The following is a 113,380-nucleotide window of genomic DNA, read 5'->3' as shown; positions in this document are numbered from 1 at the left end:
ATGCTGGCAGCGGTGCCCTTCGGCCTCGACGCCGAACTGCTGCTGGCTTTCGCCGACGAGGGCGGCGCCCCGGCGCGGCCGGTCCTCCTGGAACTCGCCGAACCGACCACCGAGCGGACCTCCGTGGAGTCGCTGGACGTCACCGAGCCGATCGCGAGCCTGCGGCTGACCGGCGCGCCCGCCCTACCGCTGGGACCCCTCGGCGTACATACGGTCGCCCGCGTGCTCACCGTGCTGGCAGCCGAGCTCATCGGCACCGGGCGACGCGCACTGGAGGGCGCCGTTGAGTATGCCGGGCAGCGTCGGCAGTTCGGTCGGCCGATCGGATCGTTCCAGGCCATCAAGCACGTACTCGCCGACCGGTCCGTCCAGCTCGACGCCGCCTGGATGATCGTCCGAGAGGCGGCCCACGCCATCGACGGCAAGCGTGCTGACGCCGATGTGGCGGCTCGTACCGCGCTCGCGGCGGCGGCCGACGCGGTAGAGGCAGTGACGGCCGACGCCCTGCAGACCCATGGGGGCATCGGCTTCACCTGGGAGCACCGGTCCCACGTACTGCTCAGGCGCGCCCGAGCGCGGCGCTCACTACTCGGCTCGCCGGCCCACCGGCTCAACGTACTCGCCGACCGCCTCCTCGGATCGGCGGATCTGCCCTGACGTCGGCCTTACGGGCTGTCACATCGCGGCGAGCGGCCTGCGCCTGCGCGGTTCGTGGGCTGCGGCAGGTACCCGGTAGCACCGCAGCCCACAACTCGACCCAATCGAGCTGATGCCGAGCCTGAGCGCGGAGTTGCAGTCGGTCGAGTGGCTGGACGGGGCGACACAACCCGCGCCGGGGGTCCGCTTTGTGGGCCGGAGCAGCCACGAGGCGCTGGGTGAGTGGGCCATGCAACTGACCGCAGTGGTCCTGGCCACCTACACATCGGGCGAGGCCGGTAGTAATGACATGGAGGTGCTCGCACATTTGTGTGGCCATTCACCCCGCCAGGCCGAGGAGTTCCTGGACCGGCTGGTGGCTTCGCGCTCGCCGGCTGCCTGACGCTACTGCCGGGATATCGACGAAGTCGCCTGGCGCCTGTCTCTCCAGGTCAGGGTGGGCCACGCGGCGGTTCAACAGTGACAGCACACCGGTCAGCAGCTGCCTCACGTGCTCCGCCGCTGCCGACTGCTCACCCCGCAAAGGAGAGTGAGGCATCACGCGACAGGAACATCTGGTTGCCCTCGTGCGTACTATCTCTAGACTGCCGCATGCTGCGGCAGTTGTGTCCTGCGGGTGATCCGGTCATCTCAGACGGGACACCCACTTCCATCCGTTCGCGCACATGGCTCCTGCCTTGACCGCCATGCCCGCGGACCACAGAAAGGCCCATGTCATGTCTCAAAGCCAGACCCACTCCACAGAACTGGCCTCACAGTACATCGCCCAGGTGACGGGCGACCTTGAGCGCAATACCAAGGAGCAGGACCGTGTCGGTCAGGAGATCGAGGCCCTGCAGGAGCAGTTGCGTGCCCTGCAGCAAGACCACACCGTGCTGGTGAACATGCAGCAGGCTCTCGGCACCGCGAGCCCCGCCGCCGAGGCAGCCGCGCCGTCCGTGCCTCACCAGGCCTCCGCCGAACCCAAGCAGAGCAAGCCGAAGAAGACGACTGCCAAGAAGCCCGCTGCCAAGGCTTCGTCCGTGAAGGCGTCCGAGACAGCCGCCAAGCCGACCCTCGTCGAGCTGATCCGCGGCCACCTGGAGCAGCAGAGCGAGCCGCGTTCCGCCGCCGAGATCACTACCGCGCTCACGCAGGCCCACCCCGACCGCAGCGTGAAGACCACGGTCGTGCGCACCACCCTCGAAGGGCTGGTCGCCAAGAGCCATGCCCACCGCACCAAGCAGGGATCGTCGGTCTTCTACACCACCGTGGCCGCCTCGGAGCCCGCTCCCGCCGAGCCGCAGCAGAAGGCAGTGGCAGGCTGAGCATCCGCAGCAGTCCCCGGCCTCGCCACCTGGCCGCGGTCCGTGACGCCCCGGCCCGAACGTGATCGTGCGGGCCTAGTCGGCGTACAGCAATACGGGACGGGGACGGCACCAAGCACACCGGCCAGTCCCACGACTTCGGTGGTAGCGGCACTGCTGCAGCCGAACAGGCAGCCCAGCACCGGGGTGCGCTGCGGAGCGGCGGCCACTGGCTGATCAGCTCATCACTGGGATCCGCCTGCCGGTGCCGCATCAGGCAACGTTCGCCCTGTTGTCGGCCGGCGGTACCAGCTCGTGCTGGGTGGCGCGGTTTACTCGGCGTCGAGCTGGTGGTCGGCCCAGATGTAGCTTTCGGGGAGCAAGTCGGGGACACGGACGGTTCGGATGCGGTCCCCTTCGCCGACGATGACCTTGAGGGAGGGGAAGTAGTCGAGGAGGACCTGACGGCACCGGCCGCACGGGGGAACAACACCCCGGTCGCGGTCGCCCACGGCGACGATCGTGTCCAGCTCGTAGGCGCCCTGGGCGGCTGCCGCGCCGATGAGGACCAGCTCAGCGCAGGGTCCTCCCGTGAAGTGGTAGGCGTTCACCGCGGTGACGATCCGGCCGTACTGGGCGCGGGCTGCGGCTGCCATGGTGTGGTTGTCGCCTCGACAGCGAGTGCGAGCGATGTGCTCCGCGGCCTGGATGAGTTCGTGGTCGACGTGGTGGGTCTGCGTGGTCATCTTCTCTGCCTTCGTCAGGTGTCAGGCGACGTTGACCCGAGTGACGATGGTGTGCAAGCGAATATCGACGGTGTGCTTGTTCCGCCGGATGATGTAGCGGCGAATCATGCTGCCCTGTTCCTTGTGGCTGCTGTGGTCAGTGCCGTCCAACGTGAAGCGGCGCAGGGCGGTGAACTGGGCTTCGATGCGGTTCAGCCACGAGCTCCTGGTCGGTGTGTAGGCGAATTCGACGTTGTTGGCCGCGGCCCAGTCGCCGACCCGCGGACACGTAGGCGGCCTTTGCGAGTTCTACATCCCGGCGGGGGTTGTCGGTCACGTCCCAGAGGTTCTGTCGGTCCTCACGGCCGAAGCGCCAGTACGCGGGCCCGGCTGGACCGTGCTCGAGGTGATTGACGCCGGCCGAACCCGCCTGCCAGACGACCTGCTTGTGCTGGCTCACCACGAACTCACCGAACGCGACTCCCGCTCCCGAGCGGGAGGAGCGACAACGTTCGTCCTGACTGCGGAGCAAGCCGCGGACAGCCCGTAGTTCATGCCCGTACTCAAGAAGACGGAGACCCTCGGATCGGCAAGCCACCAGATCGCCACCAGCGCCTGCCGCTCACCACTCCCAGCATCGTCGGCCGGCAGGGTCAGGACTGAACGTCCGTCGTTCGCAATGTCATGCCCGTTCTACCGGCCGACCCGTCCGAGCCGCAGGTCTCGGTGGAGGAACCACGCCGTACCTGCGACGACCGCCCCGCAGACCGTGGGCACGAGCAACCACGGAAGGCCCGTCCACACGGTGGACAGACCCACGACGGCGCAGGTGGCCCCCGTGACGATGAGCAGCCACTTGCCGTACGGGCGCCAGGTGAAGAGTCCGGGGTCGCGGGGCCTGGCCAGATGCATCGCACCGAACATCAGCGCCAACGCCGCCAGCAGCCCCGCGAACGTGCCGACGGCGGCTGTCATCTGGGGTTCGTCGCGAGGCGCGTCGGCGGAATTCTGCCGGACGTCCCCCTCGGCGACCACCACGATTGCGCCGCGCCACACGGTACCCGTGACCCGGTCCCCCCGCTGAAGCCCGCTCAACACCGGCCCCCGGTCGCCGAACGGCACGACCGTCCTCGGGAAGGGCTCCGGGCCGAGCAGGGTCGCCCGCATGTTCTTGGTGGTCGTCCGGGTGCCCTCGACGGTGAAGGTGACCTTCCGTAGGCAGTCCTCCGACCTGGGTATCACCCTGCGGGCGGGGCACGCCTTGGCCTCCTTGTACTCCCGGTACAGAGTGCGATCGTTGGGCAGCCAGGTGGTGAAGACGAAATAGCAGCTCAACGCAGCGGCCAGGGACAGAACGATCAGCGCCGCACCCACCAGCCGGTTGCGGCCGGCCCTCGGCGGGGGCGACGGTCCGTCCGCCCCCCGGACGGTGTCGATTCTCGTCGTGGTCATCGCTGGTCCCCCCGCCGTTCCCCACCGAAAGGACATCAGTCTCTTCCAGCCGCGATCAAACAGGTAAGGAGATCGACTGGCAGTCGGAGGTCACTGGTCCTTGCCGTATCCGGGCAACGTGATCCTCAGACACGCTTGGGCGAGCGGCTGCGCGCCGAGATCGTCGACGCGGCCTTGCGTCTGCTGGACGAACTCGCCGACGACGAGGCGCTGTCGCTGCGCGCCGTCGCTCGTGAGGTGGGCATCGCCGCGACATCCGTCTACATCCACTTCGCCGACCGCGACGCCCTGGTACTGGCCACGCTGGAGCGCTGCCACACGGACCTGCTGCGCGCCGTGGACGATGCGGAGTCCGGCGCCACCGACCCGGTGGCCGCGCTGCGCGCCCGCACGGCGCTGCTCGGCGCGTGGTCCCGCGAGCACCCAGGGCTGTACAAGGTGCTGCACGAGAGCACGCTCAACCGGCGCACGGACATGTCCTTCAAGGAGGAGATGGCCGAGCGTACGACCGCGGCGATCCGCCGCTGCATGGACGCCGGACTGGCGCCGCAGGGCGACGCCGAGACCGTATCCCTGGATCTGCGGACGGCCGTCCATGGCGCGGTGTCGCTGCGCGTCAACCAACCCGCACTGCCCTGGCCTCCGTTGGAGGAGCAGGTCGACCGGTTCCTGGCCAAACTGGTCGGTGTGCCGCCCGCGAAAGGGTGACGGAGCGGTGTGGGGCCCTGTCGCCGCACACGGCAGCGCGTCCCGCGACGCCGGGTTTTGAGCTGCGGGCCCTACGCAGGACTTGGTCGTCCCCCGTAGGCAGGCGCACGGCGCGCGGTGCGGCCCACGGCCCCTCACAGGGTCAGCCGCTGGAGGACACCGGTGGCAGCGACGTGTCGTTCTGCCGCAGTTCGACCAGCAGTTCGTTCTGCCCTGCCAGCAGCTCCGTGAGGATGCGGCGGGCCGCGCGCAGGAGTTCCGCGACGTCGCCGCCGGCCAGCGCGTAGCTGACGGTGGAACCCTCGCGGATGGACACCACGATGCCGGAACGACGCAGGACGGCCAGCTGCTGCGACAGGCTGGACGGCTCGATGTCGATGTCGGCGAGCAGGTCGCGTACCGGGACGGGCCCGTGCTGCAGCAGTTCGAGGACCCTGATGCGCACGGGGTGTCCCAGCATGCGGAAGAACTCTGCCTTGGCCTGGTAGAGGGGGACCCGCATCGGTGCTCGCTCCCTGCCACGTGGGGATGGTCTTCACCTGGTGCGGCGACGCCCGGAAGGCGCCGCCGCAGGATGTGTCCGTCGCTACCGATCCTTCTCGCTCCCGGCCGCGCGCATCCACTTGTTGGGATCATGCTGATGTGGTGACTTGAAGAAGTCTTCACATCATGGGCGCACTTCGGCCCGAGGATCCGGCCGGCCTAGACTTCCAGCTGCTCTTCGACGCGCTTGAGTTGGTGGCGGGCCATCGCCAGGTTCGAACGCGCCTTGTCGAGCACGAGGTAGAGGAACAGGCCGTTGCCGGAGCGTCCGGTGGCTGGTCGGATGAGGTGGTACTGCGACTCGAGAGTGATCAGGATGTCTTCGATCCGGCTCTTGAGACCCAGCTGTTCCATGGTGCGCACCTTCGCGCGTACGACATCCGTGTTGCCCGCGGCAGCGATCGTGAGGTCGAGGTCCTTGCCTCCGCCCAGTGTGCCCAGCGCCATGCCGCTGGTGTAGTCGACGACGGCCGCCCCCAACGCTCCCTCGACCGCGGTCATCATTTCCTTCAGCGACACTTCCACACTCGCCATAGCGCCTCCCCTTCGGTTGTCGGCTGTGCGGCGGGATCGGCGATGCCCGTCCGGCCGCGTGACCGCACCGTATGCGGACGACCGAGGCACCGACGGGAGTATCTCCGAGGCTGACGTCTGGCGATCGGAGATGATCGCGGCAGCACCGTCTTTCGACTACTACTGCCCTGATGCGGTCAATTCGTCGGAGTCGGCCAGTACGGCGAGGGTGGCGTCGAGGTCGGTGGCGCGGGGCTGGTTGAGCGGGAGCCTGGCCAGGACTCGGGCCATGGCGCAGCTGCCGCTGACAGCGGAGTGGACCAGGCCTGTGGCGACGCCGACGGACAACCAGCGGGCCGCTGCCCACCGTTGCCCGACGGCGAGTCCGGTGAGGACCAGGGACCCGGCGACGAAGCGGACCTGACGGTCCATGGGCCAGACGGCGCGGGCGTCGGCGGGACGATGCAGGTCGTGTCCGTGCCGGCTCCAGGCGGTGGTGCCACCGGTGAGGGTGGCGGCGGGGATGCCGTGTGCGGCGAGGGTGGCGCAGGCCTGGGCCGAGCGGGCGCCGGAGGCACACACCACGACGAGCTCACCACGCCCGGCGGCGGACTTCAGGACGGGCAGGGCCGCGTCCAGGTGATCCAGGGGGATGTTGTGGGCGCCCGCTATGTGGCCCGAGGCGTACTCGCCGGAGGTGCGCACATCGATGACGGTCAGTTCGTGGAGCCGGGCGTGGGCCTGGTCCGGGGCAAGGGAAGTGGGGGTCACGGGAATTTCCTTCTCTTTCTGGTGCTTCACCCCCGCGCGGACAAGATACCTGTGGGGGTATATGCGGGGAGTGCTTGTGGAACTGGCGATGGCAGCCGAGGAACTGAAGACGGTGGTCAACCGGCTGCGCAGGGCGCGGGGGCCGGCCGGGGTCAGGTCAGGGCATCGACGAGCATGAACGCGGCCACCGCCAGCAGGACCACGGCGAAGACGCGCTGAAGCATGGGCCCGGAGACTTTGCCGGCGAGGCGTTTGCCGTCCCAGGCACCCAGGATCGCGGTCCCGGTGAAGGGTGCGATCAAGGTCCAGTCCAGGCCTGACGTCGTGGCACCGCGGGTGAGCAGCGAGGCCAGCGAGTTGACCGAGATGATCAGCAGGCTGGTGCCGATGGCGGCCTGCATCTCGAAGGCCAGGACGGTGACCAGGGCCGGCACGGCGAGGAAGCCACCGCCCACCCCCAGCAGTCCGGTCAGCGCGCCCAGCCCGGCTCCGGTGCCGAGGGCCTTGGCAGGTCGCACCGCGCTGGGCTCCGCAGGGGACGCGGCCCGGGAGGGGCGCAGCATGCGGATGGCCGCCAGGGCGGCCACGGCGGCGAACGCGGCGATCAGCAGCGGCTGTGGCAGCCGGGCCGAGGCCGCCCCTGCCACCACCGCCGGGAGGATCCCGGCGGCCGCGAACAGGCTGCCGGCCCGCCACCGCACATGGCCGCCGCGGGCGTGGCCGAACAGGGCCGTGAGCGAGGTGGCGGTGACGATCAGCAGGCTCGCGGTGGTGGCCGCGGCCGGGGTGAAACCGAGCAAGTAGATCAGAGCGGGCACCGCGAGGACGCTGCCTCCACCGCCCAGCGCGCCCAGCGCGAGACCGACCAGGGCTCCCGCGAGGAGCGCCAGGACGAACGCGCTCACGCTATGACACCGTCGTCTCCGTCCGGTCCGGCCACCGGCAGACCGTCCCGCGACCAGGCGACCATTCCGCCGGTGACATCGGTGGCCTTCACACCGCGGCCGGTCAGGATCTCGACGGCCTGCTGGGAACGCCGGCCGGAACGGCAGACCGCCACGACGGGCCTGCCCTGAGCGATGGGCGGCAGGGCCTCCCCCGCCACCAGCCTCGACAGGGGCAGGTGCAGCGCATCCGGTGCGTGCCCCGCCTCCCACTCGGCGGTTTCACGGACGTCGAGCAGGACGGCCTCGCCGTGGGCGGTCCGTCGGTGGGCCTGGACAGGTACGAGGCGACCGGAGACGCGACTGCGGAAGAACATGGGTTCATCACTCCGAAGGGATGGTGCGGCGGGGGCGGTCCGTGCTGGAGTCGCTGAGGGACGGTCCGTACGGGGCCGGGTGAGCGTCAGTCCGTACCGGACCCGATGAGCGTCAGTCCGTACCGGACCCGATGAGCGTCAGTCCGTACCGGACCCGATGAGCGTCAGTCCGTACCGGACCCGATGAGCGTCAGTCCGTACCGGACCGGGTGAGGGTCAGTCCGTATCGGACCGGGTGAGGGACAGTCCGGCCTCGGCGGCGGCGTCGAAAGCGTCGTCGACGGCGACCACGACGCGTCCCGCGGCGTCCAGGAAGGACGCGGCGATCGCGGCGCGCATCCCGCCCGCGCAGTGCACCCACACCTCCCCCGCGGGTACCTCCCCGATACGGCCGGGCAGCTCATGGACGGGGATGTGCACCGAGCCCTCTATGGAGCCGCCCGCGCGCTCGGAGTCGCGCCGCACGTCCAGCACTAGCACGTCCTCTCCTCGGCCGCGGCGGGCGGCGAGGTCGGCGAAGGTGGCGCGCGGGAAGGACCGTAGCCCCACTCCGCCGGGCACCCAGTCCCGCGGGCTGCCGGTGGCGGCGGCGACCGGCCGGTCGATACCGACCCGGACCAGTTCCCGCTGCGCCGCGGCGATCCGCTCGGGTGTGTCGGCGAGCAGCGTGACGGGCTTTCCCCACGGGATCAGCCAGGCCAGGTAGGTGGCCGGCTTGCCCTCGCCCTCGAAGTTGAGGGAGCCGGCGACGTGCCCCTGGGCGAACGCGACACGGTTACGCAGGTCGACCACCCATTCACCGGCCGCCAGCCGCTGGGCGATCTGTCCCGCGTCGGCCGGGCGTGGCGGGGTGAGGTCGACGGGCGCGGGGCCCGCGGCGTTCGCCGGGCCCATGTGCGCGTAGTACGCCGGGACATCGTCCAGACCGGCGAGCAGGTCGGCGACGAAGGTGTCCACGTCGCGGGTCAGGGCTTCGTTGGTCCTGCGTTCCCGCCCGATCGTGGAGGTGTCCCCCTCGGCCTGGGAGCCCGAGCAGAAACTGCCGAACCCGTGCGTGGGCAGCACCGGCACCTCGTCGTCCAGCTCCTCGGCCAGACGGTGGGCTGAGGCGTGCTGGGCGCGGGCCAGCTGCTCGGTCAGCCGCGGTTCGACCAGGTCCGGCCGCCCGACCGTACCGATCAGCAGTGATCCGCCGGTGAAGGCGGCCACCCCGTGCCCGTCCTCTTCCAGGACATAGGACGTGTGGTGCGGGGTGTGGCCCGGGGTGGCCAGTGCCCTCAGGACCAGGCCCCGGTCGACCGTGACGGTGTCGCCGTCGACGACCGGGGTGCGGGCGAAGGCCACCGAGGCGGCGGCCGGGACCAGATAGCGGGCACCGGTGACCCGGGCCAGTTCGAGCCCGCCGCTCACGTAGTCGTTGTGCAGGTGCGTCTCGGCCACGTACGCGATCCGCACGCCTCGCCGGGCGGCCGCGGCGATGACCTGATCGATGTCCCGCGGGGGATCGACCACGACTGCCTCGCCAGGCCCGCCGGCCAGGTAGCTGCGGTTGCCCAGGCCCTCGAACTCCAGGGTGTCGACGAAGAACACGGGTTCGACTCCTTCCGGATGAAAGTACCCCGGGGGGTATCTGGGAAATCACCGTAACAGAAATACCCAGGGGGGTATCTCGCGAGGTACTCGCGGGGGTATTCACGGTGGCGTTCGCGCTGGTGCTTCAGGGACGGCGGCGGCATGCCAGCGACCGCGAGAGACGCCGACGGCGCGGCCCTAGACGAGGCCCTTGAGCATGCCGTGCCAGTACATGGCTGGCAGGCCGTACCGCTTGAGCAGCCACATGTCGCGGCGCTCCTTGGTGGTGTCCAGTAAGGGGATGCTGGGGGCGGGGCGCTGGTCGTAGTCGAACTCGGCGAGCAGCACCTTGTCGCGGGCCGTGACCAACGGACACGACGTATAACCGTCGTAGCGGCGCCGCTCACGGCGCGCGCCGTCGATCTCGGCCAGCAGGTTCGCCACCACGACGGGAGCCTGCTTGCGGACGGCGGCACCGGTCTTGGAGGTGGGCAGATTGGCCACGTCGCCGAGGGCGAAGACATTGCGGTGCCGCGGGTGTTGCAGGGTGTACTTGTCGACTTCGACGTAGCCGTAGGGACTCGCGGGGTCGGCCAGCGGGCCGCGCTCGACCCAGTCGGGGGCGCTCTGCGGCGGTACGGCATGGAGCAGGTCGAACGCGAGGCTCTCCTCGGTGCCGGTGGAGTGGTCGGCCACGGTCAGCTGGCGGTCCGTGCCGTCGACGGCGGTCATCTCGGAGTTCAGCCGGACCTCGATCCCGTAACGGTCGGCGACGCGCTCGAGGGCACGACGCCAGACCGGTACGCCGAACATGGAGTCGGCGGGCAGAACAAGGACCACCCGGATGCGATCCAGGACCCCCTGCCTGCGCCAGTGATCGGCGGCCAGATAGGCGATCTTCTGCGGGGCACCACCGCATTTGACCGGTCCGCTCGGCTGGGTGAAGACAGCGGTGCCCGAACGCAGGTCACGGATGAGTTCCCAGGTGTACGGGGCGTGCTCGAAAGCGTAGTTGCTGGATACGGCACCGTGTCCGACGGCGGCGTCGAGGCCGGGGGTCGCGTCCCAGTCCAGTTGGAGACCGGGGGCCATCACGAGGTGGTCGTAACCGATGACACGGTGCGCGGCGGTGGTGACGGTCCGCGCCTCGGGGTCGACGGTGGTGGCGGCCTCGCGGATCCAGCACACCTGCCGGGGTATCACCGTGACCTCCGGACGGCGGGTGACACCGAGTGGGGCCCGACCGCCGCCGACCAGGGTCCACAACGGCTGATACCAGTGGACGTCGGCCGGTTCGAGCACCGCGATGCCGGTGACACCGGCGCGCCGCAGGCGGGCGGCGACGGTGATGCCCGCGGTTCCACCTCCGACGATCAACACCTGGAAGTGGTCACGAGCGACGCGGGAGGCGGAGTGACTGGAGGCGGGGCGACTGGAGGACATGGACGGCTCCTCGGATTCCTTGAGGTATACCCCCAGGGGTATCAGATAAGCCTGATGCTAGGCCACGCACGACGACGGGACCACTATGCGGTCGATTAATTGCCCTACAGACAACGGGAGTTGACTTATATGCCGACTGCTGGTTGGGCAGCCTCACACAGGATCCCGTGGGGCTGCCGAGTCAGCTCAGTCAGCTCATCGTGAGCACCATCCGGAAGCGGGCGGCACCGGAGAGCATCTTCTGGTACGCCTCGTCGGCCTCGTTCAGCGTCACGACCTCGGTCATCGGACGGATGCCGTGCAGGGCGCTGAACTCCATGGTGTCCTGGATGTCCTGCGAGGTGCCGCTGGGGTGGCCGCGGACGGCCTTGCCCGCCAGCAGCAGCTGGACCGGGCTGATACCCAGCGGCTCCATGTCCACGCCGAGGACCACCAGCTCACCGCGGGCACGCAGTCCGTCGACGGTCGCGGTGATGGCGGCGGAGTTCGACGCGGTGGCCAGGACGACCTGCGCACCGCCGAGGGACTGCAGTGCCTCGGCGACCGGAGTCCCGGCCGTGCTGTCGATGTAGTGGTGCGCGCCGAGCTGTTTGGCGAAGTCGGCCTTGTCGGCACCACGGGCGATGGCCACGGTCTCGAATCCCATCGCGGCCGCGTACTTCACCCCCAGGTGTCCCAGGCCGCCGATGCCGAGTATGGCGACCAGGTCACCCGGCCGTGCCGCGCTGTGCCGCATGCCGTTGTACACGGTGACGCCCGCGCAGGCCAGGGGCGCCGCGTCGGTGGCCGCCAGCGCGTCGGGGATCCGGGCCAGCGCGTCCACGGGTACGACCACCGTCTCGGCGTAGCCACCGTCGTACGCCCATCCAGGGACCTTCAGGTTCACGCACACGATGAAGTCGCCCTGCCGACAGGGCGTGCAGTGGCCACAGGCACCGCCGAACCAGCCCACCGCCACCCGGTCACCCACCTGCCAGCCCCAGTCCTGTGTCCCCTCACCCAGCTCCGCGATCCGCCCGGCGACCTCATGCCCGGGGACCACCGGAAAGGTCACTCCGGGGACGCCGGCGTTGACGAACATGGTGTCGCTGCGGCACACCCCGCAGGCGTCGACGACGACCCGTACGTGTCCGGGGCCCGGCTGCGGCACCTCACGCTCGACGACCTCGAACGAACCGCCGGGGGTGGTCACCTGCGCGACACGATAGGTAGTCATCCGGATCCCTGCCTTGGACAGTCGGTCTGATCTCGAAGCGCTCCGCCCGCAGGTCGTCACGCCGGCTGGTGACAGACGCGCGCCGCACGCGGACCAACACGAACCCGATCGGCTCGCGAACCTGATCGGCCTGCTTCACCGCGGTGATGTCGTCGGTCGGCGGCCGCGCGGGAGCCCCTGCCGAACCTCGGCAGGCCACGGACGGGCGCCGGTAACCTCACGCTACTTCAGGTCACAGCAGGACGCTCGGCGAGTTCGCCGTCCGCCGCGCGCCGCGCCGACGTCACCGGAAAGAGCGGGCTGCCCGCGCCGACGGAGCAGCACGCGGCACGGCGGAGCAGCCCCGGAACGCGGCGGAGACACCTTCGGCGAGTACGGGCCGCCACTCGCGAGCCGGGCGATCAGGCGCGGCACCGCCGCCATGGCGTCCCGTGACGCCCGCTGACACCCGCCGACGCCCGCCGTCGAAACGTCCCCGCCTCGGCTACCGCACCCGATCCCCCACGGGCGCCCGGAGCGAGCGCAGCCGGCCGCCGTGGATCGGTGTCGTGTGCCAGCGCACGGCGAACGTGCGGTCCGGCAGCGAGCAGGTCACGGTCAGTCGGTGCGGGGTCTCCAGGAACAGCACGTCGAGGCTCAGGGTGTCCTGGTCCGTCCAGCCTCCGCTCACCGCAGCGGGCGGGCCGCCCTCGGCGACGGTCCAGCCGGTCGTGCCGAGCCGCAGCTCGATGGGCTCGTCGTCCTCCGCGAGCGACACGCCCCAGCTCTTCCCGTCCGCATCGGCGGTGACCGTGACGCCCGTCAGGGTCCGTTGCTGCGGGCACTCACCGTCCTTCGGCGCGAACACGACGCTCGTCCAGCCGTCGCCCCGCGTCGGCGGCTCGGGGCTCGCCTCGACGGGTGGCAGGGCCAGCTCAGCGAGGCGGCGGCGCACGCCCTCGTCCGCCGTGCCCGGGAGCGGTTCGGCGCCGAACGCCGGGAGGAGATGGCGCCACACCAGGTTCAGCAGCCCCTGCATGTCCTCGGTCGCCGCGGTTGTCGCGATCACCGCGTCCTGCTCGGGCAGGACGAGACAGAACTGCCCGTACGCGCCGTCGCCCCGGTACCCGTGCCGGCCCATCCAGAACTGGAAACCGTATCCGTGCTGCCAGTCCGACAGCTCGCCCTCTTGCGTGCCGTCCGCGGTCGAGATGTGCGCGCGGGTCGCTTCCGCGATCCATGAGGACGGAAGCAGCCGCCGCCCCTCCCAGACGCCGTCCTGCAGGTAGAACTGGCCGAGCCGGGCGATCGCGTCCGTCGTGGTGTGCAGCCCGCTGAAGCCGAGGTCGCGTCCGGGCGGCCGCTGCAGCCAGCCCGTCTCGCCGATGCCCAGCGGGTCGAACAGCCGGGGCCGCAGATACTCCGTCAACGACTGGCCGGCCACGCGCTGGATGATCGCGGCGAGGGTGTACGTACAGGGCTGGTTGTAGGCGAAGACGGTCCCGGGGTCCCGGTCGGGCGGGAAGAGCAGGAATCCCCGTACGATCTCCTCGCGGTCGCGTCGGATCGAGGTCGCATAGGTCTCTTCGAGGTGGCCGCTGGCCATGGCGGCCACATGGCGTACGAGCATGGCGCGGCTGCGCGGGTCGGTGATGTCGGCCTCGAACTCGGGGAAGTACGAGATCACGGGGTCGTCCAGGCGCAACAGCCCTTCGGCGACGGCGAATCCGGCGGCCGTCGAGGTGAAGCTCTTGCTGAGCGAGTAGAGCAGATGGCGTCGGTCGGGCGTGTACGGCGCCCACCAGCCGGAGGCCACCAGCTGTCCGTGTCGCAGGATCATCAGGCTGTGCGGTTCGATGTCCGGCGCCGCCTCGACGGCGTCGAGGAAGGCGTGGATGCCCGCGGCGTCCACCCCCTGGGCGGCGGGGGTGCTGACGGGCAGGGGACGGGCGCTCATGAAGGCGGCCTCCGGGCGGCTCGGGCAGTGACGGGAGCGAGCGGTGTTGCGTGCATTTGTCATCTTTCCGTCGGCGGACACTGTCTGTCCATGAGGCTGCCCATGAGGTGCGTGCAGGACTCTTGAGGCTGAAGTGACCTGGTGCATAGGATCGTCGGCACCGCAATGAAACGTTTCAACCATCGCTTCATCATCGAGGGGCGACACATGGCCAAGGATTGGAACCGCCGCGTCTTCCTGCGCGGCTCCGCCGTCGGAGCGGGCGCCACCCTCGCACTCGGGTCCGGGGGCGCCCGCACCGCCTCCGCGACACCCGGGGCGAGCGCCGGCGCTCGGCGGGAGGGTGGGCTGCGCATCGACCGCACGACCGTCGAGTACGCCGAGACGCTTCTCGGCACCGAGGTCGAACACCCCAGACTCACCTGGGAGTTGATCGCTCCCGGACGGGGCGCGCGACAGTCCGCGTACCGGGTGCGGGTGGCGCTCACCGAGAAGGACCTGCGCGAGGGACGGCACCTGGTCTGGGACTCGGGGCGTGTCGAGTCGGACCACAGCGTCGGCATCGCCTACGCGGGGCCCGCGCTGCGCCCCCGTACCCGCTACCACTGGCAGGTCAGGGTCTGGGACGGCGAAGGCCGCCCGACGGCGTGGAGCGCCCCGCGCTGGTGGGAGACGACATTGCCGAAGGACGGCTGGCAGGGGTTCTGGATCGGGGCGGCGGCCCTGCCCGAGCCGCCCGGCTTCGACGGGGCGTCCTGGATCTGGTCGCCCGGCTCGACCACCGGCTCCGCCCCCGTCGGGCCCCGTTGGTTCCGCACCGCGACCACCCTCCCCACCGGCAGCGAGGTGCGTGGGGCGAGGCTGGTGGCCACGGCCGACGACGACTTCACGCTCTACGTCGACGGACAGCAGGTCCTGTATCAGCCCCAGCAGACGGACGCCTGGCGCACCGGACATCTCGCCGACGTCACCGAGCAGGTGCGCGGGGCGAGCGGCGGGCGGATCGTGGTCGCCGCCGTCGCGACCAACCGCGACAACGGCTCCGCCAATCCGGGCGGGCTCCTGCTGCGCCTGATCCTGGAGACCACGTCCGGCGACACGGTCGAACTCGTCACCGGCGACGGCTGGCGCTGCGCCGACAGTGAGCAACAGGGCTGGCAGCGACCCGACTTCGACGACACGGGCTGGTCCGGGGCCGCCGTTCTCGCGCCCTGGGGACAGGGCCCCTGGGGCACCGGCGTGTCCATCGGCGTCCCCGAACGGCCCGCTCCCCTGCTGCGCCGGACGTTCAGCGTCCCGAAGGACGTCGTGCGCGCCCGGCTCCACATCAGCGGACTCGCGTACTACGAGGCCGAGATCAACGGCGTCCGCGTCGGCCGTCAGGTCCTCGACCCCGGCTTCACGGACTACGAGGAGACGGTGCTCTACGCGGTGCACGACGTCACGGACCGCGTCCGGCGCGGTGCCAACGCGATCGGGGTCACGCTCGGACGCGGCTTCTTCGGCCTGACGACACCCACCGCGTGGAACTGGAACCGAGCGCCCTGGCACGGCGAACCCCGGCTGCTGGCGCAGTTGGAGATCGACCACCCGGACGGATCGCGCACCACCGTCGCCACCGACGGCACCTGGCGGATCACCGACGGACCGACGCTCTCCAACTCCCTGTACGCGGGCGAGACCTACGACGCCCGCAAGGCACCCCTGGGCTGGACGCGCGCCGGATTCGACGACCGCTCCTGGCAGGAGGCCCAGCGACAGACGGCACCCAAGGGCACCCCGCACGCTCAGGAGCACGACCCGATCGAGGTGGCTGAAACCGTACGCCCGGTGGACATCGGCGAGTTGAGCCAGGGCGTGTACGTCGTCGACATGGGGCGGACGCTCGCGGGCTGGACCCGGCTGACCGTGCGTGCCGAGGCGGGGACGATCGTCCGGCTGGCCCACGGGGAACGACTGAACGCCGACGGCAGTGTGACCGCCCGCAACGACCTTGTGCCGGGCCGCTGCCAGACGGACGAGTACGTGTGTGCGGGCGGCGGTGCGGACGAGGTGTGGGAGCCCAAGTTCTCGTACAAGGGCTTCCGTTACGTCCAGGTCAGCGGGCTGCCCGCGAAGCCGGGGCCCGAGCAGGTGCTCGGCCGGGTCGTGCACACGCGGGTGGCGTCGACGAGCACGTTCGCCTGCTCCGAACCGTTCTACGAGCAGCTGGACCGGGCGATGCGCCGCACCGTCCTCAACAACCTCCACGGCATACCGACGGACACTCCCGTGTACGAGAAGAACGGCTGGACCGGCGACGCACAGCTCGGCGCGCCCGTGATGGCGTACGCCTTCGGTGTGCACCGCTTCCTGACGAAGTGGCTGGGTGACCTGAGGGACAGTCAGAACGCCGAAGGGCAGCTGCCGGTGATCGTGCCGAGCGGTGGCTGGGGCTACCACGATCTGGCCCCCGCTCCCGAGTGGACGACGGTGTACCCCTTCCTGCTGCGGGAGATGTACCGCGTGTACGGAGACGAGCGGCTCGCCCGTGACCACTGGGCGCCGCTCACCCGCTACCTGGACTGGGAGATCGGGCGCCTCCAGGACGGCCTCGCGGTGACCGCGCTCGGCGACTGGCTGCCGCCGGGCTACGGCGGCAACCCGCCCGAGGACACCCGGCTGACCGCCACCGCCTATCTGCACCGCGCGCTCACCGGCACCGCGGAACTCGCCGATCTGCTGCACGACACCGAGGCGGCGGACCGCTACCGCGAGGCGGCCGACGCGCTGCAGGAGGCCTTCAACGCGGCGTTCCTCGGGCCGGAGGGCCACTACCGCACGGCGAAGGACCCCGACTACCGCCAGACCAGCAACTGCGTCCCGCTGGCCTTCGGGCTCGTCCCGCCCGGCGCCCGGGCGAGCGTGATCGACTCGCTCCTCGCCGACATCTCACGGCGCGGCAACCACCTCGACACGGGGGCCCTCGGCACCAGCGTGCTGCTGCGTGAGCTCTCGGCCCAGGGGCATCCCGAGGTGGCCCACGCCCTCGCCACCCAGCGCACCTACCCCGGCTGGGGGTACTGGTTCGACAACGGCGCCGACACCATGTGGGAGATGTGGCCGCTCGACTCCCGCTCCCGGGACCATTACTTCCTTGGCACCGTGGTGCAGTGGCTCTACGAGAACGTGGCGGGCCTGCGCCCCGGCGACGCCGGCTACCGCACCTTCACGGTCCGCCCGGACGGCCGTACGGGCGTGAACTGGGCCCGTACCTCGGTGCACACGGTGCGCGGCCGGGCGGCGGCCGCGTGGTCCGTCGTGGACGGGACGACCCGGCTGTCGGTGGGAGTGCCGGTCGGAGCGACGGCGGAGGTGCATGTACCGGCGGCCAGTCGGTCGGCCGTCGCGCCGCCGGACGGAGCGAAGTGGGTACGTTCGGAGCCGGGATTCGTGGTGTACGCGGTACCGCACGGGAGTTGGGAGTTCGTGGCGCGCGTCTAGTAGGGCTTTGTTACGTACCCTGGTTGATCGTTCCGAGGTAGTCTCGTGATGTCCTGTCAGGTGTGACACCTGAGGAGATGGACGAGATCCGCCCCCGCTTGGAGGCGTTCGCAGCCGAGATGCTCGGCACGGTGAAACGCCGGGACCAGCGGGCCAAGGGCGAGCTGTACGTGCGTGGGCTGATGCTGGACGGCAAGCGCAAGTCGATGCAGCCGATGGCCGAGCGTCTGGGCGTGGACCACCAGCAGCTGCAGCAGTTCATCTCCTCCTCCACCTGGGACTACGTCGAGGTGCGGCGCCGGGTCTCGCGGTGGGCAGCGGCGCACATCACCCCGGAGGCGTATGCGATCGACGACACGGGCTTCCCAAAGGACGGGTACGACTCCCCTGGGGTGGCCCGGATGTACTGCGGCGCCTTGGGCAAGCGCGGAAACTGCCAGATAGCGGTCAGTGTCAACTTGGTCAGCGACCACGCCTCAGCGGCCGTCAACTGGCGGCTGTTCATCCCCGACAGCTGGGACGACGCCGCATCCGGGGACGACCCGCTGCTGGCCGAGGCGATCCGCCGACGCCGCCAGCGGGCGGGCATCCCCGACCAGGTCCGCCACAAGGAGAAGTGGCGCCAGGCGCTGGAGATGCTCGACGAGGTCCGCGGCCAGTGGGAACTGCCCGGTCTGCCGGTGGTCGCCGATGCCGGTTACGGCGATGCCACCGGCTTCCGCCTGGGCCTGACCGAACGCGGTCTCGCCTACGCGGTCGCCGTCAAAGGAACCACCACCGCCTACCCCGGTGAGGCGTTGCCCGAGCGTCCGCCCTACAGCGGCCGCGGCCGCCCGCCCCGGCCCGCCTACCCGATGCCGCACAGCACCCTGCGTGACCTCGTCCTGGCCGCCGGGCGGGGCGCCGCCCGCACCGTCACCTGGCGCCAGGGCACCAAGAGCGGTCCGCGCAACCCACGGGCCGACATGCGCTCGCGCTTCGTGGCCATGCGCGTGCGCCCGGCCAACCGCGACATCCCCCGTGACCTGGACGGCAGTCTGCCCGAGTGCTGGCTGCTGGCCGAATGGCCACCCGGCGCCGCCGAGCCCACCGACTACTGGCTCTCCACCCTGCCCGCCGGCACCCCGCTACGCGAACTCGTCCGTATCGCCAAGATCCGCTGGCGGGTCGAGCACGACTACCGTGAGCTCAAGGACGGCCTCGGCCTGGACCACTTCGAAGGCCGCAGCTACCTCGGCTGGCACCGGCACGTGACCCTGGCCGCCCTCGCCCAGGCCTTCTGCACCATGCTCCGCCTCGACCCAAAAGTCCCTGCGCCGGCCTGACCCTCTACGCGGTTCTGCGCGCGTTACAGAAGATCCTGGCCACCTGGACCGGCGCCTGCTCGATATGCGGCCACCCCGCCCCCACACCCGAACCCCACCACAGGACCTAACAAAGCCCTACTAGGGTCTGTCCAGGGATGCCACGGGCCGGGGCGGAGGGGTTGTGCGGGCCGTGTCAGAGGGTTGCGCAGGGGGTGTGGGGGCTTGTCGGACCGCCGCCATAATGCCGAGATGATCAACCCCTCCCCCACATCCGCGCCGACGCCGCGCGTCCCCGTCGTCATCATCGGTGCCGGACCGGCCGGGCTCACCGTCGCCAACATCCTTCGGGCCGCGTCCGTCGACTGCGTGGTCCTGGAGACCGAGAGCCGGGAGTTCGTCGAACAGCGCCCCCGCGCCGGATTCATCGAGGAGTGGGCTGTGCGGGCGCTGCGTCGACGGGGGCTGGCCGACCGGCTGGTGGAGCGGGCGCAGGCGCACAGCGAGTGCGAGTTCCGCATCGACGGCGAGCGGCACCGCTTCCGGTACGCCGCGCTGTCCGGGGACCGGCACTTCGTCTATCCGCAGCCGCTGCTGGTGACGGACCTGGTGCGCGAGTACGCCGATGTGAAGGGCGGCGACATCCGTTTCGGTGTGCGGGACGTGGCCCTGCACGGCATCGACGGCGACCGGCCCGCGGTGCTCTACACCGATCCTGAGACGGGTGAGCGCCGGCGGATCGACTGTGAGATCGTCGCCGGCTGCGACGGCGCGCGCGGAGTGACCCGCACCCATGTGACCCCGGACCGGGGCACGGTGGCCCGGTTCGACTACGGGGTCGGCTGGCTGGCGCTGCTCGCCGAGGCGCCGCCGTCCAGCGACTGCGTCGTCTTCGGTGTCCACCCGCGTGGGTTCGGCGCCCATATGGCCCGCAGCCCCGAGGTCACCCGGTACTACCTGGAGGTGGCACCCGGCGAGGACCCGGAGAACTGGTCGCACGACCGTGTCTGGTCGGAGCTGCACGCCAGGCTGTCGGCCGCCGGAGCGCCTCCGCTCACCGAGGGACCGCTGATCGAGAAGCGGGTCCTCGACATGCACAGCTACGTCGTGGAGCCGATGACGTACGGGCGGCTGTTCCTGGCCGGCGACTCCGCGCACCTCGTCGCGCCCATCGCCGCGAAGGGCATGAACCTCGCGCTGCACGACGCCCTGTTGCTGGCCGACGCGCTCGTCGCCTACTACCTCAGGGGGGACGCCGATGGACTGCGCGGCTACTCGGCGGCCTGTCTGCGGCGGGTGTGGGAGTACCAGGAATTCTCGCAGTGGCTCGCGGAGTTGCTGCACGGACCGTCCTCGGACGATCCCTTCCGGGCCGGTTCCGCGAGAGCCCGCCTGCGCCGGATCCTCGGCTCACCCGCGGCAGCGGCCACCTTCGCCGAGTCGTACATCGGCAAGGACACCGGTCCGACGGCACCGTGAGAGGAACCGCTGTGCGGCTGGGGCCTGAATTTTTTCGCACACGTGCGCTACGCGCAAAGAATTCCAGAAAAACGGGCCCCTGGTATCGCCTTCCGTTGAACACACAACGTCACATCCGCCGTACAACCGGGAAAGGTGAGAGTCCGGTGCGCAGTGAGGGATGACCATGGTCAAGGTGCAAGTCTCCACGGATGAGTTGGTCGCCGGAAGATACCGACTGCGGGAGGCCGTCCACCACGAGGAGGGGCGCGACGCCTGGCACGGTCTGGACGTCGAGTCCGAGCGTCCGGTCACCCTGACGCGCTCCCGCCTCCCGGCGCATCTCCGTGAGGAGGCCGAGCTGCGCACCGCCGTCCGGATCACCCGGGAGTCCGAGGCCCTGGGACTGGTCTGCCCCGGGCGGGTGCCCGTCGTGGTCGACGTCGTCGAGGACAACGAATTCCTGTGGACGGTCACCGCACGGCCGGAGGGCGTTCCGCTGGGCGCGCTCCTCGGGCACGGCCCGGTGGACTACGTGCGGGCGGCCCGGATCGGGCTCGGTGTCCTCGACGTCCTGGGCACGGCCCATCGGGAGGGGATCACACACGGCGACCTCAGCCCCGGCCAGGTGTGGGTGGAGGAGCGGGGCGGGGTCACGGTGGCCGGCTTCGGGCTGATGGGAGCCACCGCGTCGCCGCGCGTGACGGCACCGTCGTACGCCTCCCCCGAGCAGGCCCGTGGGGAGGGCGGTGGACCGGCCACGGATCTGTGGGCCCTGGGCGCGATCATGTACGAGATGGTCGAGGGCCGGCCGGCCATCCGGGACCGGGGCGGGCTCGAAGCGACGTTGCGCGCCGTGGAACGGCTGCCCATCCGGGCCCCGTTGGGCGCCGGCCCGCTCAGTCCGGCCATTCAGGGACTCCTGCGCAGGGATCCCGTGGAACGGGTGCCCGAGTCGGTCGTTCGGGAGGCGCTCACGCGTATCCTCAAGGCGGAACACGACGAGGACTCGATGCCCACCGAGACCCTGCCGATCTTCCGGGACCTCGGCACCCCGCCCACGGGGCGGGTGTGGGGCAAGCGGCCCCTCAGCCGCCCGGTGCTGCTGGGCGGGGCGCTGGCCGTGACGGCCGTCTGCTTCGCCGGGCTCACCGTGGCGGGCGGACTGTCCGAGCGCGGCACGTCCGCGTCCGGCGCCGCGCCTTCCCCCACGGTTTCCGCCAAGCCGTCGCCCACGCCGAGCGCCGCGCCCAGCAGTACCGTCCCCCAGCAGGCCCCATCGGCGTCCGCCTCCCCTTCTCCTTCCTCGTCCGGTTCCGCCTCCCCTTCGCCGTCCCACACCGTCACCCAGGATCCGCCGGCCGGCTTCTTCCGTTACACCGCGCCCCAGGGCTTCTCCGTCGAGCTGCCCAAGGGCTGGAAGCCGGTGCGGACCGAGAGTTCCGCCGACGGCTCCTATCGGGTCACGCTCGGCGCGAGCGGGGACCCACGCACGCTGGTCGTCACCCACAGCACCCAGCTCGCCTCGGACCCCGTCGCGGTCTGGCGTGAGGTGGACGCCTCGCTGCGCGACGATTCCATCGCCTACGAGCGGCTGGGTGACATCCTCGCCGTCACCTACCAGGGCTACAAGGGGGCGGACATGGAGTGGCTGTCGACGACCGGCGGCGTCCGTGAGCGCACGTTCGGGCGTGGGTTCCTCATCAGCGACCACGAGGGCTTCTCGCTGCGGTGGACGACCCCGGCCGCCGACTGGGACACCACCGCCAACCGGGCCGCCCAGGCCACGTTCCTGCGGACCTTCAAGGGCACATCACGGTGAGGGACTACGTCTTCGATGCGCGGCAGACCGTGCCGCGCAGGTCGAGGATCGAGGGTCGAGCCGGGTTGACGCGCGTCAATGGCCCTTGGCAGCCGGTCTTCGTTGGGAGAGCCAGACCGCGACCGCCTCGGAGATGGGCTGGCCGGTCTCCAGTTCGATGAAGCCGAACTGGCCTCCCTGGTTGCCCTCCAGGAACCACCAGACGCCGTCCTCGTCCTCGGCGAAGTCGAAGGCGGCGTACGCGAGTCCGGTGAACGCCGTGTACTCCTGGACCGAGCGGGAGATACGGCCCGGCACCGGGGTGGGCTCCCAGCCGTGTCCGGTGTCGCCGAAGCGCCCGTCGACCTGCCCGGGCTCGGCGACCTTCCGTGCGGCGAACAGCTGGTTGCCGATGCAGGTGAGCCGGATGTCGGCCCGCTTGGGGATGTACTGCTGAAGCAGCGCGGGACCGGCCGCGACGCCGGAGAAGTCCGCGTCGGGGCCGATCAGCGTGGTCGGCAGGGCCACCGGCGGTTCGCCGGGCGGCGGCCCGGAGGCGGACTTCACCACCACCTGCCGGTACTCCTCCACGAACTGCTGGGCCACCCGTGGTGCGGTGGTGATCACGGTCGGCGGCACCGCGAACCCGCTGCTGTGGGCCACCCTCAGCTGCCAGGGCTTGTGCCGGGCCTGCTCGGCCCGGCGCGGGTGGTTCATCCAGCGGGTGGAGGCGGAGTAGAGCATGCCGAACAGGGCCTGCCTGGTCTCCGCGGTGAGCCACGGCGAGGGCTCCGCCGCGTGCGCCGCGGGTTCACCCGGCCGGCGTACCCACACGGAGCGCAGGCCACCCATGCTGAGGACGTGGCCGTTGACCGAGAGGTAGCCGTCGAAGTCGCCGTGCGCGTAGTCCGCGGACAGCACCGCCTTGCCCGGCAGGTCGGCCGGGTCCAGGCGCACCATGGGCACGCCCTGCTCGTGCAGCCTGGCCACGACCATGTCGGCGGTGACGTCCTGCTCCGCCGTGAGTATGAGTACCGTCATGTGAGTAACGGACCGTCAGTCGTCGAAGTGCGTCTGAGAACCGGCGGTCGAGGTGGTCGTGCCGGTGGCCATGAGGAGAGCGTGGTCACTGACGGCCGGACGGCCGTCCGGCAGCACGTTCAGCTGCAGGGACACGTCGAAGTGGTACGGGGGTATTGCGGCCGAATGCCCTGTGGGCAAGGCGTAGTTGAGGGTGAACGGTCGCACGAAGGATCCTCCCGCCATCTCACGATGTTCTGCACCCTCCCCTACGTGTCACGACCGTAAGGAATTCATCACTTTCCGCCACATCGGGGTGAAGGGCATCACATCGCGTCGTTTCAGGCTTGCTAGTTTCCGTATTGCACGTGTGTGTGCTTGGTTGTCTGCTTGACCCAGGCCGAAAGCTTCGGCCAAGGCTTCATTCTCTGTAATCTAGACGTCGTCTCACCCAGGAGAGTTCCCGGTGACCGCAGTTCTCGATCCGAGTGCCCAATCCGCCCCGATCCAGGGCGTGTTGGACCCCATCTCGTGTGACGCACGCGACTTCGGGGCCTATGCGCGAACCGGCGGCTGGACCTTCGCCCTGAAGGTGGCACGCAGTGTGCGCCCCGGCGGCCAGTCCGCCGACGAGACGCCGAAGGTGTCCGCGAAGGAGTTCGCCGAGCTGGCCGGTTGCTCCCCCGAACGGGTGATGCGCTACTACAAGGCCTGGGACAGGGCCGCCGACGACGGTCTCGTACCGCACTTCGAAATCCTCGTCCCGGGCCAGGACATCGACCTGCCGGACGCCGAGGTGTGGCAGACGTACTACGTCTCCCGTTCCAGCGCCTCCTCCGAGCGCGGCAGCGCCATCACCGAGGCCGCCAAGGCCGAGGGCATCCGCCCCACCAAGGCCCTGGAGGTCGCCGAGAACCCCACCGCGCTGCGGGCCGCGATCCTGGCCGACCCCTCCACGGCCCAGGCGGCCCGGGCCGCGCTCCTCGACCGGGTGAAGGAGGACCCGACCCTGCAGGCCGAGCTGGCCCGTGACATCGCCCGCACCGACGAGCTGAAGAAGGCCGTCGCCACCGAGACCAGGGCGGCCGACCGCATCGGCTACGTCCGCCAGATCGCGGAGAAGGGCCAGATCAGGACACCAGCCGGACAGACCCTCGACGCCCCGGCCGAACTCCGCTCCGAGGCCGAGCGCCACCTCTCCCTCCTCGACGAGCTGGACGAGGGCGAGGACACCGGCGAGTGGGCGACCGAGGCGTACGACACCATGAAGAACCTCGTCGTCGAGACCGTCGAGGCGGACCCCGAACTGCGCGTCCAGGAGCGTCGCACGAAGGTCTACAGCAGCCTGCAGAAGGCCACGAAGGTCTTCGAGGAGCTGACCTTCGACGACGCCGACGACATCTACGAGGACGACATGGTGCAGCGCCTGGAGGAGCTCCAGCAGGCGATCGACTCCTGCATCACGGCGCTTCGGAGCGCGGCTCCCCAGCAGTGAGCCGTGCCGGTGGCCTCCCGGGAACGGCCTGTCCCCGGGAGGCCACCGGGTTCACCGCGGCAGACCGGCCGGGTCGGTCGCCCACTGGGTGTTGGGCTGTCCGGCGAGCCGGAAGGCGATCCTGCCGCCCCCCGCCGTCAGGCCGGCATCCGTCCAGGAGCGTTGCGTGGGGCGCCCGTTGACCAGTACGGCGTCGATGTACGGGTGCGCGGCGTCCGCGCCGGGTGCGCCGATGGTGAGGTCGGCGCCGCCCGGACGGTCCACGACCGCGCTCGGGAAGAGCGGGGCGCCCAGCAGCATCGAGGCGCTGCCCGGGGTCTGGGGATACAGGCCGAGGGCGGAGAAGACGTACCAGGCGGACATGGTGCCCAGGTCGTCGTTGCCCGGTAGCCCCGAAGTGGTCCCAGCCGGAGAAGTTGCTGTATTGCGCGCGCTGACCACGGGCGAGGCGGTGCACCGCGCCGTCCATGCCGTAGTACCGGCCGTCGGCGTCGCTGATCAGGTCGGGTTGCATCAGCGCGTGGTAGAGCGCGGTGTAGAAGGTGGTGCGCTGGGCGGAGGTTCCGCCCCCGACGCGTACGGTGCTCAGTTCACGGTCCCAGGCGCGGGCGCCCGCGTCGGCCACCTGGGCGACGCTCGCGTGCGAAGGGATCTCTCCGCGGAGGTTGGCCTCGGCGCCGCCGGGACTGACGTACGAGATCCCGATCCGCATGTGGACATCGTTGTCAGAGCTGGTGTCGAAGCCGATGTATCCGCCGGAACCGCGGCCCGCGCGGGCTGCCCCGGTGGCGTACCCCTCGCCTCCCGAGGCGGAGGTCGACCCCGCCGACAGCGTGCCGTCCTTCCACGTGCCGAAGTCGGAAAAGGCACGGTCGAAGGAGGCGCTGAAGTACAGCTTGTAGTAGCTCTTGCGGTTGTTCGTGCCGCCGTTGGCGCGGCGTCCGCAGAAGGCGCCGGTGAGGACCCAGCCGGTCACCTTGCGGTGCGCGGCGTCGATGTCGACGTGCGCGTCCTCGCTGCCGTTGAGGGAGTTGGAGACGCGGAACAGCAGGTTGGCGGGACGGTCGCTCGGGAAGCTGAAGTCGGCGACACCGGCGCGCCGGCTGACGGCCAGGTCGGCGGTGGCGCCCGTCTTGAGACCGAGGGTGTAGCGACCGGGTACGGCCTTCTCGTCGGCGTGCGTGAAGTCGGCGGCGTAGACCGCGTCCTTGGTGTCCGCCGACGGCGAGGAGGTCACGTCACCGACGAACGGCATGATCGGTACGTCACCGGCGGCGCCCGGGTTGCAGCCGGCGCCGTTGACATGGGTGAGGCTCAGACCGCGGATGCGGGTGGTGTCGTACTGGTAGCCGTTGGCGGCCCCCGTGCTGGTCTGATCGCCGGTGGTACTGGTCGGGGACCAGGCGATCATCCCGTACGGGAGGGTGGCGCCGGGGTAGGTGTTGCCGCCGTTCGCCGATCCGATCAGCGGGTCCACGGCGGAGACCGGCCGCTGGGGCGGGAGGCCGGCCGCGTCCACGGGGCCGGGAAGGGCCAGGACGACCGCCGTGGTCACGGCCACGGCGGCGGACCTGCTTGCGGTACGACTGGCGAACTGTCTTGCTGTGCACAGTCATTGGGGGCGCATACGTAGTGTCGCCTTCCGTCGGACGAGGAGGTGCGATGACGGGTCGGACCGGTCTGTCCCCGACGGCTGGCAGCCCCGGTCGCCGGTCCGGGCGCGAGGATAGATGCCGGTCGGATGAGTCGGAAGTGCCGTATGCGGACTGCTGGTTACGGGCTGGTGAAGGGTGCGGGCGGGAGGGGGTGCGTGGCTCGGGCGGGTGGGGGCGGGGGTGCGGAGCTCGGGCACGTGAGGCCCGCAGGTGGGGCGGGGGTGCGGAATTGCGGCAGGTGGGGCCCGCGGGTGGGTCTCAGTCGCTCGCGTCCGCCATCGCCGTCTCGGCCGCCGCGCGGTAGAAGGCCATCTGGTCGACGAGCGGCTGGGGTGCGTGCGGGGCGAAGCAGAGGTCGAGGTTCTCCGCCGACGCGGCCGCCGCGGCCTCGCTGCGCGGGAACAGCGCCTGCTCATACGCGGTCAGGGCCTTCTCCATGTCGTCGGGGTGGGCGGCGATGGCCGTCGCGAGTTCGGCGCCGTCGAGCATGGCCAGGTTGGCGCCCTCGCCGGCGAACGGCGACATCAGGTGCGCGGCGTCTCCGAGCAGGGTGACGCCCGGGACGCGGTCCCAGCGATGCCCGACCGGCAGGGCGTGGACCGGGCGGGCCACGAGCGCCCCGTCCGCGTCGGCGATCAGCGCCCGCAGCCGCGTGTCCCAGCCTTCGAAGTGTTCCAGGAGACTCGCCTTGGCCGCTTCGGTGTCCGTGAAGTCGATGGGGCCGGACGTGGCCCAGTCGGCCGGCGTGCGCAGCGCGGCGTAGACGTGCAGCGAGCCGTCGGGGGTGCGGTGGGCGAGAAAGCCGTGCCCCTCGGCGAGCGCGAACATCATGCCGCCGCCCACGACAGCGGCGTTCTCCGGGTACCGGGTGTCGGCGTCGAGGAGGTGCGCCTCGACGAAGGAGAGGTCGAGGTAGGCGGGGGTGGCGTCCGAGACGAGCGGCCGCACCTTCGACCAGGCGCCGTCGGCGCCGATCAACAGACCGGCGGTGATCGTTCGCCCGTCGGCGAACGTCACCTCGTGGCGGCCGTCATCGAGCGTCCGTACGCCGGTGACTTTCGCGCCCCAGCGGACTGTGCCGTCGGGCAGGGAGGCGAGCAGGAGGTCGCGCAGCACTCCCCGGTCCACCTCGGGCCGTGCGCCGCCCTCGCCCTCACCGTCGTCCGCCATCCGGACGGTGGCCTCCTGGTCGAGGATGCGCATGGCCTCGCCACCGGGATGGATGATCGCCCGGAACTCGTCGTGGAGACCGGCGGCCCGCAACGCGGCCTGACCGGAGTCCTCATGTATGTCCAGCATGCCGCCCTGCGTACGGGCGGCAGGTGAGGCGTCGAGGTCGAAGACGGCGGACTCGATGCCGTTCAGGTGCAGGACGCGGGCGAGGGCGAGACCGCCGAGACCGGCGCCGACGACGGCGATGGGGTGGTAAGTGGACAAGGTGATGCTCCTTCGGAACGGGTGACTCGATCGTTCTGTGTTCTGTCACCACGAAGGTAGCGAACATGTTCGTCACGAACAAGTGCCTTGCGATCGCGTTCGTTCCCGTGAGGCGCGAGGGACCCACCCATGACCGGACTTCAGCCCGGCTCACTCAGACAGGGCGCTCTACGAAGGACACCGCCATTTGCGCTCCGCGCTCCGGAGAGACAAGGGGATCATTGCGTGGCGAGCCGGTAGATACCGGAAGATAGGGGTTGTCCGGAACAGACAGGCCGCCGGTGCCGCCCGGACACGGACCTCAATCCGGGAAGCCGGCAAGCCGGGGCGGCGAGCCACCGACCCTGGCTTCCGGCAGGCAGCCCCGTCCGAGACCAGGTGCGGGCAGCCGCGCCGCAAGCCCGGTAGCGGGCAGTCCCGTCCGAGACCGGGTGCGGTAGGTCGGAAGGCCGCCCAGCATTAAGTCAACGCTCAGCCGTTCTCGCGGGCGTCGTCGCACTGCGACCGAGGCCGCGGGCGGCACCCACATCGAAGCTCACCCGCGGGGGCCGGGGGTGCGGACGGCGCTCCCCCGAGCCCACACCGAAGAGCCGAGACCACCGCGGGCCCCGTCGCGCGGCCGACCCCCGCAGGGGCGTTACCAGCGGCCCTCCACCTGCTCCTTGATCCGTCGGTCGTAGAGTTCCTCGATCGCGTCCAGCGTCTCTCCCGGCAGCGCCGGAAGCTTCGCGGCGGTCGCGTTGGCGTGGGCCTGTTCGGGCGAACGGGCGCCCGGGATCACCGTGGTCACTCCGGGCTGCTGGATGATCCAGCGCAGCGCCAGCTGGGCCGGCGTGACGCCCTCCGGGGCGAGGGCGGAGAACTCGGCCGCCGCCTCGACGCCGGTCACGAAGTCGACGCCGGAGAAGGTCTCGCCCTGGTCGAAGGCCTCCCCGTGACGGTTGTACGTCCGGTGGTCGTCCGCCGCGAACACTGTGTCCTTCGTGTACTTGCCGGAGAGCAGTCCGGAGGCCAGCGGAACGCGGGCGATGATCGCGACGCCCGCCTCCCGGGCCGCCGGCAGAACCTGCCGCAGGGGCTTCATGCGGAACGGGTTCAGGATGATCTGCACGCTGGCCACGTTCGGCCGCGCGATCGCGGTCAGCGCCTCGTCACAGGTCTCGACACTCACCCCATAGGCGGCGATCCGCTCCTCCTCGACCAGCGTGTCCAGCGCGTCGAAGACCTCGTCCGACGAGTAGACGGGGGTCGGCGGGCAGTGCAGCTGCACGAGGTCGATGCGGTCGACGCCGAGGTTGCACCGCGACCGGTCGTTCCACGCACGGAAGTTGTCGAGGACGTAGTTCTGCGGAATCTGCTCGACCCGGCGGCCCATCTTCGTCGCCACCATCACGTGCAGGTCGGGTCGGCCACTGAGGAAGGACGCGATCGTCTGCTCACTGCGCCCGTCGCCGTACACATCAGCGGTGTCGAAGAAGGTCACCCCCGACTCCGCCGCCGTCTCCAGCACCGCCTCGGCGTCCTGCGGGCTCACGTCACCCCAGTCGGCGCCGAGCTGCCACGTACCGAGACCGATGACCGATGCCTTCTGCCCTGACCTGCCGAATTCACGCTCGTCCATGCCGTCAGTCTGACATCTCCACGCGCCCGCGCCCGCTCGCGCCCCCCACGCGGCGCAACCGTGCGTCATTCACTCACATAACTGAATCGTTTCGACGAGCCGGTGATGCGTGTCAACCATCACCCACCGTGAACCGTGTGACCGACCATTCAGAAAGTGAAGGGCGAAGTGCGGTGGTCTCACTCGGCGGCAGCGACCGACTGCTCCTGGGCGGGCGTGCTCGTCTCGCGGAACAGCAGACGTGCGGGAACCGTGAGGAGCCACCAGTACTTGGCCGCCGTCGGCGAGGCGAGCGACACCGGAATCGAGGTGGCGAAGACGAGGACGGTCAGGAGGCCCCTCAGGACCGACTTCCTGATCTGCGCGGGGAGCACGGTCGGCTTGGCAAGGGCCGGACTGACCCACAGCCGGGCGGACATGGCCGTGAGCAGCCCGACGGCCAGGACGATCGTCGCCGCGTAGACCGAGGTGGCCACGGAGGTATCGCCGTACTCGCTGATGAGGCGCGTGGGGAACGGAAGCGCGGCCACGACGGCGAGCAGAGCGAGATAGAGGCGGAGCAGCCAGCTGTCGAGCGCGGCGATCTGCCGGAAGAGCGCGTGCTGGCCCAGCCACAGGGCGCCGATGACGGCGAAACTCAGCAGATACGCCCCGAACTTGGGCAGGGCGTCCCTCAGCGCGGCTCCGACCTCGCCGTCGGCCAGTCCCTCGGGAACGGTGATGTCGAGCGCGAGCAGCGTGATGGCGATCGCGATCACCGCGTCGCCGAAGGTGACGAGTCGATCGGGATCCATCATGGCGTCGCGGCGGGGAAGGCGCTGGACACGGTTGGTCATCAGGAGTGCACCAGGGGTATGAGGAACGCCTGTTGGCGTCCGCGGGGACGGCGAGCGGTCAGAGTACAGGCGACCACTCCCGTGCACTCCTGCCTCAGACGAAGCCGAGAAGTTCCTTTGCCAGACCGAAAACCCCCCGGCCGAATGGCCGTCACCGCCCACCCCTTCCGCTTGGAACGTCGGCTGTTTGCCGTCCCTGGGAGGGTTCGCGCGTTCAACTCCTCGTGAATACGGGTCAATTCGACGCCAGCTACGCTTCATCTCTTGACGATCCTGGTTCAGACCTTTAGGTTCACCGATCACTACAGCTCCATGGATGCACTCGACATTCACGGACGTGAACGCCCCCCCACATTCAGCCTCCCCGAAGGGCTGTGACCCTCTGATGGCAACACAATCCCTTGCGCGCTCCGCCGCACTGCGCGCCACCCTGACCACAGCGGTTTTCGCTCTCTCCGCCGGCGCCCTGAGCGTCTCCCCCGCATCGGCCGCCACCGGGACGATCACCGGACTCGCGGGCAAGTGCCTGGACGTGGCCGGCGCGAACTCCGCGAATGGCACGGCCGTTCAGCTCTACGACTGCAACGGCAGCACCGCCCAGCAGTGGACCGTCGGCTCCGACGGGACCGTACGGGCCCTCGGCAAGTGTCTTGACGTCGCCGGCAATTCGACAGCGGACGGGGCCAAGCTCCAGCTGTGGGACTGCACAGGCGGCGCCAACCAGAAGTGGACGGTCTCCTCCGCCCGCGACCTCGTCAATCCGCAGTCCGACAAGTGCGCTGACGTCACCGGCAACACCTCGGCCAACGCCACGCCGATCCAGCTCTGGACCTGCACCGGCGCCGCCAACCAGAATTGGACCGCGCCCGCCGCCGACGACGGAGGCACGCCTCCCTCCGCGCCGATGGCCGTCGCCCCGTACCTCTACAACGGCTGGGGGAACCCGCCCAGCCCCACGACTGTCATGAACGCGACCGGGGTCAAGTGGTTCACGCTCGCGTTCGTCCTGAGCAACGGCTACTGCAACCCGCAGTGGGACGGCAGCCGCGCGCTGACCGGCGGCGTCGACCAGCAGACCGTCAACACCGTGCGGGCAGGCGGCGGTGACGTCGTCCCGTCCTTCGGCGGATACAGCGGCAACAAGCTGGAGAGTTCCTGCTCCAGCGCCGGAGAACTGGCCGCCGCGTACCAGAAGGTCATCAACGCGTACGGGCTCAAGGCGATCGACATCGACATCGAGGCCGACGCCTACAGCAACACGACGGTCCAGCAGCGTACCGTGGACGCGCTCAAGACCGTGAAGGCCAACAACCCGGGCATCAAGGTGTACGTCACCATCGGCACCGGGCAGAGCGGCCCCGACACCGGCCTGATCAACCGGGCCGCGGCAGCCAAACTCACCGTGGACGCCTGGACGATCATGCCGTTCGACTTCGGCGGCGCCGGCCAGAACATGGGCACGCTGACCCAGAGGGCCGCGGAGGGCCTGAAGACAGCCCTCAAGAACGCGTACGGCTACAGCGACGACCAGGCGTACCGGGACATGGGCATCTCCTCCATGAACGGCATCACCGACAACAACGAAACCGTCACCACCGCCGACTTCCAGACCATCCTCGGCTACGCGCAGCAGCACCACCTCGCGCGGCTGACGTTCTGGTCGGCCAACCGTGACCGTCCCTGCCCGGGCAGCTACCCGAACGACGACACCTGCTCCGGTGTGGCCCAGAACGCCTGGCAGTTCACCAGCATCTTCGCCAAGTACACCGGCTGACGGAAGCTCTCCACCCCTCCCCCCTCACCACAGGAGAAATCCGTGCCCATATCCGTGCCCAGACGGAAGAGACTGTCCGGTCGCCACCGGATACCGAGGGTTCTGACCGTGGCCGCGCTCGTGGCGACCACCGTGTCCGGCATCGAGTTCGCCTCGCAGGACTCGGCGAGCGCGGCGGCCGCCGCCATACCGACCGGCTACACCACCGTGGTCAACAAGGGCAGCGGCAAGTGCGTGGACGCCCGCTCGGCCGCGAGTGCCGACGGCACCGCCGTCCAGCAGTACACGTGCAACGGCAGCACCGCCCAGAACTGGCAGCTGGTGGCCGGCAGTGACGGCTACTACCGCGTGAACAGCAACCTGGACGCCACAAAGGCCTGGGACGTCACCGACGTCTCCACCGCCGACTCCACGCCCGTCCAGCTGTGGACGTACTCCGGCGGCAACAACCAGCAGTGGCTGCCGGTCGCCGAGGCGGACGGCGCCTACCACTTCGTCAACCGCAACAGCGGGAAGTGTCTGGACGTCCCGAGCGCCTCCACTTCGGACAGCGTGCAGCTGGCGCAGTACACCTGCAACGGCACGGCCGCGCAGTCCTTCACCCTGGGCGGCGGCACGACGAACCCGCCGGGCACTCCGGACTTCGGTCCCAACGTGACGGTGTTCGACCCGTCGATGTCGGCGTCCAGTATCCAGTCCAAGCTGGACTCGGTCTTCTCCCAGCAGGAGACCAACCAGTTCGGCTCGGCCCGCCAGGCCCTGCTGTTCAAGCCCGGCACCTACAGCGCCAATGCCAACGTCGGCTTCTACACGCAGGTCGCAGGCCTCGGCTTCTCACCGGACGACGTGACCATCAACGGTTCCGTGCACGCGGAGGCCGACTGGTTCCAGGGCAACGCCACGCAGAACTTCTGGCGCGACGCCGAGAACCTTTCGGTCAACCCCACGGGCGACACCGACCGTTGGGCCGTCTCCCAGGCCGCCCCGTACCGGCGCATGCACGTGCGCGGCAACCTCGCACTTGACGACGGCGGCTGGTCCAGCGGCGGCTTCATCTCCGACACCAAGGTCGACGGACAGATCCAGTCCGGCACACAGCAGCAGTTCCTCACCCGGAACTCACAGATGGGCAGCTGGTCCGGCTCCAACTGGAACATGGTCTTCGTCGGCGACCAGGGCGCACCCGCCCAGTCCTTCCCGACGTACACCAACGTCGCCAGCTCCCCGACGATCCGCGAGAAGCCGTTCCTGTACGTCGACAGCGCGGGCGCCTATCAGGTGTTCGTGCCCGGGCTGCAGTCCAACGCCGTGGGCACCACGTGGAGCGGGAAGACCCCGGCGGGCAAGTCCCTGCCGATCGACCAGTTCTACATCGTCAAGCCCGGCGTCACCGCGGCCGACATGAACTCCGCCCTCGCGGCGGGCAAGAACCTGCTGGTCACGCCCGGCGTCTACCACCTCAACCAGACGATCAACATCACGCGCGCCGACACGGTGGTGCTGGGCATGGGCCTGGCCACCTTCGTGCCGGACGGCGGGATCACCGCCGTCACCACCGCCGACGTGGACGGCATCCAGCTGGCGGGCCTGCTGATCGACGCGGGTACCACCAACTCCGCCACGCTGATGCAGATCGGCCCGGCCGGTTCGTCCGCCACCCACGCGGCCGACCCGACGCAGCTGTCCGACGTCTTCATCCGGATCGGCGGCGCCACCGTCGGCAAGGCGACCAATTCGCTGGTGATCAACAGCGCCAACACGATCATCGACCACACCTGGATCTGGCGGGCCGACCACGGCAACTCCGGCACGGTCGGCTGGACGACCAACACGGCGGACAACGGCCTGACCGTCAACGGCAACAACGTGACCGCGTACGGCCTGTTCGTCGAGCACTACCAGAAGACTCAGGTCATCTGGAACGGCAACGGCGGCAGAACGTACTTCTTCCAGAACGAGATGCCCTACGACCCGCCGAACCAGGCCTCCTGGATGAACGGCACCGGAAAGGGCTATCCCGCCTACAAGGTCGCCGCCTCCGTCACCTCCCACGAGGCGTGGGGACTGGGCAGCTACTGCTACTTCAGCGCCAACTCGAGTGTGGTCGCCGATCACGCCTTCGAGGTGCCGAGCGTGTCGGGCGTCAAGTTCCACGACATGGTGACCGTCTCGCTGGGCGGTGTCGGCACCATCAGCCACATCATCAACAGCACCGGCGGACCGTCCAACTCCAGCACCAACGTCGCCTACCTCACCAACTTCCCGTAAACCGCACGAAAGGATCGCTCACCAGATGCACACGATCAGATCCGGTTCCACCCGCGCGGCCTTACGGATCCTCCTGCTGCTGGCGGCCCTGCTCGGCCTCGCGGTACCGCCCGCCGCCCACGCGAGCGCCGCCGCGACCCCGTTCAAGGTGCTCGCCCTCTACAGCGGTACCTACGACGCGGCGCACATCGACTTCGATAAGGAAGCCAACGTCTGGTTCCCGCAGCAGGCCGCCGCGAACGGCTTCACCTACACGGCCAGCACCAACTGGGACCTGCTCAGCAACGGCGGTGTCAACGCCTATCAAGTCGTGCTGTTCCTTGACGACTTGCCGCAGACGTCGGCCCAACGGGTCGGTTTCGAGGCGTACATGCGGGGCGGCGGCGCCTGGATGGGCTTCCATGTCTCCGCCTTCACGACCGACGCCGCGAGCTGGTCCTGGTACCACAACCAGTTCCTCGGCTCCGGGAACTTCCAGTCGAACACCTGGGGTCCGACGTCGGTGACCCTGAAGGTCGAGGACCGTACGCAGCCGGCCACCAAGAATCTGCCGGCCACGTTCACCTCGTCGGTCAGCGAGTGGTACAGCTGGTCCAACGATCTGCGGCAGAACCCGAACATCAAGATCCTGGCTTCGATCGACCCCAGCAGCTTCCCGGTCGGAACGGATCCCAACCAGTCCTGGTACAGCGGCTATTACCCGATCCTGTGGACCAACACGCAGTACAAGATGCTGTACGCGAACTTCGGCCACAACGCGATGAACTACACGACCAACACGCGTCTGTCGTCGACGTTCGCGAGTGCGACACAGAACCAGTTCCTGCTCGACGGACTGAAGTGGCTGGGAGGGGCGGACACCGGCACGCCTCCGGCTGACTCCCCCTCCGAGACCGCCTGGTACTCGCTGACGAACGCCGGCAACGGCACCTGTGTGGACGCCCGTTCGGCCGCCACGGCGAACGGGACCGTGATCCAGCAGTACGCCTGCAACGGCACCCAGGCCCAGCAGTTCCAGTTCCGCTCGACCGACAGCGGGTACCGGCAGGCCGCCATCCGTGTCGATCCACAGCAGGTCATCGACGTGACCGGCGTCTCGACGGCCGACAACGCGCCGCTCCAGCTGTGGAGTTACTCGGGTGGACAGAACCAGCAGTGGCTGCCGGTGAAGGAGAGCACCGGGCGCTACCACTTCACCGCTCGCCACAGCGGCAAGTGCCTGACGGCGGCGAGCGCCTCGACGAACAGCGTCCAGCTCACCCAGCGCACCTGCGACGGCTCCGCGGCCCAGAGCTTCACGCTCACCGCGCAGCCCTGACAGCGAGAGACCGGTGCCCCCGCCGTATGTGGCGGGGGCACCGGCGTGTCGCGTCAGGGACGGGCCAGGCGGGCGAGTTCGGTGCCGGCGAGCAGGAAGGCGCCCACACCGAAGTTCGCGGTGCTGTCGTAGGTGACGGGCTGACTGGATTCCGGGCGGTCGCCGACGTTCTGGACGTAGCCGAGGAAGCCGTCGGGGTGTACGGCCGTGGTGACGAGGCCGTTCCAGGCGCGGGCCGCGACGGGGACGTAGGCGCGCCGGTCGACGAGGCCGGCGCCCATCGCATAGGAGGTGCCGTAGAGGAAGAAGGAGGTGCCGCTGGTCTCCGGGCCGGGCAGATGGGTGGCGTCGGCCAGGTTGACGTTCCAGAAGCCGTCGGTGCGCTGGATCCCGGCGGCGGCCGTCACCAGGCGTACGAGGGTGTCGCGGTATTCGCCGGTGTGCCGCTCACCGGGCGGCAGTGCCTTGAGCGTCTTGGCGTGCCCGCCCGCCACCCAGCCGTTGCCCCGCGACCAGACCACCGGCTTGCCCGCGGGCGAGAGGATTGCTCCGGGGAGCCCGGGGAGGAATCGCTTGTCCCGGTACCAGAGCCCGGTGGCGTCGTCGTACAGGCCGGGGCCGCCCTCGACGCGCTTGGTGTGGTCGTAGAGGGCGTACAGCTTCTGCCAGTACTGGGGGTCGCCGCGGAGCGCTCCGATCCTGGCGAACGGAGGCATCGCCATGTGCAGGGCATCGTCCCACCACCAGTCGTCGTTCTTGTCCGGCTGGTCGGTGTAGACCATGCGGTGGAGCGACTCCTCAATGGCGGAGATCTTGCTCTCCTCCGGCTCGATCTCGTACAGGTCGAGGTAGGCCTGCCCGGCGTTGTGGTTGTCGGCATGGCGCGTGGCGACCCCGCCGTTGAGGCCGTACGCGTGCTTCTCGGCCCAGTTCTTGGCATACGCCAGATAGCGCGGGCTGCCGGTCAGGCGCTGGAGGGCGAGCAGTCCGCTGAAGAAGGTGGCGTTGGCCCAGCCGTTGTCGCCGGGGTCCGTGTGCGCGCCGATCCACTGGTCGGCCACGCGCCGCAGGACGGCCACGACCGCGCCTCTCGACGGCAGCGGCCCGGCGGGCGGAGCGGCTTGCGCGGTTCCCGTGAGGGCGGGCTGCAGCGCGGCGGCGGCCGTGAGGGCGGCTCCACAGGTCAACAGGCGTCGTCTACGCATATGAACAACTCCTACGGATGGGGACCCTCATCCTCAACACCCGTCTCAGCCGGTGTCCATGGCCCGTCGTCAACTTGTCGCGAATCAGGCCAGGTTCACATCCTGATGCGATCTTCATGGAGCGGAATCCTGACGGTATGGTTTCCCGCTCACACCCGCCCATGTCGCCCACCGGGCCCGCGACCTCACGTTCCATGTCCGCCGAGCTACTGCGTGTGGTCGTCCATGCCCTGGTCAGCACGGTCCGTGAGCTATGTTGAGTTCTCGTGGGACACGAAGGAGGCACATCGGTGCCATCGCCGCAGCAGGCACGCGCTCAGGCGTCCGCGATCACCTCGGGGAAGACTGCTCCGGAGGCGGGCGCTGCACCCACGTCCCAGCTCAGGGAGTTGTTCGACGGCCCCCGGCTCTCGCCCGGGCAGCGCCGCATCGCCCAGTACCTGATCGAGCACATCACCGAGGCGGCGTTCCTGTCGATCACCGATCTCGCGGAGCGCGTCGGGGTGAGCCAGCCGTCGGTGACCCGCTTCGCCGCGGCGGTCGGCTTCAGCGGCTACCCCGCACTGCGGGAGAAACTGCAGGCCATCGCACTCAGCACGCTCTCCAGCACCCCGGGCGCGCCCGCTGAGGACCAGGGCAACGAGCTGCAGTTGGCGGTGGACGCCGAGATCGAGAACCTGGAGAACCTGCGCCGCGACTTCGCCGATCCGGACCAGGTGATCACCATCGGCCGCGCGCTGTCCCGGTCGACCCCGCTCACCATCCTCGGACTGCGCATCTCGGTGTCGCTGGCCGAGTACTTCGCGTACGCCGCCCGCCGCATCCACCCCGACGTACGGCTGGTGACGCGGGGTGGGAGCGTCGCCTACGACGCGCTGCTCCAGTCTCGCGAGGCGGGCGGCACCTGGCTGCTCGCGTTCGGGATGCCCCGGCACGCCCAGGAGACGCTGACCGCGGTGCGGGTCGCCCGCAGTGCGGGGTTGAAGGTCGCCCTGATCACCGACCTGGGGCTCGGGCCGCTCGCGGACGAGGCCGACGCCACCTTCACCGTCGGCACCGGGGCCCGCCTCGTCTTCGACTCCTACGCCGCCCCCGTCATGATGTCGGCGGCGCTCCTCCAGGCCATGTCCGACGCCGATCCGGAGCGGACACAGGCCCGGCTGGAGGAGTACGAGCAGATCGCGGAGCAGCACCAGTTCTTCCTCAAGGACTGAACCGGCGCGGTTCCCCTTCCGCGCACCCCCTGTCACCACGGCATCACGGGATCATTCGACCGATATCGTGCATGAATTTTTTCATGTTCTTGCGCATCCGGCGGCATATATAAATACTGCTCGCGGATGCGACCAGGAGGCCTCCGGGTCACGTCCTACGGCCATCCGGGGCCGTCCGCTCCTACCCGCATGGGGCCCCGGGTGTTCGGACGGGCCCCGCGTGAGCGGGTGCCCGCGGTGGCGGCCCCGGCCATCCCCTAGACCGGGGCCGCCCACAACCCGCTGACCCCTTGCCGCCGACGTGACCCGGAAGCGATGAACATGGCCCTGACGACGTACTCCCCGATCACCTCGGACTGGCCGTGCCAGGTCAAGACCCCTGGCAGCTTCGACTGGGAGCGCTCCGCGACCAAGTGGCTGCGCGAACTGGTGCCGGCCCGCTACGCGAGCTACCCGGCGCTCATGAAGCACCCCGTGCTGCTCGCCCGCCACGCCCAGATCCAGGTGCAGCACGAGATCCGGGTCGCCCGGACCGCCCTGCAGACCGCCCGGTCCGAACTTCCGGCCCTCGGCCTGCACGAATCGGTCATCGAGCACACCATCAAGATGTACGCCGCCGAAGTGCTGCAGCTCAATCACATCGCCCGCAGCGTCCGAGCGGTCACCCAGGCGCTCGTCGACCACAGCCCCGCGCGAAACTGAGGTCCCGGGTCCAGGTGGTGGTCCCGGCGGGATCATCACCAGGAGACGTCGTGGACATCCAGAGGCCGAGGACCGAGCAGACGAACGGCGGAGCAGCGGAGGGGTCCGCGGGTTCGCGGGTTCTGGACGTGCGGTGGATCCACGGATCACCGTCGGCCAAGCACAACACCGATCCCGACATCCAGGTCCACGCCCACGACGCGCACACGATGATCCTGCGGCAGAACATGGCCGTCGACTACGAGGCGCCGTTCCTGTTCCTGCTGTTCGGCGAGGCACGAGCCGTGCTGATCGACACCGGTGCCACGGCCTCGGCCGCGTACTTCCCGCTGCGTCGGGTGGTGGACGAGCTGATGGAAGCGTGGCTGACCGCCCGTCCCCGGGACGGTTACGAGCTGTTGGTGCTGCACACCCACCCCCACGGCGACCACATCGCGGGGGACGGACAGTTCGCCGACCGCCCCGGCACCACGGTCATCGACGCCGCCCTCGACACGGCCTGGCCGTTCTTCGGCTTCGACGACGACCCCGAAGGCGTCGCCCACGTCGATCTCGGCGGCCGGGTCCTGGAGTGCCTGGCCACGCCGGGCCACCACGCGGCCGCGGTGACGTTCTTCGACCCCTGTACCGGCTTCCTCCTCACCGGTGACACGGTCTATCCCGGCCGTCTGTACGTCGAGGACTGGGCCGCGTTCACCAGCACCGTCGACCGCCTGATCGACTTCTGTGCCCAGCGGCCGGTCACCCACGTGCTCGGCTGCCACATCGAGATGACCCGGCAACCGGGCCAGGACTATCCCGTCCGCACCACCTACCAGCCCGACGAGCCGCCCCTGCAGATGACGACGGATCAGCTGCGCGACATCCGCGCGGCCATCGAGACCGTCGGTGACCGCCCCGGCCGACACGTCTTCGACGACTTCGTTCTCTGCCGCCGTGACGTTCCCCGGGGGGAGTAGAAGCCGTACGGCCGGACTGTCAGACGTGCGCAGTACGGTCATGTCATGGCAGCCAGAATCGATCTGACCCTTGATTGCGCGGACGCGAAACTCCTCGCCGAGTTCTGGAAGACGGCACTCGGGTACATCGACGAGCCCCCGCCCGCTCCCTTCACCACCCGTGAGGAGTGGCTCGCGCAGTTCGACCTGCCGGAGGACGACTCCGCGGACGACGGTGCGTGGCTCTGCGATCCCGACGGCGTCGGCCCCCGGTTGTCCATCCTCAAGGTTCCCGAGCCGAAGACGGCCAAGAACCGCCTGCACATCGACGTCCGCGTGCCGGGGCACGGCGGTCCCCAGGAACGGTGGGCGCGGATCAGGGCGGAGTCCGAGCGGCTCGTGGAGGCGGGCGGCTCCGTCCTGGAGGAGTTCGACGGGCACCACGTCGTGATGGCCGACCCGGAGGGCAGCGAGTTCTGCGTCGCCGCCGCCTCGGCCTGAACCGGCCGGCCTTCCGGGGGCGATACGAACCGCGCGAGCGGGAACACGAAGGGGAGGAACAGCCCTACGAGAGCTCTGGACGGAACTCATGGACTCCACGGCATGGACGGTGGTCGTCATCGTCGCGATCCTGGGTGCCGCCGCGCTCGGGGTGGCGATCGCGATCCTGGTGCGGCTCGTGCGTACCCGCCGCGACCTGCGGCGCGCCGGGCTTCCGACGGGATCCCGCTGGATCTTCTGGGGTGCCGTCGCCTATCTCCTGCTGCCGACCGACCTGCTGCCCGACCCGATCTACCTGGACGACATCGGCGTACTCCTGTTCGCACTGCGATCGTTGCGCCCTCCGGAGGCGATCGACGCACACGGTACCGAAGAGCGCGGGAACCCTCGGGAGCGAACGGGACGTTGACGAGGTGAGCGGGCGGGAAGCGGGAGCGGGTGCGCCCTTGCCGGTGGTCCGCGGGGATCGTCACTTCGACGGGCGGCACGATGAGCGAGCTGGTTCCCGGGGGCAATGTGCCCCTGCCGGCCGGCACCCTGACGATCCGGGTGCCGGGTCCCTTCGACGTCTCCGCGCTCATCACCGACGACAGCGGCAAGGTGCGCGGCGACGCGGACTTCGTGTTCTACAACCAGCCGACAGTGCCGGGCGCCCGACTGGCCGGGGAGCACCTCACGATCGACCCGCCGCGCCTGCGCTCCGGGGCAAGCCGTGTCACCGTGGTCGTCAGTCCGGCCGATCCCGGTACGCCGCTGGGCCGACTGCCCGCTCCCACCCTGCACGTCACCGGTCCGGGCGGCCACACCCTGGCCCGGTTCACACCCCCGCGTCCGCAGCGCGAGACCGTGCTGCTGCTCGCCGAGATCTACCGACGCGGCACGGCGTGGAAGCTGCGCGCACTGGGCCAGGGGTACGCGGACGGACTGGCCGGTATCGCGCGGGACTTCGGGGTCGAGGTCGTCGAGGACGCCGCCGAGGGCGACCCGGCGCCGGTGGCGGCTCCCGACCCTGACGGCTTCCTCGACCTGGTCAACTCCGTCCGCGCCGCGGCCGGTTCCCCTCCCGTCTCCCTCGACGCACGGCTCGCCTCCGCGGCCCGGGCGCACGCCTCCGACATGGCGGCACGCGGGCTCCTCAGCTCCGAGAACGCCCACGGGATCTCCGTCTACCAGCGCATCACGTCCGCTGGGTACGCGTATCTCACCGTCGGCGAGCACCTCGTCTCCGGCCCGCGCACCCCGGGCGAGTTCGTGGAGTACTGCCTCACCACCGAGCAGTCCCGCGACACGCTGTACAACCCGGCGTACAGCCAGGCGGGGCTGGCGTACGTCCACGACCAGCGCTCCGGCGACATGTACTGGACGGCGCTGTGGGCCCGGCCCTTCACCCACGGGGGCCTGCGGCGGACGGCGGGTGAGGTGGTCGCGCTGACCAACGCCGAGCGAGCCGCGGAGGGCCTGGCGCCGCTGGCCGTCGACGCCCCGCTCACCACCGCGGCCCAGGCGCACAGCGACGACATGGTGGCCCGCGCCTTCTACTCCCACACCTCCCCCGACGGCAGCCGGCCCTGGGACCGGGCGGCCATCGCGGGCTCGAGTCGCCGCACCATCGGGGAGAACATCGCCTGCGGCCAGCGCTCCCCCGCCGAAGTCGTCCGCGGCTGGATGAACAGCCCGGGCCACCGTGCCAACATCCTCAAGCCCGACTTCACCCACATAGGCATCGGCCTCGCGGGCGGCGGCACGGCGGGCACGTACTGGACGCAGCTTTTCGGCCGCTGAAGGATCTTTTCCGCTTTCCTTCGCGTGACATGCAACCCATCTGCCCTTCCTGCGCGTACAGATGGTGCCGACGTTCGCATCCGCGGCGCGGTACACAGAGGGAACTCGGGAGAAGAATCAGATGGTCTCAGCAATGGTGGGCAGAGGTACGGCGCTGGGCGCGGCGCTGTTCGCCCTCCTCGCAGTCCCCGCACAGGCCGGCACCGCAGCGGCCGCGGGTCTGCCGGCACCCGACGACGCCGGTCTGCAGGCGGTGCTGCACACGGCCCTGTCCCAGGGAGCCCCCGGCGCGATGGTGCGGGTCGACGACAACGGCACGATCCACCGGCTGTCGGAGGGAGTCGCCGACCGGGCCACCGGGCGTGCCATCACCACGACCGACCGGTTCCGCGTCGGCAGCGTCACCAAGAGCTTCTCCGCCGTGGTCCTGCTGCAACTGGTGGACGAGGGCAAGCTCGACCTGGACGCTTCGGTGAACACCTATCTGCCCGGGCTGCTGCCCGACAGCCGGATCACCGTACGCCAGGTGATGAGCCACCGCAGTGGGCTGTACGACTACACCAACGACATGTTCGCGCAGACGGTCCCGGGCTTCGAGTCCGTCCGCAACAAGGTCTTCAGCTTCCAGGACCTGGTCACCCTGTCCCTGAAGCACGCGGTCACCAACGCTCCGGGCGCGGCCTATTCGTACTCCAACACGAACTTCGTCGTCGCGGGCATGCTCATCGAGAAGCTCACCGGCCATTCCGTGGCCACGGAGTACCAGAACCGGATCTTCACTCCGCTGAATCTGACCGACACCTTCTACGTGCACCCCGACACCGCCATCCCGGGCACGCACGCCAACGGCTACCTCACGCCGGACGAGGCCGGTGGGGCCCTGGTCGACTCCACCGAGCAGACGGTGTCCTGGGCGCAGAGCGCGGGCGCGGTCATCTCCAGCACGCAGGACCTGGACACGTTCTTCTCCGCGCTGATGAGCGGGCAGCTCATGTCCGCCGCGCAGCTCGCGCAGATGCAGCAGTGGACGACGGTCAACAGCACCCAGGGGTACGGCCTCGGCCTGCGCCGCCGTGATCTGTCCTGCGGTATCTCGGTGTACGGCCACACGGGCACCGTGCAGGGCTACTACACGTACGCCTTCGCCTCGAAGGACGGCAAGCGCAGCGTCACCGCGCTCGCCAACACCTCGAACAACGTGGACGTGTTGAATACGATGGCCCGCACGCTGGAATCCGCGTTCTGCGGCAAGTCGACGACCGCGAAGCTGCGCAGCGCGACCTCCTCGGCGACCACCGTGGAGCGCTACGAGGACATCGCGCCGGGCATCACCCGCGACTGACGCGCGAAGGTGCGACCGGACCCGACCGTCCGGCCGCACCCCTCCGCCAGGGTGCGGATCTGCCCCTGAACCGGGCTCATGACTTCTTCAGGTCGGACCGGTAGGTCCGGTACAGGGCGCTCCCTTCGTCGCATCGCCTCGGGGGCGCGCTGCACTTCTGGCAGGCGAGCAGGTGGTCGAAATACGCCCGGTAGCTGCGGGGGGCAAGCGTAGGGCTGTGCTGCGACATGACGTTCTCCCCGTGGACGGCGACGACGGCGCCCGTTATTGACCAATATTCAACAGCCTGATGAGCATAGGCGGAATGACCGGTCCCCAGACCCGAGGTCGCCGGAGCCTGGCCGAAACACACTCTCTCACCCTGATACTGGTGACATGGGAATCGCCGTCTTCACGACACTGCCGGGACCGGTCATCCTGTTGACCCTAGCGGCCTTCGCCGACCAGCTGCTGCGGGACGGGGCTCCCCCGCACCGTACGTCGATCGACCTGGCCGCCGGGACGGCACTCGTCCGAGGGTCCCGCTCATGACCTTCGACGACCTCGTGGAGCGGGCCGCCGCGCTCGTGCGTCCCGGGCGGCGCGCGATCCTCGGTATCGCCGGCAGCCCCGGCGCGGGCAAGACGACGCTGGCAGAGCGCCTGGTCCGGGAGCTGAACGGCAACGCGCCGGGCCAGGTCGCGCAGGTGCCGATGGACGGGTTCCATCTCGCGGACGCCGAGCTGGACCGGCTGGGCCGCCGGGACCGCAAGGGCGCTCCGGACACCTTCGACGCGGCGGGATACGCGGCGCTGTTGCGCAGACTGCGCGACGAGCAGGACGACGACATCGTCTACGCGCCGGGCTTCGAACGCACTCTTGAGCAGCCGATCGCGGGCGCCGTCCCGGTCCCCCGCAGCGCCCGCCTGATCATCACCGAAGGCAACTACCTCCTCCTGGGGGACGGTGCGTGGGCGCGCGTACGGTCACAGCTGGACGAGGTGTGGTTCTGCGAGCTCGACGCGCAAGAGCGCGTACGCCGTCTCGTCGCCCGCCACGAGGAGTTCGGCAAGGACCACGACACGGCGGTGGCCTGGGTGCTCGGCACGGACCAGCGCAACGCCGATCTGGTCGCCGCGACACGGGACCGTGCCGACCTGGTCGTCGGCGCGGAGGTCACCGCCGCCGGAGTTCCAGCGCGGGTTCCCCTCGGGCATCGCCCGCGGGATTCCCGATCCGTGCGGTGAACGCCTCGGTGTGGATCGTCAGGCCCGCCAGTCCGTGCTCGAAGGCTTCCTGCTGAGCCGCCCCATGGGCGAGGTACGAGTGAGCGACCGGCTGACACATCCGCGCGGGGACGGCGTGGACGGTCGTCGAAGGCCACCGAGACGGTGCCCGCGCGCAGTTGGTGCCGTACCGGGGCCTTGGATGGGGTGCGGTGCCAGTGTGTGGCGTCCTGCAGGTCGAGCACGGCCTCGAAGCCGGAGTGCTGTTCGCTGTAGCGCTGTCCGCCGATGTCGAAGCCGCCTGCGGTCAGGTGTGCGTCGATGGAGCGGGCGAGCGCGTCGCCGTCCTCGGCGAACATCTGCGCACCGCTGATCCGATGGGCCTGAGCGAGGAAGGACGACGAGCTCTGCGCGCTGTTCGTCGTCGACCAGGTCGTGCGCGAGGTCGAGGATGTTGACGGCCCGGAGCAGCGCCCACACCGTGCTGGGCGAGTCCCCGATCGGATGGGCGCCCGCCGCCAGGACGTAACGGGCGTACGGCAGGCCGGAGTCGCGGACCTTCAGGTTCGGCTAACCGCTCGTCGCGGCCGGCCGCCAGCGGGGCGGCCAGCCGGTCGGCTGCGCCGGCCACCGCGCGGACGAACTCGTGGTCGAGCGGGGTGGACAAGGTCAGTCCTTCAGGCCGGCATTGATGTCGGCGCCCATGACGTAGCGCTGGAAGACCAGGAAGATGACGATCAGCGGGATCATGGAGATGACCGATGCGCCGAGCAGGACCGACCAGTTGATGTTCTGCGCGCCGACGATGCTCTGGATGCCGATCTGCACGGTGAACTTGTTGGGGTCGTTCAGCATCAGAAGCGGCCAGATGTAGTCGTTCCACCGCCACTGGAAGGACAGGATGGCGAGGGTCAGCATGATGGGCCGGGAGAGCGGCACCATGATCCGCAGGAAGATCGACAGTTCGCGGGCGCCGTCGATGCGTGCGGCTTCCACGAGTTCGTCGGGAACCGTCAGGAAGAACTGGCGGAACATGAAGCATCCGGTCGCGGTGAGCACGGCCGGGAGGATGATGCCGGCGAACGAGTTGTAGAGGCCGAGGTTGCGGACCACCAGGAACTCGGGGGCGAGCATGACCTCGCCCGGCAGCATCGTGGTGGCCAGGATGCAGACGAAGAACGCCTTGAGCCATTTGTTGTCGTACTTGGCCAGCGCGTACCCGGTGCAGCAGCTGGCTCCCACCGTGAGGATCGTCGTGATCACGCACACGATGGTCGTGTTGATGAAGTACTGGGAGAAGTTGGCACTGCGCCACGCCTGGGAGTAACCCGACAGGGTGGGGTGGTGCGGAACGAACGTCAACGGATAGGAGAACAGGTCCCCGGCCGGTTTGAGGGAGCTGAGGATGAACCACAGCACCGGCAGCCCGTAGAGACACGCCAGGATCCACAGCAATGTCGTCGCGGGCACCGCCCGCCGGAGCCCACCACTGCCCGCACCGCGGGGCCGCTTTGTGGAAACGGCCCGACCGGGATCGGCGTCGACCTTGCGTGGCATGTCTGTGGTTGTCATCGGTTCTCCACCCGCCGGTTGACGATCAGCTGGATGATCGCGACGGCCATCAGGATGAGCATGAGCACGAATGACGCGGCGCTCGCGTAGCCGATCTGGCCCCGTTGGAAGCCGGTCTGATAGATGTACTGGACAAGCAGGTTGTTCGACGTTCCGGGTCCGCCGTTGTTGAGGGAGACGAACACCGGGTATTCCTTCATCGCGTTGATCGTGTTGAGCAGGATCACGATGAACGAGGTGGGCGCGATGCTCGGCAGCGTGATGCTGATGAACTGGCGCCAGGGGCCGGCGCCGTCGAGCGAGGCCGCCTCGTAGTACGACACCGGCACGTTCTTGATCGCCGCGATGAACAGCAGCATCGAGAAGCCCGTCCAGGCCCAGGATGCCGCGAACACCACCACCAGCAGCGACAGGTCCGCGTTCGACTGCCACGGAACGGCGGCCCCGCCGAACTTCTCGATGACGTAGTTGACCAGTCCGAAGTTCTCGCCGAACAGCCACCGCCACAGGACACCCACGACGATGGGCGACAGCAGCCACGGGATGAAGAAGATGACACGGGCGACGGACGCGCCCTTGGCGTGCTTGCTCACCAGCAGGTTGGCGGCGAGCAGCGAGAGCGCGAAGTTCAGGGGAACGAAGAGGACGGTGTACAGCAGCGTCCGGGTCAGCGCGTCGTAGAAGGCGGAGTCCCCGAACAGGTTGTGGTAGTTGTCCAGTCCGATGAACTGGAACGCCCCCACACCGGTGTAGTTCGTGAAGGAGTAGACGAGCCCGATCACCGCCGGCCACACGAAGAACAGCGCGAAGAGCACGACATTGGCCGCGATGAGGACGAGCGGCGCGAGAGTGTAGGTGCTGCGTCTCCTGGGTGGCCTCACGGACACGTCCGCGGCGCTTTTTGTCATCTTCCTGACTTCCGTGCTGGTGGATGGATTGCTGCTGTGGGCTCACGCCGTGAGCCCGGCATCACGTGGGCGACCAGGGCCGGGCGGCGGTGTCTCGACAACCGCCGCCCGGGCCCTCTGGCCTACGATCCGCTGCCGACCGCCTGGTTGTAGCCGTCCACGATGTTGTCCAGGGCCTTGTCGACCGACTGCTGGCCGTTGATCGCCTTGCCGAGCTCCGTCTTGGTCGGATCGGTGGCGAGGCTCTTGCCCTTCAGCACCCAGTTCGTCTGCGCGCCGTTGAAGTAGCCCGAGATCGGGGCGTAGAGCGGGATCTCCTCGTTGTACAGCTTGAACGCCGCCTGCGCCGCCTCGGAGGTGAAGGGGTACTTCGGGTTCAGACCGCTCTCGACCGGGAGGAACCCGGAGGTCTCGACCAGCTCGGTGTACTGCTTCGGCTCGTACACCCAGGACATGAACTTCTTCGCGGCGGTGGCCGCGTCGCCGTTGTTGTTGAAGCCCACCATCATGCCGCCGCTGTTGACGTCACTGGCCTGCACCGGCTCGGCGGGAGTCGGGACGCTCGCCCAGTCGAACTTCTTGATGCTGTCCGCGAAGGCGGGAACCTGCCACACGCCGGACCAGTAGGCGACCACGTCACCGCTCTGGAACATGGCCGACGGGTCGGCGCCGCTGGTCCACACCGACTTCGGCATGGTCTTGTCGTCGTTGAGTCCGACGAAGTACTTCACGGCCTTCTTGGTCGCTGCGTCCACCGAGAACTTGCCGGAGGAGTCCGCGTGGACGTACTGCCCGCCCATCTCGTACACCATGGCGCGCAGCCGGGACGGCGACTGGTCGAACGTCAGGGAGTACTTGGCGCCGGTCTTCTCGCGGACCGTGTTCGCCGCCTTGATGAAGTCGGTCCAGGTCCAGGTGTTCTGGGGCGAGGTCGGGACGGCGACGCCGGCCTTCTTGAACAGCGTCTCGTTGATGAACAGGCCGGACGCGGTGACGTCCGAGGGGATGGACAGCACCTTCCCGGACGAGTCCTTGGCGAGGAAGTTGGCGTTGATCTTGTTAGTCTTGTTGTTGGCAATGGAGCTGAGGTCGATCAGCTTGCTCGACCAGATCGGGTCCAGCGCGGGCACGTCCGCCACGTCGGGCAGGGAGTTCGCCTGCGCGGCGTTGTGGAGCTTCGTCGGGTAGCCGTCGTAGGGAATGTTGACGAGCTTGACGTTGACGCCGGTTTCCTTCTTGTACTGCGCCACCAGCTTCTTCCAGCCCGCGTCCTGCCCCGGAACCGTGGAGATCCAGAACGTCAGCGACTTCGCGGTCCCGCCCGAGCCGGACCCCGACCCACAGGCGGAGACCAGCAGGGCTCCTGCCGTGGCCACGGCAGCGAGAGGAACCAGGCGGCGCATGCCGCCGCGGCCGAGTCGGCGAGAGCGCCGCACACCCACAGTGGTCATCTTCAATCCCTTTTCGTCGTAGCGGAAGAAGCACGGCGCCAGCCGAGGCGGCACGGGTGCATTTTGAGGGAGATTTCGCTTTCCGGGGGCACGGCCTCGCCCGGCCGTGTCGCCTTGACGGGTGGGGTCCCCGGCCATGACGGCCGACGTCGCACAAGCACGCCCTCGTGCGGCTGCCGTACTTCGCGTACGGGCTGAAGGCTCACCCGGAGTCGGCGTCCCGGCCGACTTAGAAAGCGCTTGTCCGGACATTGGCAGACCGATAAGGAAGCCGTCAATCCTTCACCTGCGCGCCTTCGGTCACGGTTTGGACTCCCTTGGCCACGGCGAGCCCGGCGGCACCCACCACGGTACCGAGATCGCCGATCTGGCTGCTGACCACCTCGGTGGGCCAGCTGAGCCGGCCCAGTTCGGCCCGTACCCCGGGCAGGAGCTGGGGATCCGCGCCGGTGCTGCCGCCGAGGACGATCAGTCCCGGATCCAGTACGGCGGCCACCGCGGCGGCCAGCCGGCCCACGTCGGCGGCGTGCCGGGCGACGAGCCCACGGGCGGGTTCCCGACCCGCCGCGGCCAGCGCGAAGAGCCGCTCGACGGTACGGGGGCGGGGGCCGTCGGTGTCCCGCCAGGCCTCCGCGGCCCGACGCAGCAGGGCGTGCGAGCCGACATAGGCCTCCAGGGCCTCCTGACGGGGCTCCCGGTCGTCGTCCCAGGGATACGGCAGCCGGGCCAGCTCACCGGCCGCGCCGTTCGCCCCGCGCAGCACCTGGCCGCCGATGACGATGCCCAGACCGATACCGACGCCGATCCGCAGATAACCGAAGGTACGGCGGCCCCGGGCGGCACCCTCCTGGAGTTCGGCGAGGGCCGCGCAGTTGACGTTGTTCTCCAGGTGGACGGGCACGCCCGGCGGCAGCGCGACCGACACGGCGTCGAAGACGGGCCCGGCCTTGGCGGTCGCCGGGCGCATGCCGCCGCCCGCACGGTCGGGCTCGGTGACGTCACCGACGGCGACCACGATGGCCCGCAGCGGGGCGTCGGCGGGCAGCGCGGCCAGCGCCTCGCGCACGGCGTCGGGGGCCCGGGTCCGAGGGGTGGTCGCCTCGGCGAGCAGGGTGCCGTCCAGGGCGCAGCCGCGCACCCGGGTGCGGGCCGGGCCGAGGTCGACGGCGAGGACCGAGCCGGAGGCGGGACCGAGGCCGTATACGGCGGCGGAGCGACCGGTGCCGCTGGACGCGGTGCCGGAGTGGGTGGCCAGCCGGGCGCTCTCCAGTTCCGCGACGGCGGCGGAGACCGTCGGCTTGGACAGGCCGGCGAGGCTCGCGAGCTGCGGCCGGGTGGCGCGGCCGGCCTCGGCCAGCACGGCGAACACCGCACCGGCGCTCTCGGTGAGGCGGGGGGCCTTAGCCACGACGTGTTCCACAGTTCCCCCATGGGTCAGGGGCCGCGCTCCCCGGGTGACGGGATGCGGCGATGCGATGCCCTCGTGCCGCGCGGTCCCGCCCTCCGGCGGCGTCCCGTTGATCCACTGCGCGACAACTCTTGACGCACTGTACTTCGTTAGTTAACTTCCTAACGAAGTCCACGGTACTCGCCTGCCGTGCTCCGCAAGAAGCCCGTCCCGGGGCTTCACGACTCGCTCAACTCCTGTTCGGCCAGACACGGTTCGCCCGCCGTCACAGCACAGCGCCATGTTCTTCGGCGCTCTTCGCCCAGACGACGAAAGAGGATCCGTGCAGGACACTCCTTCTTCCCCGCTCGTGGTCGGTATCGACGTGGGTGGCACCAAGACCCATCTCCGCGCCCTCGTCGGCGCGGACCCGGTCGCCGATCACGTCCGGCCGAGCAGCGGCTGGCGGCCGCACGAACCGGCCGCCGCCGCCCGCTGGCTGACGGCACTGGCCCACGAGGCCCTGCCCGTCGACACCCGCCCAGCCGCACTGGCCGTCGGCGGGCACGCCTGTGAGACCCCCCGCCAGTGCGCCGGCATCGCCGCCGCGCTGCGAGAGGTCCTCGGCATACCCGTCATGGTGGTGGGCGACGCCGAACTCCTCGTTCCCGCCGCGGGGCTGGACAAGGGTGTCGGTCTCGTGGCCGGTACCGGTTCGGTGGCGGTGGGGCGGCTGGCCGACGGCAGCCCCGTCCAGGTCGGCGGCTGGGGTGCGGCGCTCGGCGACGAGGGCGGCTCCGCCGGTCTCGTACGGGAAGCGGCGCGCGCCGTGTGGGCGGCGCACGACCGTGGTGAAGCCCCTGACGAACTCGCGCAGGGGCTCATCGCCGCGTTCGGGGTGAGTGAGGTACCCGCCCTGGGCGCCGCGCTGGAGAGCGCCACGGATGTGTCGGCCGAGTGGGGTCGGCACGCGCCCGTCGTCTTCACGGCGGCGGAGCGGGGTTCCCGGATCGCGCGGTCGGTGATCGCGGACGGCGCCCGGTCCCTGGCCGCGCTCGTCGTCCGGCTCGCCGAGCGTGGGGTCGCCGTCGACGACGTGGTGGTCGCCGGCGGCACCGTGCTTTCCCAGCCCGCCCTGTACACCTCCTTCACGACGTCACTCGCCGAGGCCGTACCCGGGGCACGCCCCAGGCCACTGCGGGTGGCGCCGGTCGAGGGGGCCGTGGCGTTGGCGCAAGCCCTCATATAGAGGGGACCGCATGCCCTCATATGAAGGGAACGGGGTGGCGCATTGCTCGCGGGACGACCGGCACCCCACGCGGCAGCGAACGCCGCCGTGGCGTGGGCGGCGGACAAACAGCGTGCGCCGCAGGTGCGTTCGCCCGCACAGCGGGCACACAGAGTCGGCGCATTCGCCCGTACGACACCTCGCCGCCCACCGAGCTTCGCAAGCGTGACATGAACCAGCCGTAGATCTTCGCTCGTATCACTCGTCCTCACCGCAGGGGCACGGTCGCTTCACGACTTCACCCGGCCGACGAGGACGCCATTTCCCCTCAGGAGAGGCACATCCATGCCGTCACCAGCCGGGCACCAGTCCGCCTCCTCGGCCTCCGTCCGTGAACGCGCCTTGAACCGACGGGTGTTCCTGCGGAACTCGCTCGGGGTTTCGGCCGGGGTGCTGGCCGCTCCGACGGTCGTCACCTGGCTCGGCGCCGCGGACGCGAAGGCCGCGACGGGCCCCGCCGCCTTCGTGGACGACTACACCACCAACGTCATCACCAACCTGACGCCCGAGACCAACGCGGTGGTCCGGATCCTCGGTGGCATGAGCAAGGTGTGGAAGACCGGCGGTGCCTGGAACACCGGCACGCCGCTCATGCCCGAGGTGTTGCGCGCCAACATGCGTTACTGCGCCCGCATCACGCACGCCCGCACCGACGCGCAGGCGAAGGAGGCGTTCCTCTACGACCGGCAGCACCAGAGTTACGCGATGATCGCCGGTCTTGGCCCGCTCGCCGAGCTGTACAAGTCGGGCGCCATGGCGGTCACGTCGATCACCAGCGCTCCCGACTCCACCCCCTCCGGCAAGATCAACGACGCCGTGCCGGCCGACGCGCCCGCCGGTTCCGCGCTGGGTGCGGGTTCGCACGACTCGGCGCTCGGCAAGGTCGCCGAGCTGGTCGACACCGTGCGCGGCCCGTACGCCTCCGGCAACCCGTCCAAGTACGCCTTCCAGTACCCGCGTCCGTGGCGCATGAACGAGAACAGCGAGGTCGTCGACACGGGCAAGGTCGACGCGCTCGGCTTCCCGGTCTACGACTCCGACGTGATCGTCGCCCCGCAACTGCTGTGGCAGCGCGGCACCCCCGCGGTCGACGACGGCGGCTTCCCCAGCGGTCACACCAACGCCTTCCACCTGGCGGGGCTGGCGTACGCGTACGCGGTGCCGGAGCGTTTCCAGGAGTTGGTGGCGCGCGCCTACGAGCTCAGCCACACCCGCATCATGGCGGGCATGCACTCCACCGTCGATGTCCTCGGCGGCCGGATCATGGCCACGGCCCTGGCCGCCGCCACGCTGGCCGACCCGGCCAACGCCGCCCTCAAGGCCGCGGCGCGCGCCCAGGCCGCCGCGTACTTCCAGCAGCGGACCGGTACGACGGCGGACACCTTGTACGCCTACGCGCACTCGGCGGGCGTCGCCACCGATCCGTACGCCGACCGGACCGCCAACGCCCGCGCGCTCACGCCGCGCCTGACGTACGTCCTCACCCGGCATGGCCGCTCCGAGGGCATGACCGTGCCCAAGGGCGCCGAGGTCCTGCTGGAGACGCGGCTGCCCTACCTCGACGCCGCCCAGCGCCGCGAGGTGCTCCGCACGACCGCCCTGCCCTCCGGGTACGTGCTCCTCGACGGCTTCGAGCAGTGGGGCCGGCTCAACCTGTTCGCCGCCGCCGACGGGTACGGGGCGTTCGAGTCCGATGTGAACGTCACCATGAACGCCGCCGACGGGGGCTTCAGCGCGGCCGACGCCTGGCGCAACGACATCTCCGGGTGCGGCCGGCTCGTCAAGCGCGGCACCGGTGCGCTGACCCTGACGGGCGACAACGCCCACACGGGCGGCACCGTGCTGGAGGCGGGCGTGCTGACCGCCGGTTCGTCCACCGCGCTGGGGCGCGGCGACGTGCGGGTGAACGGCGGAACGCTGCGGGTGAGTGCGACGTCGTCGGTACGTCTACATGGCAGCTACACGCAGGAGTCCGGCGCGAGCCTGGAGGCGACGCTCCGTGCGGGCCGCGCGCCCGTGCTGACGGTGGAGCGCCGGGTGGTACTGGGCAAGGACAGCGCGCTCACGCTCCGGCTGGACGCCGACCGCCCGCCGGTCTCCGGCGTCACGATCCCGGTGCTCCGGACGTCGTCGCTGCGGGGCCAGTTCGCCCGTATCACGGTCCAGGCGGACGGGTACCGGGCCGTGCCCGTGTACTCGGTGGACGGGCTGTCCGTACGACTCGTACGGCACTGATCCTCGATGTTGGGATGATGGGATGAGCTGAGCGACAGGGCCCGTGGACCGTGCGTGACCGGTCCACGGGCCCTCTTCGTTCGCGCGCGCCTTCGCTCCCGTGCGCCGCGTCCGATTTCCGCCAGCCATGGGGGCGGCCATGTCGCAGAGTGGACAGCGCGGACACACTTCGAAAGGACACGACCGATGCCGGTGTACACAACGATCGACAGCCCACTGGGCGAGCTGCTGCTGGTGGGCGAGGAGTCGGCCACCGCGAAGGGCGGCACGGCGCTGGTCTCGCTGTCCATGCCAGGCCAGAAGTCCGGCGCCGTCGTCCAGGACGGCTGGACCCGGGACGACGAGGCGTTCGCCGAGATCGTCTCGCAACTGCGCTCGTACTTCGACGGGGCGCTGACCAGCTTCGACATCGAATACGTGAGCGGCGCGGGCAGCGACTTCCAGCAGCGGGTGTGGAAGGCGCTGGAGACCGTCCCGTACGGCACGACCGTCAGCTACGGAGAGATCGCCGCGCGGATCGGCGCGTCGAGGGCCGCCGTGCGTGCCGTGGGCACGGCGATCGGCGCGAACCCGCTGTTGCTCGTGCGCCCCTGCCATCGCGTGATCGGCGCGGGCGGCTCCCTCACGGGGTACGCCGCCGGTCTGGAACGCAAGCGGCAGCTTCTGGACCTGGAGCACGCACGCCCGGCCACCTGAGGATCGCCACCATCATGAACACGCTCCACACCCCCCACCTGGCGGGCAACGTGGCCGACCGCGTGGCGGCCGACGACTGGACGGCGCTGACCGACGAGCTGAACGAGCACGGGCACGCACTGACCGCTCGGCTGCTGACCCCCGACGAATGCCACGGGATCAGGGCGCTCTACGACGAGACCGACCGCTTCCGCACCACCGTCGACATGGCCCGCCACCGCTTCGGTTCCGGCGAGTACCGCTACTTCACCCACGAACTGCCGGACGTGGTATGGCAGTTGCGCGAGGCGTTCTATCCGCGGCTGTTGCCCGTCGCCCGGGACTGGGCCGACAAACTCCGACAGCCCGCCCCCTGGCCCGAGGACCTGGAGGAGTGGCTGGCGATGTGCCACGCGGCCGGGCAGGCCAAGTCCGCGCAGATCCTGCTGCGTTACGGGCCTGGCGACTGGAACGCGCTGCACCGCGATGTGTTCGGCGCGATGATGTTTCCGCTCCAGATCGTCATCGGCCTCGACGCCCCCGGAGTCGACTTCACCGGCGGCGAGTTCATCATGACCGAGCAGCGCCCCCGGGCGCAGTCGCGGGGATCGTCCACGACCCTCCCGCAGGGACACGGGCTGGTCTTCACCACCCGCGACCGGCCCGTCACCTCCCGGCGCGGCTGGTCGACCGGAGCGATGCGGCACGGCGTGAGCACCGTCCGTTCCGGGCGACGCCACACGCTGGGCCTGGTCTTCCACGACGCCGCGTGACCTCCGCGCCGAAGCGGCGGCGGCCCCGACCGGGCAGGCGACGTGGGCCTCGCACCGTGCCCGTGCCGTCTCGCGGAAAACGCGGTGGTGTCCCGGCGAACCCGCTGGTTAGGCTCGCCGGATGAGCACACGTACCTTCCGCGTCACCGTCCGCGGCGTCTTCGACGGGCTCGGCGCGGATCAACGCGCCGAGCTCCTGGCCCGCTCGTCCGAGCACGACGTGCTGCACGCCGCCTTCACCCCCGAGGGACACCTCAGCTACGACCTCGCGGCCCGGCCTGCCTTCACCTTCCGGTTCCAGGACTCGGGAGAGGCGGAGGAGGACATCCTGGAGGCGACCGAGCGCGCCGAAGCCGCCGCGGAAGCGTGGCTGACCGAGCGCGGCTACGGCTACAAGAACCTCAGGTCGAAGGCCGAGGACCTGTCCCAGGCCCCACTCGGCAAACGGCAACGCCGCGCCGCCGCACAGGGCGGCTAGGGCCTGCGGTCCGTGAGCCGTGCGAGGCGCTCGCGGATCGGTTCGGCGGCGAACCTGCCCGCACGCCCGTCGTCTCCGAACCGATCACCGACGCGCCCCATGGCCGGGACCGGTTTTGCCGAATCGGCAACAGGTTTGGCCCGCGCCACGCCGACCGCCGCATGATCGGCGGTAGTACCGGAGGCCGCGTGGCGAACGGGCCGCGCGGCCTGTTCGCCGCGACGGCCACGCGTTGAGCCCCCTGGGAGGATCCGTGCCGCAGTCGTCCGCAACAGACCTTATCCACCGTCTTGTCCCCTCACCCGCCGGGCGGACTCATCTGGTGGAGCAGGGAACCGGCCCGCTGGTCCTGCTCGTTCACGGCTTTCCGGAGTCCTGGTACTCCTGGCGCCACCAGCTTCCCGCGCTCGCCGAGGCCGGCTACCGAGCGGTCGCCCTCGACGTCCGCGGCTACGGCCGCTCCTCCAAGCCAGAGGCGCCGACCGCGTACCGGATCCTCGAGCTGGTGGAGGACAACGTCGCCGTGGTGGAAGCCCTGGGTGAGGAGTCCGCCATCGTCGTCGGGCACGACTGGGGCGCGAACATCGCCGCCGTCTCCGCCCTCGTCCGCCCCGACGTGTTCCGGGCGGTCGGACTGCTCAGCGTGCCCTACGCCCCGCGCGGCGGCCCGCGTCCCAGCGAGATCTTCGCGCAGATGGGCGGGGACGAGGAGTTCTACGTCTCCTACTTCCAGGAGCCCGGTAGGGCCGAGGCCGAGATCGAGCCCGACGTCCGCGGCTGGCTCGCGGGCCTGTACGCGGCACTGTCCGCCGACACCATGCCCGCACCCGGCGCGCCGGACCCCCACTTCGTGAGCCCCGGGGGCGCTCAGCGCGACCGCTTCCCCGCCGGGCGGCTCCCTCACTGGCTCGACGAGCACGACCTCGATGTCTACGCGGGAGAGTTCGAGCGGACCGGGATGACCGGGGCGCTGAACCGCTACCGGAACATGGACCGGGACTGGGAGGACCTGGCCGACCACGACGGCGCGCCCGTCACCCAGCCCTCGCTGTTCATCGGCGGCGGCCGGGACGCCTCCACCACCTGGCTGGCCGACGCGATCGCGGCCTACCCCACCACTCTTCCCGGTCTGCTCTCCTCCCACCTCCTCGACGACTGCGGCCACTGGATCCAGCAGGAACGGCCCGAGGACGTCAACCGCATCCTGATCGACTGGCTCGCCCGGGTCACGAGTGACAGGTGACGTTCACCAGCACCGTGTCGGCATCCCGAGGCGGTTCGCCGTCTCGGCCCGACCAGGGCAATCCCTCGATCGAGTGACGCACCTCGCACGAGTGGATCGAACGTCACATCACAACCGCATCACCCAGCGTCCCCTAGGCCCAGCACACCCACTCGAACCTTCGTCTGAGGATTCGCCCTCCTACACCCGTGACGGCTTCTTGATCAGGTGCGTTCTTGAGGCACCCACTCATCGTCGTCACCGTAGGAGGAACCGTGAATCCCATCCCCGCTCCCGCCCTTGCCCGACCCGCCTTCGAACAGCGCCCTGCCGCACCTCAGGCCGTGGTGATGCCCGCCGTGCACGGTGTTGACGCCGTGGCCGCCTCCGTCTCGGATACCTCCTGCGGGGCACCGAGGTGGGGGCATGACCGACTCGAGGACACTGCTCGACTCGAAGACGCCGCCCGACTCTGACACGCTGCCCGGCTCGAAGACACTGCCCGCCGCCGTGCACGCCTGGGCCGAGAGCGTCCTCGGCCCACTCACCGTCGTACGCGATGCGTCACACCCCCGGCCCGGGTCCCAGGTGCGGGAATTGACTGCTCCCCTCCCTGAAGGGAAGGGGATTCCTTTCTTCAGGGCTGAGCGGGGATTCCTGGCTCAGGCTGCCTCTGGGAGCAGCGCTCCCGGTGGTCTTACGCCCTCGACACCAGCCGGGTTCAGACCTGCCCGGACGAGCATCACGCGGGCGGAGTTCTTGTCCCTGGGGGAGACGATTCCACATGCGGTGCAGGTGTAGGTGCGCTCGGACAACGGCAGTGCGTGCTTGGTTCTCGCTCCGCACGATGCGCAGTCCATGGTGGTGTGCGCAGGATGCACGAGACGGATGTCCCGTCCGTGCTTGCGGCCCATCTCGGTCAGGGCCTTCTTCGTGGCGCCGATCGCGGCGTCCGCCGCCTTGCGCGCCATCGAGGACCTGGCGAGGAACTTCGGCCTGAAGTCCTCGACGGCGATGGCGTCGTGGTCGGTCACGACGCGTTTGGCCCACTTGCGTCCGGTGTCCTGCCGCTGCCGGGCGATCTTCGCGTAGGTCTTCGCCCGCCACTTCTTCGCCTCGCGGTAGCCCTTCGAGGCGGCCTGCCCCTTCTTCGGCCGACGGCGGGCCATCATCCGGTCGTAACGCGTCAGTCGGGCCTGCGCCTTGCGGCCGTGCTGGGCGTGCGGCAGGTCGTGCGCGTCCGAGGTGGTGGTCGCGGTCTGCTTCACGCCCCAGTCCACGCCGAGCACCCGGCCGGTCTCCGGCAGCGGACGCACCTCGGCTCGGACCACGAACGAGCAGTACCAGTGCCCGACACTGTCCCGGTACACGCGCACCGAGGAGGGATCACCCGGCAGGCTGCGCGACCACACCACCCTCAGCACGATCCCACCCGCCAGGCACAGGCGGCCGTTCTTCAGCCGGAACCCGCGCCGGGTGTAGTTCAGCGTCGGCTCCGCCTCACGCTTCTTCTTCCACCCCGGCATACCGGCCCTCTGCCGCTGCGGCAGCCGGTCCTTGATGTCCTTCTGCGCCTTCGCACGCGCCTTGCCGAAGTCCCGGATGATCTGCTGCTGCGGAACCGACGAGCCCTCACGCAGCCACGGCGTACGCTCCCGCGCCTGGGTCAGCATCCGGTCGAGCTGCGCCGGGCCACAGGTCCGCTTCTCCCCCGTGGCCTTGTTGTGCAGGTGGACCGTCTTGGACTTGGCGACGCACTCGTTCCAGATCCACCGGCACCGTGCCCACTCCGCCTCCAGCGCCGTACGGGCGCTCGACGACACGCGAAGCCGGTACGTGTACCGGCGCGCCCGGCCCCGTCGGCTTCACTGGGTGTCACCATGCCGCCAACATAACGTCATGATTCGTTTCTCACTCCGGATCCCGGCAGACCTGCACGAACGGGTGACCGCCCGCGCCGCCGCGGACCGGCGGTCCCTCAACTCCGAGATCCTCCACCTCCTGGAGGCCGCCCTCGCCACTCCCCGGACGGACGCCGGACCGCCCGGCGGCGATCCGGCTTCCCCTGCCCCGCTCCGCGGGACACCGGATTCCTCCCCGGCCTGAAGGCCGTGGCATCCTCCGGAAATCCCGGTGACGATCTCCCCCACGCCGAAGTTCGTCGCCCGCGAGACCCGGGTGTCGTGGCGGCGGGCGTAGTCGGCGCGGTCGGTGTGCCAGGCGGGGGTGATGCCGTGCCTGGCCGCCTTGGTGGCTCGGGAGCGGACGCTGCGGGGGCCGTGGGTGTCGGCCGACGACAGCTGGACTTCCCAGCCGATGCGCAGTTCGCTTTCGCCCCGGACGAGCGTGTCCGTCTGGATCCAGCCGCGCCGGCCGGTGCGGGTGCGGACCTCGTAGTCGGCGCTGAACCCGCCGGTCTCCGCGGCTCGCACGATCCGCTCCTGGTAGGCCCGATGCTCAGCCGTCATGGGCACGGTGTGGCGTTCTTCGTCTTCGGCGCGTTCATGGACCGCTTCGCGTCGGCCGTCTGCGCACTGGCGCAAGTACATCCAGGCGGTGACGCCGGCCTCCTGGCAGATGTCGCCGCACTGCAGGTCCCGCTCGCGGACGGGGATATCGCGTGCGGCATAGAGACGGTCGGTGTCGTAGACGATGGACCACAGGTTCGGCAGGTTTGGATGGCCGAGGTCATCGAGCGTCAGGTCGAGGTGGATGCCGAACTTGGTGTGCCAGACGAGATTTACCAAGACGTGCCGCCCTCCCCCTTGAAAGCACTGCGGCTTTCACGATAAAGCGCAACACTGACAATCCGGCAGACCGCACACCAGCCAAGCGAACACGCGCTTTCCACCCGCGGTCCCTGCGACGTCGCCTCTTGCAACCCCGACGCGCTGACCGTGGAAGTGCGGCCGGAGGGCCCGACGTCGGCCCATCGTTCCGGGGGCGCAGACAATGACGCCGCATAGGACGACGCTGACGACCGCCCACCAGAGGTTGGACGGCCGGCACCGGTCAAGAAGCCCAGGGGCGGCGAACCGGCGGACCAGGACAAGGCGTTACGCAGGCCTATTCCTACGCGAAGAGCGACTCGTCCTGTGCGATCTCCGTACGACGCGAACGCTCTGCGATAACTTCACCTCACCCCGCAGGATTGAATCGTTTCAACAACCAGTGTTCTAGAGATGAGGCAGCATGTGCCCGAGTGTCGAGCAGGCTCCGCAGCCAGGCCCAGGCCGACGCGCAGTGGTGGTGGCGGGAGCCAGCGCCGTAGCGCTGTCCATGACTGTTTCCGGAGCTGCGGCCGCCTGGTCGGTTCCCTTGCCCGCTCCGCCGGCCTGGTCGGTTGTCGTGGGGCACCTACGTGGCCGACAACGCCATCGACGGGAACCCGGACACGTTCTGGAACGACGACACGATAGGTGCCGGGCCCGACACGCTGACCATCACATTGCCTGCCCCGAAGGAGCTGTCCGGTCTCACGCTCGGCGACCACCGCGATCGGCTCGGGCCACACCTCGTTGACACGGGTGAAAGCGCCGCGGCTGCCCGTCATTGCCGTTGTTGCCGGCGTGTGCGGAGGACGCCTCGGCCACTGTCCCCTCGGGCCACCTGGGCGGGACCGCCGGTGGTCGTGCCCCAGCGGTCGCAGCTCACCCATTTCCGTCCCCCTCCCTGACCCCGGTACCCGCGTGCCGGTGCTGCCGGCTCCCGCTGCCCTCGGTGTCGATGAGGCGGTTGAAGAAGGGAACCGCCAGTCCGGCGGCGGCGAGGCCCGCGAGCAGGCCCCGCGGCGTGCTGTCACCCGCGAGTGCGGTCAGCCCGCCTGCCGTCGCGCCGACGAGTAGTGCGAGCAGGAACACCAAGGTCGTTCTCACGGACAGCAGTGCTCCGTCCATCAAGGCCTCCATTCATTCGGCCCACCGCACAGCGACAGGACCTGTCACCCGTCCAGCGGATCGCGAGAGGGGGAATCTCAGAATGGCGGACATCGGAACCGTTGCGGTCCGTGATCAGGGGACGGACGCAACGACGAATCCTGTTGCCACTGCTCCAACTCACCCTCGCTGTAGGCGTTTTGGCTGATCAAAGCCGTGACTGGCCCGCCTGTTGCCGGGCCGTTGCGTTGCAACGTTGCTCCCCATCAATGACCAGAATGACGTCACGGTCCTTCAGGTGAGTGTCGGTACCAGGGTTGCGGGGGTGGGGCCGTCGGGGCGGACGGTGATCCCGTACACCGCCTTCGTGGGAGTGGAGTGGAAGGCCGGCGTGTGGACCGGCAGCAGGTGTTCGAGCAGGACGGTCGATTCGCGGAGCGCGAATTGCAGACCGAGGCACGCGCGGGGACCGATGCCGAAGGGGAAGTAGGCACCCGGGTGGGCAGGTCGGCCGTCCGGGGTGGTGAAGCGCCCAGGGTCGAAGTGCTCTGGCTCCGGCCACAGTTCGGGATCGCGGTGTGTGAGGTACGGGCAGATCAGGATATCCGTGCCCGCCTCGACGGCGTAGTCGGCGAGGGTGTCGTCCTCGGCGGCGTGGCGGGGCAGGATCCAGGCGGACGGGTAGAGCCGGAGCGTCTCGTGGACCAGAGCCTGGATGGCCTGGCGGCGTTGCGCTGAGCCTTCGCCGCCGGCGAGCGCTTGTTCGCGGGCGGCGGGGTGCTGGTCGAGGAGCAGGCAGAGCCAGGTCAGGGTGGTGGCGGTGGTCTCGTGCCCGGCCACGAGCAACGTGACCAGCTCGTCGCGGATCAGCCGGTCGGTGTACTCGGGGCGCTCGGTGGCGGCGTCGATCAGGACGTGCAGCAGGCCCGGGCCGTCGGGGCCGGCCTCCCCGCCGCGGGCGCTCGATGGCGTGCCGGGCAACCGCGTCGATCCGGGCGAGATCGGCGGCGACGGCGTCCTGGGCGTCGGTGGCATCGGCGGGCAGGGTCGGGAGGGCGGTCGCCACGGCGGCCACGGCGGCCAGTTCGCGTTCGGTCCCGTCGTCGAGGGGGTGGCCGGTGAGAGAGCGCCAGATGGCGTCCAGGGCGAAGCGGCGCATCTCCTGCCCGATGTCGAGAGTCTGCCCGGTACGGGCGTACCCGTCCCAGCGCCCGGCGGTGGTCCGGGCGGCCTCGGTGATCCGCCGTTCGTAGCGGCGCATCCCGGTGCCGGTGAACTGGGACTGCAACAAGCGGCGTTGACGCTTCCACGCCTCACCCGTGGCGGCGAGGACGCCGTCGCCGATCAGCAGTCGGGCGCGGTGGGAGCGCTTGACGTACCGCTCCGGGTGCCGGGCGAGTACATGCTGGACCGCCTGCGGGTCGGTGACGAGAACGGTGGGGGCCGGCCCGAGGCGGAACGCGGCGACGCCGCCGAGCCTCTCACGCACCTGGGACAGCAGCTCGACCAGTTCGCCTCCCCCCGATCGCCACCGCTCCACGAGTTCGGGCTCCGCTTCGGGGACCGGCCGCCCCGTTCCGGGAACGTACGGAAGGGAGCCGGGGCTGGCTTCGGTGTCCATGTTTCCTCTCCTGGTCGACCGCCGGTTTCGGCCGTAGCGAAGCGTCGATACCACGGACTGTACGGGAGTGGGCACATCCGGTGACACAAGAACGAGGGTGCGGGACTCGGTTGTCACAGCCCGAGTCCCGCACCCGCTTCCGGTGTCACTGCGGCTGGGCTATATCAGGTCGATGCGTTCCTGGGCGATCGGGTATCCGGCCCTCGCGAAGTGGGCGGCCATCGGGACGTTGGTCTGGTCCGTCCCGGCCACGATACGGTCCACGCCCTCGTCGGCGAGCATGTGCGTGGCCTCGATGAGCAGGTCATAGGCGTATCCGTGGCCGCGGTGCTCGGGCACCACGCCGATATAGCCGATGAGAGGGTCGCCGTAGTGGCGGCCGGGGATGCTCAGGCCGACGAGCTCCCCGGCGGGGTTGTAGGCCAGGCGCCACCACTCGCGCGGGCTCGGCAACCAGCGCAAATAGTCCAGCTCTTCCTGGGCGGCCGCCTCCAGCCCGGATGCGGCGATGGTGCGGCGCACATGGACGTCAAGACTGCCTTGGTGGATACGGCGGAAGACGTCGAGGACCGCCGCGTCGTCGGGCTCGGTACGGAATTCGAGGCGGCCCGGGCGCGCGGGCACGCCGCAGTCCGGCGTCCAGCGATAGCGAAAGCGCTCGACCAGAGGGGACAGACCTGCGGCGACGGCCGCGTCGATCCGGGCCTGGGCCTGCCCACGGACCGCGGGGATGTCGCGCCAGCCGGGCGGCAGTTTGAGGGAGTACTGGGCGTACAGCGGTGAGGTGCGGAGCAGTAGTGCGGCCGCATCGGCGTCCGTGAAGTCGAACCAGTCCAGGGCGAGCGGGTTGGCGTCCTTCGGCCCGGCCCACCATGCGGCACGCGCGACGACGACGCCGTCGCGCAGGGCCACCCAGGTCCACTCGGGACGGTATTCACCGGCGGCGGCCATCCCACTGTAGGTGTCGCCGAAAGCGGCAAAGCCGACCAGACCGGGATCGGGCAGAGACTCGAAAAGTGCTTCCTCGCCTACGGCGAGGTGGCGAATGACCAGATCGGTCATGTGAGAGGTCCTTTCGGGCAGCGACGCGCTCCCGTTCAGATCCTCGGCGCCCTCGGAACGGGGTGGGAGCACATGAGAGTCAGTCGGCTCACGGTTCCCACCTCCTTTTGCGCTCGAGGACGCGAACGCAGCGTAACAGCGTCATCGAATCGCCGACAACAGCAGCCGTACCGCCGCACGCATCCCGTCTCGGCCCGTCCGAGCGGGACTTGGGGCACTGGTGGGCCCACGTGTTCAACTGCCGCCTGTCGCCTGTCAGCGGTTCCCCGCGGGGGTCTGCAGCCTGGCGCCCGGTGTCCTGTTCGAGCAGGTCACCGGGCGCCGACACTCAGTTCACGCTCTGTCCGCCGTCCACCATGACCGACTGTCCGGTGACGAAGGAGGCCCGGTCGGAGAGGAGGAAGAGCACCACCTGGGCAACCTCGTCCGCCTCACCGATACGGCCGAGGGGGATCATTTCCCCGTGCGGGTGGTACTCGGATCCGTCCTCCGTCCTTGTGATTCCGCCCTCGGTCAGCGGTGTGCGGATGATGGTCGGGCTCACGGTGTTCACACGAATCGCGTCGGGCCCCAGCTCCACCGCTGCCGCGCGTGCCAGCGCGGCGACGCCGCCCTTGCTGGCGCTGTAGATGGAGATGCCCGGGGTGCCGAGCTCGGCGAACACCGATCCGTTGAAAACGATGGCCCCGCCCTCAGCCTGTCGCTTCATCTGGTCGGCCTCGGCCTGCAGATAGAAGAAAGAGCCCTTCAGGTTGCCGTCCACGAGATGGTCCCAGGCCTTCTCGTCCAGCTCGGTGAGCGGGCCGACCGCTGCGGTGCCGGCATTGTTGAAGGCCGCATCAAGCCTGCCGAAGCGAGCGACGACCTGCCTCACCACATCCCGCGCTCCACCGAAGTCGGTGGCGTCGGCCTGAATGAACAGCGCCTCGCCGCCATCCCGCGTGATCTCCTCGACCACTGCCCGGCCCGCGTCCTCCCGCCGCCCGGTGATGGCCACCCTCGCGCCCTCCTGCGCGAACAGAAGCGCGCTGATCCGGCCGATCCCGGACGTGCCACCAGTGATCAGGGCAACCTTGCCGTCCAACAGTCACGGCAGCTGTAGTTCGTGAGGCGTGAGGCATCGCCGCTGGCCAGCGTGGTGGGTGGGGTGCCTGCGGCAGGGGTACGGCCACCGGCATCGTGATCTTGTGTGACGAAGAATCAAGAAGCGGTGGCCGCGCAGGCCACGGTAGTACACGCCGGGTGGGACGGGTTGTTCGAGGGGTTGATGGGCCGGTTCGCGAGCTGCTTCCCGCGCCGGGAGACCCGGCTGACCTGCCGGAACATGGTCTCTGGGCTGCTGATGGTCAAGGAATCGGCGAACTGCTGGTCGTTGGCCGAGGCGATCGGCCACAGCGGTCCGCATGTCCTGCAGCACTTCTTGTCGAGGGCCCGCTTCGACACCGAGGCAGTCCGCCGGTCGGTCGCGGCCTGGACGGTGGAGCAACTCGGCGAGAGGGAGGTGATGTTGGTGGTGGACGAGACGGGCGATGAGAAGTCGTCCCTCGACGCGGTCGGCGCGGCCCGGCAGTACTCCGGGGCGCTGGGCGGGATCGGGCTGTGCCAGGTCGCGGTACACCTCTCCTACGTGAGTGCCGAGGGGCACGCGCTGGTCGACCGTCGGCTGTACCTGGGCGAGGCATGGGCGGCGGACGACGAGCGCCGTGAGCTGGTCGGGGTGCCCGACGAGAGGGTGTTCGCCACCAAGCCGCAACTGGCCGGCGACATGCTGGAGGACGCCCACGCCTCGGGGGTGCACACCGCGTGGGTGGCCGCCGACGAGGTCTACGGTGGACGGGAGTTGCGTGCGCGGATCCGTGCGCTGGGCTACGGCTACGCGATCGCGGTACCCACCAGCCACCGGGTCACCACCCCGGGCGCCGGGAAGAAGAAGGTCACCGCGCTGCTGGAGCGGGTGCCGAAGCGGGCCTGGATGCGGCTGAGGACCGGCCATGGCACCAAGGCCGAGCGGCTCTACGACTGGGCGATGATCGACGTGAACCCCGACGATGCGCCGCCCGGACAGGCCGCCGGGCACAGCCAGGTCCTGGTCCGACGCCACCGCCGCACCGGCACCCTTTCCTTCTACCGGACCTGGCACCCCGACCCGCAGCCGATATCGGTGCTGGTCAGCGCGGTCTGCCGCAGGTGGCGGGTCGAGGAGGACTTCCAGGGAGCCAAGGGCCTGGCCCACCTCGACACCGGCCAGGTCACCTGCTGGACGTCCTGGCACCGCTGGAGCCTCATGTCAATGATCGCCTACGCACTTCTGGCCGTCGGCGCCCTCCACGAGCGGCAACGCGCCCACCCCGCCAACTCCGACGACGAGTTGGCCATGGTGCCCGTCAGCCCGCGCGAACTCCTCGCGCTATTGCGGGTCTTCGCCCTGCCAAGGCCCCGCCAGGACACCGATCCGGCACACGCCCTGCGCTGGTCGAACTGGCGTCGCCGACACCAGCATCGCGCGACGGCCTGCCACCGCCGCTGGAACAACGTCACAGCAGTGGCCATCGCATGACAGGAACCTCACGAGTCACGAACTACAGCTGCCGTGACAGTCCCATAGTTTGTTCACTCCGCCCTGGAAGTTGCAGATGGTCGATACGGACCTGGCGCGCCAAAACCGATGACGGTTTTCGGGCCGGATTCCATGCCAACTCATCGGGTGGCAATGGGGTACAGCGTCGGCTCATTCAGGGGGATTCCGCGCCGGCCATAGGCCGTCGCGATAGCCGGTATAACCGACCGTCTGCCGCCTGCCGCCTGCCGCCTGGACCACGTGCGGAGCACCGGTTGCGGCGCGCGGCCGGAGGTGATGCTGTGGAAGTGCGGCGACCATCATGGGGGCCGCCGCAAAAGGATGGCGTGAAGTACCCCGCTCGGGGCGCGGCCGAGGTGCATACGTCCACTCGGCTGTGTGTCACGTCCATGGCCACTTCGGGGCCGCTGACCGCGTACCTCATCGTCGACGAAGGATCCGGTCATGGCGTCTGCATCGATGCAAGGGAAGGTCGCACTCGTCACCGGGGCGACCAGCGGCATCGGCTCGGCCACAGCGGAAGCGCTGGCCGAGCGGGGTGCACACGTATTGGTGGCAGGCCGCGACAGCGCCCGCGGCAAGGATGTGGTGAGCGCGATCCAAAAGCGCGGCGGGAAGGCCGATTTCGTGGGCGCCGACCTGCGCGACACCCAGGGAGTGCGACAACTGGCGCAGGACGCGCTCGGGCTGGGCGGTGGCCGGGTCGACGTGCTGGTCAACAATGCGGGCATCTACCCCTTCGGGCCGACCGAGGACATGGAGGAGAGCCTCTTCGACGCCGTACACGCCCTCAACGTCAAGGCCCCCTTCTACCTGGTGGCCGAATTGGCCCCGGGGATGGCTGACCGGGGTGGCGGAGCGATCGTCAACGTGAGCACCGTCGCGGCCGTGCTCGGCTACTCGGGAATGGCGCTGTACGGGTCGAGCAAGGCGGCGCTGAACCTGCTGACGAAGGCGTGGGCAGCCGAATACGGCCCGCGCGGGGTGCGGGTGAACGCCGTACAGGTCGGCCCCACCCGGACCGAGACCACCGCCCAGAGCGAGGAGGACCTGCGGCGCCTGGCCGCCCAGGCGCCCGCCGGACGGCCGGCGTCCGCCGCGGAGATCGCGGCGGCGATCGTGTACCTGGCGGACGACGCGACGAGCAGCTTCGTGCAGGGCGCGATCTTGCCCGTCGACGGTGGTCGCAGCGCCGTCTGAGCGAGTGTCCGCCCAGGCAGGGCCCTGTCCCACTGCCGTGAATCAGTCACTGGACGGTTGTTCGAACGCGGCAATGAGGCGGCCCAGATCCTGTCGTCGCGAGTCGGTCGGCCACACCGCCCAGGTCCGGCGGATGAGAGGGTGACCGACCAGCGGTGACCACGCCACACCGTCGGGAAGGGGCTGCGACCAGTACGGCGGAGCGCACGCGAAGGCGTGTCCGGCGGCGACGGCCGCCAGTTTCACTTCGGCGATGAGCCGCTGCCCTTCCGGTGGCCGCGCTCCTGGATCAAGGCCGTGGCTGTGCAGGATCGCGGTCAGCTCGTCGTACCAGGCGGGACTGTCCGAACGGGGAAAGGCCACCCACTCCAGTCCGGACAGCGCATCCAGCGCGATCCCCTCTCGAAGTCGTCCCCGCCGATCATGTCCGTCACGTTGTCGGTCTTCGTGTGGCCGGGGGCGACCGCGTTGAAGCGCACTCCGCTGCTGCCGAACTCGACGGCCCAGGCGCGGGTGAACGAGTCCACCGCGGCCTTCGACGCGCCGTAGACGGACGTGCCGGCGATGCCGGCCAGACCGGCGACCGTGGTGACACTGACGACGCTGCCGGAACCCTTGGCCGCCATCTTGGCGGCCAGCGCCTGGGTGAGGAAGTACGTGCCTCGCACATTGGTCCGGAGCAGGGTCTCGAACGTGTCCAGACCCTGCTCCAGGGTGGGTGCGAACGGGTAGGTGCCGGCATTGTTGACCAGGATGTCCACCTCACCGGCCTCGTCGGTCAGGTTCCGGACCGAATCCAGATCGCTGAGGTCCGCGGCGACGAACCTGGCCTTGCCGCCGGCGGCCTCGATGGCTGAGACGGTGTCCGCGCCCTTGGCGGCATTGCGGCCGGAGACGATGACGAACGCGCCCTTCTCGGCCAGTAGGAGCGCCACCTCACGGCCGATGCCGGACGTGCTGCCAGTGACGAGAGCGGTCTGGTTCTCGAACTCCACGAGAAACACCTTTCTGCGCGGCCGAGACGACCCGCAAACAGTAGGTAAGAAATCTTTCGTACCTATGGGTAGGCGCATCCCGAACGTAAAGCAATCCGGGCCCCGCACCGTCCAAGACTGTCAATTACCGGGCTGATCAGGGGATTCCCTCAACGCCATTGCGGCTGCTTTTCAAGGCCATAAGCAGAACCGCACTGCGTGGGCCTCTCGGACTGGCGCCCAGCCGGGCCACCCGGGGCCCGTCCAGCTACGATGGATCAGGGATTGGGGAGGAATGGTCATGCCGGACAGTGAAGGCCACCCTGACGTCGAAGAGATGGACCTCGGCGCGGTCTTCGCCGCGCTGGCGGATCCTCACCGACGTCGGGTGATCGAGGATCTCTGCGCCACGGGCGAGGACATCGAGCGGACGTGTGCGTCATTCGCCCTGAACGTGTCCAAGTCGACGCTCACGCACCATTTCCGGGTCCTGCGGGAGGCCGGGTTGATACGACAGATCGACTACGGCAACAGCCGCAAGGTCATGCTCCGCCGGGCCGAACTCGAGAGTCGCTTTCCCGGCTTGCTCGATCTGGTCCGCGCGCAGACGTCCGCCCACGCCTGATCCGACAACCGGCCGTCCCGACGACCGGACCTTGATGTCAGTCCCCGGGGGCGGGGACGCGTCCCGGGGGCTCCGGCTCCGCCGTCGGCAGGAACCGGCCGACGAAGAACTTGTACAGGGCCGCGCCGACCAGACCCCCGACCAGTGGACCGAGGATCGGCACCCAGAAGTAGAAGTTCCCGTACTGATCTCGCCATGCTCCGCCGTACCCCGTGAGGAAACTGGCCAGACGGGGGCCGAAGTCACGTGCCGGATTGATCGCGTAGCCCGCGTTGGTACCCCAGGCCATGCCGATGGCCACGACGACCAGGCCGATGATGAACGGGGCCATGTTGGCGCCAGGGGGTGTGTTGAGCATGTCCGTGATGGCCAGGATCAGCAGTAGCAGGATGGCGGTACCCATGACCTGGTCGCGAAACGCGCCCCACTCGTAGACCGGCAGATTCGGGTTGCCGTTGGCGGGGAGCGTGGAGAACACGATCTGCGTCTTGAAGGTGTGACCGGGGTCGGCCTTCGCCAGCGCTTCGGTGTAGTTCCACCGCACGAGGAGGGCCGCTACGAAGGCGCCGGCTGTCTGCGCCAGTGCGTAGGGCGCCACCTTGCTCCACGGGAAGCCCTTGAACGCGGCCAGGGCGACGGTCACCGCGGGGTTGAGATGGGCACCGCTCAGCCGTGCCGCGACGTAGACACCCAAGGTGACGCCGAGGCCCCACGCCCAGGAGATGCTGTCGTGGTTTCCGAGACCGCCCGGTGGAGTCGTGAGCGCTCCGCCGGCCACCACCTGGGCCACCACGCCGCAACCGAAGAGGATGAGGATCATGGTGCCGCAGAACTCGGCCGCCATTTCACCGATCAACCCCATCCTGCTCAACCGCTCAGTCATGGAAGCTCGCTTCCCGCCGGCCCAGGACCGGCCCGTCGACTGCCCAGGTCCTCCTGGTAGCAGGATAGGACGATCAAGAAATAACCGCACAGACAGGGAAATATTATTCGCTCAGGCCAGGTCATGCGATGGGACGCCCTCTTCGGGGCCGGCCGCCCTGGCACGTTGGAGAGAGCCGTCCCGGCACGCTCCCGTCCCGAAAAGTTCCGCCGACTCCCGGCGCACCGGCTCATCCACGGCTGCGCCGGATCATCGCTTCGCCGGGCACCGGATCACACACGGGGCGAGAATCAGGGAGTGAGCGTGCCACCTGAAACCTCGCCCCTGTCTGGGCAGCCCCCCTTGGTCGTCCGCAGGCGTACGGGCGCCGCCCCGCTTCGCCGGTCCGGTGCGCCCCTGTGCGATCTCCTGTGAAACAGTGGCAGGACTGGCCTTCCCTGGCCCGTTCCCACCCTCGCCCTGCATGATGGTGCCGCCCGCGTCAGGCACCGTCAGGCACCCCGGTTCGGTGACCCCTCGGTGCCGTCTACAGGAGGTTTCACGCTTGTCACGCCAGTTGCTGACGGTCGGCCAGGAACGGCCGGACGGCTATCGGACGATCGGCGCGGCGGTGCTCGCGGCGCGGTTCGGGGTGACGGGAGCAGTGTGACGTTCAGGCCCGCCCTCGCGGCCAGGTGGGTCAGTGCGGAGGCTTTGCTGTCGGCGATGACCTGTGCGCGCGATCCGCGACGTCCGCCTCTGGGCCACCCCTCCTTGTCGTTGACCCAGCCCCGGACGGGACGGGGGCCGCCGTCCGCCACGTACCGTCGCAGCCCAGCAGACTCGCCACCGCGTCGCACGTCGCGGGGTGGGCGGCGAGCAGCGCGACACCGCGGCGGTCGCCCGCGCTCCGCGCCGAGGGCAGGGATTGCGGCGCCGACTCCGCCCGCCACGGCGGCACCCACGCGTCCAGCGCCGCCAACCGGCCGGGGAAGATCCGTCCGGCCTCCCGGATCAGCAGCGGGGCCAGCTCGATGCCGCTCGATCGCAGCGTGCTGATCAGCGTGGGCAGCCACGGCAGGAGCACCGGGTCCGGCAGCCGTCCGAAAGCGTTCGACACCGCTTCCACGACGAAGTCGGTGAGGGCCGGGACGGGCTCCAGGGCCTGTACGAAGCCGCTCAGGTAGCGCGGATAGGCGGGCACCACCAGGGGGTTGCCCAGCAGCTCGTCGCACCTCGCCCGAAGGTCCGCGCGGGAGAGCCTCCCCAGCTGTGTCTGCGCCGCCCACAACAGCGCCGTCTTCGCGGGGTCCGCCGGATGCGACTGGCCGACGGCCAGCTCCAGTTGGGTCCGGTCGCAGCCCAGCGACAGCGCCAGGCTCTCCATGCTGAACAGGAAGCCCAGCATCGCCGCCACGTGGCGGACCGTGGCGTCCTCGTCGGTGAACGCCGTCGGCAGCAGGGTGCAATAGTGCGCGTACCCGGTCTTGACGAAGGACTCGATCCACGGCGGCAGCGTCGGCTCGCTGGTGCGGTAGTACGCCAGCAGCCGGCGCACCCGGCGCAGCACCTCCGGCGCGCCGTCGACGCTGCGTTCGGTCGCCAGCACCTCCAGGGCACGGGTGCCCAGTTCGTCCGCGAGGCGGCGGCTGCGCAGGTACAGCGTCGCGTCCTCGACGGTGCCCAGAACCGTCGCCGTGGTGGCCTGCGGTTCGTACGCCGTCCGGCGCAGACGCTGTTCGAGGACCTGTTCGATGCTGACGCCCTCGTAGCCGAGCTCGATGAGCGCACGCTGGTGGGTGCCCAGCGCCAGGTCCCACGACTCCTGGATCGACCGCTCCCCCAACTTCCGCTCGCCCATGATCGGCCGTGCGGCGCCCTGGGGCATCAGATGACGGAGCATCCACAACACGTCGGAGCACCGCTCCAGTTCCGGCTGGGCGGCTATGTTCAGCAACGCCCTTTGCACACCCCGCTGTTGGAGCTTCAGCTGCAGCGGCGCGAGCCGGTCGTGCACGTCGCGCGCCAGCGGTGGCAGCGCGTCGTAGCCGACCTGGCCGACCCGGTCGCCGCCCATCATGATCTCCACGAGCCGACGCACATCGCGCCGGCCCGGCACGGTGTCCTTCTCGATGCACGTGACGGCCGCGTCCTGGAAGTCGTACGGAGTCGGCCTGGCCCGGTCGCGCATCCCGGCCAGCAGGATCGACGTCTCGAACACGGCGATGGCGTCGGCGGTGGAGGCAAGGTAGCCGTTGCGGCGCGCAGCGCGCACGATCTCCACGGACCAGCCGAGCAGTTCGTCCTCGTCCAGCCGGTCGAGGACGGGCGGCCGACGCAGAAAGCCGGTCAGCTTGTCCGCGGGCGGGAACGCCGGTACCGGAGCCGCCGCGGCGACGGTCTTCTTCGCCCTCGACTTCTTCGCTCCCGCCTGTCCCGCCAGGCGGTAGGGCTTCACGCGGGTGCGGCTGACGTTCTTCGCCCAGACGGTCGCGGCGATCGACACCGAACCGGCGGCAAGACCGAACTGCGCCTCGATCGCCGCGTGGCTGGACGGGATCAGCCCGTGCTGCCACTTGGTCGCGCTGCGCGGGGCGATCTCGAAGCTGTCGGTGCCTTGGACACCGAACTCCTCGACCCTGCTGGCCGCGTGAAAGGCTCCGCAGACATACAGGCAGTCGTCGGGATCGGTGCCGGTCGCGTTCAGATGCTCGCGCATCCTGGTCCACATGTAGCGCTCACGGTCCTCGTCCACCCGCACCCGGTGCGGGTCGCCGGGTGCGAGGCGCCGGAAGAGGCTGCCGATCAGGAGCATCACCTGGCGGTAGGTGTCGTGGTCGCTGTCGCCGAGCGGCAGTTCGACGTACTGGTGCCACCACTCCGACCAGTGCCGGACCCTGCCGTTCCGCAGCAGGTGTTCCTCCAGTTCGGCGAAGCGCGGGCGCAGGTCGCCGATCTCCACGCCGACCGCGTCGCCGTGCAGCGCGGCCTCCTCCTCGACGGGCGGTGCGTCGGGGTGGGCGACCTCGCCGGCGTGCGTCCCGCGTGCGTCCCACTGGAAGACGTGGTCCGAGGAACGGTCGACGAGGACCAGTTCGACGCCGGGCGTGTCCAGTGCGTAGGCGATCGCCTGGTACTCGGCGGAGGCCTCGGTGATCGGTGCGACCACCGACAGCGGGGACCACTCGGCCGGGAAGCCGTCGATCTCGGTCGCGAAGGCCTGGACCGCCACCGGGAGCCGGCAGTTGCGCAGTTCGGTCAGCAGCGGCGCCATGTCCTCGCACAGCTCCAGGTACACGACCTTCGGCTGTTTCTCCCGCAGCCGGCGTGCCATGGCCAGCGCCGAGGCGGGCGAGTGGTGGCAGACGGGGAAGATCTCCAGGGGCTCGCGCACCGCGCGGTCGACGTCCTCGACGATGCCGAGGAGGATGCCCTCCAGGGCGTCGGGCCCGTCGGCCAGCGTCGTGGCGGCCCCCTGCAACTGCGCGCGCAGCGCTTCGAAGGTGCCCTCATGCGTGCTCTGGTGTGCGCCGTTCATGGTCCCGTCCTGCGTGCTCTCGTGCGTGCCGCTCATGACAGGGTGGCGATCGCGTCGCGGCCGCCCTCCAGGAACTCCGGCCAGGATCCGCCCTCCTCCTTGCTGCGCGGCTCGACCACGCCGTGCAGGTACTTGTTGAGGATGGCCAGGTCCTCGGGCTCGCGTCGAGCCAGTGAACCGACGAGCGAGGAGGCCAGGGTGTGGGCGGTCAGGGCGCGTTCGCCGAAGAAGTTGCTGTGCAGGATCGCGTCCTCGAGCACGCCGATCTGCTCGGCGGTGGACAGCGCGGACTCCAGCTTCTCGTCGTCACTGCCGGCCGCGGCGGCGGAGGCGCGCAGGTCGGCGAAGCTCTGCAGCAGCACGTCGAGCAGGGTCGGCGGCACGTCCAGCTCGATCTGGTGGCGGCCCAGCAGTTCTTCGGTGCGGAAGCGGACGATCTCCGCCTCGCTCTTCTTGTTCGTCACCACGGGGATGCGTACGAAGTTGAAGCGGCGCTTGAGCGCCGAGGACAGGTCGTTGACACCCCGGTCGCGACTGTTGGCGGTGGCGATGATCGAGAAGCCGGGCTGCGCGAAGACGATGTTGTCGCTGTCCAGCTCGGGGACCGAGATGTACTTCTCGGACAGGATCGAGATCAGCGCGTCCTGCACGTCGCTGGTGGACCGCGTGAGTTCCTCGAAACGGCCGATGGCGCCGGTCTCCATCGCGGTCATGATCGGCGAGGGGATCATCGACTCCCTCGACTGGCCCTTGGCGATGACCATGGACACGTTCCAGGAGTACTTGATGTGGTCCTCGGTGGTACCGGCCGTGCCCTGGACCACCAGCGTGGAGTTGCGGGAGATCGCGGCGGACAGCAGCTCGGCCAGCCAGCTCTTGCCGGTGCCGGGGTCGCCGATGAGCAGCAGACCACGGTCGGAGGCCAGCGTGACGATGGACCGCTCGACGAAACTGCGGTCGCCGAACCACTTCTGCGAGATCTCCCGGTCCAGGCCGTCGGAGCGCTCGGAGCCCAGGATGAACAGACGGACCATCTTCGGGGACAGCCGCCAGGAGAAGGGCTTGGGGTTGTCGTCGACGGACTCCAGCCAGTCCAGTTCCTCGGCGAACTTGATCTCGGCGGGGGCGCGCAGCAGTTCGGACATCACAGAGCCTTTCTGAACGGGAAACAGGTAAGTGAGAAGTAACCGAGCGGGCGGAACGCCTACGCGAGGAACGTCTTGAGCTCGTGGACGAGCTTGCGGATGTGGCCGGAGAGCACCGGCGTGCCGAGGTCCTTGAAGCGCTCCCGGAACCACGGGTTGACGCTGCCGCGTCCGGAGCTGGTCACCGAGCCGACCGGGATGAACTTGGCTCCCGAGCGGTGGATGGCGGCCATGCTGTCGAACAGCGACTCGGACCGCCATTCGTAGAAGTCGGAGATCCACACCACGACGGTGTTGCGGGGCTCAGCGATCTCCGGCTGTGCCAGGGCCATGGCGACCGTGCCGTCGGTGCCACCCCCGAGGTTGGTGCGCAGCAGGGTCTCGAAGGGATCGTGCACCCATGGTGTGAGGTCGAGCGCCTGGGTGTCGTACGCGATCAGATGGACGTCCACCTTCGGCAGCCCGGCGAATATGGATGCCAGGATGGTGCAGTTCACCATCGAGTCGACCATCGAGCCCGACTGGTCCACGACGACGATCAGCCGCTGGGGCGTCGTCTTGCGCGCGGTGTGCCGGTAGTAGAGGCGGTCGACGTACAACCGCTCCTCCTCCGGGCTCCAGTTGGTGAGGTTCTTCCAGATCGTGCGGTCGAGGTCGAGGTTGCGGAACACCCGCTTGGGCGGGACGGAGCGGTCCAGTGCGCCCACCGTGGTCTTCTCCACCTGGGTGCGCAGCACTTGGGCGACCTCGTCGACGAATCGGCGGATCAGGGACTTGGCGTTGGCCAGGGCCGCGCCCGAGAGGTTGTTCTTGTCCCGCAGCAGTTGCTCGATGAGCGACATGCTCGGGGTCAGCTGCGCGACGAGCCTGGGGTCGGCCAGTACCTCGCGCAGGCGCATGCGCTTGACGAGGTCGGCCTCGATCGCGCCGAGTTCCGGGCCGATCGCCGGAATCAGCCGGCTGAGGTCGGGGGTCGTGCCCGGGCCGCCGGTGCCGGTCGGGCTGACCCCGGGTCCAGCGGCGCCCGCCCCGGACCCCGCCCCCGGGCGGCCGCCGCGCAGTTCGCCCGGCTTGCAGCCGAGGGCGCGCTCCAGCCAGCCCGCGTCGGACTGCCAGCGCGCCAGCTGTCCGGCGCTGACCGTGCCGGAGCCGGCGGCGAAGACGTTGAGCAGCACCTTCGACACCAGTGCCGCGCGCCGTACTTCGGCGGACCGGTCCTGCGCCTCGTCGTCGGTCTCGGGCACCATCAGACCGTCGAACTCGGCGGCCAGTTCCGGATGGCGCTGCACGATCGAGTCGACGGAGGCGCCCGGGTCCAGCAGCGCGGGCGGCAGGCCGATGTCCTCGACGACGGCGAGGCTCGCCGACTCCAGCGTGGCCTGCTCCTCGTGGTCGAAGAGCCGGGCGAGGAGCCGCCAGTACAGAACCTGACGGCGGTTGTCGTGGGGGTCCACCTCGGGGTGGGTCGGGGTCGTCGCGTCGGTCATTTCCGCAGCAGCCTTCCGGCGCGCTCCCGCAGCACGGCCACGGTGTCGGTGGCGGCCTTCTCGGCCCTGACGCCGACCTTGTCGGTCGTGCCCCCGGCCCATGCCCCGGCGTGGAGCGCGACAGGTTTCTTCCGCACGGTCGTCTCCACGGCCAGGGGCTGGACGCGATACGTTCCGGCGTCCCAGCGGAGCAGCCCTATGCAGGCGTTCGAGGTCTCGACGGCCTCGGGGGTCAGCGGGCCGGCGGTCGGAACGCGGTCGGTGTCGACGGCGAAAGCGTGTCCGGCGACCGTGAACGTCAGTGTCTCGTCGTCCTTCTGGGTGGCGTAGCCCTCCAGGAACACGGGGGCGGCGATGCGCGTCGGGTGCCGGTCCAGCGGTGCGGTCGCCGGGTCGGCGGCGGTGGACAGGGCGACGCGGGCGGTGGTGAAGGCGTCGGCGGGCTCGCTCGGACGGGCGTGCTCGTCGCTCCAGATCAGGTCGCCCTCGGCGGTGACCGGCATGTCGGTGAGCTCCATCGAGCGGCCTTCGCCGACGGCTGCCAGAAGCGACATGTGTGGGCGCAGCAGCTGCCAGAGGCCGGCTCCGACGACCGTGTCGGGTTTGGGCACCGACACGCTGGCGCGCACCAGGCCGGGCGCGGAGCCGTCGGCGGGTTCGAACACCGCGTGGACCTGGGCCTGTGCCGCGGTCGCGTGTTCCTGCAGGTCGACGCCCAGGGGCAGCAGACGGCCGGTGGCGCTGCCCGGCGTCGGCGCGTCGGCGGCACCGGGCAGCGTCAGCAGCATCCCGCGTGCCCAGAGGTCGCCCCAGCGGCGTGCCGGGATCCTCTTCAGGGCGGAGCCGGGGCAGGACGCGGCCAGTTCGGCGGCGAAGCCGTCGAGAAGCGTCGCCAGTCGGCGCAGCGACGGGTCCGGAAGCATCGCGGAGACGACTTGCGCCGCCCCGGAGACCACCTCGTGGTCCATTCCCTGCCATCCGGCGCGCGCGAGGTCGCAGAGCCAGGCGCGGGCGGCGGCGAGCAGGTTCACCGCCTGCTGCCCGTCGGCCGCCGGGACGGTCTCCGCACCGCGGGGGCGACCGGTCACCTCCGTGACGCGGGTCATCAGTGCGTCGTGGACGGAACCGAGCAGTGCGGTGCGGGCGGCGGCGAGGGCGACGAAGTGGTCTTCGCCCGCCGCTCCGGCCGCCGCCTTCTCCGCCGCCTCAAGGACCCTGGCGGCCAGTGGTGTCCCCGCGACGGCGTGCGCGAGCTCGGTCAGACCGGCGGCCTGGGAGGGTTGCGGACGGAGCAGACCCGCGACGAGAACCTGGTCGAAGGCGTCCACGGCCGCCAGCGCTTCGTCGAGCCCGGGGATGGTGTCGCAGAGCAGGTCCGCGCCCTCCCCCACGCTCGAACCGAGCTCGCGCGGGGGCACCGCCATCTCCACCGCCCTGGTCGGCGGGAACCACTGCATCTCCGGCAACGGTGCGGTGGTCGGGGCGAGTTCCAGATAGGCCAGGTGGCGCAGGAACCGGCTGAAGACGGGCGCGGCGGCCTTGGTGTCTCCCTGCGCCGGCCGGGTGTTGCCCATGACGTGGGCGATGGTCTGTCCACTCGGCTCACCGTCCGCGAGCTCGACCCTCAGGTAGCGGGCGACGCGCTCGGCGCCGTACTGCAGCACCGCCTCGTTGATGAGGGCCCGGATGTGGTTGCAGAACATGCTCCGCGCACCACCACAGGGACGGTTGTTGTTGGTGCTGCAGGCGAACCCGTAGGTGCCGGCCGCGACCGACGAGACGTAGACCCGCTCGATGTCGGAGCCGCTGGACACCACGCCCTGGAGGCGTCCGTCGGCCAGCTCCACGAAGGGCACCTTGGCGAGTTTCCGCGGCCGCGCGGGCGCTGTCACCCGTGCCGCGCTCGACCTCTCCCAATCCGACAACGCACCATCTCCTATGCATCAGAGGGGACTTCCGCGCCACTTCGGCCGGACACGACTGAACATAGTGGCGACCACTGACAACGCCGTTTCGCGGACGACGGCAGAGGTGGGGAAGGTCGGTGCGCGGAGCCTGCTCGTCGACGGGGAGGCGCCCGAGGGGCCGGGCGCGCACCTCCCGGCGACAGCTCACCCGTGCTGATTCGGCGCTGTCGCCTCCCTCCGATGTTGATCCGCCGGACAGGTTCTAAGCCCTGTCGTCGATCACCAGCCCCTTGGCCGCGAGAAGCGGCGCGAGATCGCAGATTTCGACGACCGTCCTGCCCGCCCGGTACGCCGCGATGTACCCCGCTTCGGCGTCGACCCGATCCTGTGAGGCGGCGACCGTCTCGGCGACGTCCTCGCGGCGGACGACGACCACGCCGTCGGCGTCGGCCCGCATCACATCGCCGGGACGGACGAGCACGCCGCCGACGGTGACCGGTTCGCACATCGGTCCGACGGTCTCCTTGACCGTGCCCTTGATGGACACACTGCGGGAGAAGACGGGGAAGCCCAGGGCGCGCAGGTCCTCGGTGTCCCGGACACCCGTGTCGGTGATCAGGCCGCCGAGGCCCTTGGCCTGGCAGGCGTTGGCGAGGACGTCTCCGAAGGAGCCCGCCTCCTCGTAGGCGCCGGCGGACACGACCACGACGTCCCCCGGGCGGGCGTAGGCGATGGCGGTCTGCAGCATGAGGTTGTCGCGTGGGGCGCACTGGACGGTGAAGGCGGGGCCGCACAGGGACATCCGGTGGTCGACCGGCTTGATGGCCGAGTCCAGCGCCCCGAGTCGGCCCTGTGCCTCGTGGATGGTCGCCGAGGAGAAGGCGCTCAGTCGCTCGACCGCGGCGGGTTCCGGCCGGTCGAACTTCGTGCTGACGCGGATCATGATGACCTTTCAGGCGGAGGGAACGGCGGAAGGAGCGGAGGTCAGTGCGGCGCAGGCCGTCGCAATGCGTTCGCAGGCCTCGGTGAGGACGTCCGTCGACGACGGCGGCTTCTACCTCCTCGTGAACTGCCGAGGCACCATTGGACAGTTGACGCCGGACGGCAGCCGCATCGAGAACGACGAGGACTTCGCCGACCGCCCTGGTCACCGGCTCCAGCCGCGGCATCGGCAGGGCGCTGGCCAAGGGCCTGCTGGAGGCCGGCTGCACAGTCGTCCTCAACGGACGGAACACCACCGCCCTGCAGGCGACCGCTACCGAGCTCGCGACCTCGTTCGGGAACCGGGTACGCACGGCCGCCTTCGACGTGACGGACTCGGCGGCCGTCACCGCTGGCATCGCCCGTATCGAGGACGAGATCGGACCGATCGGCATCCTGGTGAACAACACGGGAGTCCAACACCGCAGCCCGTTCCTGGAGTTCACCGACGCCGACTGGCACCGCCTCCTCGACACCAACCTCACCAGTGCCTTCCTCGTGGGACGCGAGGTCGCACGGCGCATGGCGCCCCGAGGCCAGGGCAAGATCGTCAACATCTGCTCGCTGCAGAGCGAAGCGGTCCGGCCCGGTATCGCCGCCTACTCCGCCACCAAGGGCGGCCTGAAGATGCTCACCAAGGGAATGTGCGCCGACCTGGGCCCGCTGGGCATCCAGGTCAACGGCATCGGACCCGGCTACTTCGCCACCGAACTCACCTCGGCCCTGGTGGCCGACGACGAGTTCAGCGCCTGGGTCCGCGGCCGCACACCGGCCGGCCGCCGGGGCGACGTCGACGACCTCTGCGATCGCTCTGCTGGCCCAGGGGCTGCCCGTCGACGCGGTCGTGACGCACACTTTCCCGCTCGCCGAGGCCCGCGCCGCGTTCGACATCGCCCACGACCGGGCCGTCGCCTCCAAGGTCCTCCTGGACCTGACCGCGCCCGACCCGGTTCGCCCGGGCGGCCGTCGGCCGCGCTGACGCGTCCGAGGTCCAGGAACGGGATGTCGCGGCGATGTCACACCGGAGCCCTCACGAACCCTCTTGGACGCAGACGCTCGGCGAAGACGCGGCAGACGCCCTCAGGAGGCTCTTATGAACGACGTGACCGATCCAGTGTCCGGGGAGGAGAAGGTCCGTTTCAGCAGTGGTGGCAGTCGCGGATTCGGATTCGGTGAGAGCGGTGGTCGGCCGCGCCGATTCGACTCGATCAGCGAGCAGTTGACGGGTCGGCAGGTCTCCGTCGCGTTCACCGCACCCTTGCCGGAGGTCGCGGCCGGCGTGGAGCCGTCGTTCCGGCGCCGGCCTGTGCTCGATTCCCCGGTGGGCTCCACCGCCTCCGGGGAGCGTCGATGACGACGGGGGAGATCGAGCTGTCGGCGGGGACGCTCACGTACCGCGACACGGGCGGCGACGGTCCCGTGCTGGTGCTGCTGCACGGGCTGATGATGGACGCCTCGCTGTGGGACGAGACGATCGCCGAGCTCGCCGCCGACCACCGGTGCGTGGCGCCGACCCTGCCGCTCGGGGCGCATCGGCACGGAATGCGGGCCGACGCCGACCTGTCGCTGCCCGGGGTGGCCCGGCTGGTCGTGGAGTTCCTCGACCGCCTCGATCTGCGGGCCGTCATCCTGGTCGGCAACGACACCGGTGGAGCGCTCGTCCAGCTCGTGATGGGCGACGGTGCGGCACGGGTGGCGGCGGTGGTGCTCGTCTCGTGCGACGCCTTCGACAACTTCCCGCCCGGGCTGACGGGCCGGACGCTCGTCCTCAGCGGCAGGCTCCCGCCCCGGCTGTTCGGGATGTTCATGGGTCAGATGCGGCTGCGGCCGCTGCGCCGCATGCCGGTCGCCTTCGGGTGGCTGACCCTCCGGGGAGACGCCGCCACCGCGCGGTGGATCCGGCCGGTCCTCGAGCAGCCGGAGATCCGCCGCGACGCCGTACGCACACTGCGCGCGGCGGCGGCGGACACCGGTCTGCTGCTCGCCGCGGCCGAACGGCTGCCTGCCTTCGACCGCCCCGCGCTCGTCGTCTGGGCGCGCGACGACCGGGTGATGCCGCCCGAACACGGCCGGCGCCTCGCCGCGCTGCTGCCGCGAGGACGGCTGGTCGAGATCGACGACAGCTACACCCTCGTCCCCCTGGACCGTCCGATGGAACTCGCCCGGGCCATCCGGGAGTTCACCCGGACGTCCGCGGCCACCTGACGGTTCTGGCGCGCTCGGCAGCCGTACGGGGTCACAGCGTCGTACGGGATTCGAGGTCGGCGCGGGTGTCGTTGCCGTAGACACCCGTCTCGTCGCCCCGGATCCCGTACCAGAGCTGGAAGCGCGCGACCGCGGCCGTGAGCGTGGCGTCGTAGGTGCCGTTCGTGGAGCCGCGGTCGTACACGTTCGGGATCCGCAGCAGCCGCTGCTGCAGTTCCTTGACCGCGGGGCCGCTGTCCCCTTCGCGCAGGGTGCCCGCGCCGTCCGGGTCGGCGTTCCCGGACGGGGCCGGGGCGGCGGACGTCGTGGGCGCGCCGGTGGGGGCCCGCCCGGCCTGTGCACCGGCGTCCTGGTCACCGCCGGGCACCAGGAGCGCGAGGGCGAAGCCCACGAGGGCCGCCCCCGTGACCCCGATGACGACCACCGCGCGGCGCTGTCCCGTGCCCCACCTGGGCGTCGGCTGTCCCGCGGGCCCGCGCCCGTGGTGGACGCCGGCAGCGGCTGCGGGCCTGCGGGCCCCCACCGGTCTCCCGCCCCGGGTGTGACCCTGGGTGTAGTCCTCGCCCACCAGGACGGGTGGAAGTTCCTCGGTCGCGTCCTCGGCCACCTGCGGCATGACGGCGACCTTTGTGGCCGGCACCGCGATGACCTCGTAGTTCTCGTCCGGGTCAGGCCCGTTCTGCTCCTCGCGCACCTCCTTCAGAAGTTGCGCGAGTGCCTCCGTCCGGCGGCGCCGCTGAACATAGGTGGGTTCGATCGCCCGTCGCCCCCCGGGCTGCCCTGGTTCGGGCGGTGTCGGCACACTGCTCTCCTTCCGCGTGCGGTTTCACGCCATCCCCGTGGAGTGATACGCGGCCACCGGCCCGGAGGTTCAACGGCGCTCAAGGCCCCGGAGCCCACATGGTCGTACAAAGTGAAGAATGGGCACATAGGGGGTAGGACCACCTTCGGGGAGCGGAGAGGGTCGCCGTGGCTGCGAGCGAGGAACAAGACGTGCTGGCCGCCCGCCAGCGCTTCGACATGGCGGACGCCGCACCGCTGCTGCTCGACGCCCGGATGACGGTGACCAGCTGGACCGCGGACGCCGAGCGGCTGCTGGGGTACGAATCCGCGGAGGTCCTGGGCCGCCCGGCCGCCGATCTGCTGCTCCCGGAGGACGCGGCCCGGATCCCCGAGCTGGCGGCGCGCTGCCGCGACGGCGACGGCTGGGCCGGACTGCTGTCCGCGCTGCACCGGGACGGGCACGCGGTCCGGGTGATGGTCCGGGTCGTCCCGATACGGGAGCGCGGCGGGCCCACGCGCTGGGTGGTGCTGCTCGCCGATCTGGCCGACGGTCCCGGTTGGGACATGAGCCGGTCGGTGCTGGAGCGGATGAACGCCCGCTCACCGGTGGGCATCGCCATCGTGGACACGGACCTGCGCTTTGTGTGGTCGAACGCCGCGCTGGAGCAGTTCGGCGGGGGCCCGCCGCACCGGCGGCTGGGGCGCAGGCTCGCCGACATACAGCCGGGCCTGGACGCCGAGACGCTCGAGGCGAAGATGCGCCAGGTGTTGGAGAGCGGCAGGCCGGTCGTCGGGTACGAGCACGTGGGCCGCATACGGTCCGCGCCGCACCGCGAGAGCGCGCACTCCTTGTCGTTCATCCGGCTGGAGGACGACCACGGCCGTCCGATCGGGGTGTACTACACCGTCGTCGACGTCACCGATCGTCACCGTGCGCGACGGCGGCTGGCGCTGCTCGACCGGGCCGGCGAGCACATCGGGCGCAGCCTGGACGTCCTGCAGACCGCACAGGAGCTGGCCGATGTCGCCGTACCGGGGCTGGCCGACTTCGTCACCGTGGACCTGCTGGAGTCCGTGCTCAGAGGGGCCGAGCCGGTGCCCGGCCGGCTGAGCGACACAGACGTGGTGTCACTGCGGCGTGCCGGGCAGCAGTCGGTCCGGGCCGGGATCCCCGAAACCGCCGTCGAGGTGGGTGACGCTGCGAGGTACCAGGCGACCTCTCCCCCGGTGCGCGCTCTGGCCGAGGGCCGGTCCTGGCGTGAGGCGCGGCTGGATCCGCTGGCCAGGAAGTGGAGCACGAGCGCCCGCGAGGGCCCGGCCGCCTCGTTCATCGACCTCGGGCTGCACAGCGCGATGGTCGTGCCCGTCCGGGCCCGCGGCATCACCCTGGGGATCACCACGTTCTTCCGGCGTGACCGCGAGGACCCCTTCGACGAGGACGATCTGACCCTGGCGGAGGAGTTCGTCGGCCGGGCGGCCCTGTGTCTCGACAACGCCCGCCGGTACACCCGTGAGCGCGACGCGGCGCTCGTCCTGCAGCGCAATCTGCTCCCGCACCGCTTCCCCGAGCAGAACGCGGTGGAGGTCTCGGCCTGCTACCGGCCCGCGGACGAGCTGACCGGCCTCGCCGGGGACTGGTTCGACGTCATTCCGCTGTCCGGGGCCCGGGTGGCGCTGGTGGTGGGCGAGGTGACCGGTCACGGCATCGACGGCGCCGCCGCCATGGGGCGACTGCGGGCGGCCGTACAGACCCTCGCGGATCTGGACCTGCCGCCCGAGGAGGTACTCGCGCACCTGGACGACCTGGTCAGCCGGGCCGCCCGGGAGGAGGGCACCGGCGCGGACACCCTCACCAGCGGGATGCAGGCCGTCGGAGCCAGCTGTCTGTACGTGGTGTACGACCCGGTGAGCGGGCGGTGCGCGATGGCGGCCGCGGGACATCCCGCACCCGCGGTCATCGCTCCCGACGACACCGTCACGTTCGCCGACCTCCCCCGCGGTCCGGCGCTGGGCGTCGCCGGGCTGCCCTTCGAGTCGGTGGAGTTCACTCTGGAGGAAGGCAGCGTGCTGGCCCTGCACACCGACGGACTGATCGCCACGCCCCGTACGGGGCGGGACCCGGACGCGGGCCGGGAGCGTCTGCGGTACGCGCTGGCCTCGCACCACCAGCCGTTGGACGGCCTGTGCCGCACGATCGTGGACGATCTCGTGCCGTCGCGGCCGTACGACGACGTGGCGCTGCTGATGGCGCGCACCCGTCGGCTCGGCGCCGAGCAGGTCGCGACCTGGGACCTGTCCACGGACCCGGCCATGGTCGCCGAGGCCAGGAAGGCGGCCACGCAGCAGCTGACCGCGTGGGGTCTGGACGAGCTGGCCTTCACCACGGAGCTGGTCGTGAGCGAGCTCGTCACCAACGCGATCCGGTACTCCTCGGGGCCGGTCCGGCTGCGCCTGATCACCGAGCAGGCACTGATCTGCGAGGTCTCCGACGGCGGCGCGACCGCCCCGCATCTGCGGCACCCGAAGACGACCGACGAGGGGGGCCGCGGGCTGTTCCTCATCTCCCAGTTCACCCGCCGCTGGGGCACCCGCTACACCCCCGAGGGAAAGGTCATCTGGGCCGAGCAGTCCCTGACCCCCCAGCCCGTGATGTGACGTGGGGGACGCGTGGCCGCGGGTTCAGCAGTCGCGGAACTCGGGTGACTGGTTGAGGATCTGCGAGCGCAGCGAGGTGAACCGGGCGTGGGTCGCCCCGCCCCGGTCCTCGGGGCGGAAGACGGCGACGCGGTGGCAGTTCATGAAGGCGAGGGTGACGCCGAAGTGCCGCTCCAGACTGCCGCGGATCGCGTCGCTGGCGAGCGCCCGCAGCAGCTGACCGCGTTCCTTCTCGGAGGGCGGCGGGGTGTGGTTGTCGGTGAACTCGGCCGTCCCGTTGCGGAGTTGGGCGGTCAGGTCGGCGATGAGGTCGTACGCGTACGGCAGGGACGTACGGACGGTGTCCACGAAGTCCGCTTCGCGGACCGGACCGCGTTCGGCTTCGGCCAGCAGCTTCGGGGAGACGTCGAGTGACATGAGAGAGGCAGTCCTGTCGGTAGGTGGTGCGCCGGTCGCGCTCGGGTGGCGCGTGGGAGTTCAGTCGGCGGACGGCTCGAGAGCGGTGGGGCCGTGGCGGAAGCCGGGGTCGATCTGTGCGGAGAGGTCGGTCCCGGTGGCCCGGTCGGCCCAGGCCGCGGCGTTGCGGAGGTGGAAGGCGACGGCGTGTTCCTGGAAGGCCGTCCAGTCCTTGGTACGGGCGTCCAGGGCCGTCCGCATCTGGCGCAGTGCGTGGATGTTGTGCGGTTCGAGGTCGCCCTGTGGTCGGCCCTGCTCCTGGGCGCGCACCCATGAGGAGTGCCGGACGTACGTCAGGAGGTGCTCGCCGACATGTTCCTTGAGGAAGAGCAGGTCGTCCTCGCCGGTCACCTTGTTGCCGATCACCGCGACCGGGATGCCGAACTCCTCGGCGTGGTCGCGGTACTGGCGGTAGACGGAGACACCCTTGCGGGTCGGCTCGGCGACCAGGAAGGTCATGTCGAACCGGGTGAACAGCCCGGAGGCGAAGGCGTCGGCCCCGGCGGTCATGTCGACGACGACGTACTCGCCGGGGCCGTCGACGAGATGGTTGAGGTACAGCTCCACCGCTCCGAGTTTGGAGTGGTAGCAGGCCACGCCGAGATCGCTCTCCTCGAACTCACCGGTGACCATCAGCGGTACGCCGCCGACCCGTTGGAGGTGCGGAGTGTGCACCGGGTCGTCGCCGAGCAGGCGCAGCAGCCGTGAGCCGCGGCCCGGCGGGGTGGTCTTGATCATGGCCTCGGGCGAGGTGATGCGCGGGTTGCTGCCCCGCAGGTGCGTCTTGATCTCGCCGAGCCGCGCACTGAGGGGCGGGGCGGCGAAGGTCTCTCCGTCGCCGAGGCCGAGGGTGTGTGCCAGGTGCTGGTTGATGTCGCCGTCGATGGCGACGACGGGCGCGCCGGAGTGCGCCAACTGACGGGAGAAGAGCGCCGACAGCGTGGTCTTGCCACTGCCGCCCTTGCCGACGAAGGCCGCGCGCATGTCAGCCCTCCGGACGCAGCGAGCCGCGCTCGTACGCCTTGGCCAGTCGCTGCGGTACGAGGCGGGTGGCGCCGTCGACGGTGATCGGGGCGAGTGGCGCCGTGGCGGCCTTCCACCGGGCGCGGCGGTGGCGGGTGTTGCCGCGGGACATCTTGCGTTTGGGAACGGCCATGTCGGTCTCCAAGGTAGGTGGACACCGCTCACGCTATCTGAAAATGGATCTCATTTCCATGCTGCGGCGCGAGGCGTGTCGAGATGCGTACGGAGCATGCGCGGAGGTGCGCACGGGGCGCCGACAGCTTTGTGACCAAGGGAAGTTGACAGATTGTTGACCAATTTCATGGCGAGTGGTGACCAACGCCGCCACTATGGTCGGCCGCATGTCCTCACACCCCCCACGGACTCCGGCCCTCCCTGTCCTCCCGTATCGGAAACCGACCCGTGACCGGGACTACTGGGTCTTCGACGATGTGCTGCCCGACGTGGACGCCGTCCGGGCCCGCTGTCTCGCCAAGGACGACTGGGCCAAGGGCTACCCGTACACCTCGGAGAGCTGGCCGGGCCTGCGGACGATGCCGGGGCTCGAACCGGGCGAACTGACCCGTGTGGAACGGCTGGTGAAGAAGGCCACCGGCGCGAAGGAGCTGTGGGTGCAGAGCACGCCCTCCGGAGGCACGCTCAACCACAACTGCGTCCAGGTGGTCGGCAAGGACGAGGGCCAACCGCGGCCGCACACCGACTCCCGCGCGCTGTGCCGCTACGCCGCCGTGCTCTATCTCAACCCGGTCGTGCCCAAGAGCTGCGGAACAAGCTTCTACCGGCAGAACCTGCCCGGCGGCCGGCTCGGCGGGAACGTGGTGGCGGCTCCGCACAACAACCTGGTCGACGCGCTGGGCACGCGGTTCGTGGCGCCGGACTCCTTCGTCGAGGACCTCGAGGTCCCGCACCGCTACAACCGGCTGCTCCTCTACAACGCCAACCTGATGCACAGCGCCACCGGCTACTGGGGCAGCACGATGGAGGACAAGCGGATGACCGCCGTCTTCTTCTGGATGGCGTGATCCCGTGGAGGCGAGCGGTGATGGCGGTGCGCGTTGTTGATCGGCGTGTCAGCTCATCCCGCGCAGATCATGTCGCCCTCATCCAGGTGCATGCGCCGGCTACGGCTCAGTTACGGCATGCTCAAGTCCTGGTGGCCGGACGGTGAGCTCGTCATGATGGGGGCATGACGTTGGCCTCTCGTGCCATGACGCAACTGGCGAACTGGCCGGACCTCGCGGAGGCCCGGCCGAGCTGCGGCACGGGACGGGCGCTGAGTTCGGCACAGAGCGAGATCGTGCATTTCCATTCGGATCACGATGTCGACCTGCACCTCACGGCCCGTGCCATTCAGCGCTTCCAGGATCATCTCAGGGGCGCGACCGCGGTCCGCATAGTGCCCGGATCTCGGTGGGTGACCATACGCCTCGAAGTCGACGCCGACATCAGCCTGCTCCTCACCCTGGTGAGCCTCGCTCTGCAGGCCCACCAGACATGGCCGGTTCCGGGCGACACTCCGTCGGCGGGCTGCAACGACCACCGCAGCATGGTGCTTCCGCGCGACAGCGTCGGCTGAGACGCCGCCGACGAGGGCCGTCAGCGAGAACCCCGAACGGGTTGAGTACGGGCGGGCGGCCCCGGCTACCGTTGCTCCGCATGACGCACACCGAGATCGAGATCACCGCGGAGTTGGTTCGGGATCTACTGCGCGACCAGCACCCCGACCTGGCCGATCGCCCTGTGCGGCTCGGCGCGCGTGGCTGGGACAACCAGTTGTGGCGGCTCGGCGACGACCTGGCCGTCCGGTTGCCCTGGGCGACGCGGTCCGCGGACGCGCTGCTGCGCAAGGAATACGCCTGGGTGCCCTCCCTCGCCCCGCGCCTTCCTCTGCAGGTCCCCGTCCCGCAGCGCCTCGGCGAGCCCTCCGAGCGGTTCCCGCGCCCCTGGATCGTCACCACCTGGGTGCCGGGCGCACCCGCCGACCGCGCCCCCGCCACGAGCGCTGCGGAGGCGGCCGACACCTTGGCCACCTTCCTGACGGCTCTTCACCGGCCCGCTCCCGACGCGGCGCCCATCGGCGGCTATGGCCGCGGGGGGCCGCTGGCCGAGCGTGCCGAGCCGTTCGCCAAGCAGCTCACTTCGGCCACCGAGCTGGGGCTGGTCCCCGATCCGGATGCCGTCCGCGCGGTCTGGGAAGACGCCGTCGCCGCACCCGGCTGGGTCGGCCCGGCACTGTGGCTCCACGGCGACCTGCATCCGGCCAACGTCCTCACCGCGGACGGCACCTTCTGCGGCGTGATCGACTTCGGCGATCTCTGCGCGGGCGATCCGGCCTGTGACCTCGCCGCCGCTTGGGTGCTCCTGCCGGACGACGCCACCGACCGCTTCCACGCCGCCTACCAGCCAACCCCGGACGCCGCGACTCTGCGCCGCGCCCGCGGCTGGGCCGTGCTGCAAGCCCTCAGCGGCATCCTCATCGGAGAGGCCGGCATCCACGGTCGCCCCGGCGGCAAGCCGACCTGGGGCCCACCCGCCCACACCGCCCTGCGACGCCTCACCGCGACAGCCCGCTGAACGACCGGGCCGAGCAGGCCACCGTCACCGACGAGACCATGACCACCACAGACCACCACAGCCAGGGCGAAATCGTTGGCCTCCGACGCAGAGACGGACTCCCGCATCAGACGGAACCTGTACGCCACTCTCCAGGACGCAACCCCAGGCGCCAGTCACCTACGACGCTGCGGCGTAGCCGGCGGACCTCTATCCAACGTTCGTCGACCAGGGCGAACGCGCGCCTCTCCTGCTCCCCCGCACTGCGGGCCCGCTGGGCTGCCAACTGCGCGGCATGCTCAGCACCCGCAGCCCGGGGAACCACGTAGTAATGCCGCATCAGCGTGCCGGTGGCAGTCCGGAAACGGAAGCCCACCAGCCACTGCTCGTCACCGTGCAACGCCTGCGGAGGGGCGTCCGAGCCAGAAGAACGCGCGGAGTTCATGGGGTTCCTGCAATAGGCGGGATCCGAAGCTGTGGTCAGGGTTGTCATGACGGTGTCCACTCTCAGGCTGGTCTGTAGGGTTGTGCGTTGTACCGGTTGAGCGCTTCCCGAAGACCGCTCCCACCACCGATGACTTCGAGTCTCCCCAGATCCGGATGGGCAGGAAGGGCGAGGGTTTCCTGGGAGAGGCAGTCCCAGTCAGCGAACACCCCCGCTGCACCCGGCAGACGCCACCAGGCAAGGCGAACAGGTCGTGGACCGTGGCCGCCGGTCAGTGATGCGGGAGGGCTGCTAATCGGTGCCGTAGACGGCGTCGACCGCGTCGACGGCGGGGATCGCGTCGACGGCGGGGATCGCGTCGACGGCGGGGATCGCGTCGACGGCGGGGATCGCGTCGACGGCGGGGATCGCGGTCTCCAGGCCGATCTGCGCGTCGGACGTGGGGCCGAGAGCCACGGTGGTGCCGGTCTTCCCCAGCGCCTGCCCGTGAAAGGGGCACGATATGAGCCCGCTGACCAACGCGGCCTTCGTCCAGGCCAAGCCCGGCCGGGGAGAAGACCTTGGACAGCGCTTACTCGCCTTGGTAGCGCCGACTCGCCGTCAGGCGGCGGTGTCCGGCTCGCTCGGTACGGCGGTACGGGCCCCGTCCGTGAGGGGCTCGGTCGACCAGGTCGCCAGGAGCCGCAGGGCGGTTTCGGAGGAGGAGCCGGGCTCGGTGCTGTAGATGCACAGGGTCTGGTTGCTGTCGCCGGGCAGGGCGAGAGCTTGGTAGGTGACGGTGAGGTCGCCGACGACGCGATGGTGGTAGCTCTTGGTCCCCTCGGTTCGCTCGTGGACCCTGCGCTCGGCCCAGCACGCGCGGAAGTACTCACTGCGCACGGCGAGTTCGCCGACCAGTTCGCCCAGCTGCGGGTCCTCGGGGTGGCGACCGGCGTCCATACGCAGCATGGCGGCGGTGTCCGCGGCGACGGTCTGCCAGTCCGCGTACAGCTCGCGGGCGGCGGGGCTGAGGAAGAGGAACCGGCTCTGGTTGCGCTCGTTCGCGGGCATGGCGTCGAAGTCGGCGATCAGTGCACGAGAGAGCGGGTTGGAGGCCACCACGTCGGTGCGCCGGCCCAGAACGAATGCGGGGCAGTAGGCGGCATCCAGGGTGGTCAGCAGCTGATGGACGGCTGGGCTGACCTGCTCGGCCGGGGAAGGCATGGACCGCCGGGGCTGGGTGGGGCGCCGATTCGCAAGGTCGAACAGGTGTGCGCGTTCGGTTTCGTCGAGGCGCAACGCTGTCGCCAGAGACTCGAGGATCTCCGGCGAGGCGGTACGGCAGCGCCCCTGCTCCAGGCGCGTGTAGTAGTCGACGCTGACGCCTGCCAGCTGGGCGAGCTCCTCACGGCGCAGGCCCGGGACACGACGCCGGGCGGACTTGGGCATTCCCGCGTCTGCGGGATTGATCCGGCCTCGGCACGAACGGAGAAACTCTCCCAGCTCCACGATCTGGTTCATGCCGTCATTCTCCGCAATGCCCGCGGGCATGGGGAGACACAAGGGTGGCCGTAATACACCCAGGAAAGGATGGCCCACTCTCGCGGCTGTGAGCGGACGCGCTTTTCTGGCTTTCCTCACCCGCGGCATCGCATTCCCTGGTCCGGGGTCAGCGGGTGCTGGTACGCATCCCTGCCTCCGGGTCCGCTCCTCAATACGGGCCGACGAACGGGGCGCGTACGCGCGGTGGCACGCGGTACAGGTGCGGTTCCTCACCGGCATGGTCGCGCAACGCGGGCCGTCCGCTGTCCGCCCAGCCCGTAGAGAGCCGACAGCGGAAGGGGCACTCCGTAGCCTGGGAATATTTCTCCCAGGAAACTCCCGGCCTTCCTGTCCCTTGCGATGCGTCGGAGGAAAACCCCGATGAACATGTGAACGAGAAGCAGAGAAAGAGGCCTGATCGTGGCTACTTGGTTCGTTACCGGCGCATCCCGAGGTATCGGTGCGGAGATTGCCCGCGCAGCGCTGGCGGAAGGCAACAACGTCGTGGTCGGCGTACGGAACCCGGAGCGGGTGCCGGCCGATCTGAAGAATTCCGACAAGATTTTCGCGGTCGCGCTGGATGTGACCGACAACGACAGCATTCCGCAGGCCACTGAGGCGGCCGTGGACCGGTTCGGCGGCATCGACGTCCTGGTGAACAACGCCGGCCGCGGCCTGCTGGGCGCCCTGGAAGAGATCACCGACGCCGAAGCCCGCTCGCTCTTCGACCTCAACGTCTTCGGCCTGATCAACGTCACCCGCGCCGTCCTGCCCGTCATGCGCAAGCAGGGTTCCGGCAGGCTCGTGCACATCGGTTCCCGGTCGGGTTTCGAGGGTGAACCCGGTGTCAGCCTGTACTGCGCGTCGAAGTTCGCGGTCGCCGGCATCAGCGAGGCCCTGTCCGTCGAGATGGCGTCGTTCGGGATCCAGTCGATGGTGGTCGAGCCGGGCGTCTTCCGCACCGACTTCCTCGACGCCAGTTCCCTGTCGGTCGCCGCGAACCGTATCGCCGACTACGACGACACCCCCGCCCACGTGACGCTGGACTGGATCGACCGGGCCAACCACGCCCAGCTCGGCGACCCCGTCAAGGGCGCCGCCCTCATCGTCGAGGTCGCTTCCACCGAGAAGCTGCCCACGCACCTCTACCTCGGACGCGACACCCTCGAGCGTCTCGACGTCAAGTACCAGCAGGTGCGGGACGACCTCGCCCCCTGGCGCGAGAAGTCCGCCGCCACCGCCCACGACGACGCCGCCTGAGTTCACCGATCGCCGGGGTACGCGCCCTCACCCATGCGCGTGGGGCCTCACAACTGCTCGGCCGGGTCAGCTCCCCCCTCGCGGCCCGGCCGGGCACCCCCGGCCCGCGACGGATCCGCCTCGGCGGTTTTCGCGTTCGCCACTTCCACCACGCATGCGAAGGAACCTGTCATGTCTGCTCTCCTCACCGGAACCCCCCTGGCCGGCCGTGTCGCTGTAGTCTCCGGCGCCTCCAGCGGCATGGGTGCCGTCACCGCCGAACGCCTCGCCGAACTCGGTGCCACCGTGGTCGTACTCGCCCGGCGCAAGGACAAACTGGAGAACGTCGTCAAAAGCATCGAGGCCTCCGGCGGAACCGCACTCGCCCTGGCCGTCGACGTCACCGACCGCGCCGCCGTCCAGACCGCCGCCGACCAGGTCGCCGAGCGCTTCGGCAAGGCCGACCTCGTGTTCAACAAGGCCGGCGTCCAGCTCATCTCCGGCATCGAGGAACTCAAGGTCGACGACTGGCAGCGCCAGATCGACCTCAACATCAGCGGCCTGATGAACGTCATCGCCGCCTTCCTCCCCCACCTGACCGACTCCGCCGCCCACGGCAAACCCGCCGACCTGATCAACACCTCCTCCATCGCGGCCACCCGCACCCTCGCGAAGTTCTCGATCTACTCCGGCACCAAGGCCTACATCAGCCACCTCACCAGGCTCCTCCACGTCGAACTCGGCCCCAAGATGGTCCGCGTCGCCACCATCGAACCCGGCATGGTCGACACCGAACTGCCCGACCACGTCACCGACCCCGACGCCTCCAAGCTGATGGCCGACCTCATCCACGACATCGACTGCCTCCAGAACGCCGACATCGCCGAAACCATCGCCTTCATGGCCGCCGTCCCCCGCCACGTCAACCTCACCGAAATCACCATCATGCCCACCGCCCAGGCCATCTGAGCCATGGGAGAAGGGCCTTGGCGCGACGCCCGCGGAGCGGGTGCGCGGACGCGTCGATGTCATTCCCGTCCACGGATCAAGGACCAGGCGAGATGCGAGAGATGCTCGACGGCCGTCGATCCGTCCGGACCGCCCGCACCGTCGAAGCTGCCCTGCGCCCACTGCGTGATGAGCGCGATCAGCCCACCGCTCACGTATTGGGCACGCACCTGGAGGACCGCCTCGTTCGCCTTCTCCGGGTCGGCGTCGGCCGTGAGTTGCTCGAACCACGCCTGGGCGAGCCGACGATGCAGGCGGGCGACGAAGCGGGGGCTGCCGTCCTCCCCCAACATGCGCCCGTAGAGGGCGCGGTGACGGTCGACGTGGGTGAACAGCTTGACGAGATGTCCGGGCGCGGGGTCCCTCTCCGAGGTCGGGAACCCTCCTGCTGCGGCCAGCCGGCAGGCGCGCACCGCGTCGACGATGTCGCTCATGGTGCTGTCGGTCGCATCGAGGAGGAGGTCCTCCCGGTCCTTGTAGTGGAGGTACACCGTCGCGCGGTTCACCTCGGCCCGCTCCGCGATCTCCGCCATGGTGACGGTCTCCAGGTCGCGCTCCGTCGACAGTTCCAGGACAGCCGCACGTAGCTGCGCTCTTGTCCGGCGGGCGCGGGGGTCCCGTGAGGCACCACGTGTGTTCGACATGTTCTGCATGGCAAGCAGTTTCCACGACCCCCGCCGCAAAAGCAACGCGTGTCATCTAAGCAACAGGCGTCGTATAGCCGCGTCGGGGCGGAGTACTGGCAGGCGTGCACTCCTTCGGCGTGCGCTGAAGCAGGCCGGCCTGACGGCGGACAGCATCGACGCCGTGGAGATCAACGAGGCCTTCGCTCCCGTCGTCCTCGCCGCGCCTGCGCACGTCGTCTCCTCTCCCCGCGCTCAAGTCAGCGTCCGTACACGGGATTCATGGCGGCCGCTATCCGAAGATGTACGGCCGCGTCATCGCCCCTCCCCTGCCTTTCCAGTACCCGTCCGAGCAGCAGACGGGCGTAGGAGTCGTCGGGCGACTCGGCAACCAGTTGCTCCAGCGCTGTTTCGGCCCTGCCCAGTTGAGCGGAATGAAAGTACGCACGCGCGGCCAGCAGACGCACACCCCGGTCATCCGCCTGCTCGTCGAGGAGTGGGCGGAGCATGAAGAGGCAGCCCAGCGGATCGCCGAGATCCAGCAGTGCCTCGGACTGCCGGAAGCGGCTCACCTCCGCGGGAAGGCTCCTTTCCGTCCTGCCTTCGCTGTCGCGCAGGAATTCCGCGATGCCCTCTGTCGGCTGAGCCCCGGTCAGGGACCGGCCCGCCACCACGAAGGTCGGCGACGACTTGACCCCCATGGCCTTTCCACGCAGAAGCAGTTCCCGCACCCGCTCGTCGCCCGCGTCCCCAGCGAGCAGTTCGACGGCCTGCGGGACGCCGGCCCGCCGGGCGATGTCGGCAAGAACCTCGTGAGAGCTGATGTCCCGAGCCTCGATGAAGTGGGCCCGCAACAGGCCTTCCGCCGCCACGTCCTGGGCACGAGCACCGCCGAGCTCACGAGCGAGAGCCAGCAGCCGGTGGGCGTCAAGACTGCTCGCCCGCCAGGCCGCCCCCCATCGGGGCCCCAGCCCTTCATCAGCGGCGATACGCGAGACCCGTACCCGGTTCTCCGCGGGCGTCATTCCCGGAGCGCACTGCCGCAAGGCCCCATCGACCAAGGGGTCATGGAGCTCGCCCGCGAGCGGCACCGCACGGGCCGGAGCCGCCGGATCGATACGGAAGGGTCGCCAAACCACCCCCACGGGCTCCCCCTGCCGGCCCGAGAGCGCCCTCTCCAGTCGACGCTTCCCGATGTAGGCCCACGCACAGACGACATCCGCCCAGACTTCGACTCTCATGCACGCACAGTATGCAACGCACGTCGCTTAAGCAACACGCGTCGAATATGTCTCGGCCCTCATCCACTTCGCCGCACGGCACCCGCCGCATCGCCGCATCGCCGCCCGGACGATCCTTGCGATGGCGGTTGTCCGGGCATGCCTGGGTGGGACAGAGGGCAGCACACACGCGGGACGTCGGCCCGGGGTTCCCATCCATCGGAGGCGGTGCATGACGCTGGAAGAGCTGATCGCGGCGGCCGTGTCGCTGACCGTGCTGTACGCGAAGAAGATTGCCGCTGGTCTGGCCGACCGGGCAGCAAAGGGTACGGAGCAGGCGGCAGCGGAACATCTGGGCAGGCTGCGGGCTTGGATGGTCACACGGCTGCACGGGCACGGCGCCGAGTCAGCTGTCGAACAGCTTGGCGTGTCCCCGGTAGCCCGCGGGCTGGTCCGGCAGCAGCTGGCGGAAGCACTTCACGCGGACCCCCGCGCCGCAGGGGAACTCGAGGCCCTCGTTGTGCCGGCCAGGGCCGCCGTGCTGAACGGCGGCTTTCTGTCTCCCGCCGCCCAACTCCCCGTGCCCCGTCAACTTCCTCCCGTGCCAGGGGATTTCACCGGTCGTGACAGGGAGCGGCACCTGCTGGAAGCGGAGCTGAGTTCACCCTCGGGGAGCAGGGTCTGTCTGATACACGGTCCGGGCGGGATCGGCAAAACGGTCACGGCGTTGCAGGTCGCCCATCGTCTGGCGGCGGTATTCCCCGATGGTCAGCTCTTCGCCGACCTCCGCGGAGCCGATCCGGTCCCGGCAGCACCTGACGAGGTGCTGAGCACCTTTCTGCGATCCCTGGGCGTGTCCCCGGAGGCGATCCCGGACACTCCTGAGGGACGAACCGGCTTGTTCCGTTCCGAGTTGGCCGCACGGCGCGTTCTGCTCCTGCTGGACAATGCCGCGGACGAAGAGCAGGTTCGGCCACTGCTGCCAGGAACCGGGCAGTGCGCCACGCTGATCACCAGCCGTACGCCCCTGGCAGTGCTCGCTGTCACGCAACGCACCCTGCTGGCGGCCCTCACCGAGCAAGAGGCCTGGGACCTGCTGGGCCGGATCTGCGGGACGGAACGGATCGCTGCCGAAGCCGATGCCGGCCGGGAGGTCATCCGGCTGTGCGGAGGCCTTCCGCTCGCGCTCCGCGTCGCAGGAGCTCGCCTGGCGGCGTTCCCCACCCGTCCGGTCAGCCGACTCACCCGCGATCTCACCGACGAGCGTGGTCGCTTGGATGTGATGAGTTTCGGCGACGCCACCGTGCGCTCGGTGTTCCAGACCAGTTACCAGGCATGTTCCGCTCAACAACAGCAGGCGTTTCGCCTGCTGTCCGCGCTGGAGACACCCAGTCTGCCCGCATGGGCCCTGGCACCACTGCTGGGCGTCGATTCCGCCACTGCCGCCGCCTGCCTCGACCGGCTCCTGCTCATCCACCTCGTAGAGGCCCACCAGCCCGAGGCGGGGAGCGAGCGGATCGTCCTGCACGACCTCGCCCGCCTGTTCTCACGGGAGTTGTCCACCCAGCGGCCGCAGGCCGAGGCCGACGCTGCCGTTCAACGCCTCTTGGGGGCTTATCTGGCCGCCGCGGACACGGCCGACGCCGCTCTGCGCCCCGCCGGGCGGCGGCATACCGGGCGCAACGGCGCGACCCGGTATCCGCCGCCGTCGGGTGCGCTGCCAGACACTGCCACAGATGCGATCAGGTGGTTCGACGTTGAGCGCGGTGTCCTGCTGGCGGCAGTGAAACATGCTCACGCGGCCGGCTGGTGGGACCTGTGCTGGGAGATCACGGACGCCATGAGTGTCTCCCTGGAACACCAGTGGCGCTGGCAGGAAAGCCGGCAGGCCCATCTGCTCGCTCTGGACGCGGCCGGTCGACTGGCGGACGGCGGAGCACGAGCCGCCTTGCTCCGCAACATGGGAGAGGCCCTGCGCGACGGGGGAACCGATCTTCAAGGGGCCGAAAGCTGCTTCACCGAAGCGATCGGCCTCTTCCGCGACCTGGGCGACGACTACGGACTGAGCGACGCCCTGGGCAACTTGGCCATCCTGCGGCGTCAGCAGGGCCGGCTGAGGGAGAGTGCCGACGGCCTGGCCACCGCCGAGGACATCTTCCGCTCCCTCCCCCTGGAGCGCGGGCTGGCCTGGACCCTGCGTGAACAGGCCGTCATCGGCCGCCACCGCGGCGAGTACGCGTCGGCGCTCGGCAAACTCGACCGAGCCGCGGCTCTGTTCACCGCGAACGACGAGCCCCGTGGAGTGGCTTGGGTGCTGCGCACCCGAGCCGATACCGAGGCCGAGAGCATCACGCGCGGCTGCCCCCTGCCCCGCCGCTGGTACGACGGCCCATGGCCCGGGCAGCTCCCCGCCCGCCCTACGGACGATCCGCTCTGGGCACAAGCCCGCGCCCACTACGCGGACGCCGAGCTGATCATGGAAGAAGTAGGCGACCACCGCGCTCGCACCTGGGCCTTCCTCGGCCGGGCCGAGATGGCCCTGCACGACGGCGACCGCCGGACGGCCACCGGCCTCGTCCAACAGGCACGCCTGCGATCCGAGTCGCACTCCGATCACCGTGCCCTGGGCCGGGCGTTGACGGTGCGGGCCTTGCTCCGTGCGGAGGAAAAGAACCTCGACGAGGCAATCTCTCTCGCCGAATCAGCCGTCTCCATCCACCGGCACCTGCTGCCGGACCAGGTCGGCGAAGCCGTCGCCGCCCTCCGGCTCGCCCGCCTCTACGGTGCCGCACAGCGCCACCGGAACCTGCTCACCACACTCGAACGGGCCCATACCCTCTACCAGGCAACCGAGATGCCCTTCCCACAAGCCCCGGCCGATGTCCTGCTGGAAGCCCTGGCCCAACCGATACCGAAGCCTCCCCGACATCGGTTCCGGCTCTTCTGAGCCGACCAGGAGTCACTTCGTCACGGCCGCACACACGGGGCTGCCGGATGACATCCGCCCAGCCGCGTACTTGCGTTCATCCGCATGTGCCTTCAAGGGGCGGGGGGCCGCCTTGGTCTACGTCATCTCCCCGCTCGCCGACTTCGTGGGCGGACGACCGGAGCAAGGACATCCTCATGCTCAGGCGTTGCTCCTCGGTGTCCAGATGGCGTTGTACCCGGCGCACCACGTTGTCATCGATCAGGGCTTGGTTGCGCAGGTCGTTCAGTGCGGCGCGCTTGACGTCGAGGAGCGCGGCCTCGAGCACATATATGGTGCTGATCTGACGCTCGCGGCACAGTGCTTGGTCGTGGGTTCGGTCCGAAGCGGGTGCGGCCTGTTTGCGCAGGTCCTTGGCGATGTGGGCCATGATCGCCTCGGGCACGGGGAACCGGTCGGCCAGGGCCGGCAGCTCTACCAGCGCGGTGTGCGCCAGTTGACGTACGGCGAGTGCCTCCTCCGCTGCCTCGTCGGCGTCTTCGGTGAATCGCGCGCCGCGCACGACTGCTGGGAGGGCCGGGCCGAGTACGGCGAGGGTGACGGTGATGACCACCACGGTGATGAAGATGACCGCGTCGCGCTGCGCCAGGGGTTGTCCATCGGCCGTTGTCGCGGGGATCGACAGTGCTGCGGCGAGGGAGATCGCTCCGCGCATCCCGGCCCACGCCAGTGGCAGTCACTGTCGTGCGCCGATGCGGCGTTGACGTTGCTGCCTGCGGCGGTCCACCAGGCGGATCAGGTAGGGGACCGTGTAGAACCATGCGACGCGGGCGGCGATGACGGTCGCGCTGACCGCGGCAGCAATCATGGTCGCCTGAAGCAGCAAGATGGAGGCCAGCGCGCGGACGGCGGCGGGCGTCTGGATGCCGACCAGGACGAACAGTGCACCGTTAAGCAGGAACGCGGTGCCTTCCCAGAAGGCGGTGGCCTCCAAACGGGCGTCGGAACGGATGAGTCCGGGTCCTACGCGGCTGGTGACCAGTGCGCAGGTGACCACGGCCAGGACGCCCGAGACGTGCAGGGCTTCGGCGGGCAGGAAGGCGACGAACGGAGTGGCGACGCTCAGGTTGTACGCGCCGACCAGGGTGGTGTCGGCGACCTTGCATTCGATGTTCGCGAAACACTCGGCGGTCAGCGGTGCTTCGACCTGCTGTGCGGCCAGCGGGGTCAGGTCGAACTCCTGGAACTTGTCCACGTCCTGGCCCGAGCAGTTGCCGATGCCGACCGTGGTCTCGGCAAGTTCGCTGCCGGGGATGGAGATCACGCATTCCCCGGTATCCCGCAGCGCGGTGTAGCTGTGGTCCCACGGTCCGATGGTGCAGCCGATCAGCGGCGGGGCGTGGCGGATCATCATGTTGAACCCGTTGGTCATCACGTTCGGGATGCCACGGTGCTGTGTGGTCACCAGGATTACCGGGCCGGGCTCGATCAGTCGGTGGACCTGATCCAAGGGGTGTTCCTGCGCTGTTTCGGAGAATGTACGGGGTGGTGTCCTCGGCCTTTTGCCCGTCCAGTCTGGCCAGATGATCGGTGGTTGTAAGGCCCGGAGTTTTCCTAGGTGCGCGAGGACCAGGCTGCGCGCACCGGTGTTCCTGCTCGCCCCGCGGTGCCGGTCGACCGGTAACGAACCGCAACACTCGGTGTGACGGCGCAGCGCCGCGCTGTCCGTGTCAGGACCTACCCTGGACCGCATGATCAATGGTGGCCACGTCATCATCTACAGCCGTGACGCGGAAGCGGACCGGGTCTTCTTCAGGGACGTTCTGGAGTATCCGCATGTCGACGTGGGAGGTGGCTGGCTGATCTTCAAACTTCCGCCGACCGAGATCGCCGTGCATCCCACGGACGGCCCGGAGACGCAGGAGCTCTATCTGATGTGCGACGACGTCGACGCGACCGTGGAAAGCCTGGCCGCGAAGGGAGTGGAGTTCACGCAGCCGGTCACCGATGCGCGCTGGGGGCGGCTGACCAGGTTCCGTCTGCCTGGTGGCGGCGAGGTGGGCTTGTACGAGCCCCGCCACGAACGGGCCACCGACCTGTGACAGGACATCAATCTGAATCACACAACGGGCCCCGTCACTCACGTACTCGGTGAGTGACGGGGCCCGTCGAAGCATCATCGAAATCCGATGACTCCAGCCGTCAGACGACAGATGACAAATGACAGATTTCAGATGTCAGACGCCAGATGTCAGACGTCAGGAGCTGATGCGCGTCGAACGTCGGCGCCGGGAGACCACGGTGATCGCTCCGCCGGCCACGAGAAGGGCCGCGGCACCGGCGGCGATCGGCAGGGCGTTGCCACCGCCCGTCTCCGCGAGGTCGCCGGGCGGGGTCGACTGGCCGCCGTTGGGCGAGGGAGCCGGCGGCGTGGTCGAGTCGGAGGCCGACGGGGTGGCCGGCGTCGTCTCCGGGGTCGACGGCTTGTCGGGCGTCGTCGGGGTCGGGCTGCCCGGAGTCTCCGCGGGCGGCGTGGCGGCGGGCGGAGTCGAGGCCGGCGGAGTCGTCTCCGGCGTGCTCGGCGGCTGCGCCGTGCAGTCGTTCTTGCCGCCGTTCCACGCCATGATCAGCTTGTCCTTGATGACCGCGCGGTCCGGACCCTTGGGCAGGTCGCCGTGCTCGAAGCCGTCGTTGGCGTCGAACTTGCCGTCGAACTTCACAGCGCCACGGTAGAGGTCGATCTGCGCGTAGCAGCCGGCGTCGGGCACCGCGATGTCGAGGGAGTCGGTCTCGCCCGGCTTGACCTTGACGCTGTCGAAGTCGTGGAAGACCTGCTCACCGGAGGTCTTGAAGGTGGCTCCGTGGGTGCGGTACGCCGCGAGCGAGGCGGTGCAGGACCCGGCGTCGCCCGCCGCGCGCACCTTGATGTGCACCTTGCCGTCCTCGGTGGGCTTCAGGTTCTGGTCGTCGACGCGGACCGAGTCGTAGAAGTTCGTCCCGTCCACGGAGAACTCGCAGCGATCCGCCGCGGTCACCGTACCAGCGCCCTGACCGGGCTTGTAGGCGCCCTTGCCGCTGTCCCAGCCGTCGCCACCGGGGGTACCCGTGGCCCAGGCGCTGGTGGTGGCCGCGGAGAGGGCGAGGGCCGCCACACCCGTCCCCAGCAAGCAACGAAGGGTGACACGTCTCGCTATGGACATGCAGATCCCATCTTGATGAATCCAAGACCCGGTCGTCGGCGACAGGGCAGCGCACAGCAGCCGGGGGCCGCACCGGGGATGAGTGGTCGAAGAAACACTGGGCCCACTGGTCACATGGGCCACAGCTCGACCACATAGTCGATCACCGCGCAGAGGCTGTCAACTTCGCTGAAAACACGACGAGTTCACGCACCATCACATTTCCGACACACGAGGAATCAGTTATTCCGCGGCGACCGGACGGCGGCCGGCCGGCCCTCAGCCGCGCGCGGCAGGATCGGCGACCAGCGCCTTCACCGGGGGCACTCAGTTCCCTCGATCATGCGCACTGAGTGCCATCCTCGATGCGCGATGCTAGGTTCCGTCCATGAGTGAGGGACCCCGGCGCAGTGACACCGCCGACACGACGACGGCGAAGCCGCCCATGCGGGACGCCCTCGTCGCGGCGGCCTTCCAGCTGTTCCTGGAGCGCGGGTACGAACAGACCACGGTCGACGACATCGTGGCGCTCGCCGGGGTCGGCCGGCGGTCCTTCTTCCGCTACTTCCCGTCCAAGGAGGACGTGGTCTTCCCGGACCACGAGCGCTGCCTGGCCGACATGACGGCGTTCCTGGGCGACGGCACCGGCGAGGAGGAGCCGGTGCGAAAGGTGTGCGACGCCGCCCGGCTGGTCCTGCGCATGTACGCGGAGAACCCGACCTTCTCCGTGCAGCGCTACCGCCTCACCAAGAAGGTCCCCGGCCTGCGCGCGTACGAGTTGTCGGTCGTCTGGCGTTACGAGCGCGCTCTCGCGGAGTATCTGCGCGGCCGTTTCGCCGGCCGGCCCGACGGCACCCTGCAGGCCGACGTGGTCGCGGCGGCAGTGGTCGCCGCGCACAACAACGCCCTGCGCTCCTGGCTGCGTTCGGACGGACAGAGCGATCCGGACACCGCCGTGGACCACGCGCTGGGATACGTGCAGGGCTCGTTCGGCCGCTCCCCCGGGAACGGCGACGCGCCGGCCGAGGAACGGGAGGACGTGGTGATCGTGATCTCCCGACGCGGGGCACCGATGTGGCGCGTCGTACAGGAGATCGAGTCCACCCTCGGCCTGGACTGAGACACCTCGTCCCGCCCGCTTCCCATTTTGAGGGTACCGAGTGCCTTTACGAGTGGCACTCAGTGCCATAACCTGTGGCTCGTGCGCGGTGATCCGGGCACCCCAGACTCCGGCCGAGCGCAGGGAGATGACATCGTGTACCACCCAGGAATCGCCCTTCACCCGGGCATCGGACCCTCGACGGACGTACTCGGTACCGACTCCACGCCGAACGGGACGTCAACATCGGACGCCCTTCTCTTCCAGCGGTGCCGCTGGTGCGGGACGGCGATGCACCACCGCCTTCTCTGCCCGGTCTGCGCGGGCAGTGACCTGCGGACGGAGGCGAGCGCGGGGGCCGGTGTCGTGCGCCATGCCACCGTCGTCCACCGCAACACGCCGGCGGCGCGGAACGTCTCCCTCGTCGAGATGGCGGAGGGATTCACCGTCCGCGGCCGGGTGATGGGCGCGCCCGCCGACGTCCACAGCGGCGACCGGGTCCAACTCTCCACCGCGCAGGATCCGGTGCGCAGCCAGCCGGTGTTCCAGCTCGTCGACGGCCCCTATCGAGGCTGGAGTTGACATGGGACGGCTGAACGAACCGGTGCGCGCCGCCAGTTCGTCCAGCCGCCGGGAGAGAATCCTCAGCCGTACGTGATGTCGGACGTCGCGTACTTGCAGTACGTACTGTCGGGGCCGGTCCCGTTCGTGGTCGGCTCGGCCCCCGTGTTGTTGCCGATGTACTTCTGGCAGGGGATGATCTTCTTGCTGGAATCCCCGACGATCCTGATGGCCTTCAGGGTCGCGCTGTCGCCGTAGTTGGTGTTGATGCCGACAAGCTTGCTTCCCTTGTAGGTGGCCTCGATCCCGTTGAGGTTGATCGCCCGCTTGTACTGCGTCTTGCAGTTGCCGCACGAGCGGACGAACGTACCGAAGGTCTGCACCGCGAAGTTCGAGACGTTCAGCGTTCCGGCACCGTTGAACTGGAACACCTTGTCGCTGGCTTCCTTCGCGCCGCCGCCCGAGACGGTGTAGACGTTGGACGACGAGGACCCCAGGAATGTCGCCGCGTCCTCCCCGACGTCCTCCCACCACACGTTCTGCAGCGTGCAGCTGCCCAGGCAGTGGATGCCGTCCGCGGCGGGGGCGCCGATGATGACGTTCTTCAGAACGGTGCCGGCGGCCAGCTCCAGGATCGGTCCCTGGTCCTCGTCCTGACTGTCGGAGCCCAGGTCACCGGTGCCGTAGAGCCGCTTCATCCCGTAGTCCTTGGTACCGGAGACCGAGATGGTGGCGGAGACCGCCTGGCTGCCGTTCGCGGTGGGCCAGGTGGCGGCACTCGCCGGAGACAGGCCGCCGTCCGCCATGATCATGACAGCCGACAGGCCGAGCGCGGCCAGGGAGCCCGTGAGGGCGCGCCGACGGGCGCGCGGGCGTGCTGATGAGGTCATGTCCCGATTCCTCCTTCTGAGCGTGGGGGCGATCAGAGCTTTCCGGCGCCCGCGCCGGACGTCACCGAGGCGACGACACTCGAGGCGGGCTCGGCGGTGTAGCCGTAGGGAGGGGTGGTGAAGGTGCCCACCTGCGAGATCTCGGTGGCGGCTCCGCCGAGGTCGTTGCCACTCAGGTTGGCGTATCCGTCGACGTCGCTGTCGCGGTTGGTCGTGACGGCGACCGTCGTGGTGCGGAAGACGTTGTTCTCGACGAGCATCTGGGCGCCCATGCGGGAGTGCACGGCGGTGTCGGCCCCGACGACGTAGTTGTCGTAGAAGTGGCCGGTGCCGAAGCGCAGGCTGGGGATGCGGGAGTTGACGTCGTTGAACCAGTTGTGGTGGTACGTCACCCGCAGATGGCCGGTGTCCTCGCTCGCGTTGTTGTCGCTGTGTCCGACGAGCGAGCCCTTGTAGTGGTCCTTGAAGGTGTTCCAGGACACGGTGACGTAGTCGGAGCCGTGATTGATGTCGAGCAGACCGTCGTAGTAGTCCTTTCCGTGATCACGGTCGGACGAGAAGGAGTTGTGGTCGATCCACACCTTCGTCGACGCCTGCACGGTGATGCCGTCGGCCGGCTTGAGCGGCTTGCTGATGTTCAGGTTGCGGACGACGACGTTGGTCACCTTCTTCAGCCGCAGTCCGCCGCCGGTGAAGCCGGACGACGAACCCACGCCGAGAACGGCGGTGTTGGAGCCGATGTCGACCTGGCCGCTGAGCGTGATCAGGCCGTTCACGCGCACCACCTTGGCGGTGTCGCCCGTGACGGCCGCCTTGAAGGCGTCGAGGGTCGAGACGGTGACGGCGGTGGCGACCCCGCCACCGGTGGTCCCGGCACCGAAGCCGACCGGCGAGGTGTCGGCGGCCGAGGCGGACGACGGGAGGACGAGGGCGGCGGTGACGGCCAGGGCGGCCGCGCTGGCCGCGACCAGGGCCGGTCTGCGAGTGCGTGTCGGTGGGGGGCGAGTACGCATGCGGGTGCGTCCTTTCGAGAGTGCGTAGGTCATGTACGCGAACGATGTGCACGATGGCGAACAGCGCGAGGCGTTCGTGACACTCACACCAAGAATCATCAGCTCCAGGGAGTGCGTACATTCCCAGGTGATGCGGCTCGGAGATCTGACGTCTCGCATATGACATGTCAGGCGCGGGTCACGCTGCTGAACGGGAAACGTAAGGGGTAAGCGCTTTCTAGTCAACGCCCCGCGCAGAACACATCCGGTCGACTCCCGCGCCGGACCGCTCACCCGGCGTTCGGATCGCCTGGGTCCTGGGCCGCTGACCGCCATGGCTTCCACACGATGGCCGTCGCCCGACTTCACACGGTCGGGGCAGCCCGCCTCACATTCGAGGGGGCTGTCTCGTCATAGGGGCATGAACTCGAAAATCCGGTACGCCGCTCTCGGCCTCCTGGCCGTGACCGGACTGTACACAGGCCTCTGGGCCTACTGCTCCCCCACGAGCTGGTACGCGAACTTCCCCGGCCTGGGACTGAGCTGGCTGCCCCAGCTGGGCCCCTACAACGAACACCTCGCCAAGGACGCCGGGGCCATGTTCCTGGCCCTGGCCGTCCTGACGGTCATCACCCTGCGTTCCGTGGACAACACCCGGCTGGTGCAGACGACGGGTGCGGTGTGGCTGGTCTTCAACGTGCTGCACTTCAGCTACCACGTCCAGCACCTCGACATGTACAACACACGCGACCAGACCCTCAACGTCGTCTTCCTGGCCGCACTCATCCTGCTGGCGGCCCTGCTGCTGGTACCGGCCCTCCCCGCACGACGGGACCACACACGATGACGTACAACGACAACAGCGGCAACGGCAGTGCCCAGGGTGACAACAGCGACGTGAGCGCAAAGGGGAGGCCCGGCATGCGGCTGGCGGTGGCAGGCGGGACCGGACTCGTGGGACGGTACGTGGTCGAGGAACTGACCGCGGCCGGGCACCACCCGGTGGTGCTGGCCCGCTCCACGGGAGTGGACCTCGTGACCGGCACCGGACTCGACGCGGCCCTGGCAGGCGCGGAAGCGGTCATCGACGTCAGCAACGTGACCACCACGAGCGGCAAGAAGGCCATCGCGTTCTTCGACCGGGTCGCCCACACCCTCCTGGACGCCGGTGAACAGGCCGGGGTCCGCCACCACGTCCTGCTGTCGATCGTCGGCATCGACCGGGTCGGCCTCGGCTACTACCAGGGAAAACTGCGCCATGAGAACGTACTCAAGAGCGGGCGGACGCCGTGGACGGTGCTGCGAGCCACCCAGTTCCACGAGTTCGCCCAGCAGACCCTCGACCGCGTCCCGGGACCCCTCGCGGTGGTGCCCCGGATGCGGAGCCAGCCCGTCGCCGCCCGCGAGGTCGCCCAGCACCTCGTACAACTGGCCCAGGCCCCCGCGCAGGGCATGGCACCCGAACTCGCCGGACCGCGTGTCGAACAGCTCGTCGACATGACGGGCCGGCTGCTGCGGGCCCGGCACCAGCACCGGCTGCTGCTGCCCGTGAAGATGCCCGGCGCCACCGGCACCGCCATGACCGGCGACGGCCTGCTCCCCACCGGCCCCGGTCCCCGCGGCAGCCAGACCTTCGACGAATGGCTCACCCAGCTCGTCACCCAGCACTCCGGCAAGCACGCCGTCCAGGGAGGATGACGGACCCGTGTCCACGACCCCGGAACCGGCCCACGACCCTACCCTCGGCTCCCTCCTGACCGAGCGCCGTCGGCTGCTCAACCTCGGCTACCGCATGCTCGGTTCCGTGCAGGACGCCGAGGACGTGGTCCAGGAGACCTACGCCCGCTGGTACAGCCTGTCCGAGGAGGGGCAGCAGGGGATCGACGCGCCGCTGGCGTGGCTGACCCGGGTCGCCTCCCGGATCTGCCTCGACCACCTCGCCTCGGCACGCGTCCGCCGCGAGCGCTACACCGGTGAATGGCTGCCCGAGCCCATCCGGCACAGTGCCACGTGGACCAGCACCGGCGCCGACGAGGGCGGCGGCGATCCGGCCGACCGGATCACCCTCGACGAGTCGGTCAGCATGGGGATGCTGGTGGTCCTGGAGTCGTTCACTCCGGCGGAACGCGTCGCCTTCGTCCTCCACGACGTCTTCGGCATGCCCTTCACCGAGATCGCCGACACCGTGGGCCGCACCCCGGCCGCCTGCTGTCAACTCGCCTCCTCCGCCCGCCGGCGCATCGCCGACCAGCGCCCCGGCGGCAGCACCGCACCGGAACACCGGCAGATCGTCACCGCGTTCCGCCAGGCCTGCGAGAGCGGCGACCTCGACACCCTCGTCACCCTGCTCGACCCCGATGTCGAGTCGCGCAGCGACGGAGGCGGCAAGGTCCGCGCGGCCCTGCGCCCGGTCATCGGCCGGGACAAGGTCGCCCGCCTCGTCCTCGGCCTCATGCGCAACGCATCCGAGTTCGAGCTCGTCGAGGAGGACGTCAACGGCGCCCCCGGCATCACCGTCCGCATCGCCGGCACCACCATCGCCGTCCTCGCCCTGGACATCCACGACGGGCTGATCAGCGACCTGTGGATGGTCCTCAACCCGGACAAACTCCACGCCTGGACCGGCTACGAAACCCCCTGAGGACCGGATCGGTCACCCGAGGGGCGTGAGCGCGCGCCTGTCACTGGTCATGTGCGTGCACCGCGCACGCGCGTGTGCACCACGTGCACCACGTGCACCACGTGCACCACGTGCACCACGTGCACCAAGGGGATCGCTCATGAGGAGGACGTGCGTGCCCGGAGTACCGGGCCGCCCGGCCCTCGCGTCGGCCGCGGGGGCCTCTCTCGTTCCGGCCGGGCCCGGCGCCGCTCACCACGTGATCGCGCGGTCACACAGGACGCGGCCGCACGATCACGTGGTGAGGGAGATCCGAATCCCGACCGTGCCGCTCTCGCCGCGCCGCAGACGGCTGCCGAAGAGGGTGAGGCGGCCGAGGATGCCGTACTTGCCGGCGATCAGCTGTCGGTAGCGCGCGGAGCCGGCCTGGTCGAGGATCTCCGCCGTGGCCGGGACCGGCTCGCCGGTCGGCTTGCCCCGCGCGTCGCACGGGCCCACCAGGACGTCGGCCCGGTTGCGGATCCGCTTCACCTTCCAGGAGTCCGCGCTGGTCCAGGCGCCGAGCGCCGCACCGTCCCGGACCACCCACACGGGCGTCGCCACTCCCGTACCGTTCTTGCGATAGCTCGTGATCAGCAGGAACTTGCCCGAACCGAGCGTGTCCAGCGTCGTCTCGTCCATGCGGGGAGTCTAGGCAGTCACGGCCGGGAGTCCAGGGCGCCCGTTCAGGACAGCTGGCCGTCGTAGTCCGGCAGCTTGAAGGTGCGCTCGGCGTGGCCGCCGACGAGGTCGGAGTCGTTGTTGCCGACGTTGGCGATGATCGTGTAGCCGAGCGACTCGATCTCCGCGCGCTTGCTGGTCTTGTAGGCGCTGACCTCGTCGAACAGATCGGGCAGGTCGCGCGTGTAGAGACCGGAGACCGGGTAGCCGACGGTCGTCAGGTTCCACTGCGTCAAGGACGAGATGATGCCCGGGCGCGCGCTGATGAAGAAGATGTCGACACCGCGGGAGCGCGCGTAGCGGGCGAGGTCGAGCGAGGGCTTGACCGCCGGGGTCGGCAGTTCGTACCAGGGGTGGAAGTCCGTCTCCAGCGTGGTGTTGTCGATGTCGAAGATGAGGGCCAGCTTCTGCCCGGCGGCGTTCGCGGTGCGCTGCTCGACGTAGGGCCGTGCCTGGTCGATGACCGCCTTGACGTCGTTCTGCCAGGTGGCGTAGTCGACCGGGGCCGTCGTCACCGTCGCGGTCACCGCCGTCTGGGCCGGAGCCGCGGCGGCGGTCCCCGCAGCGGTGACCGTCCCCCCGATGCCCAGCGCCACGACCGCCGAGACCGCGCCGATCCGGCGCCCCACACCGCGTCCTGTCATGCCCGTCCCCTTTTCACGTCGGAGCGGCGAGGTGCCTCGACCTTCGCCGCTGGACAGATGATCGTGCCTAAGGATGTACGAAAAGGGAAGACGAAGTTACTGATCGGTAGAAGATCTCGTGGCCGCCCCCTCCTGCGTGAGGTGGCACCCAGGGTCATCCCGTGTGACCCTGGGTGCCACCGGCGGCGGGCCGCAATATCGGCCCACGAAGGAGGCAGCTCGGATGGATGCACCGAACATCGTGATCGTCGGCGGCGGGTTCGCCGGTGTCGAATGCGCACGCGGGCTCGAGCACGCGCTTCAGCCGGGTGACGCCCGGATCACCCTGGTCAGCCCCACCGACTACCAGCTCTACCTGCCTCTGCTGCCGCACGTCGCCGCCGGTGTCGTCACCCCGCAGTCCGTGGCCCCCTCGCTGCGCCGGATCCTGCGCCGCACGACGTTTCTGCCGGGCGGGGTGGTCGGCGTGGATCCCGCGTCCAAGAGGTGCGTCGTACGCAAGATCACAGGAGAGTTCGTCGACCTGTCGTACGACTACTTGCTGCTCACCCCGGGCAGCGTGACCCGCACCTTCGACATCCCCGGCCTCCTCGACGAGGCGCGCGGGATGAAGACGCTCGCCCAGGCCGTGTATCTGCGCGACCACGTGATCGCGCAACTCGACCTGGCGGCGGCCACCTCGGACGAGGACGAGCGGGCGGCGCGACTGCAGTTCGTGGTGGTCGGCGGCGGTTACGCGGGCGCCGAGACCGCGGCCTGTCTGCAGCGCCTGACCACCGCCGCGTCGAAGCGCTATCACCCGCGCCTCGATCCCGCGCTCATCAAGTGGCACCTGGTGGACGTCGCTCCCAAGCTGCTCCCGGAGCTCGGTGACAAGCTCGGGGCGAGTGCGATGCGTCTGCTGAGCAAGCGCGGACTGCATATCTCCCTCGAGACGACCGTCGCCTCGGTCACGGAAGGCAAGATCACTCTCACGGACGGCCGGGTCCTGCCGTCGCGGACGCTGGTGTGGACGGCCGGTGTCGCGGCGAGTCCGCTGGTCGACTCGCTGGGCGCGGAGACCGTACGCGGCCGGGTCCTCGTCGAGCCGAATTTCAAGGTGCCGGGCCTGGACGGGGTCTTCGCCCTGGGCGACGCGGCCGCCGTACCCGACCTGGCCAGGGCCGACGGTTCGTACTGCCCGCCGACCGCCCAGCACGCCGCCCGGCAGGGCCGGCACGCGGCGAAGAACCTGGCGGCGCTGCTGCGGGGGCAGCCCATGACGCCGTACAAGCACAAGGACCTCGGTCTGGTCGTCGACCTCGGCGGCCACGACGCGGTGTCCAAGCCGCTCGGTATCGGTCTCAGGGGCGTGCCCGCGCAGGTCGTGGCCCGTGGATACCACCTGTACGCGCTGCGCACGGGCACGGCCCGGTTCCGTACGGGCGTCAACTGGTTCCTCAACGCGGTCGCGGGCGACGACTTCGTGCGCACCGGCTTCCTCGCCGACCGCAAGGGGACCCTGCGGGAATTCGAGCACACCGACAGGTACCTGAGTCCGCAGGAGGTCGCCGCCCGACTGAGCCGTTAGGCATCACTCGGCCGTGCCACCCAGCAGAGCGAGGTAGCGGCGGGCGAAGAGGTAGGCGTCACCGGGCCAGCGGGCCGAGAGGTAGCGGCCGTCCTCGACGACGAACGCGTCCGTGTCGTCGGTGGCGGTGCCGCGCCGGGTGAGGGTGCGGGGGCCGCGTACGAACTGCGTGTCCGGGTCGGAGAGGGCTGCCCTGACCTCGTCCTCGACGTACGCCGCATAGGTGCGGTAGTAGCGGCCCAGGCGCCAGGCGGTGGTGAAGTAGGCCGTGCGTTCCATGTACTTGGGCAGGCAGGTCGTGCGTCGGTCGGCCAGGACACCCCGGCCGGTGGTGAGGTCTCGGGCGCGCGCGAGCACCAGGACGCCGTGGCAGATCGCGCCGACAGGCCGTTCGAGGGCCCAGAAGCGGGCGATCTGCTGGTGCAGTGCCGTGGAGCCGAGGTACTGCCGCATGCCGGGCGCGTGTCCGCCGGGCAGCAGCAGGCCGTCGTACTCCACGACGTCGGCCTCGGCCCAGGAGACGGTGCTGGTGAACTCCGGTGACCCGGTCAGCTGCTCGTAGAAACGCCGGGGCTCCTCGGCGGCGCCCAGTTGTCCGAAGAGCACCCCTGTCAGCAGCCGTGGGTCCGCCGCCGGCCGGGTGCCCGCGTGCTCGGTGGCGAGCACGACCTCGTGCCCCGCATCGGTGAGGATCCGCCAGGGAACGGCCACCTCGGTGACGTCGAAGTCGCGGTCGGGGACCGGCATCAGCACGCGCATGCGCCCATCATGGCAGGCCTCGAATCACCGGCCCGGCGGTGCCGAACAAAGGGGACGAACCGGCGGAAGTGGTCGTGTTCGGCGGAGCGGTCGGCAATCCCTGAACCGGAGAACGGCCGAGGGTGAACGCGAGGGCACGGGCGCGCGTATGGAAGGAGGGCTCACGACCGGAGCCCCGGCGGCGTCGACGCCGCACCGTACGGCTTCGGGAGCCCATGCATGAGGCACGCACGACGACGGATCGTCCGACGGGGGGCGCGGCTCGCGGCCGTCGGCGGGGTCCTCTGCGGAGGGTTGATGGTGACGCACGCCATGGCGAGCGAGCCGTCCGCCGCGTCACGTGCCCCGCAGAGCGCCACTCTGGCCGCCGCGGGCAAGGGCGCGGGTCTGGTGTCGACCCTGGGCGCCTCGCGTACGGCGGGCAGTTGGATCGCCGCCGACGGGCGCCCCGTGGTCGCGGTGACCGACTCGGCCGCGGCGGCCGAGGTGAAGAACGCAGGCGCACGCCCCAAGGTCGTGAGCCACAGCATGGAGGACCTCAAGTCCGTGACGAAGGCGCTCAAGGCGGCGCCACGGGTCGCGGGCACCGCCTGGGCCATGGACTATGTCAACAACGAGGTGGTGGTGCGGGCCGATCGCACCGTCTCCGCCGCCGACTGGTCCCGGATGAAGAAGCTCGCCGAGAGCATGGGCAGTTCGGTCCGCATGGAGCGGACCGAGGGCACGTTCACCACGCGGCTCAACGCCGCCCTGCCGATGTTCTCGACCGGCGGGCGCTGTTCGGCGGGCTACAACGTGACCAACGGGCGCAACGAGTTCATCCTGACGGCCGGGCACTGCGGGCCGGCCGGCTCCGTCTGGTTCGGCGACAACCAGGGCACCAAGCAGCTGGGTCAGACGATCACCACGGCGTTCCCCGGCAGTGACTTCTCCCTCATCCAGTACAACAACGGTGAGAACGACACCGGGAACAACGTCGTCTCGATCGGCGGCGGCAAGGGCGTCCAGATCATCGGCACCGCCGATGCGACGGTCGGCCAGCGGGTCTTCCGCAGCGGCAGTACCAGTGGACTCCACGACGGTCAGGTGAAGGCTCTCAACGCGACGGTCAACTACCCCGAGGGCACCGTGACCGGTCTGATCGAGACCAATGTGTGCGCCGAACCGGGCGACAGCGGCGGGCCGTTGTTCTCCGAGGGCATCGCGCTCGGTGTGACCTCGGGGGGCAACGGGGACTGCACCGCGGGCGGTACGACGTTCTTCCAGCCGATCACCAAGGCCCTCACGGCACTTGGGGTGAAACTGACCGGACCGGGGGCCGCGGCCCAGGGCGCGGCGGGCTCCACCGCCCAGTCCTCCTCCGCGCCCGCGGCCTCGCAGGGCACGGCGGCCGTGCCGGGATCCGCCGCACCGGGCTCGGTCCAGGCAGTGGGGGGCACCTCCGAGTCGCTCCTGGCCCGCCTCACGGACCCGCAGAACATCGGCCCGGGGCTGCTGGTCATCGCCGGCAGCATCATCGCGCTGGTCGCCACGCGTTACATCCGTACGGAACAGGACCGCAACCGCTATCGGCGGCAGTACTCGCAGAGTTGGGGCTGAGGCCGCAGCGGCGGACGGGGAACGGGGCCGAGACTCGGAGAGGAGTCAGGCCCCGTTCGTCACGGGCTCGCGGGGCGGCCGAGCGAGATCAGGCCGCCTGTGTGGGCGACTGGGGGGCGGCTTCCGCCCACTCCAGCACGAGCCGCTGGTACTCCCGGCGCTCCTCCATGCTCAGCGTCCCACCTGCCCGGAACCAGAGGGCCCGGATCTCCTCGTTGACATCGGCGGCGGACCGCACGGAGTCGGTTCCAGGAGTGGTGGACATGGTGTGAAGCATACGGGCCTTGGCGTGAAGGCGATGTGAGTAAAGGTGCACCTCGCGACATTACGGACCGTGAACCTGATCACTCGTCCGACGTGGGATCACCCTTCGCACCTGCTCACCGTCCCTCCCCCGCACCGAGCACCAGCACCTGGATGGCCAGCACCGCGGCCCCGCGCGCCCAGTCGTGGAAGTCGGAGACCTTCGTCTCCAGATTGACCGGATCGGCCTGTGGGTGGCGGTGTGTGAGGATCGTCTCCTCCACGACCGGGCCCGCCACGTCGACGAGGCCGACCCCCTCTCCGGCGAGCAGGATCTTCTGCGGCATGGCGAAGTTGGCGATCTGCGCCACGAGGGTGCCCAGGGCGCGGGCCGCCTCGTCGAGGACGCGGGCCGGCAGGGGGTCACCCGCCGCGGCACGGGCGAGGATCTCCTCGTACGTCAGGTCCTCGCCGGTGGCGGCGCGGACCTGGTAGCGGATGCTGGGGATGCCCAGGAGGGAGATGGCGCTGCCGCGTTCCCCTTCGGGAGTGAGGGGGCCGTACGGGTTCACGAGCCAGCGGCGGGCCGCGCCCCGCCCGTCCTCCGCGCAGGCGACCCGGCTGCCGCCGAGAACGAGGCCGTAGCCGATTCCGGCGCCGATGGTGAGGACCGCGAAGCGGTCGAGTCCGCGGCCGGCGCCGAACCAGCTCTCGGCCTCCACGAGGGCGGCGACGTCGTTCTCGACGACCACGGGCAACCCGGTGCGCAGTCCCACGAGTTCGGCCAGCGGGACGTCCGTCCAGCCGAGGAAGGCCGACTCGGCGACGACCGATCGTTTCTCGACACGGCCGCCGACTCCGATGCCGATTCCGGCCGGCCCGGGAAAGGCGCGGGCGAACCCGTCGGCCATCTCCGCCAACAGGTCGGCGACTTCGGCCGGGTCGTGGGTGACGAGCGGGCGGTCATGACGCGCCACGATGTCGCTGCGCAACGTGGTGACGACGCCGTAGACCATGTCCTCGGTGATCTTGAATCCGATGAAGGAGCGGGACTCGGCCACGACGTCCAGCGGCCGTGAGGGACGCCCCTGCCGTACCTCCGCGCCCTCCCCCTCCCCCGACTCGGCGGCCTCGATCAGCAGCCCGGACTCGATCAGCGGTTTGGTCAGCCGGGTGAGACTGCCCACCGACAGGTTCAGGCGGCGGGCGATCTCGCTGCGCGACAGCGGTCCGCACACAAGCACCTCGATCGCCACCGCGCGCTCACCCGGACTCAGTGGCAGCCAGCTGGCGGCGGCATGTGTGGTCATGAGGGTCGGACTCCCGCAAGGTTTTATTCTGCCTCAGAAGTAATGGCGTCATTCTATGGCCCTGCAGCCTGCAGGAAGAGATGCACGCAGGGCCCTTGACGCCTTGATTGTTCCGCATCAAAAGTAAATGGGGCCAGGACGAGCCCGACCCGTGAAGTCTCCACCAGTGAAGGATGTTGCTCAGATGACGTTCTCTCTCGGCATCGTCGGCGCCGGCCAGTTCTCCGGCCAGTTCGCGAAGCTGTTTCTCG

106 protein-coding genes and 8 pseudogenes (2 of these 114 only partly in view) are annotated in these 113,380 nt (G+C 69.8%); 54 read left to right on the top strand and 60 right to left on the bottom strand.

The genetic code is table 11. The features are described 5' to 3' along the window. From OG819_RS32535 to OG819_RS32525, 3 genes are all read left to right on the top strand, one after another. Positions 1-657, top strand: the 3' portion of a protein-coding gene (locus OG819_RS32535; RefSeq protein WP_266652161.1) for an acyl-CoA dehydrogenase family protein. The gene continues 450 nt to the left of window position 1, outside the view; 657 of the gene's 1,107 nt are visible here — the last part of the coding sequence; its start codon lies off the left edge, out of view; it ends in the stop codon at positions 655-657. 112 nt (positions 658-769) lie between these two features. Continuing rightward, complete coding sequence (locus tag OG819_RS32530; RefSeq protein WP_266638697.1) at positions 770-1,039, top strand: hypothetical protein; 270 nt, start codon at positions 770-772, stop codon at positions 1,037-1,039. A 334-nt stretch (positions 1,040-1,373) separates the two neighbouring features. After that, complete coding sequence (locus tag OG819_RS32525; protein ID WP_266652159.1) at positions 1,374-1,964, top strand: hypothetical protein; 591 nt, start codon at positions 1,374-1,376, stop codon at positions 1,962-1,964. A gap of 311 nt (positions 1,965-2,275) precedes the next feature. Here OG819_RS32525 and OG819_RS32520 read toward each other — a convergent pair whose 3' ends face one another. The 3 genes and pseudogenes from OG819_RS32520 to OG819_RS32515 all read right to left on the bottom strand — a co-directional run bounded on the left by OG819_RS32520 (position 2,276) and on the right by OG819_RS32515 (position 4,120). Next, positions 2,276-2,689: a cytidine deaminase gene (locus tag OG819_RS32520; RefSeq protein WP_266638699.1), complete on the bottom strand. Its 414-nt coding sequence runs from the start codon at positions 2,687-2,689 to the stop codon at positions 2,276-2,278. A gap of 21 nt (positions 2,690-2,710) precedes the next feature. Continuing rightward, positions 2,711-2,956, bottom strand: a pseudogene (locus tag OG819_RS58680) (hypothetical protein); the annotation flags it as partial. A 405-nt stretch (positions 2,957-3,361) separates the two neighbouring features. Next, positions 3,362-4,120: a hypothetical protein gene (locus OG819_RS32515; RefSeq protein WP_266652157.1), complete on the bottom strand. Its 759-nt coding sequence runs from the start codon at positions 4,118-4,120 to the stop codon at positions 3,362-3,364. 135 nt (positions 4,121-4,255) lie between these two features. Here OG819_RS32515 and OG819_RS32510 point away from each other — a divergent pair, with 135 nt between their 5' ends. After that, a complete protein-coding gene (locus OG819_RS32510; RefSeq protein ID WP_266652155.1) occupies positions 4,256-4,828 on the top strand; it encodes a TetR/AcrR family transcriptional regulator in 573 nt (190 codons plus the stop codon). Between the two features lie 142 nt (positions 4,829-4,970). On the opposite strand, the gene OG819_RS32505 is transcribed toward OG819_RS32510, so the two are convergent. The 3 genes from OG819_RS32505 to OG819_RS32495 form a co-directional block, all read right to left on the bottom strand. Beyond that, on the bottom strand, positions 4,971-5,330 hold the full coding sequence (locus tag OG819_RS32505; protein WP_266418412.1) for a helix-turn-helix transcriptional regulator: 360 nt from the start codon (positions 5,328-5,330) through the stop codon (positions 4,971-4,973). 200 nt (positions 5,331-5,530) lie between these two features. Then, entirely contained in the window at positions 5,531-5,905 is a 375-nt protein-coding gene (locus OG819_RS32500) for a hypothetical protein (protein WP_266418410.1), read from the bottom strand. A gap of 159 nt (positions 5,906-6,064) precedes the next feature. Continuing rightward, positions 6,065-6,655, bottom strand: a complete 591-nt coding sequence (locus OG819_RS32495) for a rhodanese-like domain-containing protein (RefSeq protein WP_266638703.1) — start codon at positions 6,653-6,655, stop codon at positions 6,065-6,067. 76 nt (positions 6,656-6,731) lie between these two features. Here OG819_RS32495 and OG819_RS58675 point away from each other — a divergent pair. Further along, a pseudogene (locus OG819_RS58675) lies at positions 6,732-6,797 on the top strand (transcriptional regulator); the annotation flags it as partial. A gap of 10 nt (positions 6,798-6,807) precedes the next feature. Here the strand turns inward: OG819_RS58675 and OG819_RS32490 are convergent. The 6 genes from OG819_RS32490 to OG819_RS32465 all read right to left on the bottom strand — a co-directional run bounded on the left by OG819_RS32490 (position 6,808) and on the right by OG819_RS32465 (position 14,083). After that, positions 6,808-7,560, bottom strand: coding sequence for a sulfite exporter TauE/SafE family protein (locus OG819_RS32490; protein ID WP_266638704.1), 753 nt, complete (start codon positions 7,558-7,560; stop codon positions 6,808-6,810). Then, positions 7,557-7,916, bottom strand: a complete 360-nt coding sequence (locus OG819_RS32485) for a rhodanese-like domain-containing protein (protein WP_266638705.1) — start codon at positions 7,914-7,916, stop codon at positions 7,557-7,559. The genes OG819_RS32490 and OG819_RS32485 overlap by 4 nt, the downstream gene beginning before the upstream one ends. A gap of 216 nt (positions 7,917-8,132) precedes the next feature. Then, positions 8,133-9,506: an MBL fold metallo-hydrolase gene (locus OG819_RS32480; RefSeq protein ID WP_266638706.1), complete on the bottom strand. Its 1,374-nt coding sequence runs from the start codon at positions 9,504-9,506 to the stop codon at positions 8,133-8,135. A gap of 180 nt (positions 9,507-9,686) precedes the next feature. Then, complete coding sequence (locus OG819_RS32475) at positions 9,687-10,931, bottom strand: FAD/NAD(P)-binding oxidoreductase (RefSeq protein WP_266652153.1); 1,245 nt, start codon at positions 10,929-10,931, stop codon at positions 9,687-9,689. Between the two features lie 190 nt (positions 10,932-11,121). Beyond that, positions 11,122-12,147 carry an alcohol dehydrogenase gene (locus OG819_RS32470; RefSeq protein WP_266652151.1) on the bottom strand — a complete coding sequence of 342 codons (1,026 nt, stop codon included), beginning with the start codon at positions 12,145-12,147 and terminating at the stop codon, positions 11,122-11,124. 484 nt (positions 12,148-12,631) lie between these two features. After that, positions 12,632-14,083 carry a serine hydrolase domain-containing protein gene (locus OG819_RS32465; RefSeq protein WP_266652149.1) on the bottom strand — a complete coding sequence of 484 codons (1,452 nt, stop codon included), beginning with the start codon at positions 14,081-14,083 and terminating at the stop codon, positions 12,632-12,634. A 207-nt stretch (positions 14,084-14,290) separates the two neighbouring features. On the opposite strand from OG819_RS32465, the gene OG819_RS32460 reads away from it, so the two are divergent. From OG819_RS32460 to OG819_RS32445, 4 genes are all read left to right on the top strand, one after another. Next, positions 14,291-17,566, top strand: a complete 3,276-nt coding sequence (locus OG819_RS32460; protein ID WP_266652147.1) for a family 78 glycoside hydrolase catalytic domain — start codon at positions 14,291-14,293, stop codon at positions 17,564-17,566. 77 nt (positions 17,567-17,643) lie between these two features. Next, entirely contained in the window at positions 17,644-18,891 is a 1,248-nt protein-coding gene (locus tag OG819_RS32455) for an IS701 family transposase (protein ID WP_266652542.1), read from the top strand. Between the two features lie 231 nt (positions 18,892-19,122). Continuing rightward, a complete protein-coding gene (locus OG819_RS32450) occupies positions 19,123-20,349 on the top strand; it encodes a 4-hydroxybenzoate 3-monooxygenase (protein WP_266638711.1) in 1,227 nt (408 codons plus the stop codon). 166 nt (positions 20,350-20,515) lie between these two features. Further along, on the top strand, positions 20,516-22,150 hold the full coding sequence (locus OG819_RS32445; RefSeq protein ID WP_323139376.1) for a serine/threonine protein kinase: 1,635 nt from the start codon (positions 20,516-20,518) through the stop codon (positions 22,148-22,150). A gap of 75 nt (positions 22,151-22,225) precedes the next feature. Here the strand turns inward: OG819_RS32445 and tgmB are convergent, their stop codons facing one another. Then, entirely contained in the window at positions 22,226-23,170 is a 945-nt protein-coding gene (tgmB, locus tag OG819_RS32440; protein WP_266638713.1) for an ATP-grasp ribosomal peptide maturase, read from the bottom strand. Positions 23,171-23,185: 15 nt separating this feature from the next. Beyond that, positions 23,186-23,377 (bottom strand): putative ATP-grasp-modified RiPP, encoded by a 192-nt coding sequence (gene tgmA, locus OG819_RS32435; protein WP_060896220.1) that lies wholly within the window; start codon positions 23,375-23,377, stop codon positions 23,186-23,188. Between the two features lie 238 nt (positions 23,378-23,615). Between tgmA and OG819_RS32430 the strand changes: the two genes are divergently transcribed. Then, positions 23,616-24,644 (top strand): hypothetical protein, encoded by a 1,029-nt coding sequence (locus tag OG819_RS32430; protein WP_266638714.1) that lies wholly within the window; start codon positions 23,616-23,618, stop codon positions 24,642-24,644. A gap of 51 nt (positions 24,645-24,695) precedes the next feature. On the opposite strand, the gene OG819_RS32425 is transcribed toward OG819_RS32430, so the two are convergent. The 5 genes and pseudogenes from OG819_RS32425 to OG819_RS32405 form a co-directional block, all read right to left on the bottom strand. Then, positions 24,696-25,007: a glycoside hydrolase domain-containing protein gene (locus OG819_RS32425; protein WP_266652906.1), complete on the bottom strand. Its 312-nt coding sequence runs from the start codon at positions 25,005-25,007 to the stop codon at positions 24,696-24,698. Positions 25,008-25,106: 99 nt separating this feature from the next. Then, a pseudogene (locus tag OG819_RS32420) lies at positions 25,107-26,121 on the bottom strand (glycoside hydrolase domain-containing protein); the annotation flags it as partial. A gap of 436 nt (positions 26,122-26,557) precedes the next feature. Then, entirely contained in the window at positions 26,558-27,736 is a 1,179-nt protein-coding gene (locus tag OG819_RS32415; RefSeq protein ID WP_266652143.1) for an NAD(P)/FAD-dependent oxidoreductase, read from the bottom strand. A gap of 637 nt (positions 27,737-28,373) precedes the next feature. Next, positions 28,374-29,357 carry an aldo/keto reductase gene (locus OG819_RS32410; protein ID WP_266652141.1) on the bottom strand — a complete coding sequence of 328 codons (984 nt, stop codon included), beginning with the start codon at positions 29,355-29,357 and terminating at the stop codon, positions 28,374-28,376. A gap of 179 nt (positions 29,358-29,536) precedes the next feature. After that, on the bottom strand, positions 29,537-30,193 hold the full coding sequence (locus OG819_RS32405) for a TMEM175 family protein (protein ID WP_266621747.1): 657 nt from the start codon (positions 30,191-30,193) through the stop codon (positions 29,537-29,539). A 385-nt stretch (positions 30,194-30,578) separates the two neighbouring features. On the opposite strand from OG819_RS32405, the gene OG819_RS32400 reads away from it, so the two are divergent. The 3 genes from OG819_RS32400 (at position 30,579) to OG819_RS32390 (ending at position 35,553) form a co-directional block, all read left to right on the top strand. Continuing rightward, the gene (locus OG819_RS32400) at positions 30,579-31,967 is read left to right on the top strand and encodes a ricin-type beta-trefoil lectin domain protein (RefSeq protein ID WP_266652139.1); all 1,389 of its coding nucleotides are present in this window, start codon (positions 30,579-30,581) and stop codon (positions 31,965-31,967) included. Positions 31,968-32,075: 108 nt separating this feature from the next. Continuing rightward, on the top strand, positions 32,076-34,235 hold the full coding sequence (locus OG819_RS32395) for an RICIN domain-containing protein (RefSeq protein WP_266652137.1): 2,160 nt from the start codon (positions 32,076-32,078) through the stop codon (positions 34,233-34,235). 25 nt (positions 34,236-34,260) lie between these two features. Next, positions 34,261-35,553 carry a ThuA domain-containing protein gene (locus OG819_RS32390; protein WP_266652135.1) on the top strand — a complete coding sequence of 431 codons (1,293 nt, stop codon included), beginning with the start codon at positions 34,261-34,263 and terminating at the stop codon, positions 35,551-35,553. 53 nt (positions 35,554-35,606) lie between these two features. On the opposite strand, the gene OG819_RS32385 is transcribed toward OG819_RS32390, so the two are convergent. Continuing rightward, positions 35,607-36,758: a glycoside hydrolase family 88 protein gene (locus tag OG819_RS32385; protein WP_266652133.1), complete on the bottom strand. Its 1,152-nt coding sequence runs from the start codon at positions 36,756-36,758 to the stop codon at positions 35,607-35,609. A 290-nt stretch (positions 36,759-37,048) separates the two neighbouring features. Between OG819_RS32385 and OG819_RS32380 the strand changes: the two genes are divergently transcribed. From OG819_RS32380 to OG819_RS32340, 9 genes are all read left to right on the top strand, one after another. Next, entirely contained in the window at positions 37,049-37,972 is a 924-nt protein-coding gene (locus OG819_RS32380; RefSeq protein WP_266621757.1) for a MurR/RpiR family transcriptional regulator, read from the top strand. Positions 37,973-38,293: 321 nt separating this feature from the next. After that, positions 38,294-38,674: a hypothetical protein gene (locus tag OG819_RS32375; protein ID WP_266422140.1), complete on the top strand. Its 381-nt coding sequence runs from the start codon at positions 38,294-38,296 to the stop codon at positions 38,672-38,674. Positions 38,675-38,724: 50 nt separating this feature from the next. Continuing rightward, complete coding sequence (locus OG819_RS32370) at positions 38,725-39,633, top strand: MBL fold metallo-hydrolase (protein ID WP_266652131.1); 909 nt, start codon at positions 38,725-38,727, stop codon at positions 39,631-39,633. 45 nt (positions 39,634-39,678) lie between these two features. After that, a complete protein-coding gene (locus OG819_RS32365) occupies positions 39,679-40,113 on the top strand; it encodes a VOC family protein (protein WP_266621761.1) in 435 nt (144 codons plus the stop codon). A gap of 88 nt (positions 40,114-40,201) precedes the next feature. Next, on the top strand, positions 40,202-40,522 hold the full coding sequence (locus tag OG819_RS32360; RefSeq protein ID WP_266621763.1) for a DUF1232 domain-containing protein: 321 nt from the start codon (positions 40,202-40,204) through the stop codon (positions 40,520-40,522). Between the two features lie 80 nt (positions 40,523-40,602). Next, complete coding sequence (locus OG819_RS32355) at positions 40,603-41,895, top strand: CAP domain-containing protein (RefSeq protein ID WP_266621765.1); 1,293 nt, start codon at positions 40,603-40,605, stop codon at positions 41,893-41,895. A 121-nt stretch (positions 41,896-42,016) separates the two neighbouring features. Continuing rightward, a complete protein-coding gene (locus OG819_RS32350; RefSeq protein WP_266652129.1) occupies positions 42,017-43,237 on the top strand; it encodes a serine hydrolase domain-containing protein in 1,221 nt (406 codons plus the stop codon). A gap of 375 nt (positions 43,238-43,612) precedes the next feature. After that, positions 43,613-43,768 carry a hypothetical protein gene (locus tag OG819_RS32345; protein WP_266621769.1) on the top strand — a complete coding sequence of 52 codons (156 nt, stop codon included), beginning with the start codon at positions 43,613-43,615 and terminating at the stop codon, positions 43,766-43,768. Continuing rightward, positions 43,765-44,463 carry a nucleoside/nucleotide kinase family protein gene (locus OG819_RS32340; RefSeq protein ID WP_266652127.1) on the top strand — a complete coding sequence of 233 codons (699 nt, stop codon included), beginning with the start codon at positions 43,765-43,767 and terminating at the stop codon, positions 44,461-44,463. Before OG819_RS32345 ends, OG819_RS32340 begins: the two co-directional genes overlap by 4 nt. Before the next feature lie 119 nt (positions 44,464-44,582). Here OG819_RS32340 and OG819_RS32335 read toward each other — a convergent pair. The 5 genes and pseudogenes from OG819_RS32335 to OG819_RS32315 all read right to left on the bottom strand — a co-directional run. Next, positions 44,583-45,018: pseudogene (locus OG819_RS32335) on the bottom strand (hypothetical protein); the annotation flags it as partial. A 93-nt stretch (positions 45,019-45,111) separates the two neighbouring features. Next, a complete protein-coding gene (locus OG819_RS32330; RefSeq protein ID WP_266652125.1) occupies positions 45,112-46,014 on the bottom strand; it encodes a carbohydrate ABC transporter permease in 903 nt (300 codons plus the stop codon). Continuing rightward, complete coding sequence (locus OG819_RS32325) at positions 46,011-46,922, bottom strand: carbohydrate ABC transporter permease (RefSeq protein WP_266418340.1); 912 nt, start codon at positions 46,920-46,922, stop codon at positions 46,011-46,013. The genes OG819_RS32330 and OG819_RS32325 overlap by 4 nt, the downstream gene beginning before the upstream one ends. 122 nt (positions 46,923-47,044) lie before the next feature. Beyond that, positions 47,045-48,373: an ABC transporter substrate-binding protein gene (locus OG819_RS32320; RefSeq protein ID WP_266621775.1), complete on the bottom strand. Its 1,329-nt coding sequence runs from the start codon at positions 48,371-48,373 to the stop codon at positions 47,045-47,047. Positions 48,374-48,647: 274 nt separating this feature from the next. Then, the gene (locus tag OG819_RS32315) at positions 48,648-49,781 is read right to left on the bottom strand and encodes an ROK family transcriptional regulator (protein ID WP_266652123.1); all 1,134 of its coding nucleotides are present in this window, start codon (positions 49,779-49,781) and stop codon (positions 48,648-48,650) included. A 322-nt stretch (positions 49,782-50,103) separates the two neighbouring features. Here OG819_RS32315 and OG819_RS32310 point away from each other — a divergent pair, with 322 nt between their 5' ends. The 6 genes from OG819_RS32310 (at position 50,104) to OG819_RS32285 (ending at position 56,452) form a co-directional block, all read left to right on the top strand. Then, complete coding sequence (locus OG819_RS32310; protein WP_266652121.1) at positions 50,104-51,009, top strand: BadF/BadG/BcrA/BcrD ATPase family protein; 906 nt, start codon at positions 50,104-50,106, stop codon at positions 51,007-51,009. 324 nt (positions 51,010-51,333) lie between these two features. After that, entirely contained in the window at positions 51,334-53,283 is a 1,950-nt protein-coding gene (locus OG819_RS32305) for a phosphatase PAP2 family protein (RefSeq protein WP_266621779.1), read from the top strand. Positions 53,284-53,469: 186 nt separating this feature from the next. Further along, positions 53,470-53,979, top strand: coding sequence for a methylated-DNA--[protein]-cysteine S-methyltransferase (locus OG819_RS32300; protein ID WP_266652119.1), 510 nt, complete (start codon positions 53,470-53,472; stop codon positions 53,977-53,979). Between the two features lie 14 nt (positions 53,980-53,993). After that, positions 53,994-54,731, top strand: coding sequence for a 2OG-Fe(II) oxygenase (locus OG819_RS32295; protein ID WP_266652117.1), 738 nt, complete (start codon positions 53,994-53,996; stop codon positions 54,729-54,731). A gap of 121 nt (positions 54,732-54,852) precedes the next feature. After that, on the top strand, positions 54,853-55,209 hold the full coding sequence (locus tag OG819_RS32290) for a DUF6204 family protein (protein WP_266621783.1): 357 nt from the start codon (positions 54,853-54,855) through the stop codon (positions 55,207-55,209). A gap of 253 nt (positions 55,210-55,462) precedes the next feature. Further along, positions 55,463-56,452 carry an alpha/beta hydrolase gene (locus tag OG819_RS32285; protein ID WP_266652111.1) on the top strand — a complete coding sequence of 330 codons (990 nt, stop codon included), beginning with the start codon at positions 55,463-55,465 and terminating at the stop codon, positions 56,450-56,452. Between the two features lie 641 nt (positions 56,453-57,093). Here OG819_RS32285 and OG819_RS32280 read toward each other — a convergent pair. Continuing rightward, positions 57,094-58,254, bottom strand: coding sequence for a transposase (locus OG819_RS32280; protein WP_266652109.1), 1,161 nt, complete (start codon positions 58,252-58,254; stop codon positions 57,094-57,096). 76 nt (positions 58,255-58,330) lie between these two features. Here OG819_RS32280 and OG819_RS59155 point away from each other — a divergent pair, with 76 nt between their 5' ends. Further along, positions 58,331-58,537 (top strand): Arc family DNA-binding protein, encoded by a 207-nt coding sequence (locus tag OG819_RS59155; protein ID WP_327136478.1) that lies wholly within the window; start codon positions 58,331-58,333, stop codon positions 58,535-58,537. A 371-nt stretch (positions 58,538-58,908) separates the two neighbouring features. Beyond that, positions 58,909-59,223, top strand: coding sequence for a hypothetical protein (locus tag OG819_RS59150; protein WP_266652103.1), 315 nt, complete (start codon positions 58,909-58,911; stop codon positions 59,221-59,223). An 858-nt stretch (positions 59,224-60,081) separates the two neighbouring features. Here OG819_RS59150 and OG819_RS32265 read toward each other — a convergent pair. The 5 genes and pseudogenes from OG819_RS32265 to OG819_RS32245 form a co-directional block, all read right to left on the bottom strand. Continuing rightward, positions 60,082-60,327, bottom strand: coding sequence for a hypothetical protein (locus OG819_RS32265; protein WP_266652101.1), 246 nt, complete (start codon positions 60,325-60,327; stop codon positions 60,082-60,084). Positions 60,328-60,600: 273 nt separating this feature from the next. After that, positions 60,601-61,287, bottom strand: a complete 687-nt coding sequence (locus OG819_RS32260) for a cytochrome P450 (RefSeq protein WP_266652099.1) — start codon at positions 61,285-61,287, stop codon at positions 60,601-60,603. 139 nt (positions 61,288-61,426) lie between these two features. Further along, positions 61,427-61,927 (bottom strand): annotated as a pseudogene (locus tag OG819_RS32255) (cytochrome P450); the annotation flags it as partial. Between the two features lie 159 nt (positions 61,928-62,086). Next, positions 62,087-62,989 carry a GNAT family N-acetyltransferase gene (locus tag OG819_RS32250; RefSeq protein ID WP_266652097.1) on the bottom strand — a complete coding sequence of 301 codons (903 nt, stop codon included), beginning with the start codon at positions 62,987-62,989 and terminating at the stop codon, positions 62,087-62,089. Between the two features lie 328 nt (positions 62,990-63,317). Continuing rightward, positions 63,318-64,073, bottom strand: coding sequence for an SDR family NAD(P)-dependent oxidoreductase (locus tag OG819_RS32245; protein WP_266652095.1), 756 nt, complete (start codon positions 64,071-64,073; stop codon positions 63,318-63,320). A gap of 105 nt (positions 64,074-64,178) precedes the next feature. Here OG819_RS32245 and OG819_RS32240 point away from each other — a divergent pair, with 105 nt between their 5' ends. Continuing rightward, the gene (locus OG819_RS32240) at positions 64,179-65,546 is read left to right on the top strand and encodes an IS701 family transposase (protein ID WP_266647750.1); all 1,368 of its coding nucleotides are present in this window, start codon (positions 64,179-64,181) and stop codon (positions 65,544-65,546) included. 465 nt (positions 65,547-66,011) lie between these two features. Then, entirely contained in the window at positions 66,012-66,767 is a 756-nt protein-coding gene (locus OG819_RS32235) for an SDR family oxidoreductase (RefSeq protein ID WP_266652093.1), read from the top strand. A gap of 42 nt (positions 66,768-66,809) precedes the next feature. Here the strand turns inward: OG819_RS32235 and OG819_RS32230 are convergent, their stop codons facing one another. Further along, on the bottom strand, positions 66,810-67,130 hold the full coding sequence (locus OG819_RS32230) for a LysR substrate-binding domain-containing protein (RefSeq protein WP_266621788.1): 321 nt from the start codon (positions 67,128-67,130) through the stop codon (positions 66,810-66,812). Further along, positions 67,085-67,762: an SDR family oxidoreductase gene (locus OG819_RS32225; RefSeq protein ID WP_266652091.1), complete on the bottom strand. Its 678-nt coding sequence runs from the start codon at positions 67,760-67,762 to the stop codon at positions 67,085-67,087. The genes OG819_RS32230 and OG819_RS32225 overlap by 46 nt, the downstream gene beginning before the upstream one ends. Before the next feature lie 280 nt (positions 67,763-68,042). On the opposite strand from OG819_RS32225, the gene OG819_RS32220 reads away from it, so the two are divergent. Beyond that, entirely contained in the window at positions 68,043-68,366 is a 324-nt protein-coding gene (locus tag OG819_RS32220) for a helix-turn-helix domain-containing protein (protein WP_266652089.1), read from the top strand. A 37-nt stretch (positions 68,367-68,403) separates the two neighbouring features. Here the strand turns inward: OG819_RS32220 and OG819_RS32215 are convergent, their stop codons facing one another. The 7 genes and pseudogenes from OG819_RS32215 to OG819_RS32185 form a co-directional block, all read right to left on the bottom strand. Next, positions 68,404-69,249, bottom strand: a complete 846-nt coding sequence (locus OG819_RS32215) for an MIP/aquaporin family protein (RefSeq protein ID WP_266418304.1) — start codon at positions 69,247-69,249, stop codon at positions 68,404-68,406. A 679-nt stretch (positions 69,250-69,928) separates the two neighbouring features. Then, on the bottom strand, positions 69,929-72,766 hold the full coding sequence (locus OG819_RS32210; protein WP_266652904.1) for a DUF5682 family protein: 2,838 nt from the start codon (positions 72,764-72,766) through the stop codon (positions 69,929-69,931). A gap of 32 nt (positions 72,767-72,798) precedes the next feature. Continuing rightward, on the bottom strand, positions 72,799-73,911 hold the full coding sequence (locus OG819_RS32205; RefSeq protein WP_266418272.1) for an AAA family ATPase: 1,113 nt from the start codon (positions 73,909-73,911) through the stop codon (positions 72,799-72,801). Positions 73,912-73,970: 59 nt separating this feature from the next. Then, entirely contained in the window at positions 73,971-75,398 is a 1,428-nt protein-coding gene (locus OG819_RS32200; protein WP_266652087.1) for a VWA domain-containing protein, read from the bottom strand. After that, a complete protein-coding gene (locus tag OG819_RS32195; protein WP_266652902.1) occupies positions 75,395-76,822 on the bottom strand; it encodes a hypothetical protein in 1,428 nt (475 codons plus the stop codon). Before OG819_RS32195 ends, OG819_RS32200 begins: the two co-directional genes overlap by 4 nt. Before the next feature lie 3 nt (positions 76,823-76,825). Further along, positions 76,826-77,323, bottom strand: a pseudogene (locus OG819_RS32190) (hypothetical protein); the annotation flags it as partial. A gap of 244 nt (positions 77,324-77,567) precedes the next feature. Beyond that, positions 77,568-78,248: a 4-carboxy-4-hydroxy-2-oxoadipate aldolase/oxaloacetate decarboxylase gene (locus OG819_RS32185; RefSeq protein ID WP_266652085.1), complete on the bottom strand. Its 681-nt coding sequence runs from the start codon at positions 78,246-78,248 to the stop codon at positions 77,568-77,570. Positions 78,249-78,448: 200 nt separating this feature from the next. Here OG819_RS32185 and OG819_RS32180 point away from each other — a divergent pair. From OG819_RS32180 to OG819_RS32165, 4 genes and pseudogenes are all read left to right on the top strand, one after another. Next, positions 78,449-79,087, top strand: a pseudogene (locus OG819_RS32180) (SDR family NAD(P)-dependent oxidoreductase); the annotation flags it as partial. Positions 79,088-79,130: 43 nt separating this feature from the next. Next, complete coding sequence (locus OG819_RS32175; RefSeq protein ID WP_266621821.1) at positions 79,131-79,265, top strand: hypothetical protein; 135 nt, start codon at positions 79,131-79,133, stop codon at positions 79,263-79,265. 114 nt (positions 79,266-79,379) lie between these two features. After that, positions 79,380-79,640 (top strand): hypothetical protein, encoded by a 261-nt coding sequence (locus OG819_RS32170; protein ID WP_266621823.1) that lies wholly within the window; start codon positions 79,380-79,382, stop codon positions 79,638-79,640. Beyond that, positions 79,637-80,491, top strand: a complete 855-nt coding sequence (locus OG819_RS32165) for an alpha/beta fold hydrolase (protein WP_266621824.1) — start codon at positions 79,637-79,639, stop codon at positions 80,489-80,491. Before OG819_RS32170 ends, OG819_RS32165 begins: the two co-directional genes overlap by 4 nt. A gap of 31 nt (positions 80,492-80,522) precedes the next feature. On the opposite strand, the gene OG819_RS32160 is transcribed toward OG819_RS32165, so the two are convergent. After that, entirely contained in the window at positions 80,523-81,293 is a 771-nt protein-coding gene (locus OG819_RS32160; protein ID WP_266652083.1) for a peptidoglycan-binding domain-containing protein, read from the bottom strand. A 167-nt stretch (positions 81,294-81,460) separates the two neighbouring features. Between OG819_RS32160 and OG819_RS32155 the strand changes: the two genes are divergently transcribed. Continuing rightward, positions 81,461-83,929, top strand: coding sequence for a SpoIIE family protein phosphatase (locus tag OG819_RS32155; protein ID WP_266652081.1), 2,469 nt, complete (start codon positions 81,461-81,463; stop codon positions 83,927-83,929). A 24-nt stretch (positions 83,930-83,953) separates the two neighbouring features. Here the strand turns inward: OG819_RS32155 and OG819_RS32150 are convergent, their stop codons facing one another. The 3 genes from OG819_RS32150 to rpmF are packed head-to-tail and all read right to left on the bottom strand — an operon-like array spanning position 83,954 to position 85,541. Next, the gene (locus OG819_RS32150) at positions 83,954-84,346 is read right to left on the bottom strand and encodes an SCO5389 family protein (RefSeq protein ID WP_266652079.1); all 393 of its coding nucleotides are present in this window, start codon (positions 84,344-84,346) and stop codon (positions 83,954-83,956) included. A gap of 60 nt (positions 84,347-84,406) precedes the next feature. Further along, entirely contained in the window at positions 84,407-85,369 is a 963-nt protein-coding gene (locus OG819_RS32145; protein ID WP_266652077.1) for an ATP-binding protein, read from the bottom strand. 1 nt (position 85,370) lies between these two features. Next, a complete protein-coding gene (rpmF, locus tag OG819_RS32140) occupies positions 85,371-85,541 on the bottom strand; it encodes a 50S ribosomal protein L32 (protein ID WP_266621834.1) in 171 nt (56 codons plus the stop codon). A gap of 208 nt (positions 85,542-85,749) precedes the next feature. On the opposite strand from rpmF, the gene OG819_RS32135 reads away from it, so the two are divergent. The 3 genes from OG819_RS32135 to OG819_RS32125 all read left to right on the top strand — a co-directional run bounded on the left by OG819_RS32135 (position 85,750) and on the right by OG819_RS32125 (position 87,982). Beyond that, positions 85,750-86,430, top strand: coding sequence for a DUF6445 family protein (locus tag OG819_RS32135; protein ID WP_266621836.1), 681 nt, complete (start codon positions 85,750-85,752; stop codon positions 86,428-86,430). Between the two features lie 164 nt (positions 86,431-86,594). Further along, positions 86,595-86,984 (top strand): luciferase family protein, encoded by a 390-nt coding sequence (locus OG819_RS32130; RefSeq protein WP_266621837.1) that lies wholly within the window; start codon positions 86,595-86,597, stop codon positions 86,982-86,984. An 80-nt stretch (positions 86,985-87,064) separates the two neighbouring features. After that, positions 87,065-87,982 (top strand): aminoglycoside phosphotransferase family protein, encoded by a 918-nt coding sequence (locus OG819_RS32125; RefSeq protein ID WP_266652075.1) that lies wholly within the window; start codon positions 87,065-87,067, stop codon positions 87,980-87,982. 106 nt (positions 87,983-88,088) lie between these two features. Here OG819_RS32125 and OG819_RS32120 read toward each other — a convergent pair whose 3' ends face one another. From OG819_RS32120 to OG819_RS32110, 3 genes are all read right to left on the bottom strand, one after another. After that, on the bottom strand, positions 88,089-88,406 hold the full coding sequence (locus OG819_RS32120) for a hypothetical protein (protein WP_266652073.1): 318 nt from the start codon (positions 88,404-88,406) through the stop codon (positions 88,089-88,091). Positions 88,407-88,697: 291 nt separating this feature from the next. Continuing rightward, positions 88,698-88,946 carry a hypothetical protein gene (locus tag OG819_RS32115; RefSeq protein ID WP_266652071.1) on the bottom strand — a complete coding sequence of 83 codons (249 nt, stop codon included), beginning with the start codon at positions 88,944-88,946 and terminating at the stop codon, positions 88,698-88,700. A gap of 60 nt (positions 88,947-89,006) precedes the next feature. Then, positions 89,007-89,906, bottom strand: a complete 900-nt coding sequence (locus OG819_RS32110; RefSeq protein ID WP_266652069.1) for a helix-turn-helix transcriptional regulator — start codon at positions 89,904-89,906, stop codon at positions 89,007-89,009. Between the two features lie 441 nt (positions 89,907-90,347). Here OG819_RS32110 and OG819_RS32105 point away from each other — a divergent pair, with 441 nt between their 5' ends. Next, positions 90,348-91,187, top strand: a complete 840-nt coding sequence (locus OG819_RS32105; RefSeq protein WP_266652067.1) for an SDR family NAD(P)-dependent oxidoreductase — start codon at positions 90,348-90,350, stop codon at positions 91,185-91,187. Between the two features lie 47 nt (positions 91,188-91,234). Here OG819_RS32105 and OG819_RS32100 read toward each other — a convergent pair whose 3' ends face one another. Further along, positions 91,235-91,360, bottom strand: a complete 126-nt coding sequence (locus tag OG819_RS32100) for a hypothetical protein (RefSeq protein ID WP_266652065.1) — start codon at positions 91,358-91,360, stop codon at positions 91,235-91,237. Here OG819_RS32100 and OG819_RS32095 point away from each other — a divergent pair. Continuing rightward, entirely contained in the window at positions 91,359-92,135 is a 777-nt protein-coding gene (locus tag OG819_RS32095) for an SDR family oxidoreductase (protein ID WP_266652063.1), read from the top strand. The two genes, OG819_RS32100 and OG819_RS32095, sit on opposite strands and share 2 nt — an antisense overlap. Positions 92,136-92,194: 59 nt before the next feature. Here OG819_RS32095 and OG819_RS32090 read toward each other — a convergent pair whose 3' ends face one another. After that, a complete protein-coding gene (locus tag OG819_RS32090) occupies positions 92,195-92,818 on the bottom strand; it encodes a TetR/AcrR family transcriptional regulator (RefSeq protein WP_266621856.1) in 624 nt (207 codons plus the stop codon). A 115-nt stretch (positions 92,819-92,933) separates the two neighbouring features. On the opposite strand from OG819_RS32090, the pseudogene OG819_RS32085 reads away from it, so the two are divergent. Beyond that, positions 92,934-93,026 (top strand): annotated as a pseudogene (locus OG819_RS32085) (hypothetical protein); the annotation flags it as partial. 31 nt (positions 93,027-93,057) lie between these two features. On the opposite strand, the gene OG819_RS32080 reads toward OG819_RS32085, so the two are convergent. Continuing rightward, positions 93,058-94,038, bottom strand: coding sequence for a DsbA family protein (locus OG819_RS32080; RefSeq protein ID WP_266652061.1), 981 nt, complete (start codon positions 94,036-94,038; stop codon positions 93,058-93,060). Positions 94,039-94,249: 211 nt separating this feature from the next. Between OG819_RS32080 and OG819_RS32075 the strand changes: the two genes are divergently transcribed. Beyond that, positions 94,250-96,964: a tetratricopeptide repeat protein gene (locus tag OG819_RS32075; RefSeq protein WP_266652059.1), complete on the top strand. Its 2,715-nt coding sequence runs from the start codon at positions 94,250-94,252 to the stop codon at positions 96,962-96,964. Positions 96,965-97,040: 76 nt separating this feature from the next. Here OG819_RS32075 and OG819_RS32070 read toward each other — a convergent pair whose 3' ends face one another. Next, positions 97,041-97,658: a hypothetical protein gene (locus OG819_RS32070; protein WP_266652057.1), complete on the bottom strand. Its 618-nt coding sequence runs from the start codon at positions 97,656-97,658 to the stop codon at positions 97,041-97,043. A gap of 21 nt (positions 97,659-97,679) precedes the next feature. Then, positions 97,680-98,453 (bottom strand): flavin reductase, encoded by a 774-nt coding sequence (locus OG819_RS32065; protein ID WP_266652055.1) that lies wholly within the window; start codon positions 98,451-98,453, stop codon positions 97,680-97,682. A 241-nt stretch (positions 98,454-98,694) separates the two neighbouring features. On the opposite strand from OG819_RS32065, the gene OG819_RS32060 reads away from it, so the two are divergent. After that, on the top strand, positions 98,695-99,045 hold the full coding sequence (locus tag OG819_RS32060) for a VOC family protein (protein WP_266418210.1): 351 nt from the start codon (positions 98,695-98,697) through the stop codon (positions 99,043-99,045). Positions 99,046-99,201: 156 nt separating this feature from the next. On the opposite strand, the gene OG819_RS32055 is transcribed toward OG819_RS32060, so the two are convergent. Further along, positions 99,202-100,143, bottom strand: a complete 942-nt coding sequence (locus OG819_RS32055) for an LAETG motif-containing sortase-dependent surface protein (RefSeq protein WP_266652053.1) — start codon at positions 100,141-100,143, stop codon at positions 99,202-99,204. A 424-nt stretch (positions 100,144-100,567) separates the two neighbouring features. Here OG819_RS32055 and OG819_RS32050 point away from each other — a divergent pair, with 424 nt between their 5' ends. Together OG819_RS32050 and OG819_RS32045 are read left to right on the top strand one after the other, a co-directional pair. Next, positions 100,568-101,242: a TetR family transcriptional regulator gene (locus OG819_RS32050; RefSeq protein WP_266652900.1), complete on the top strand. Its 675-nt coding sequence runs from the start codon at positions 100,568-100,570 to the stop codon at positions 101,240-101,242. Between the two features lie 168 nt (positions 101,243-101,410). Then, positions 101,411-101,803, top strand: a complete 393-nt coding sequence (locus OG819_RS32045; protein WP_266652898.1) for an OB-fold domain-containing protein — start codon at positions 101,411-101,413, stop codon at positions 101,801-101,803. Between the two features lie 62 nt (positions 101,804-101,865). Here OG819_RS32045 and OG819_RS32040 read toward each other — a convergent pair whose 3' ends face one another. Next, the gene (locus tag OG819_RS32040; RefSeq protein WP_266652051.1) at positions 101,866-102,672 is read right to left on the bottom strand and encodes a pectate lyase; all 807 of its coding nucleotides are present in this window, start codon (positions 102,670-102,672) and stop codon (positions 101,866-101,868) included. A 32-nt stretch (positions 102,673-102,704) separates the two neighbouring features. After that, positions 102,705-103,685 carry a polysaccharide lyase family 1 protein gene (locus OG819_RS32035; RefSeq protein WP_266652049.1) on the bottom strand — a complete coding sequence of 327 codons (981 nt, stop codon included), beginning with the start codon at positions 103,683-103,685 and terminating at the stop codon, positions 102,705-102,707. 400 nt (positions 103,686-104,085) lie between these two features. Here OG819_RS32035 and OG819_RS32030 point away from each other — a divergent pair, with 400 nt between their 5' ends. From OG819_RS32030 to sigJ, 3 genes are read left to right on the top strand one after another with little or no spacing between them, the layout of a single operon-like run. Beyond that, positions 104,086-104,511 (top strand): hypothetical protein, encoded by a 426-nt coding sequence (locus tag OG819_RS32030; protein WP_266652047.1) that lies wholly within the window; start codon positions 104,086-104,088, stop codon positions 104,509-104,511. After that, complete coding sequence (locus OG819_RS32025) at positions 104,508-105,362, top strand: NAD(P)H-binding protein (RefSeq protein ID WP_266652045.1); 855 nt, start codon at positions 104,508-104,510, stop codon at positions 105,360-105,362. The genes OG819_RS32030 and OG819_RS32025 overlap by 4 nt, the downstream gene beginning before the upstream one ends. A gap of 7 nt (positions 105,363-105,369) precedes the next feature. Continuing rightward, entirely contained in the window at positions 105,370-106,305 is a 936-nt protein-coding gene (gene sigJ, locus OG819_RS32020) for an RNA polymerase sigma factor SigJ (RefSeq protein ID WP_266652040.1), read from the top strand. Between the two features lie 273 nt (positions 106,306-106,578). On the opposite strand, the gene OG819_RS32015 is transcribed toward sigJ, so the two are convergent. Together OG819_RS32015 and OG819_RS32010 are read right to left on the bottom strand one after the other, a co-directional pair. Beyond that, on the bottom strand, positions 106,579-106,965 hold the full coding sequence (locus OG819_RS32015) for a PPOX class F420-dependent oxidoreductase (RefSeq protein ID WP_266418196.1): 387 nt from the start codon (positions 106,963-106,965) through the stop codon (positions 106,579-106,581). 44 nt (positions 106,966-107,009) lie between these two features. Further along, positions 107,010-107,648, bottom strand: a complete 639-nt coding sequence (locus tag OG819_RS32010) for an HAD family acid phosphatase (protein WP_266652038.1) — start codon at positions 107,646-107,648, stop codon at positions 107,010-107,012. Between the two features lie 223 nt (positions 107,649-107,871). Here OG819_RS32010 and OG819_RS32005 point away from each other — a divergent pair, with 223 nt between their 5' ends. Beyond that, positions 107,872-109,218 carry an NAD(P)/FAD-dependent oxidoreductase gene (locus tag OG819_RS32005; RefSeq protein WP_266621882.1) on the top strand — a complete coding sequence of 449 codons (1,347 nt, stop codon included), beginning with the start codon at positions 107,872-107,874 and terminating at the stop codon, positions 109,216-109,218. Between the two features lie 3 nt (positions 109,219-109,221). On the opposite strand, the gene OG819_RS32000 is transcribed toward OG819_RS32005, so the two are convergent. Then, positions 109,222-109,977, bottom strand: coding sequence for a type 1 glutamine amidotransferase domain-containing protein (locus OG819_RS32000; protein ID WP_266652036.1), 756 nt, complete (start codon positions 109,975-109,977; stop codon positions 109,222-109,224). A gap of 219 nt (positions 109,978-110,196) precedes the next feature. Here OG819_RS32000 and OG819_RS31995 point away from each other — a divergent pair, with 219 nt between their 5' ends. Continuing rightward, a complete protein-coding gene (locus OG819_RS31995) occupies positions 110,197-111,576 on the top strand; it encodes a S1 family peptidase (RefSeq protein WP_266621886.1) in 1,380 nt (459 codons plus the stop codon). A gap of 88 nt (positions 111,577-111,664) precedes the next feature. Here OG819_RS31995 and OG819_RS31990 read toward each other — a convergent pair whose 3' ends face one another. Together OG819_RS31990 and OG819_RS31985 are read right to left on the bottom strand one after the other, a co-directional pair. Continuing rightward, positions 111,665-111,853 carry a hypothetical protein gene (locus OG819_RS31990; protein WP_266579732.1) on the bottom strand — a complete coding sequence of 63 codons (189 nt, stop codon included), beginning with the start codon at positions 111,851-111,853 and terminating at the stop codon, positions 111,665-111,667. A 103-nt stretch (positions 111,854-111,956) separates the two neighbouring features. Next, entirely contained in the window at positions 111,957-113,129 is a 1,173-nt protein-coding gene (locus OG819_RS31985) for an ROK family transcriptional regulator (RefSeq protein ID WP_266652034.1), read from the bottom strand. 184 nt (positions 113,130-113,313) lie between these two features. Here OG819_RS31985 and OG819_RS31980 point away from each other — a divergent pair, with 184 nt between their 5' ends. Next, positions 113,314-113,380: the 5' end (the start) of a Gfo/Idh/MocA family protein gene (locus OG819_RS31980; protein WP_266621890.1), read on the top strand. Its footprint extends 1,136 nt past the window's final position; 67 of the gene's 1,203 nt are visible here — the first part of the coding sequence; it begins with the start codon at positions 113,314-113,316; its stop codon lies off the right edge, out of view.

It is taken from the genome of Streptomyces sp. NBC_01549 (assembly GCF_026339955.1).
In the GTDB taxonomy this organism is placed as follows: Bacteria; Actinomycetota; Actinomycetes; order Streptomycetales; family Streptomycetaceae; genus Streptomyces.
Note: the sequence above shows the minus strand (reverse complement) of the source record. Positions and strands in the feature narration are given on the sequence as shown.

Coding starts and splice junctions, on each gene's coding strand:
- OG819_RS32425 (WP_266652906.1), bottom strand. CDS start 25,007: ATGTCCGCCTGGTACGTCTTCTCCGCCCTCGGCCTGTATCCCCAGACC.
- OG819_RS32185 (WP_266652085.1), bottom strand. CDS start 78,248: ATGATCCGCGTCAGCACGAAGTTCGACCGGCCGGAACCCGCCGCGGTC.
- OG819_RS32465 (WP_266652149.1), bottom strand. CDS start 14,083: ATGAGCGCCCGTCCCCTGCCCGTCAGCACCCCCGCCGCCCAGGGGGTG.
- OG819_RS32340 (WP_266652127.1), top strand. CDS start 43,765: ATGACCTTCGACGACCTCGTGGAGCGGGCCGCCGCGCTCGTGCGTCCC.
- OG819_RS32265 (WP_266652101.1), bottom strand. CDS start 60,327: ATGGACGGAGCACTGCTGTCCGTGAGAACGACCTTGGTGTTCCTGCTC.
- OG819_RS31985 (WP_266652034.1), bottom strand. CDS start 113,129: ATGACCACACATGCCGCCGCCAGCTGGCTGCCACTGAGTCCGGGTGAG.
- OG819_RS32120 (WP_266652073.1), bottom strand. CDS start 88,406: ATGAACTCCGCGCGTTCTTCTGGCTCGGACGCCCCTCCGCAGGCGTTG.
- OG819_RS32530 (WP_266638697.1), top strand. CDS start 770: ATGCCGAGCCTGAGCGCGGAGTTGCAGTCGGTCGAGTGGCTGGACGGG.
- OG819_RS32385 (WP_266652133.1), bottom strand. CDS start 36,758: ATGCGTAGACGACGCCTGTTGACCTGTGGAGCCGCCCTCACGGCCGCC.
- rpmF (WP_266621834.1), bottom strand. CDS start 85,541: ATGGCCGTTCCCAAACGCAAGATGTCCCGCGGCAACACCCGCCACCGC.
- OG819_RS32330 (WP_266652125.1), bottom strand. CDS start 46,014: ATGACAACCACAGACATGCCACGCAAGGTCGACGCCGATCCCGGTCGG.
- OG819_RS32100 (WP_266652065.1), bottom strand. CDS start 91,360: ATGACAGGTTCCTTCGCATGCGTGGTGGAAGTGGCGAACGCGAAAACC.
- OG819_RS32210 (WP_266652904.1), bottom strand. CDS start 72,766: ATGAACGGCGCACACCAGAGCACGCATGAGGGCACCTTCGAAGCGCTG.
- OG819_RS32355 (WP_266621765.1), top strand. CDS start 40,603: ATGAGCGAGCTGGTTCCCGGGGGCAATGTGCCCCTGCCGGCCGGCACC.
- OG819_RS32235 (WP_266652093.1), top strand. CDS start 66,012: ATGGCGTCTGCATCGATGCAAGGGAAGGTCGCACTCGTCACCGGGGCG.
- OG819_RS31995 (WP_266621886.1), top strand. CDS start 110,197: ATGAGGCACGCACGACGACGGATCGTCCGACGGGGGGCGCGGCTCGCG.
- OG819_RS32375 (WP_266422140.1), top strand. CDS start 38,294: ATGGCCCTGACGACGTACTCCCCGATCACCTCGGACTGGCCGTGCCAG.
- OG819_RS32250 (WP_266652097.1), bottom strand. CDS start 62,989: ATGACCGATCTGGTCATTCGCCACCTCGCCGTAGGCGAGGAAGCACTT.
- OG819_RS32150 (WP_266652079.1), bottom strand. CDS start 84,346: ATGTCACTCGACGTCTCCCCGAAGCTGCTGGCCGAAGCCGAACGCGGT.
- OG819_RS32305 (WP_266621779.1), top strand. CDS start 51,334: ATGCCGTCACCAGCCGGGCACCAGTCCGCCTCCTCGGCCTCCGTCCGT.
- OG819_RS32365 (WP_266621761.1), top strand. CDS start 39,679: ATGGCAGCCAGAATCGATCTGACCCTTGATTGCGCGGACGCGAAACTC.
- OG819_RS32170 (WP_266621823.1), top strand. CDS start 79,380: ATGAACGACGTGACCGATCCAGTGTCCGGGGAGGAGAAGGTCCGTTTC.
- OG819_RS32500 (WP_266418410.1), bottom strand. CDS start 5,905: ATGGCGAGTGTGGAAGTGTCGCTGAAGGAAATGATGACCGCGGTCGAG.
- OG819_RS32075 (WP_266652059.1), top strand. CDS start 94,250: ATGACGCTGGAAGAGCTGATCGCGGCGGCCGTGTCGCTGACCGTGCTG.
- OG819_RS32110 (WP_266652069.1), bottom strand. CDS start 89,906: ATGAACCAGATCGTGGAGCTGGGAGAGTTTCTCCGTTCGTGCCGAGGC.
- OG819_RS32040 (WP_266652051.1), bottom strand. CDS start 102,672: ATGACCTCATCAGCACGCCCGCGCGCCCGTCGGCGCGCCCTCACGGGC.
- OG819_RS32000 (WP_266652036.1), bottom strand. CDS start 109,977: ATGCGCGTGCTGATGCCGGTCCCCGACCGCGACTTCGACGTCACCGAG.
- OG819_RS32520 (WP_266638699.1), bottom strand. CDS start 2,689: ATGACCACGCAGACCCACCACGTCGACCACGAACTCATCCAGGCCGCG.
- OG819_RS32400 (WP_266652139.1), top strand. CDS start 30,579: ATGGCAACACAATCCCTTGCGCGCTCCGCCGCACTGCGCGCCACCCTG.
- OG819_RS32350 (WP_266652129.1), top strand. CDS start 42,017: ATGGTCTCAGCAATGGTGGGCAGAGGTACGGCGCTGGGCGCGGCGCTG.
- OG819_RS32390 (WP_266652135.1), top strand. CDS start 34,261: ATGCACACGATCAGATCCGGTTCCACCCGCGCGGCCTTACGGATCCTC.
- OG819_RS32445 (WP_323139376.1), top strand. CDS start 20,516: ATGGTCAAGGTGCAAGTCTCCACGGATGAGTTGGTCGCCGGAAGATAC.
- OG819_RS59155 (WP_327136478.1), top strand. CDS start 58,331: ATGATTCGTTTCTCACTCCGGATCCCGGCAGACCTGCACGAACGGGTG.
- OG819_RS32130 (WP_266621837.1), top strand. CDS start 86,595: ATGACGTTGGCCTCTCGTGCCATGACGCAACTGGCGAACTGGCCGGAC.
- OG819_RS32220 (WP_266652089.1), top strand. CDS start 68,043: ATGCCGGACAGTGAAGGCCACCCTGACGTCGAAGAGATGGACCTCGGC.
- OG819_RS32325 (WP_266418340.1), bottom strand. CDS start 46,922: ATGACAAAAAGCGCCGCGGACGTGTCCGTGAGGCCACCCAGGAGACGC.
- OG819_RS32145 (WP_266652077.1), bottom strand. CDS start 85,369: ATGCGCGCGGCCTTCGTCGGCAAGGGCGGCAGTGGCAAGACCACGCTG.
- OG819_RS32030 (WP_266652047.1), top strand. CDS start 104,086: ATGAACTCGAAAATCCGGTACGCCGCTCTCGGCCTCCTGGCCGTGACC.
- OG819_RS32005 (WP_266621882.1), top strand. CDS start 107,872: ATGGATGCACCGAACATCGTGATCGTCGGCGGCGGGTTCGCCGGTGTC.
- OG819_RS32320 (WP_266621775.1), bottom strand. CDS start 48,373: ATGACCACTGTGGGTGTGCGGCGCTCTCGCCGACTCGGCCGCGGCGGC.
- OG819_RS32025 (WP_266652045.1), top strand. CDS start 104,508: ATGACGTACAACGACAACAGCGGCAACGGCAGTGCCCAGGGTGACAAC.
- OG819_RS32055 (WP_266652053.1), bottom strand. CDS start 100,143: ATGTCCATAGCGAGACGTGTCACCCTTCGTTGCTTGCTGGGGACGGGT.
- OG819_RS32475 (WP_266652153.1), bottom strand. CDS start 10,931: ATGTCCTCCAGTCGCCCCGCCTCCAGTCACTCCGCCTCCCGCGTCGCT.
- OG819_RS32410 (WP_266652141.1), bottom strand. CDS start 29,357: ATGGACGAGCGTGAATTCGGCAGGTCAGGGCAGAAGGCATCGGTCATC.
- OG819_RS32060 (WP_266418210.1), top strand. CDS start 98,695: ATGATCAATGGTGGCCACGTCATCATCTACAGCCGTGACGCGGAAGCG.
- OG819_RS32090 (WP_266621856.1), bottom strand. CDS start 92,818: ATGTCGAACACACGTGGTGCCTCACGGGACCCCCGCGCCCGCCGGACA.
- OG819_RS32165 (WP_266621824.1), top strand. CDS start 79,637: ATGACGACGGGGGAGATCGAGCTGTCGGCGGGGACGCTCACGTACCGC.
- tgmB (WP_266638713.1), bottom strand. CDS start 23,170: ATGACGGTACTCATACTCACGGCGGAGCAGGACGTCACCGCCGACATG.
- OG819_RS32095 (WP_266652063.1), top strand. CDS start 91,359: ATGTCTGCTCTCCTCACCGGAACCCCCCTGGCCGGCCGTGTCGCTGTA.
- OG819_RS32195 (WP_266652902.1), bottom strand. CDS start 76,822: ATGGCGGTGCCCCCGCGCGAGCTCGGTTCGAGCGTGGGGGAGGGCGCG.
- OG819_RS32360 (WP_266621763.1), top strand. CDS start 40,202: ATGGACTCCACGGCATGGACGGTGGTCGTCATCGTCGCGATCCTGGGT.
- OG819_RS32345 (WP_266621769.1), top strand. CDS start 43,613: ATGGGAATCGCCGTCTTCACGACACTGCCGGGACCGGTCATCCTGTTG.
- OG819_RS32050 (WP_266652900.1), top strand. CDS start 100,568: ATGCGGGACGCCCTCGTCGCGGCGGCCTTCCAGCTGTTCCTGGAGCGC.
- OG819_RS32215 (WP_266418304.1), bottom strand. CDS start 69,249: ATGACTGAGCGGTTGAGCAGGATGGGGTTGATCGGTGAAATGGCGGCC.
- OG819_RS32135 (WP_266621836.1), top strand. CDS start 85,750: ATGTCCTCACACCCCCCACGGACTCCGGCCCTCCCTGTCCTCCCGTAT.
- OG819_RS32525 (WP_266652159.1), top strand. CDS start 1,374: ATGTCTCAAAGCCAGACCCACTCCACAGAACTGGCCTCACAGTACATC.
- OG819_RS32460 (WP_266652147.1), top strand. CDS start 14,291: ATGGCCAAGGATTGGAACCGCCGCGTCTTCCTGCGCGGCTCCGCCGTC.
- OG819_RS32470 (WP_266652151.1), bottom strand. CDS start 12,147: ATGACTACCTATCGTGTCGCGCAGGTGACCACCCCCGGCGGTTCGTTC.
- OG819_RS32505 (WP_266418412.1), bottom strand. CDS start 5,330: ATGCGGGTCCCCCTCTACCAGGCCAAGGCAGAGTTCTTCCGCATGCTG.
- OG819_RS32035 (WP_266652049.1), bottom strand. CDS start 103,685: ATGCGTACTCGCCCCCCACCGACACGCACTCGCAGACCGGCCCTGGTC.
- OG819_RS32070 (WP_266652057.1), bottom strand. CDS start 97,658: ATGCGCGGAGCGATCTCCCTCGCCGCAGCACTGTCGATCCCCGCGACA.
- OG819_RS32455 (WP_266652542.1), top strand. CDS start 17,644: ATGGACGAGATCCGCCCCCGCTTGGAGGCGTTCGCAGCCGAGATGCTC.
- OG819_RS32485 (WP_266638705.1), bottom strand. CDS start 7,916: ATGTTCTTCCGCAGTCGCGTCTCCGGTCGCCTCGTACCTGTCCAGGCC.
- OG819_RS31990 (WP_266579732.1), bottom strand. CDS start 111,853: ATGCTTCACACCATGTCCACCACTCCTGGAACCGACTCCGTGCGGTCC.
- OG819_RS32515 (WP_266652157.1), bottom strand. CDS start 4,120: ATGACCACGACGAGAATCGACACCGTCCGGGGGGCGGACGGACCGTCG.
- OG819_RS32405 (WP_266621747.1), bottom strand. CDS start 30,193: ATGACCAACCGTGTCCAGCGCCTTCCCCGCCGCGACGCCATGATGGAT.
- OG819_RS32450 (WP_266638711.1), top strand. CDS start 19,123: ATGATCAACCCCTCCCCCACATCCGCGCCGACGCCGCGCGTCCCCGTC.
- OG819_RS32015 (WP_266418196.1), bottom strand. CDS start 106,965: ATGGACGAGACGACGCTGGACACGCTCGGTTCGGGCAAGTTCCTGCTG.
- OG819_RS32290 (WP_266621783.1), top strand. CDS start 54,853: ATGAGCACACGTACCTTCCGCGTCACCGTCCGCGGCGTCTTCGACGGG.
- OG819_RS32205 (WP_266418272.1), bottom strand. CDS start 73,911: ATGTCCGAACTGCTGCGCGCCCCCGCCGAGATCAAGTTCGCCGAGGAA.
- OG819_RS32300 (WP_266652119.1), top strand. CDS start 53,470: ATGCCGGTGTACACAACGATCGACAGCCCACTGGGCGAGCTGCTGCTG.
- OG819_RS32080 (WP_266652061.1), bottom strand. CDS start 94,038: ATGAGAGTCGAAGTCTGGGCGGATGTCGTCTGTGCGTGGGCCTACATC.
- OG819_RS32295 (WP_266652117.1), top strand. CDS start 53,994: ATGAACACGCTCCACACCCCCCACCTGGCGGGCAACGTGGCCGACCGC.
- OG819_RS32010 (WP_266652038.1), bottom strand. CDS start 107,648: ATGACAGGACGCGGTGTGGGGCGCCGGATCGGCGCGGTCTCGGCGGTC.
- OG819_RS32200 (WP_266652087.1), bottom strand. CDS start 75,398: ATGACCGACGCGACGACCCCGACCCACCCCGAGGTGGACCCCCACGAC.
- OG819_RS32125 (WP_266652075.1), top strand. CDS start 87,065: ATGACGCACACCGAGATCGAGATCACCGCGGAGTTGGTTCGGGATCTA.